The 108,779-nt window shown below is 69.8% G+C and carries 125 protein-coding genes, 1 tRNA gene and 1 pseudogene (2 of these 127 only partly in view); 60 read left to right on the forward strand and 67 right to left on the reverse strand.

The window, feature by feature from the left end; all coding sequences use genetic code 11:
* Positions 1-657: the 5' portion of a C40 family peptidase gene (locus tag V1227_RS21830; RefSeq protein WP_329787439.1), read on the reverse strand. It extends 636 nt beyond the left edge of the window; 657 of the gene's 1,293 nt are visible here — the first part of the coding sequence; it begins with the start codon at positions 655-657; its stop codon lies beyond the left edge, outside the window.
* A 155-nt stretch (positions 658-812) separates the two neighbouring features.
* Between V1227_RS21830 and V1227_RS21835 the strand changes: the two genes are divergently transcribed.
* Both V1227_RS21835 and V1227_RS21840 read left to right on the forward strand, forming a co-directional pair.
* Entirely contained in the window at positions 813-2,060 is a 1,248-nt protein-coding gene (locus V1227_RS21835; protein WP_329787440.1) for a MurT ligase domain-containing protein, read from the forward strand.
* The gene (locus V1227_RS21840; RefSeq protein ID WP_090098665.1) at positions 2,053-2,760 is read left to right on the forward strand and encodes a type 1 glutamine amidotransferase; all 708 of its coding nucleotides are present in this window, start codon (positions 2,053-2,055) and stop codon (positions 2,758-2,760) included. Before V1227_RS21835 ends, V1227_RS21840 begins: the two co-directional genes overlap by 8 nt.
* Here V1227_RS21840 and V1227_RS21845 read toward each other — a convergent pair.
* A complete protein-coding gene (locus tag V1227_RS21845) occupies positions 2,720-3,328 on the reverse strand; it encodes a TetR/AcrR family transcriptional regulator (RefSeq protein ID WP_329794077.1) in 609 nt (202 codons plus the stop codon). The two genes, V1227_RS21840 and V1227_RS21845, sit on opposite strands and share 41 nt — an antisense overlap.
* A gap of 96 nt (positions 3,329-3,424) precedes the next feature.
* Between V1227_RS21845 and V1227_RS21850 the strand changes: the two genes are divergently transcribed.
* Positions 3,425-4,912, forward strand: a complete 1,488-nt coding sequence (locus V1227_RS21850; RefSeq protein WP_329787441.1) for a flavin-containing monooxygenase — start codon at positions 3,425-3,427, stop codon at positions 4,910-4,912.
* Here V1227_RS21850 and V1227_RS21855 read toward each other — a convergent pair.
* Positions 4,896-5,930, reverse strand: coding sequence for a zinc-dependent alcohol dehydrogenase family protein (locus tag V1227_RS21855; RefSeq protein ID WP_329787442.1), 1,035 nt, complete (start codon positions 5,928-5,930; stop codon positions 4,896-4,898). The genes V1227_RS21850 and V1227_RS21855 overlap by 17 nt on opposite strands.
* A gap of 112 nt (positions 5,931-6,042) precedes the next feature.
* Here V1227_RS21855 and V1227_RS21860 point away from each other — a divergent pair, with 112 nt between their 5' ends.
* The 4 genes from V1227_RS21860 (at position 6,043) to V1227_RS21875 (ending at position 8,840) form a co-directional block, all read left to right on the forward strand.
* The gene (locus V1227_RS21860) at positions 6,043-7,185 is read left to right on the forward strand and encodes a carboxylesterase family protein (RefSeq protein ID WP_329787443.1); all 1,143 of its coding nucleotides are present in this window, start codon (positions 6,043-6,045) and stop codon (positions 7,183-7,185) included.
* Positions 7,182-7,349: a hypothetical protein gene (locus tag V1227_RS21865; protein ID WP_329787444.1), complete on the forward strand. Its 168-nt coding sequence runs from the start codon at positions 7,182-7,184 to the stop codon at positions 7,347-7,349. Before V1227_RS21860 ends, V1227_RS21865 begins: the two co-directional genes overlap by 4 nt.
* A 3-nt stretch (positions 7,350-7,352) precedes the next feature.
* Complete coding sequence (locus V1227_RS21870) at positions 7,353-7,943, forward strand: class I SAM-dependent methyltransferase (protein ID WP_329787445.1); 591 nt, start codon at positions 7,353-7,355, stop codon at positions 7,941-7,943.
* A gap of 285 nt (positions 7,944-8,228) precedes the next feature.
* The gene (locus tag V1227_RS21875) at positions 8,229-8,840 is read left to right on the forward strand and encodes a TetR/AcrR family transcriptional regulator (protein ID WP_236221715.1); all 612 of its coding nucleotides are present in this window, start codon (positions 8,229-8,231) and stop codon (positions 8,838-8,840) included.
* On the opposite strand, the gene V1227_RS21880 is transcribed toward V1227_RS21875, so the two are convergent.
* On the reverse strand, positions 8,837-9,058 hold the full coding sequence (locus V1227_RS21880) for a DUF3618 domain-containing protein (protein ID WP_090098321.1): 222 nt from the start codon (positions 9,056-9,058) through the stop codon (positions 8,837-8,839). The genes V1227_RS21875 and V1227_RS21880 overlap by 4 nt on opposite strands.
* A gap of 109 nt (positions 9,059-9,167) precedes the next feature.
* Here V1227_RS21880 and V1227_RS21885 point away from each other — a divergent pair.
* Both V1227_RS21885 and V1227_RS21890 read left to right on the forward strand, forming a co-directional pair.
* Positions 9,168-9,240 (forward strand) — tRNA-Leu (locus V1227_RS21885).
* Positions 9,241-9,784: 544 nt separating this feature from the next.
* On the forward strand, positions 9,785-10,399 hold the full coding sequence (locus tag V1227_RS21890) for a DedA family protein (protein WP_329787446.1): 615 nt from the start codon (positions 9,785-9,787) through the stop codon (positions 10,397-10,399).
* 626 nt (positions 10,400-11,025) lie between these two features.
* On the opposite strand, the gene V1227_RS21895 is transcribed toward V1227_RS21890, so the two are convergent.
* Positions 11,026-12,072 (reverse strand): FAD-dependent oxidoreductase, encoded by a 1,047-nt coding sequence (locus tag V1227_RS21895; protein WP_329787447.1) that lies wholly within the window; start codon positions 12,070-12,072, stop codon positions 11,026-11,028.
* 86 nt (positions 12,073-12,158) lie between these two features.
* Here V1227_RS21895 and V1227_RS21900 point away from each other — a divergent pair, with 86 nt between their 5' ends.
* From V1227_RS21900 to V1227_RS21920, 5 genes are all read left to right on the forward strand, one after another.
* Entirely contained in the window at positions 12,159-12,893 is a 735-nt protein-coding gene (locus tag V1227_RS21900) for a hypothetical protein (protein ID WP_329787448.1), read from the forward strand.
* A gap of 7 nt (positions 12,894-12,900) precedes the next feature.
* On the forward strand, positions 12,901-13,929 hold the full coding sequence (locus V1227_RS21905; protein ID WP_236221710.1) for an LLM class flavin-dependent oxidoreductase: 1,029 nt from the start codon (positions 12,901-12,903) through the stop codon (positions 13,927-13,929).
* 336 nt (positions 13,930-14,265) lie between these two features.
* Positions 14,266-14,793, forward strand: coding sequence for a hypothetical protein (locus V1227_RS21910; protein ID WP_329787449.1), 528 nt, complete (start codon positions 14,266-14,268; stop codon positions 14,791-14,793).
* A 22-nt stretch (positions 14,794-14,815) separates the two neighbouring features.
* Entirely contained in the window at positions 14,816-15,283 is a 468-nt protein-coding gene (gene bcp, locus V1227_RS21915; RefSeq protein ID WP_329787450.1) for a thioredoxin-dependent thiol peroxidase, read from the forward strand.
* Positions 15,284-15,567: 284 nt separating this feature from the next.
* A complete protein-coding gene (locus tag V1227_RS21920; protein ID WP_329787451.1) occupies positions 15,568-15,906 on the forward strand; it encodes a DMT family transporter in 339 nt (112 codons plus the stop codon).
* A gap of 52 nt (positions 15,907-15,958) precedes the next feature.
* Here V1227_RS21920 and rdgB read toward each other — a convergent pair whose 3' ends face one another.
* Together rdgB and rph are read right to left on the reverse strand one after the other, a co-directional pair.
* Positions 15,959-16,558 carry an RdgB/HAM1 family non-canonical purine NTP pyrophosphatase gene (gene rdgB, locus V1227_RS21925; protein ID WP_329787452.1) on the reverse strand — a complete coding sequence of 200 codons (600 nt, stop codon included), beginning with the start codon at positions 16,556-16,558 and terminating at the stop codon, positions 15,959-15,961.
* Positions 16,555-17,322, reverse strand: a complete 768-nt coding sequence (gene rph / locus V1227_RS21930) for a ribonuclease PH (protein ID WP_329787453.1) — start codon at positions 17,320-17,322, stop codon at positions 16,555-16,557. Before rph ends, rdgB begins: the two co-directional genes overlap by 4 nt.
* A 49-nt stretch (positions 17,323-17,371) precedes the next feature.
* On the opposite strand from rph, the gene V1227_RS21935 reads away from it, so the two are divergent.
* Entirely contained in the window at positions 17,372-17,866 is a 495-nt protein-coding gene (locus tag V1227_RS21935) for a DUF2231 domain-containing protein (RefSeq protein ID WP_329787454.1), read from the forward strand.
* Here the strand turns inward: V1227_RS21935 and V1227_RS21940 are convergent.
* From V1227_RS21940 to V1227_RS21955, 4 genes are read right to left on the reverse strand one after another with little or no spacing between them, the layout of a single operon-like run.
* A complete protein-coding gene (locus tag V1227_RS21940) occupies positions 17,824-18,240 on the reverse strand; it encodes an OsmC family protein (protein ID WP_329787455.1) in 417 nt (138 codons plus the stop codon). The two genes, V1227_RS21935 and V1227_RS21940, sit on opposite strands and share 43 nt — an antisense overlap.
* Positions 18,237-19,004 (reverse strand): MBL fold metallo-hydrolase, encoded by a 768-nt coding sequence (locus V1227_RS21945; RefSeq protein ID WP_329787456.1) that lies wholly within the window; start codon positions 19,002-19,004, stop codon positions 18,237-18,239. The genes V1227_RS21940 and V1227_RS21945 overlap by 4 nt, the downstream gene beginning before the upstream one ends.
* 1 nt (position 19,005) lies before the next feature.
* The gene (gene murI / locus V1227_RS21950) at positions 19,006-19,755 is read right to left on the reverse strand and encodes a glutamate racemase (RefSeq protein WP_329794078.1); all 750 of its coding nucleotides are present in this window, start codon (positions 19,753-19,755) and stop codon (positions 19,006-19,008) included.
* Positions 19,756-19,766: 11 nt separating this feature from the next.
* On the reverse strand, positions 19,767-20,378 hold the full coding sequence (locus V1227_RS21955) for a rhomboid family intramembrane serine protease (protein ID WP_236221702.1): 612 nt from the start codon (positions 20,376-20,378) through the stop codon (positions 19,767-19,769).
* Between the two features lie 33 nt (positions 20,379-20,411).
* On the opposite strand from V1227_RS21955, the gene V1227_RS21960 reads away from it, so the two are divergent.
* Positions 20,412-21,272: an SMP-30/gluconolactonase/LRE family protein gene (locus V1227_RS21960; RefSeq protein ID WP_329787457.1), complete on the forward strand. Its 861-nt coding sequence runs from the start codon at positions 20,412-20,414 to the stop codon at positions 21,270-21,272.
* Positions 21,273-21,563: 291 nt separating this feature from the next.
* Here V1227_RS21960 and V1227_RS21965 read toward each other — a convergent pair whose 3' ends face one another.
* From V1227_RS21965 to V1227_RS21980, 4 genes are all read right to left on the reverse strand, one after another.
* Entirely contained in the window at positions 21,564-22,142 is a 579-nt protein-coding gene (locus V1227_RS21965) for a DinB family protein (protein WP_329787458.1), read from the reverse strand.
* Positions 22,143-22,262: 120 nt separating this feature from the next.
* Entirely contained in the window at positions 22,263-23,213 is a 951-nt protein-coding gene (locus V1227_RS21970; protein WP_329787459.1) for a PLP-dependent cysteine synthase family protein, read from the reverse strand.
* Between the two features lie 8 nt (positions 23,214-23,221).
* A complete protein-coding gene (locus V1227_RS21975; protein ID WP_236221699.1) occupies positions 23,222-23,494 on the reverse strand; it encodes a MoaD/ThiS family protein in 273 nt (90 codons plus the stop codon).
* A 31-nt stretch (positions 23,495-23,525) separates the two neighbouring features.
* Entirely contained in the window at positions 23,526-23,936 is a 411-nt protein-coding gene (locus V1227_RS21980) for a Mov34/MPN/PAD-1 family protein (RefSeq protein WP_090098356.1), read from the reverse strand.
* A 110-nt stretch (positions 23,937-24,046) separates the two neighbouring features.
* Here V1227_RS21980 and V1227_RS21985 point away from each other — a divergent pair, with 110 nt between their 5' ends.
* The 3 genes from V1227_RS21985 to V1227_RS21995 are packed head-to-tail and all read left to right on the forward strand — an operon-like array spanning position 24,047 to position 25,321.
* A complete protein-coding gene (locus V1227_RS21985) occupies positions 24,047-24,391 on the forward strand; it encodes an ArsR/SmtB family transcription factor (RefSeq protein ID WP_329787460.1) in 345 nt (114 codons plus the stop codon).
* A complete protein-coding gene (locus V1227_RS21990; RefSeq protein WP_329787461.1) occupies positions 24,384-24,905 on the forward strand; it encodes an SRPBCC family protein in 522 nt (173 codons plus the stop codon). Before V1227_RS21985 ends, V1227_RS21990 begins: the two co-directional genes overlap by 8 nt.
* Positions 24,902-25,321 (forward strand): SRPBCC family protein, encoded by a 420-nt coding sequence (locus V1227_RS21995; RefSeq protein ID WP_329787462.1) that lies wholly within the window; start codon positions 24,902-24,904, stop codon positions 25,319-25,321. The genes V1227_RS21990 and V1227_RS21995 overlap by 4 nt, the downstream gene beginning before the upstream one ends.
* Here the strand turns inward: V1227_RS21995 and V1227_RS22000 are convergent.
* Genes V1227_RS22000 through clpS form a run of 4 tightly spaced genes read right to left on the reverse strand, consistent with a single transcriptional unit; the run spans position 25,305 to position 27,380 of the window.
* On the reverse strand, positions 25,305-25,601 hold the full coding sequence (locus V1227_RS22000; protein WP_090098363.1) for a hypothetical protein: 297 nt from the start codon (positions 25,599-25,601) through the stop codon (positions 25,305-25,307). The two genes, V1227_RS21995 and V1227_RS22000, sit on opposite strands and share 17 nt — an antisense overlap.
* A 17-nt stretch (positions 25,602-25,618) precedes the next feature.
* A complete protein-coding gene (locus V1227_RS22005) occupies positions 25,619-26,530 on the reverse strand; it encodes a P1 family peptidase (RefSeq protein WP_329787463.1) in 912 nt (303 codons plus the stop codon).
* Positions 26,527-27,084, reverse strand: coding sequence for a DUF2017 domain-containing protein (locus tag V1227_RS22010; RefSeq protein WP_329787464.1), 558 nt, complete (start codon positions 27,082-27,084; stop codon positions 26,527-26,529). The genes V1227_RS22005 and V1227_RS22010 overlap by 4 nt, the downstream gene beginning before the upstream one ends.
* Positions 27,081-27,380: an ATP-dependent Clp protease adapter ClpS gene (gene clpS / locus V1227_RS22015; RefSeq protein ID WP_045310228.1), complete on the reverse strand. Its 300-nt coding sequence runs from the start codon at positions 27,378-27,380 to the stop codon at positions 27,081-27,083. Before clpS ends, V1227_RS22010 begins: the two co-directional genes overlap by 4 nt.
* A gap of 79 nt (positions 27,381-27,459) precedes the next feature.
* Here clpS and V1227_RS22020 point away from each other — a divergent pair, with 79 nt between their 5' ends.
* Both V1227_RS22020 and V1227_RS22025 read left to right on the forward strand, forming a co-directional pair.
* Positions 27,460-28,743, forward strand: a complete 1,284-nt coding sequence (locus tag V1227_RS22020; protein ID WP_329787465.1) for a nicotinate phosphoribosyltransferase — start codon at positions 27,460-27,462, stop codon at positions 28,741-28,743.
* A gap of 1 nt (position 28,744) precedes the next feature.
* Positions 28,745-29,284 (forward strand): isochorismatase family protein, encoded by a 540-nt coding sequence (locus V1227_RS22025; RefSeq protein ID WP_329787466.1) that lies wholly within the window; start codon positions 28,745-28,747, stop codon positions 29,282-29,284.
* Here the strand turns inward: V1227_RS22025 and V1227_RS22030 are convergent.
* The 4 genes from V1227_RS22030 to V1227_RS22045 form a co-directional block, all read right to left on the reverse strand.
* Entirely contained in the window at positions 29,281-29,937 is a 657-nt protein-coding gene (locus V1227_RS22030) for a hypothetical protein (RefSeq protein WP_329787467.1), read from the reverse strand. The two genes, V1227_RS22025 and V1227_RS22030, sit on opposite strands and share 4 nt — an antisense overlap.
* 119 nt (positions 29,938-30,056) lie before the next feature.
* Entirely contained in the window at positions 30,057-31,229 is a 1,173-nt protein-coding gene (gene wecB, locus V1227_RS22035) for a non-hydrolyzing UDP-N-acetylglucosamine 2-epimerase (RefSeq protein ID WP_329787468.1), read from the reverse strand.
* A gap of 65 nt (positions 31,230-31,294) precedes the next feature.
* Positions 31,295-31,489, reverse strand: a complete 195-nt coding sequence (locus V1227_RS22040; RefSeq protein WP_329787469.1) for an LPXTG cell wall anchor domain-containing protein — start codon at positions 31,487-31,489, stop codon at positions 31,295-31,297.
* A gap of 14 nt (positions 31,490-31,503) precedes the next feature.
* Entirely contained in the window at positions 31,504-32,268 is a 765-nt protein-coding gene (locus V1227_RS22045) for a choice-of-anchor P family protein (protein ID WP_329787470.1), read from the reverse strand.
* A 297-nt stretch (positions 32,269-32,565) separates the two neighbouring features.
* Between V1227_RS22045 and xrtP the strand changes: the two genes are divergently transcribed.
* From xrtP to V1227_RS22075, 6 genes are all read left to right on the forward strand, one after another.
* The gene (gene xrtP, locus V1227_RS22050; protein ID WP_329787471.1) at positions 32,566-33,084 is read left to right on the forward strand and encodes an exosortase P; all 519 of its coding nucleotides are present in this window, start codon (positions 32,566-32,568) and stop codon (positions 33,082-33,084) included.
* Between the two features lie 44 nt (positions 33,085-33,128).
* Positions 33,129-34,451 carry a glycosyltransferase gene (locus V1227_RS22055; protein ID WP_329794079.1) on the forward strand — a complete coding sequence of 441 codons (1,323 nt, stop codon included), beginning with the start codon at positions 33,129-33,131 and terminating at the stop codon, positions 34,449-34,451.
* A gap of 100 nt (positions 34,452-34,551) precedes the next feature.
* Entirely contained in the window at positions 34,552-35,124 is a 573-nt protein-coding gene (locus V1227_RS22060; protein ID WP_329787472.1) for a biotin transporter BioY, read from the forward strand.
* Positions 35,125-35,134: 10 nt separating this feature from the next.
* On the forward strand, positions 35,135-35,776 hold the full coding sequence (locus V1227_RS22065) for a nucleotidyltransferase domain-containing protein (protein ID WP_329787473.1): 642 nt from the start codon (positions 35,135-35,137) through the stop codon (positions 35,774-35,776).
* 22 nt (positions 35,777-35,798) lie between these two features.
* On the forward strand, positions 35,799-36,584 hold the full coding sequence (locus tag V1227_RS22070) for a TIGR04222 domain-containing membrane protein (protein ID WP_329787474.1): 786 nt from the start codon (positions 35,799-35,801) through the stop codon (positions 36,582-36,584).
* A 218-nt stretch (positions 36,585-36,802) separates the two neighbouring features.
* Entirely contained in the window at positions 36,803-38,722 is a 1,920-nt protein-coding gene (locus tag V1227_RS22075) for an ATP-dependent DNA helicase (RefSeq protein WP_329794080.1), read from the forward strand.
* Here V1227_RS22075 and V1227_RS22080 read toward each other — a convergent pair.
* The 8 genes from V1227_RS22080 to ctaD all read right to left on the reverse strand — a co-directional run bounded on the left by V1227_RS22080 (position 38,691) and on the right by ctaD (position 45,722).
* Positions 38,691-39,287 carry a hypothetical protein gene (locus tag V1227_RS22080; protein WP_329787475.1) on the reverse strand — a complete coding sequence of 199 codons (597 nt, stop codon included), beginning with the start codon at positions 39,285-39,287 and terminating at the stop codon, positions 38,691-38,693. The genes V1227_RS22075 and V1227_RS22080 overlap by 32 nt on opposite strands.
* 48 nt (positions 39,288-39,335) lie before the next feature.
* The gene (locus V1227_RS22085) at positions 39,336-39,635 is read right to left on the reverse strand and encodes a hypothetical protein (RefSeq protein ID WP_329787476.1); all 300 of its coding nucleotides are present in this window, start codon (positions 39,633-39,635) and stop codon (positions 39,336-39,338) included.
* Positions 39,632-39,937 carry a PadR family transcriptional regulator gene (locus V1227_RS22090; RefSeq protein ID WP_329787477.1) on the reverse strand — a complete coding sequence of 102 codons (306 nt, stop codon included), beginning with the start codon at positions 39,935-39,937 and terminating at the stop codon, positions 39,632-39,634. Before V1227_RS22090 ends, V1227_RS22085 begins: the two co-directional genes overlap by 4 nt.
* Positions 39,938-39,941: 4 nt before the next feature.
* Positions 39,942-40,517, reverse strand: coding sequence for a bleomycin resistance protein (locus V1227_RS22095; protein WP_329787478.1), 576 nt, complete (start codon positions 40,515-40,517; stop codon positions 39,942-39,944).
* Between the two features lie 22 nt (positions 40,518-40,539).
* Positions 40,540-41,928, reverse strand: a complete 1,389-nt coding sequence (locus V1227_RS22100; RefSeq protein WP_329787479.1) for a phospholipase D-like domain-containing protein — start codon at positions 41,926-41,928, stop codon at positions 40,540-40,542.
* 30 nt (positions 41,929-41,958) lie between these two features.
* Positions 41,959-42,579 carry a peptidyl-tRNA hydrolase gene (locus tag V1227_RS22105; protein WP_329794081.1) on the reverse strand — a complete coding sequence of 207 codons (621 nt, stop codon included), beginning with the start codon at positions 42,577-42,579 and terminating at the stop codon, positions 41,959-41,961.
* Positions 42,580-42,635: 56 nt separating this feature from the next.
* A complete protein-coding gene (gene serB / locus V1227_RS22110; protein ID WP_329787480.1) occupies positions 42,636-43,850 on the reverse strand; it encodes a phosphoserine phosphatase SerB in 1,215 nt (404 codons plus the stop codon).
* Positions 43,851-43,931: 81 nt separating this feature from the next.
* On the reverse strand, positions 43,932-45,722 hold the full coding sequence (gene ctaD, locus V1227_RS22115; protein WP_329787481.1) for an aa3-type cytochrome oxidase subunit I: 1,791 nt from the start codon (positions 45,720-45,722) through the stop codon (positions 43,932-43,934).
* A gap of 143 nt (positions 45,723-45,865) precedes the next feature.
* Between ctaD and V1227_RS22120 the strand changes: the two genes are divergently transcribed.
* Together V1227_RS22120 and V1227_RS22125 are read left to right on the forward strand one after the other, a co-directional pair.
* Positions 45,866-46,372, forward strand: coding sequence for a DUF305 domain-containing protein (locus V1227_RS22120; protein WP_329794082.1), 507 nt, complete (start codon positions 45,866-45,868; stop codon positions 46,370-46,372).
* A 16-nt stretch (positions 46,373-46,388) separates the two neighbouring features.
* Entirely contained in the window at positions 46,389-47,165 is a 777-nt protein-coding gene (locus tag V1227_RS22125) for an aminoglycoside phosphotransferase family protein (protein ID WP_329787482.1), read from the forward strand.
* On the opposite strand, the gene V1227_RS22130 is transcribed toward V1227_RS22125, so the two are convergent.
* The 3 genes from V1227_RS22130 to V1227_RS22140 form a co-directional block, all read right to left on the reverse strand.
* On the reverse strand, positions 47,162-47,890 hold the full coding sequence (locus tag V1227_RS22130; RefSeq protein ID WP_329787483.1) for an LPXTG cell wall anchor domain-containing protein: 729 nt from the start codon (positions 47,888-47,890) through the stop codon (positions 47,162-47,164). The genes V1227_RS22125 and V1227_RS22130 overlap by 4 nt on opposite strands.
* Before the next feature lie 195 nt (positions 47,891-48,085).
* A complete protein-coding gene (locus V1227_RS22135; protein ID WP_329787484.1) occupies positions 48,086-48,805 on the reverse strand; it encodes an LPXTG cell wall anchor domain-containing protein in 720 nt (239 codons plus the stop codon).
* Between the two features lie 381 nt (positions 48,806-49,186).
* On the reverse strand, positions 49,187-50,440 hold the full coding sequence (locus V1227_RS22140) for an aKG-HExxH-type peptide beta-hydroxylase (protein ID WP_329787485.1): 1,254 nt from the start codon (positions 50,438-50,440) through the stop codon (positions 49,187-49,189).
* Between the two features lie 516 nt (positions 50,441-50,956).
* Between V1227_RS22140 and V1227_RS22145 the strand changes: the two genes are divergently transcribed.
* The 7 genes from V1227_RS22145 to V1227_RS22175 all read left to right on the forward strand — a co-directional run bounded on the left by V1227_RS22145 (position 50,957) and on the right by V1227_RS22175 (position 58,688).
* Complete coding sequence (locus V1227_RS22145) at positions 50,957-51,754, forward strand: FadR/GntR family transcriptional regulator (RefSeq protein WP_329787486.1); 798 nt, start codon at positions 50,957-50,959, stop codon at positions 51,752-51,754.
* A gap of 90 nt (positions 51,755-51,844) precedes the next feature.
* Positions 51,845-52,975 carry a hypothetical protein gene (locus V1227_RS22150; RefSeq protein ID WP_329787487.1) on the forward strand — a complete coding sequence of 377 codons (1,131 nt, stop codon included), beginning with the start codon at positions 51,845-51,847 and terminating at the stop codon, positions 52,973-52,975.
* A gap of 102 nt (positions 52,976-53,077) precedes the next feature.
* A complete protein-coding gene (locus tag V1227_RS22155) occupies positions 53,078-54,061 on the forward strand; it encodes a LacI family DNA-binding transcriptional regulator (RefSeq protein ID WP_329787488.1) in 984 nt (327 codons plus the stop codon).
* A 108-nt stretch (positions 54,062-54,169) separates the two neighbouring features.
* The gene (locus V1227_RS22160) at positions 54,170-55,507 is read left to right on the forward strand and encodes an ABC transporter substrate-binding protein (RefSeq protein ID WP_329787489.1); all 1,338 of its coding nucleotides are present in this window, start codon (positions 54,170-54,172) and stop codon (positions 55,505-55,507) included.
* The gene (locus V1227_RS22165) at positions 55,508-56,365 is read left to right on the forward strand and encodes a carbohydrate ABC transporter permease (RefSeq protein WP_329787490.1); all 858 of its coding nucleotides are present in this window, start codon (positions 55,508-55,510) and stop codon (positions 56,363-56,365) included.
* Positions 56,362-57,195 carry a carbohydrate ABC transporter permease gene (locus tag V1227_RS22170; protein WP_329787491.1) on the forward strand — a complete coding sequence of 278 codons (834 nt, stop codon included), beginning with the start codon at positions 56,362-56,364 and terminating at the stop codon, positions 57,193-57,195. The genes V1227_RS22165 and V1227_RS22170 overlap by 4 nt, the downstream gene beginning before the upstream one ends.
* 11 nt (positions 57,196-57,206) lie before the next feature.
* Positions 57,207-58,688: a glycoside hydrolase family 13 protein gene (locus tag V1227_RS22175; RefSeq protein ID WP_329787492.1), complete on the forward strand. Its 1,482-nt coding sequence runs from the start codon at positions 57,207-57,209 to the stop codon at positions 58,686-58,688.
* Between the two features lie 37 nt (positions 58,689-58,725).
* Here V1227_RS22175 and V1227_RS22180 read toward each other — a convergent pair whose 3' ends face one another.
* The 4 genes from V1227_RS22180 to V1227_RS22195 are packed head-to-tail and all read right to left on the reverse strand — an operon-like array spanning position 58,726 to position 60,892.
* The gene (locus V1227_RS22180; RefSeq protein WP_329787493.1) at positions 58,726-59,601 is read right to left on the reverse strand and encodes a WXG100 family type VII secretion target; all 876 of its coding nucleotides are present in this window, start codon (positions 59,599-59,601) and stop codon (positions 58,726-58,728) included.
* Entirely contained in the window at positions 59,598-59,936 is a 339-nt protein-coding gene (locus V1227_RS22185; RefSeq protein WP_329787494.1) for a type VII secretion target, read from the reverse strand. Before V1227_RS22185 ends, V1227_RS22180 begins: the two co-directional genes overlap by 4 nt.
* 5 nt (positions 59,937-59,941) lie before the next feature.
* Positions 59,942-60,406, reverse strand: coding sequence for a YbaB/EbfC family nucleoid-associated protein (locus tag V1227_RS22190; RefSeq protein WP_329787495.1), 465 nt, complete (start codon positions 60,404-60,406; stop codon positions 59,942-59,944).
* On the reverse strand, positions 60,407-60,892 hold the full coding sequence (locus V1227_RS22195; RefSeq protein WP_329787496.1) for a DUF6346 domain-containing protein: 486 nt from the start codon (positions 60,890-60,892) through the stop codon (positions 60,407-60,409).
* A gap of 276 nt (positions 60,893-61,168) precedes the next feature.
* Between V1227_RS22195 and V1227_RS22200 the strand changes: the two genes are divergently transcribed.
* The 9 genes and pseudogenes from V1227_RS22200 to V1227_RS22240 all read left to right on the forward strand — a co-directional run bounded on the left by V1227_RS22200 (position 61,169) and on the right by V1227_RS22240 (position 69,537).
* Positions 61,169-61,930: a DeoR/GlpR family DNA-binding transcription regulator gene (locus V1227_RS22200; RefSeq protein WP_329787497.1), complete on the forward strand. Its 762-nt coding sequence runs from the start codon at positions 61,169-61,171 to the stop codon at positions 61,928-61,930.
* 72 nt (positions 61,931-62,002) lie between these two features.
* A complete protein-coding gene (locus V1227_RS22205; RefSeq protein WP_329787498.1) occupies positions 62,003-63,337 on the forward strand; it encodes an ABC transporter substrate-binding protein in 1,335 nt (444 codons plus the stop codon).
* Between the two features lie 122 nt (positions 63,338-63,459).
* The gene (locus V1227_RS22210; RefSeq protein ID WP_329787499.1) at positions 63,460-64,269 is read left to right on the forward strand and encodes a carbohydrate ABC transporter permease; all 810 of its coding nucleotides are present in this window, start codon (positions 63,460-63,462) and stop codon (positions 64,267-64,269) included.
* Complete coding sequence (locus tag V1227_RS22215; protein WP_329787500.1) at positions 64,266-65,081, forward strand: carbohydrate ABC transporter permease; 816 nt, start codon at positions 64,266-64,268, stop codon at positions 65,079-65,081. The genes V1227_RS22210 and V1227_RS22215 overlap by 4 nt, the downstream gene beginning before the upstream one ends.
* Positions 65,078-66,067 (forward strand): zinc-dependent alcohol dehydrogenase family protein, encoded by a 990-nt coding sequence (locus V1227_RS22220; protein WP_329787501.1) that lies wholly within the window; start codon positions 65,078-65,080, stop codon positions 66,065-66,067. Before V1227_RS22215 ends, V1227_RS22220 begins: the two co-directional genes overlap by 4 nt.
* Before the next feature lie 119 nt (positions 66,068-66,186).
* The gene (locus V1227_RS22225) at positions 66,187-66,411 is read left to right on the forward strand and encodes a hypothetical protein (RefSeq protein ID WP_329787502.1); all 225 of its coding nucleotides are present in this window, start codon (positions 66,187-66,189) and stop codon (positions 66,409-66,411) included.
* Complete coding sequence (locus V1227_RS22230; protein ID WP_329787503.1) at positions 66,390-68,264, forward strand: sensor histidine kinase; 1,875 nt, start codon at positions 66,390-66,392, stop codon at positions 68,262-68,264. The genes V1227_RS22225 and V1227_RS22230 overlap by 22 nt, the downstream gene beginning before the upstream one ends.
* A pseudogene (locus V1227_RS22235) lies at positions 68,264-68,919 on the forward strand (response regulator). The gene V1227_RS22230 and the pseudogene V1227_RS22235 overlap by 1 nt, the downstream one beginning before the upstream one ends.
* A gap of 72 nt (positions 68,920-68,991) precedes the next feature.
* A complete protein-coding gene (locus V1227_RS22240; protein WP_329787504.1) occupies positions 68,992-69,537 on the forward strand; it encodes a radical SAM protein in 546 nt (181 codons plus the stop codon).
* Here V1227_RS22240 and V1227_RS22245 read toward each other — a convergent pair.
* The 3 genes from V1227_RS22245 to V1227_RS22255 all read right to left on the reverse strand — a co-directional run bounded on the left by V1227_RS22245 (position 69,524) and on the right by V1227_RS22255 (position 71,514).
* Positions 69,524-69,697, reverse strand: a complete 174-nt coding sequence (locus V1227_RS22245; protein WP_329787505.1) for a DUF397 domain-containing protein — start codon at positions 69,695-69,697, stop codon at positions 69,524-69,526. The genes V1227_RS22240 and V1227_RS22245 overlap by 14 nt on opposite strands.
* Entirely contained in the window at positions 69,672-70,517 is an 846-nt protein-coding gene (locus tag V1227_RS22250) for a helix-turn-helix domain-containing protein (protein WP_329787506.1), read from the reverse strand. The genes V1227_RS22245 and V1227_RS22250 overlap by 26 nt, the downstream gene beginning before the upstream one ends.
* A 61-nt stretch (positions 70,518-70,578) precedes the next feature.
* Positions 70,579-71,514, reverse strand: a complete 936-nt coding sequence (locus V1227_RS22255; protein ID WP_329787507.1) for an asparaginase — start codon at positions 71,512-71,514, stop codon at positions 70,579-70,581.
* A gap of 24 nt (positions 71,515-71,538) precedes the next feature.
* Here V1227_RS22255 and V1227_RS22260 point away from each other — a divergent pair, with 24 nt between their 5' ends.
* A complete protein-coding gene (locus V1227_RS22260; protein ID WP_329787508.1) occupies positions 71,539-72,027 on the forward strand; it encodes a GNAT family N-acetyltransferase in 489 nt (162 codons plus the stop codon).
* Here the strand turns inward: V1227_RS22260 and V1227_RS22265 are convergent.
* From V1227_RS22265 to V1227_RS22290, 6 genes are all read right to left on the reverse strand, one after another.
* A complete protein-coding gene (locus V1227_RS22265; RefSeq protein WP_329787509.1) occupies positions 72,012-72,497 on the reverse strand; it encodes a polysaccharide lyase family 7 protein in 486 nt (161 codons plus the stop codon). The genes V1227_RS22260 and V1227_RS22265 overlap by 16 nt on opposite strands.
* A 301-nt stretch (positions 72,498-72,798) precedes the next feature.
* The gene (locus tag V1227_RS22270) at positions 72,799-73,362 is read right to left on the reverse strand and encodes a 1,2-dihydroxy-3-keto-5-methylthiopentene dioxygenase (protein WP_329787510.1); all 564 of its coding nucleotides are present in this window, start codon (positions 73,360-73,362) and stop codon (positions 72,799-72,801) included.
* Positions 73,359-73,955, reverse strand: a complete 597-nt coding sequence (gene mtnB / locus V1227_RS22275; protein ID WP_329787511.1) for a methylthioribulose 1-phosphate dehydratase — start codon at positions 73,953-73,955, stop codon at positions 73,359-73,361. The genes V1227_RS22270 and mtnB overlap by 4 nt, the downstream gene beginning before the upstream one ends.
* Entirely contained in the window at positions 73,952-74,608 is a 657-nt protein-coding gene (gene mtnC / locus V1227_RS22280) for an acireductone synthase (RefSeq protein WP_329787512.1), read from the reverse strand. Before mtnC ends, mtnB begins: the two co-directional genes overlap by 4 nt.
* Entirely contained in the window at positions 74,605-75,606 is a 1,002-nt protein-coding gene (locus tag V1227_RS22285; RefSeq protein ID WP_329787513.1) for a s-methyl-5-thioribose-1-phosphate isomerase, read from the reverse strand. Before V1227_RS22285 ends, mtnC begins: the two co-directional genes overlap by 4 nt.
* Complete coding sequence (locus V1227_RS22290) at positions 75,606-76,706, reverse strand: acyl-CoA dehydrogenase family protein (protein WP_329787514.1); 1,101 nt, start codon at positions 76,704-76,706, stop codon at positions 75,606-75,608. Before V1227_RS22290 ends, V1227_RS22285 begins: the two co-directional genes overlap by 1 nt.
* Before the next feature lie 141 nt (positions 76,707-76,847).
* On the opposite strand from V1227_RS22290, the gene V1227_RS22295 reads away from it, so the two are divergent.
* The 3 genes from V1227_RS22295 to V1227_RS22305 all read left to right on the forward strand — a co-directional run bounded on the left by V1227_RS22295 (position 76,848) and on the right by V1227_RS22305 (position 80,083).
* Positions 76,848-77,051 (forward strand): cold-shock protein, encoded by a 204-nt coding sequence (locus V1227_RS22295; protein ID WP_090098440.1) that lies wholly within the window; start codon positions 76,848-76,850, stop codon positions 77,049-77,051.
* Between the two features lie 728 nt (positions 77,052-77,779).
* Positions 77,780-78,976, forward strand: a complete 1,197-nt coding sequence (locus V1227_RS22300) for a PI-PLC domain-containing protein (protein ID WP_329787515.1) — start codon at positions 77,780-77,782, stop codon at positions 78,974-78,976.
* Between the two features lie 30 nt (positions 78,977-79,006).
* Positions 79,007-80,083 carry an aminotransferase-like domain-containing protein gene (locus V1227_RS22305; protein WP_329787516.1) on the forward strand — a complete coding sequence of 359 codons (1,077 nt, stop codon included), beginning with the start codon at positions 79,007-79,009 and terminating at the stop codon, positions 80,081-80,083.
* On the opposite strand, the gene V1227_RS22310 is transcribed toward V1227_RS22305, so the two are convergent.
* Positions 80,049-80,873, reverse strand: a complete 825-nt coding sequence (locus tag V1227_RS22310; RefSeq protein ID WP_329787517.1) for a glycosyltransferase family 2 protein — start codon at positions 80,871-80,873, stop codon at positions 80,049-80,051. The genes V1227_RS22305 and V1227_RS22310 overlap by 35 nt on opposite strands.
* Between V1227_RS22310 and V1227_RS22315 the strand changes: the two genes are divergently transcribed.
* From V1227_RS22315 to V1227_RS22330, 4 genes are all read left to right on the forward strand, one after another.
* The gene (locus tag V1227_RS22315; protein WP_329787518.1) at positions 80,872-81,042 is read left to right on the forward strand and encodes a hypothetical protein; all 171 of its coding nucleotides are present in this window, start codon (positions 80,872-80,874) and stop codon (positions 81,040-81,042) included. The two genes, V1227_RS22310 and V1227_RS22315, sit on opposite strands and share 2 nt — an antisense overlap.
* Positions 81,043-81,112: 70 nt before the next feature.
* Positions 81,113-81,562 carry a MarR family winged helix-turn-helix transcriptional regulator gene (locus tag V1227_RS22320; RefSeq protein WP_329787519.1) on the forward strand — a complete coding sequence of 150 codons (450 nt, stop codon included), beginning with the start codon at positions 81,113-81,115 and terminating at the stop codon, positions 81,560-81,562.
* Positions 81,559-81,954: a DUF5313 family protein gene (locus tag V1227_RS22325; RefSeq protein WP_329787520.1), complete on the forward strand. Its 396-nt coding sequence runs from the start codon at positions 81,559-81,561 to the stop codon at positions 81,952-81,954. Before V1227_RS22320 ends, V1227_RS22325 begins: the two co-directional genes overlap by 4 nt.
* Before the next feature lie 15 nt (positions 81,955-81,969).
* Entirely contained in the window at positions 81,970-82,290 is a 321-nt protein-coding gene (locus tag V1227_RS22330) for a hypothetical protein (RefSeq protein WP_329787521.1), read from the forward strand.
* Here the strand turns inward: V1227_RS22330 and surE are convergent.
* The 4 genes from surE to V1227_RS22350 form a co-directional block, all read right to left on the reverse strand.
* Positions 82,253-83,008 (reverse strand): 5'/3'-nucleotidase SurE, encoded by a 756-nt coding sequence (gene surE / locus V1227_RS22335; RefSeq protein ID WP_329787522.1) that lies wholly within the window; start codon positions 83,006-83,008, stop codon positions 82,253-82,255. The genes V1227_RS22330 and surE overlap by 38 nt on opposite strands.
* Positions 83,009-83,012: 4 nt before the next feature.
* The gene (locus tag V1227_RS22340; RefSeq protein ID WP_329787523.1) at positions 83,013-83,867 is read right to left on the reverse strand and encodes a 1-phosphofructokinase family hexose kinase; all 855 of its coding nucleotides are present in this window, start codon (positions 83,865-83,867) and stop codon (positions 83,013-83,015) included.
* Positions 83,868-83,975: 108 nt separating this feature from the next.
* Complete coding sequence (locus V1227_RS22345) at positions 83,976-84,161, reverse strand: hypothetical protein (protein ID WP_329787524.1); 186 nt, start codon at positions 84,159-84,161, stop codon at positions 83,976-83,978.
* 23 nt (positions 84,162-84,184) lie between these two features.
* A complete protein-coding gene (locus V1227_RS22350) occupies positions 84,185-85,912 on the reverse strand; it encodes a family 20 glycosylhydrolase (protein ID WP_442916346.1) in 1,728 nt (575 codons plus the stop codon).
* A 148-nt stretch (positions 85,913-86,060) separates the two neighbouring features.
* Here V1227_RS22350 and V1227_RS22355 point away from each other — a divergent pair, with 148 nt between their 5' ends.
* Both V1227_RS22355 and V1227_RS22360 read left to right on the forward strand, forming a co-directional pair.
* Complete coding sequence (locus V1227_RS22355) at positions 86,061-87,170, forward strand: hypothetical protein (RefSeq protein ID WP_329787525.1); 1,110 nt, start codon at positions 86,061-86,063, stop codon at positions 87,168-87,170.
* A 14-nt stretch (positions 87,171-87,184) separates the two neighbouring features.
* On the forward strand, positions 87,185-87,607 hold the full coding sequence (locus V1227_RS22360) for a DUF6461 domain-containing protein (RefSeq protein WP_329787526.1): 423 nt from the start codon (positions 87,185-87,187) through the stop codon (positions 87,605-87,607).
* Here V1227_RS22360 and V1227_RS22365 read toward each other — a convergent pair.
* The 10 genes from V1227_RS22365 to V1227_RS22405 form a co-directional block, all read right to left on the reverse strand.
* Positions 87,601-88,689, reverse strand: a complete 1,089-nt coding sequence (locus tag V1227_RS22365) for an FAD-dependent monooxygenase (RefSeq protein ID WP_329787527.1) — start codon at positions 88,687-88,689, stop codon at positions 87,601-87,603. The genes V1227_RS22360 and V1227_RS22365 overlap by 7 nt on opposite strands.
* 82 nt (positions 88,690-88,771) lie before the next feature.
* Positions 88,772-90,916, reverse strand: a complete 2,145-nt coding sequence (locus V1227_RS22370; RefSeq protein WP_329787528.1) for a terpene synthase family protein — start codon at positions 90,914-90,916, stop codon at positions 88,772-88,774.
* 145 nt (positions 90,917-91,061) lie between these two features.
* The gene (locus tag V1227_RS22375; RefSeq protein WP_329787529.1) at positions 91,062-91,676 is read right to left on the reverse strand and encodes a Uma2 family endonuclease; all 615 of its coding nucleotides are present in this window, start codon (positions 91,674-91,676) and stop codon (positions 91,062-91,064) included.
* A gap of 489 nt (positions 91,677-92,165) precedes the next feature.
* Positions 92,166-95,081: an AfsR/SARP family transcriptional regulator gene (locus V1227_RS22380; RefSeq protein ID WP_329787530.1), complete on the reverse strand. Its 2,916-nt coding sequence runs from the start codon at positions 95,079-95,081 to the stop codon at positions 92,166-92,168.
* Entirely contained in the window at positions 95,072-95,659 is a 588-nt protein-coding gene (locus V1227_RS22385; RefSeq protein WP_329787531.1) for a nitroreductase family protein, read from the reverse strand. The genes V1227_RS22380 and V1227_RS22385 overlap by 10 nt, the downstream gene beginning before the upstream one ends.
* 58 nt (positions 95,660-95,717) lie before the next feature.
* Positions 95,718-96,254, reverse strand: coding sequence for a DUF742 domain-containing protein (locus V1227_RS22390; protein WP_329787532.1), 537 nt, complete (start codon positions 96,252-96,254; stop codon positions 95,718-95,720).
* Positions 96,251-96,649 (reverse strand): roadblock/LC7 domain-containing protein, encoded by a 399-nt coding sequence (locus V1227_RS22395; RefSeq protein WP_090098471.1) that lies wholly within the window; start codon positions 96,647-96,649, stop codon positions 96,251-96,253. Before V1227_RS22395 ends, V1227_RS22390 begins: the two co-directional genes overlap by 4 nt.
* Positions 96,646-98,733: a sensor histidine kinase gene (locus V1227_RS22400; RefSeq protein WP_329787533.1), complete on the reverse strand. Its 2,088-nt coding sequence runs from the start codon at positions 98,731-98,733 to the stop codon at positions 96,646-96,648. The genes V1227_RS22395 and V1227_RS22400 overlap by 4 nt, the downstream gene beginning before the upstream one ends.
* Positions 98,733-98,825, reverse strand: a complete 93-nt coding sequence (locus V1227_RS40690) for an MFS transporter small subunit (protein ID WP_442916347.1) — start codon at positions 98,823-98,825, stop codon at positions 98,733-98,735. The genes V1227_RS22400 and V1227_RS40690 overlap by 1 nt, the downstream gene beginning before the upstream one ends.
* Before the next feature lie 28 nt (positions 98,826-98,853).
* Positions 98,854-100,293, reverse strand: a complete 1,440-nt coding sequence (locus V1227_RS22405; protein WP_329787534.1) for an OFA family MFS transporter — start codon at positions 100,291-100,293, stop codon at positions 98,854-98,856.
* Positions 100,294-100,578: 285 nt separating this feature from the next.
* Between V1227_RS22405 and V1227_RS22410 the strand changes: the two genes are divergently transcribed.
* Both V1227_RS22410 and V1227_RS22415 read left to right on the forward strand, forming a co-directional pair.
* On the forward strand, positions 100,579-100,995 hold the full coding sequence (locus V1227_RS22410; protein WP_236221619.1) for a DUF485 domain-containing protein: 417 nt from the start codon (positions 100,579-100,581) through the stop codon (positions 100,993-100,995).
* 3 nt (positions 100,996-100,998) lie between these two features.
* Positions 100,999-102,579, forward strand: a complete 1,581-nt coding sequence (locus V1227_RS22415; protein WP_329787535.1) for a solute symporter family protein — start codon at positions 100,999-101,001, stop codon at positions 102,577-102,579.
* A gap of 6 nt (positions 102,580-102,585) precedes the next feature.
* Here V1227_RS22415 and V1227_RS22420 read toward each other — a convergent pair whose 3' ends face one another.
* Genes V1227_RS22420 through V1227_RS22435 form a run of 4 tightly spaced genes read right to left on the reverse strand, consistent with a single transcriptional unit; the run spans position 102,586 to position 105,735 of the window.
* On the reverse strand, positions 102,586-103,236 hold the full coding sequence (locus V1227_RS22420; protein ID WP_329787536.1) for a response regulator transcription factor: 651 nt from the start codon (positions 103,234-103,236) through the stop codon (positions 102,586-102,588).
* Complete coding sequence (locus V1227_RS22425) at positions 103,233-104,612, reverse strand: sensor histidine kinase (protein ID WP_329787537.1); 1,380 nt, start codon at positions 104,610-104,612, stop codon at positions 103,233-103,235. The genes V1227_RS22420 and V1227_RS22425 overlap by 4 nt, the downstream gene beginning before the upstream one ends.
* Positions 104,613-104,620: 8 nt before the next feature.
* Positions 104,621-105,115 carry a phosphatase PAP2 family protein gene (locus tag V1227_RS22430; protein ID WP_329787538.1) on the reverse strand — a complete coding sequence of 165 codons (495 nt, stop codon included), beginning with the start codon at positions 105,113-105,115 and terminating at the stop codon, positions 104,621-104,623.
* Between the two features lie 59 nt (positions 105,116-105,174).
* Complete coding sequence (locus tag V1227_RS22435) at positions 105,175-105,735, reverse strand: DinB family protein (protein ID WP_329787539.1); 561 nt, start codon at positions 105,733-105,735, stop codon at positions 105,175-105,177.
* Between the two features lie 134 nt (positions 105,736-105,869).
* Between V1227_RS22435 and V1227_RS22440 the strand changes: the two genes are divergently transcribed.
* Both V1227_RS22440 and V1227_RS22445 read left to right on the forward strand, forming a co-directional pair.
* On the forward strand, positions 105,870-106,058 hold the full coding sequence (locus tag V1227_RS22440) for a hypothetical protein (RefSeq protein WP_236221613.1): 189 nt from the start codon (positions 105,870-105,872) through the stop codon (positions 106,056-106,058).
* A gap of 164 nt (positions 106,059-106,222) precedes the next feature.
* The gene (locus V1227_RS22445; protein WP_329787540.1) at positions 106,223-106,735 is read left to right on the forward strand and encodes a DinB family protein; all 513 of its coding nucleotides are present in this window, start codon (positions 106,223-106,225) and stop codon (positions 106,733-106,735) included.
* Here V1227_RS22445 and V1227_RS22450 read toward each other — a convergent pair whose 3' ends face one another.
* On the reverse strand, positions 106,736-108,310 hold the full coding sequence (locus V1227_RS22450) for a sulfatase-like hydrolase/transferase (protein WP_329794084.1): 1,575 nt from the start codon (positions 108,308-108,310) through the stop codon (positions 106,736-106,738).
* 83 nt (positions 108,311-108,393) lie between these two features.
* On the opposite strand from V1227_RS22450, the gene V1227_RS22455 reads away from it, so the two are divergent.
* Positions 108,394-108,779, forward strand: partial view of a RibD family protein gene (locus V1227_RS22455; protein WP_329787541.1) — the 5' portion only. It continues 280 nt past the right edge of the window; only the first 386 of its 666 coding nucleotides appear in the window; the start codon lies at positions 108,394-108,396; its stop codon lies off the right edge, out of view.

The following is a 108,779-nucleotide window of genomic DNA, read 5'->3' on the forward strand; positions in this document are numbered from 1 at the left end:
GTTGCCGCTGCCGTCGCCGAAGTAGTAGCGCAACTTGTCCTGGTACACGGCGAAGAGGTCGCCCTTGCCGTCACCGGTGATGTCGGCGTTGCCGCGGCCACTACCGCCGACGATGTTGTTGTAGCGGTAGGGCGGGTACTCGGCGGCCGTCGCGGACCAGGTGTACTCGTTGTACGTCGCGATGGGCGGGGTCTGCTCGTAGACCCAGTAACGGGTGCGGGCCGAGTCGAGCCAGCCGCCGAACAACCGGACGTGCCCGGCCGCGCCCTCCGTGCCGGGGCCGCCCTTGATGAGGATGTCGCCGGGCAGCAGCTCGTCCTTGGTGATGCGGTGGGTCACGTTGGACCCGACGAGCGTGACCGTGCTCAGGCCCGGCTTGGAGAGGTTCCAGGCCATCGAGACGAAGCCGGAGCAGTCGGTCCGCCAGCCGTCCCTCGCGGCGCTCATGCTGTACGGCACTCTCGCGTCCACCCACGTCTTGGCGCGGGCCATCACCTCGGCCCTGGTGATCGTCGCCATCGTCGAGAAGTCGGCCTCGGAGTAGACGACCGCGGCGTCCGGCTTGGCCGGCGCGGCGCCCGCCGAGGGGAGCAGGACGGAGGTGAAGGTGGCCGCGAGGAGAACGGCGCTGACGAAAGCCTTGTTCGTGGTGCGCATTTCGATGACCCCCAGGTCGGTGTCTTCGCTGTCTTGCTGACAGGAACGACATTGCTGGGGCGATCTCCAGAAAACCTGCAACGCGTCTCCAGAAGTCCTGCAAGCGGAGCGAGCCGGGCAGGAGCCGCTCCGCGAGCGCCGGTAGAGTCGCCGGGGTGAACGATTCCCCCGCCCGCCTTCCCCTGCGCACCGCAGCCGCCGTGAAGCTGGGCAACCTGAGCTCCACGCTGTCGCAGAAGATGGGCCTCGGCGCCGGCGGCATGATCGGCGGCCGGGTCGCGCTGAAGCTCGACCCCCAGGCGCTGGGCCGCCTCACGCAGGGCCGCAGGGTCGCCGTCGTGACGGGCACCAACGGCAAGACGACCAGCACGATGATGCTGGCGAGGGCCGTGGGCGCGCTGGGCGAGGTCGCCACGAACCACAGCGGCGCGAACATGCCCGACGGCCACGTCACGGCGCTGTCGAAGCAGCCGGACGCCCCGTACGCGGTCCTGGAGTGCGACGAGGCCTACTTCCCGGCCGTCGCGGGTGCCAGCAACCCGGCCGTCGCGGTGGTCCTGAACCTGAGCCGCGACCAGCTGGACCGCGTCGGCGAGGTCCGCACCATCGAGCGGTCGCTGCGCGACGCCATCTCCAAGCTGCGGAACTGCACGATCGTCGCCAACTGCGACGACGTGATGGTGACGAGCGCGGCCTGGAACGCCGGGAAGGTCGTCTGGGTCGCCACCGGCACCGGCTGGCACCACGACTCGGCGAGCTGCCCGCGCTGCGGCAGCCCGATCAGCTGGCAGGGCGAGCACTGGCACTGCACGGGCTGCGACCTCGCCCGCCCGCACCCGAACTGGATCACCACCGACGAGGCGATGATCACGCCGGAGCACCAGAAGCTCGAGCTGCGCCTCACGCTGCCGGGCAAGTTCAACCAGGCCAACGCCGTCATGGCGTCCGCCGCCGCGCACGCGATGGGCGTCCCCGCCGAGGAAGCCGTGCGCCGTCTGCGCGGCGTCTCGAACGTGAGCGGCCGTTACCGCACGATCCAGCGCAACGGCCGCAGCGCGCGCCTGTTGCTCAGCAAGAACCCGGCGGGCTGGAGCGAGACGCTCACGGTCGTCAAGGAAGCCCACCACCCGGCCGTCCTGGTGATCAACGCCCAAGAGGCCGACGGCCGCGACCTGTCGTGGCTGTGGGACGTCCCGTTCGAACGCCTGCAGGGCCGCACGGTCATCGCTTCCGGTGAACGCGCCACGGACCTCGCGGTGCGTCTCACGTACGCCGAGGTCCAGCACACGATCGTGCCCGACCCCCTGAAGGCCATCGACCAGATGCCGCAGGGCGCGGTCGAGGTCATCGCCAACTACACCGCGTTCCGCGACTTGAATGCCAGGGCTGCCGCTGATGAGTGAGTCGACTGTCCAGATCGCGCTCGTGCTGCCGGATCTCCTCGGCACGTACGGGGACTTCGGCAACGCCGTGGTCCTCGAGAAGCGCATGACGTGGCGCGGGATCAAAGCCGAGATCGTGCCGATCAACTACGGCCAGCCGGTGCCGGACTCGTGCGACATCTACGTCGTCGGCGGCGGTGAGGACACCGCGCAGACGCTGGCGGTCAAGCACCTGCGCGAGCACCCCGGCCTGCAGCGCGCCGTCACGAAGAACGCCGTGGTGCTGGGCGTCTGCGCCGGCATCCAGATCTTCGGCGAGAGCTTCACCCGTGCCGACAACGTCACCCACCCCGGCATGGGCCTGATCGACTCGACCTCCCACGCCGGCGGCAGCCGCGCGATCGGCGAGGTCGTCGCCGAGCCCGCCGACGGCCTGTTCGCGGGCCCGCTGACCGGGTTCGAGAACCACCAGGGCCGCACGGTGCTGGGCCCGGCCGCGCGTCCCCTGGCGCACGTCAAGGTCGGCACGGGCAACGACGGCAGCGTCGAAGGCGCTGTTCAGGGCCGGATCGTGTGCACGTACCTGCACGGGCCGGTGCTGCCGCGCAACCCGGCGCTCGCGGACATGCTGATCGAGTGGGCGACCGGGACCAAGGTCGCGCCGATCGACCTGCCGGCCGTCACCGCCATGCGGGCTGAACGGGTCCGGGCAGCTTCCTGAGGCGGTCGGCCACCCCCGGCCAGACCACCGCCATCACGTAGTCGGTCGCGAGCGCGGGTCCCACCGAGGGCCTGCGCTCGCACCACACCGCGAGCCGTTCACACGCGCCGACGACGATCTCCGCGAAGGCCTCCGCCTCCAGCGGATCGATCTGCGGCGCGAACGACACCAGCACGGACCCGATCATGTCCGTCTGCTGCTGCCGGATCCCCTCGACCTCCTCCTGCGCCGACGGCACCGCGATCGCCGCCTCCTGCCGCAGCAGGGCCCAGGACCGCTGGTGGTCGACGATGAACTCGAAGAACGCCCGCAGCCCGAGCCGCAGGAACTCCTCCGGGTCCGCCGCGCCCGCGATGGCCGCCGCCGTCTTCTCGCGCAACTCCGTGCGCGCACGGTGGATGCAGCCGATGAGCAGGCCTTCCTTCGAGCCGAAGTACTCGTAGAGCATGGGCTTCGAGACGCCGACGCGTTCGGCGATCTCGTCCATCGACGTGGCCAGATACCCCTGCTCGGCGAAGATCTCCTCGGCGACGGTGAGCATCTGCGCCATGCGCTGGGCCTTGGGCATGCGGCGGCGCGGAGCAGTCACGAACGGAGTCTACCGCTCGTAACTTACTTCGAGTAACCTACTGCGAAGTAGCCACCGCGAGCGGAGGGAACCCCCATGCACCGGGAGACGAAGGTCCTCGTCATCGGCACCGGCTTCTCCGGCCTGGGCATGGCCGTCGAGCTGAAGCGCCGCGGCGAGCACGACTTCGTGGTTCTCGAGAAGGCCGCCGACCTCGGCGGTACGTGGAGGGACAACTCCTATCCCGGCTGCGCGTGCGACGTGCCGTCGCACATGTACTCGTTCTCGTTCGAGATGAACCCGAAGTGGTCGCGGATGTTCGCGCAGCAGGGCGAGATCTTCGACTACCTGCGGCGGGTGGCCGAGAAGTACCGGCTGCGGCCGCACATCCGCTTCAACAGCAAGGTCTCCGGCGCGCGGTGGGACGACGAGGCCAAGCACTGGAACGTCACGACCGAGCAGGGCGACACGTACACGGCGAAGGCGCTGGTCGCCGGCGTCGGCGCGTTGCACATCCCGAACATCCCCGAACTGCCGGGCATCGAGAACTTCGCCGGCAAGGCGTTCCACAGCGCGCAGTGGGACCACGACCACGACCTCACCGGCAAGCGCGTGGCCGTCATCGGCACCGGCGCGTCCGCGATCCAGTTCGTCCCGAAGATCGCGGGGCAGGTCGGGTCGATGAAGATCTTCCAGCGCACGCCGCCGTGGATCATGCCCAAGGCCGACCGCGAGATCAGCGGCTGGGAGCAGAAGCTGTTCCGCGCCCTGCCCGTCACGCAACGGCTCTACCGCAACTTCGTCTACTGGATGCGCGAGTCGTCCGCGCTGGGCTTCGCGGTGAACCCGAAGATCATGCAGTTCGCACAGGGCATCGCGTTGCGGCACATGAAGAAGCAGGTGCCCGACCCCGCGCTGCGCGAGAAGCTGAAGCCCGACTACACGATGGGCTGCAAGCGCGTGCTCATCTCCAACGACTTCTACCCGGCGCTCGGCTACCCGAACGTCGACCTGGTGACCGACAAGGTCTCCGAGGTCCGCGAGAACTCCATCGTGGACAGTGCGGGCGTCGAGCACGAGGTCGACGTCATCATCTACGGCACCGGTTTCCACGTCGTCGACTCGTTCGACTACCTGGACATCCAGGGCAAGAACGGCGTCGACCTCGCGAAGAAGTGGCGCCAGGAGGGGATCGAGACCTACTACGGCATCACGGTCTCGGGTTTCCCCAACCTGTTCTTCCTGCTGGGCCCCAACACGGGACTCGGGCACAACTCGGTCGTGTTCATGATCGAGTCGCAGATCCGGTACGTCTCGCAGTGCCTCCGGCTCCTCGACCGGCACCGCGCAGCGGAGCTGGACGTGCGGTTGGAGGCCCAGCAGGAGTTCAACTCGGAGATCCAGCGCAAGCTCGGCAAGGGCGTCTGGACCCAGGGCGGTTGCAAGAGCTGGTACCTCGACGCGCAGGGCGTGAACCGCACCGTGTGGCCGGGCTTCACCTGGCGGTACTGGATGCGGACCAAGCGCGTGCGCGCCGAGGACTACGTGCTGACCGCCGCCAGGAGGGCTACGGCCGCACGATGACCTTGAGGGCGGTCCGCTCGTCCATCGCCCGGTAGCCCTCGGCGACGTCGTCGAGCGAGACCGTCCTGTCGAAGACGGGACCGGGGTCGATCCGGCCGGCCAGCACGTCGGCCAGCAGCTCCGGCAGGTACGCCCGCGCGGGCGCGATGCCGCCGCCGATGGCGATGTTGCGCCCGAAGAGCTTGCCCAGCGGCAGCCCCGGCATCTCGTGCGGCACGCCGACGTAGCCGATCCTGCCGCCGTCGCGCACGACGCCCATCGCGGTCTCCCACGACTGCTCGGTGCCGACGCACTCCAGCACCGCCGACGCGCCGAGGCCGCCCGTCATCTCCTTGATCCGCTCGACCGCGGCCTCGCCGCGTTCGGCGACCTGGTCCGTGGCACCGAAGAGCTTGGCGATCTTGGCGCGGTCCTCGTGGCGGCCCAGCGCGATGATCCGCTCGGCGCCGAGCCGCTTGGCCGCGAGGACGCCGCACAGCCCGACCGCGCCGTCCCCGACGACCGCGACGGTGCTGCCGGGACCCACACCCGCGCCCAGGGCGGCGTGGTGACCGGTGCCCATGACGTCGCTCAGGCTGAGGAACGCGGGCAGCAGCTCCTGCGGCGCGTCCGCGGGCACCCGGACCAGCGTGCCGTCCGCCTGCGGCACCCTCACGGCCTCGCCCTGCCCACCGTCGCTGCCCTTGCCGCCCCAGAACCCGCCGTTGCGGCACGACGTCTGCAGCCCGGCCTGGCAGTACGCGCACGTGCCGTCGCTCCACACGAACGGCGCGATGACGCGGTCGCCCACGTTGACGGACCGGACCGCGCCGCCGACCTCCTCGACGATGCCGAGGAACTCGTGGCCGATGCGCTGCCCCTCCTCGCGCTTGGCCACACCCCGGTACGCCCACAGGTCACTGCCGCAGATGCACGCGAGCTCGACCCGGACGACGACGTCGGTGGACTCCTGGACCGCCGCGTCCGGCACCTCCTCGACGCGGATGTCTCGGGTGCCGTAGATCGTCGTAGCCCGCACCGGGCACCTCCTCTGTTCCGCCGTACAAACCCCCTGCATCGTGCTCCTGCCGCGGGCTTCACGCCGAATCGAGACGCTGTGGAATTGGTTACGCGTGCCTACCATCGGAACCGTGCTGATCAACGCCGAAGGTCTCGTACGAGCGCGCGGTGTCCGTTATGCGACGGCTTCCCGGTTCGAAGAACCCGAGCCGTACGAGTGGGACGGCGTGGTCGACGCCGGCGAGCGCGGTCCCGCGTGCCCGCAGCCACCCTCGGCGCTCGCGGCGCTGGTCGGCAACTCGGTCGAGGGTCTGGCGTTCGACGAGCACTGCCACGTGCTGAGCGTGACGGCTCCCGCCGGCGCCTCCGGGTTGCCGGTGATGGTCTGGTTCCACGGCGGCGCGTACGTGACGGGCAGCGGTGAGTCGGTCAAGTACGACTGCGACCTGCTGGCGTCGGAGGGCGTCGTGGTCGTCCGCGTCAGCTACCGGCTCGGCGTCTTCGGGTACCTGCGGGACAACCTGGGGCTGCTCGACCAGCTCACCGCGCTGCGGTGGGTGCGGGACAACATCGCCGCGTTCGGCGGCGACCCGGCGAACGTGACGGCGTTCGGCCAGTCCGCGGGCGCCGACTCCGTGTACGCGCTGATGCTCACCGACACGGAGGGCCTGTTCCACCGGGCGATCCTGCAGAGCGCGCCGCTGGGCACCCGCGGCCCCGAGCGCGCCGAGATGACGGCCGCGCTGCGGTCGTCGGTCTCCGTGGACGCCTCCACGCCCGCGGACGACGTGCTGGTGGCGCAGATCGCCGTCGTCGCCGAGCTGGGGCCCCGGTTCGGGCCTTCCGGTGCCATGCCGTTCGCCCCGGAGCTCGGCGAGGTCGACCTGGCCGCGGCGGCGTCCCGCGTCGAGCTGCTCGTCGGGCACACCGCGGACGACGGCAGCCCGTACGTGCCGAGCCGCGAGCACTGGGAGGCGGTGACGGAGCTGGTCTTCGCGGGGCCCGCCCGGCAGCTCGCCCGGGACTGGGAGGCGGCGGGCGGCCAGGTCGCCACCTACAGGTTCAAGTGGGCGCCTCCGGGCGCTCCGCTGGGCGCGTGCCACTGCATGGAGCTGCCGTTGCTGTTCGACCCGGCCGGCTGGTCGGGCGCGGGCATGCTGGCCGGGCACGAGCCGGACGTCGGGCTGGCGAAGACCGTCCGGGGGCTGTGGGCCGGGTTCGCGCGGAACGGGATGGACGCGCTGCCGTCGCGGTCGCTGGAATTCGACGCGTGACCGACCGCGAGAGGCTGCGCACCGCGTTCGGCGCGGACGCGGCCCGCTACCACCGGGCCCGTCCGACCTACCCCGCCGAGCTGTTCGGCCGTCTGCGGGGCCCGCGGATCCTGGAGATCGGTCCCGGCACCGGTCAGGCCACGCTGCCGCTGACGGCGCTGTGACACGTGACGGCGGTCGAGCTGAGCCCCGCGCTGGCGACGCTTGCCCGTGCGCACGCCCCCGCCGCCGACGTGGTCGTCGCGGACTTCGACTCGTGGCCGTTGCCGGGCGAACCGTTCGACCTCGTGGTGTCCGCGACGGCGTTCCACTGGCTCGACCCGGCCACCCGGATGGCCCGCTGCGCCGCGGCGTTGCGGCCCGGCGGTGCGCTGGCGGTGATCTCGACGCACCACGTGGCGGGCGGCACCGAGCAGTTCTTCGTGGACGTGCAGGAGTGCTACGAGCGCTGGGACCCCTCGACCCCGCCCGGGCTCCGGCTCCCCCGCGCCGAGGACGTCCCGCGCGAGTTCGACGACAGCCCCGAGTTCGAGGAGCCGGAGTTCCACCGGTACGAGTGGGAACGGGCCTACGACACCGAGGCGTACGTGGACCTGCTTCTCACGTACTCGAACCACATCTCGCTGCCGACGCGGGACGAACTGGTCGCGGACATCCGGTCGCTGATCGACACGCGCTTCGGCGGCCGGGTCGTGAAGCGGTACCTGACCCAGCTCGCCGTGGCCCGTGTCAGGCCCGCCGGGACCGACCGGCCGTGACCAACACGGTGATCGCCACGGGTCGAGCCGTACAGGTCGTGGACGTTCGCGCCGTCGCCGCTGAAGTCCGCCTTCGACAGGGACCGGAACTTTTCCCGGTACTCGACCGGTTGAGCGGCCGGAAACGCAGGAGCTGTCCCGCGCGCCGCTCGAGAAGCCGCGGACCGCAACACGAAGCGGCGAACCGGGTGCTGCTCACCCTGCGGGGTGGGCAGGACGCCTAGGATGTCCCGCCAAAGGGGCGGGGAGACACGCATGAGCCGTGCCCTTGTACGAGGAGGTGGCATGGCCGTGTCGACAACGGCGTACAACGAGGGCAGGGTCCCCCAGCGGGGCCGTCCTCGCGACGCCAGCAGGGACGACGCATTACGTCAGGCAGCGCTCGAGGTGATGGCCGAGGTCGGGTACCGCGCCCTCACCATGGACGCCGTCGCGGCCCGCGCGCGAGCGGGCAAGGCGACGATCTACCGGCGGTGGGAGTCGAAGCTCGATCTCGTGATCGACACGTGCACCCAGCTCGCGACGCAGAACCTCGCGGCACCGGACACCGGCTCGCTGGCCGGGGACCTGCGCGAGTTCCTCTCGTCGTTCGCCGCGTTCCTCTCCGGACCGATCGGCAAGGCCGCGCAGGCGCTCGTGGGCGAGCTGCCGCACGAGCCCGAGCTGGCGGCGGCGTTCCGGGAGACGTTCCTGATCTCGCAGCGCGACGTGCTGCGCGGGATCCTCGACCGCGCGGCCGACCGGGGCGAGCTCAAGGCGGACGCCCCGCGCGGCATGGCGGTCGAGATCGCGGGCGCCGCGCTGATCTACCGGCTGATGCTCACCGGTGACCCGCTCGACGAGCCGTTCGTGGAGAAGGTCGTCGAGCAGGTGCTCCTACCGTTGGTGCACGCTTAGCGGAACAGCTTGCGGACCAGCGCGAAGCCGACCACCGCGCCGACCGCGATCAGCGTGTACTTCACCTGGGGCCTGCTCAGCACCTCGAGCACGGACGACTTGCCCTGCTCGACGAGCTTCTGCGGGTTGGCGCGCTCGCTGAGCTCGTCCAGGGTGGCGGCCAGCGCGGTGCGAGCCTGCTCGATCTCGCGCTGGATGGTGTCGGGATCGCGAGCCACATGTCCTCCTAGCAGCGGTTCTGCCCGCAACCGTAGTGGACGGCGGGGAGGGCGGCTTCGCGCGACCCGCGAGAGCGGGTCCACGGACGCGCTATAGGCTTCCGCACGAGGGGTCGTAGCCCAATTGGCAGAGGCACTGGGTTTAGGTCCCAGCCAGTGGGGGTTCGAGTCCCCCGACCTCATTGAGCAGCGGTTTTCAGTGGTGCGCCGCGGGGATCGCTCCGCGGCGCACCACGTCCGCGGACCGCTCTCCGCCGCAGAGGCGGTCGTAGCTCCACCCGATCGCCGCGCGCAGGCTCCGGTGCCGTTCGGCCGGCGGTGCGGGTGCCGCGGGCCCGGCTCGCCCTAGCCCTGTCGGTGGACAGCCGCACCGCGCACGCGATCGACCACGGCGGCACCGCGAACAGCACCTCACCCGGCACCCTGACCGGCTCCCAGCGCGTTCGAGCAGCACCGCGCACGCCCGCGCCGGGAGGTGGTGGCCAGAGCGCCGCAGATCACACACGTCCCACCAGGTCGGCCATCAGCGGAGCACCGCAGCCAACGATCACACGTCCGACGGCGCTTTCGTTGCGATGCAGACGAACGGCCCGTCTCAGGTCCTTTCTGGACTTTCTCAGCTGTCCCCTAGTGGTTTCCCCCAACTCCCAGGGTGGGGTTTCCCCCACCCCAATCCTGCGGATCACCCCAATGTCCCCCGCGACCAACCTCCGTACCGTGGAAACCATGAACTTGGTCGACTGGGTCACCGACCTGATGCACACGGCCGGCGCACCCGGAGCGGCTTTGGCGATCGCGCTGGAGAACCTGTTCCCGCCGCTGCCCAGCGAGGTCTTCCTGCCCCTGGCGGGCTTCACCGCCGCCCAGGGCAAGATGTCGCTGCTCGACGCCGTCCTGTGGACCACGTTCGGCTCCGTCGCGGGCGCCCTGCTGCTGTACTGGGTCGGCGCGCGGCTGGGCCGCGAGAGGGTCCGCCGCATCGCCGCCCGCATGCCCCTGGTCCGGGTGTCCGATGTGGACAAAACAGAGGCCTGGTTCCTGCGCAACGGCTACCGCGCCGTCTTCTTCGGCCGCATGATCCCGGTCTTCCGCAGCCTGATCTCGATCCCGGCGGGCGTGGAACGCATGCGATTAGCACCGTTCGTCGCGTACACGGCGGCCGGCAGCCTGCTGTGGAACACGGCGCTGATCCTCGCGGGCTACCTGCTGGGCGACAACTGGCACCTGGTCGAGCAGTACGTGGGCCTGGGCTCCAAGGTGGTCCTGGGGCTGGCCGTGGTCGCCGTGGCGGTGTTCGTGGCGACACGCCTTTCGAAGCACCGCGCCAACGCGGACAGCTGACCTCTCCGCCGCTCACGACCGCGTCAGCTGACGCCGCAGCAGGGTTTCGCTGCACCTGCCGCCACGCTGCCCCGCACCGAGGCGAAGTTCCGGCGCTCGCGATCCTGGCACATCAACACCGCCGCGCTCGCTTCACCACACCCGACACCACGCCAACCCCATACCGGCGCAGGGGCTCGCCGCTCACGACCGCGTCAAAGCGGTCAGCAGCACGAACTCCCCACCCGCACCTCGGACCCCAGCCGCGCCGACCTCCGCCGTCCACCCCCGGCCGCGCCACCCTTGGGTACGCGTTGCCCACCCGAGCGCCCCAGCCGCTCATTCGGCCACGCCCGCCTGAGCCGTCCCGCAGCCATCCGCGAACGCCCGGCCGTTCCCCGTTCGACAACCGCCACCCCGCAGCCACCACAGCCGCACGGCCCTCAACCGCCCTCTCAGCCAGCCACCCTCAGCCAACTGCGCTCAACCGGCCACGCCCACCTGAGCCGTCCCGCAGCCACCCGCGAACGCCCGACCGTTCCCGCTCGACGACCGCCGCCCCGCAGCCACCACCACAGCCACACGGCCCTCAACCGGCGTTCAGCCAGCTGCGCTCAACCGGCCGCGTTCTGCCAGCCCTGCCCAGCTCAACCGGCCACCCTCAGCCCGTCCAAGTACCCCACCAACTCCCGAACGGCACTGCGACCAGCCCGGTTGGCCCCGATGGTGCTGGCCGAAGGCCCGTACCCGACCAGGTGGATCCGGGGGTCGGACACCACCCGCGTCCCGTCCACCTGGATCCCGCCCCCGGCCCCGCGCAGGTGCAGCGGCGCGAGGTGGTCCAGGTCGTGCCGGAACCCCGTCGCCCACAGGATCACGTCGGCGTCGAACCGCTCCCCCGAAGCCCACTCCACCCCACCAGGCGTGATCCGCGAGAACATCGGCTTGCGGTCCAGCACCCCGGAGGCCAGCGCGGCCCGGGTCGCGTCGTTCAGCGCGAGCCCGGTCACGCTGACGACGCTGCGCGGGATCAGGCCGGCGCGGACGCGTTCCTCCACCATCCCGACGACCCAGCGGCCGTAGTCCTCGGTGAACGGTCCTTCGCGCCACACCGGTTCGTGTCGCGTGACCCACCGGGTCTCCGCTGCGAGAGGAGCGAGCTCCATCAGCAACTGCGTGGCCGACGCGCCGCCGCCCACGACGACCACGCGCTTGCCGGCGAACTCGTCGGGGCCCCGGTAGTCGGCGGTGTGCAGCTGGCGGCCCCGGAACGTCTCCTGGCCCGGGTAGTGCGGCCAGAACGGGCGGCGCCACGTGCCGGTCGCGTTGATCAGGCCGCGCGTGGTCCAGGTTCCGCCGGAGGTCTCGACCTCCAGCAACGAGCCGTGGCCCAGGACCTGCGTGACGTTCACCGGGCGGATCACCGGCAGGTCGAAGAGCTGTTCGTAGCGGGCGAAGTACGACGGGATCGCCTCGTTGGCGGGCTCGTCGGGCGACGGCTGTTCGAACGGCATGCCGGGCAGCTCGTGGATGCCGTGCACGGTCCGCATGCGCAGGCTCGGCCAGCGGTGCAGCCAGGCGCCGCCCGGACCGGGGTTCGCGTCGAGCACCACGTGGTCGACACCGCGCCGCTGCAAGAAGTACGAGGCGGACAGGCCCGCCTGTCCCGCGCCGATCACCACCACATCCGTCACACCTCGGTCAACGGAACGGCGACACAGGTCCGTCCCACCTGTGAGCTACGAGACAACCGGCACGAGGAGCGCTAACTTCCGGGAGGGTGCACCTACTTCTGACGATGGCGTTGCTCGCGACCCCCGTCCCCACAACGACGGCCTCCTACGCCGTCTACGACCGGATCACGCAGACGCTGACGGGCCGGGACGTGCACAAGCCGTTCAGGTCCGCCTCGCTCGTGAAGATCCTGATCGCGATCGAGCAGCTGGAGACGCGCGGCGACGACCCGCGCATCGAACCCATGCTTCGCGTGAGCGACGACAGCGCGGCGAGCGAGCTGTGGGTCGAGAACGGCTGGGACCAGCTGGTCGTGCGCACGGCCGAGCGGCTGCGGCTCAGGGACACGCGGCCGCCGGAGAAGCGCGGCATGTGGGGCTACACGGCCGTGAGTGCACATGACGTCGTGAAGATCTACCGGTACCTGCTGGAGGACGCGCACCCGAAGGTCCGGCACACGATCATGGGACACCTGCACCGGGCCGAGAAGTGCGCCGCGGACGGGTTCGACCAGTCGTTCGGGCTGCCGTCGGCGACGTGGCGGCCCGCGTTCAAGCAGGGGTGGTCGGGGTTCGGCGACCCGGCGAAGCCGTGCGTGGACCGGCCGCGGCCCCGCGCGCAGTGGGAGCTGGACCTGAAGTCGCCCGCCCTGCACACGTCCGGGACGTGCCTGTTCAGCATCGTCGCGGTGCTGACGCTGCACCCCGAGGGCACGAGCTACGCGAAGGCGTCGAAACGAGTTACGCGGCTCACGGAAGAAGTGACGAAGCATCGGTGTTGATCGATGTATGAGCCGTCTGAGCGACATCCCGCTGTCCGTACTCGACCTCGCCCCGATCACGTCGGGGTCGGACGCGACGACCGCGCTGCGGAACTCGCGGGAGCTCGCCCAGCAGGCCGAACGCCTCGGGTACCACCGCTACTGGTTCGCCGAGCACCACAACATGCCCGGCATCGCGTCCTCCGCGCCCGCCGTGCTGATCGGGCACGTCGCGGACGCCACGTCGACCATCCGCGTCGGCTCCGGCGGCGTCATGCTGCCCAACCACGCGCCGCTGGTGGTCGCGGAGCAGTTCGGCATGCTCGAGGCGCTGCACCCCGGCCGCATCGACCTCGGCATCGGCCGCGCACCCGGCACCGACCAGAAGACCGCGCGGGCGCTGCGGCGCACCGAGGCCGGTCTCTCCGCGGAGAACTTCCCGCAGGAGCTGACCGAGCTGATCAAGTACTTCGAGGGCACCGCCGAGCTCAACGCCGTGCCCGCGGCGGGCAACAAGCCGCCGATCTGGCTGCTCGGCTCGTCCGGCTACAGCGCGCAGGCCGCGGGACTGCTGGGCCTGCCGTTCGCGTTCGCCCACCACTTCAGCGCGCAGAACACGCTGCCGGCGCTGGAGCTCTACCGGCGGCACTTCCGGCCGTCCGAGGTCCTCCAGGAGCCGTACGCGATGGTGTGCGCGTCGGTGATCGTCGCCGACACCGACGAGCAGGCCCGCTACCTCGCGGGCCCGGGAGCGCTCTCATTCGTGCGGCTGCGGCAGGGCCGCCCGGCCCCGCTGGCCACGCCGCAGGAGGCCGCGGACTACCCGTACACCGAGATCGACGAGCTGGTGATCGAGGACCGCATGGCCAACCAGATCATCGGGTCCCCCTCAACGGCCCGCGCCGGGATCGACGAGTTGCTGGAGTCGACGGCGGCCGACGAGCTCATGGTGACGACCATCGTCCACGGCCATGATGACCGTCTGCGTTCGTTCGAACTCCTCAGCGAGATCGCCGAACGGACGCCGTCGCTGGGCCGTTCGGCCGCACATACGTGAGACGGTTACGCGTGAGCTTCACGTTTCGTACTACTGGCACTGCTCTGAACGGGTGATAAACGGCTCCGCTTGTAGCGCGTGGCACACAGTGAGCGATGATCGGTATGAGCGCGCACGCCCCCCGACGCGCTCCCTAGCTTCACCAAGCGGCTTCGGCCGCAGGACGGCGTGGGGCCGGCGCTCTCTGTGGCGCCGCCCACGCCGCCCATCACGAGTCGGCCACGGCCCGGCACCAGGTCCGCTTCAGAGGCCGCTTTCGTTCGCACTGCCCCTTCGGCACCGTCACAGTTGACGTGAGTCGTCCACACCCACCGCCGGGGTGGGAAAGGGGAGTTCGTGAAGTTCGCCAAATCGGCCGCGGGCCTGTGCCTGCTCCTGGCCGTGGCGGGATGTGCGGGCCCCGGTGTCGCCGTCACCCCGGACGAGAACCTGACCGTCGAACAGCGAGCCGAGACGCCCCACGCGTCCGGTGCCGCCGCGTTCGGCACCCAGCGCGTGTGGGCCTCGGGCCTCTCCGTCGTCGTGTCCGCTCCCCGTTCGCTGGCGCCGTCCGAGACGGCGATCCCCCCGGCCAAGCGCACCGCGGTCTTCACGATCACCGTCTACAACGGCTCCAAGGCCTCCTACCGCCTCTCCCAGCTCTCCGTCAGGGCGACGGCCGACGGCCAGCCGGCGGCGGAGCTCGTCGACTCCGTGCAGGGCCTCAACGGCCTCGCCGCGGCGGTGGCGGAGCTCCCGCCGGGCCGCGACACGCAGCTGCAGCTCGCGTTCGCGGTCCCGGAGTCGCCGACGAGGATGCAGCTGACCATCAAGCCGGGTGGACAGGGCCAGGACGCCCCGACCGTCTTCGAGGGCCAGGCGTAGCCGCGGGCATAGTCTCTGCGGCATGACCAGTCGTCTCGAACCCGGTGACACCGCACCCGCGTTCACGCTGCCCGACAGCGAGGGCAAGCCGGTGTCGCTGTCCGACTACCTCGGCAAGTCCGTGGTCGTGTACTTCTACCCGGCCGCGAGCACCCCGGGCTGCACGAAGCAGGCCTGCGACTTCCGCGACAACCTCGGCGCGCTCGCGGCCTCCGGCTACGAGGTCGTCGGCATCTCCCCCGACAAGCAGGAGAAGCTCGCGAAGTTCCGCGACGCGGAAGGCCTCACCTTCCCGCTGCTCGGCGACCCGGACAAGAAGGCCCTGACCGAGTGGGGCGCGTTCGGCGAGAAGCAGAACTACGGCCGCACCGTCCAGGGCGTCATCCGCTCCACGTTCCTCGTCGGCCCCGACGGCAAGATCGTCAAGGCCATGTACAACGTCCGCGCCACCGGCCACGTGGCCAAGCTGCTGCGCGAACTCCCCGCCTGATCTCCACCCGCAGGTGAGGCCGCCGTCGCTTTCGTCGCGACGGCGGCCCTTTTTTCGGGTATGGTCGAACGGAGGGCGTGCACCAAAGCCGCCCCTGTTCCGGTGAGGGTGATACACCGTGTGTCGCGTGACGGCACCTAGCGGCCCCGACATCCCGTCTGATTTCGTCTTGCGAGTCCACTTCCCCACGCGCGGCGGCTGACCAGGGCGTTTCGCCCCGACGTCATCCGTTCTCTTCAACACGCACGCCTTGTGCTGCGTGCATTTCGTGCTGGGAAAATTCAATGCTCAAGTGGATGTTGCTCGCCCTCGCGGTGGGCGCGGAGGTTTTCGCGACCCTCTGCCTCAAATACTCGGACGGCTTCACGAAACCGTGGCCGGTCGCAGGTCTGGCCGCCGGTTTCCTGACGGCCCTCTACCTGGAATCACTCGTGATCCGCATGGGCCTGCCGGTGGCCATCACCTACGCGATCTGGGCGGGCGCCGGCATCGCCCTGGTGGCCGTCACGAGCCGGGTGCTGTTCGCGGACCCGCTGAACCTGGCCATGCTCGGCGGCATGGCCCTGATCGCCGCCGGCGTCTGCGTCGTGTCGGTGGCCTCACACGCCCAGGCAGCCGCCTGACGCGACGACGCCGGGGCCGGCGAACCGGGCCCCGGCGTCGTCGCGGGTACGACTAAGCGAGCTTGCGCAGGTGCGGGACCAGGAGCTTGAGGGCGCGGCCGCGGTGTGACTCCGCGTCCTTCTGCTCCGCCGTCATCTCCGCCGACGTGATCTCGTACCCCTCGGGAACGAAGATCGGGTCGTAGCCGAACCCGTTGCTGCCACGACGAGCCCGCAGCAACGTGCCGCGCCACTCGCCACGCACGACGACCTCCTCGCCGCCGGGCACGACGAGAGCCACCACCGACACGAAGGCAGCGCCGCGACGCTCGTCCGGCACGTCGCCGAGCTGTCCCAGCAACAGGTCCAGGTTGGCGTCGTCGTCACCGTGCCGGCCGGACCACCGGGCGGACAGCACGCCGGGCATGCCGTTCAGCTCGTCGACGGCGAGCCCGGAGTCGTCGGCGACCGAGACCAGCCCCGTGGCAGCGGCGGCGTCACGGGCCTTGGCGAGCGCGTTGCCCTCGAAGTCGGGCGCGGTCTCCGGGGCCTCGGGGAACTCGGGCACGTCGGCGAGCGACAGCACCTCGATGCCTTCGAGCGACTCGGCCACCACGATGCGCTGCAGCTCGCGGAGCTTCTTCGCGTTGCGCGAAGCCAGGAGCAGCTTCACCGCCTGCCCCCGGACTTGGGCTCCGGCAGCACGCCGGGGTACGGCTGCGCCAGCGCCTCGGCCTGGATCCGGTTCAGCTCGGCGCACCCGCGCAGGGCGACGTCCAGCATGCGGTCCAAAGTGGACCGGGCGAACGTGGCGCCCTCACCCGTGCCCTGGACCTCGATCAGGGTGCCGGCGTCGGTGGCGACGACGTTCATGTCGACCTCGGCGCGGGAGTCCTCCTCGTAGGGGAGGTCGAGGCGCACCCGTCCGTCCACGACGCCCACCGACACGGCGGACACCGCGCAGGACAGCGGCGACGGGTCGGCGAGGCGACCGGCGGCGCCCAGGTACGTGACGGCGTCGGCCAGGGCCACGTAGGCGCCGGTGATCGCGGCCGTGCGCGTGCCGCCGTCGGCCTGGATGACGTCGCAGTCGATGACGATGGTGTTCTCGCCCAGCGCCGCCAGGTCGATGCAGGCCCTCAGCGACCGGCCGATCAGGCGCGAGATCTCGTGGGTGCGGCCGCCGATCCGGCCTTTCACGGACTCGCGGTCGCTGCGGCTGTGCGTGGCCGACGGGAGCATCGCGTACTCGGCGGTCACCCAGCCGAGACCGGAGCCCTGACGCCAGCGGGGGACGCCTTCGGTGACACTCGCGGCGCAGAGCACGCGGGTGTTCCCGAACTCGATCAGGACCGAGCCCGCGGGCCAGGTCTGATATCCACGCGTGATCCGGATGTCACGCAACACGTCGTCGTTTCGGCCATCGCTTCGCACCACGGCACCTACCCTAATGAACCCTGCGGAGCACCATGGCGTAGGGAGAGACATGCTGACGATCGACGGTATTCCGCTCCACCCCCTGCTGGTGCACGCGGTGGTCGTGCTGCTGCCTCTCGCGGCTCTGTGCTCGGTCGCGATCGCCCTGGTGCCGGCCTGGCGGCGCAGGTACTCCTGGGTCGTTCTCGGGGTCACGCTGGCCGGGGTCGCCTCCGTTCCGGCGGCGAAGCAGACCGGGGAGGACCTCCAGGCAGGTCTCGCGCGCAACGGCGTGCAGAGCCCCGTCATCCAGACGCACGCGGAGCTCGGCGACATGCTGCTGCCCCTCGCGCTCGGCTTCGGCGTCGCGGTGATCGCGCTGCTGGTCGCGGGCCGGCTCGCCGACCGCGAACGCCAGGCGGAGGCACCCGCCACGAAGACGTGGCGGGTGATCTCAGTCGCGGTGTCCGTGCTGGTCGTGGTGCTCGCGGTCGGCGCGACGGTGCAGACCGTGCGGGCCGGTCACAGCGGGTCGGAGGCCGTCTGGAGCGGTGTCGGCAGCTGAAGCGGGGCCGTCGCCGACTGCTTCAGGGTGCGCGTGACCGTGCAGAACTGCTCCACGGCGCGGCGCACGAGGACGTCGAGCGCCTCCGGGTCGTCGACGGCGGACAGGTCGTACGAGAGCGTCACGGGGACGGAGATCACCTCGTTGCCGCTCTCGGACTGCACCGCGTCCGCCTGTGCTGTCAGCTGGTCGCCGCCCGTTCTGCGCAGGACCAGCGTTTCCGACGTCACCACCGCGCAGCCCGCGACCGCGGCGGCCAGGAGCTCGACGGGGCTGAACGACCCCTCCTGGCCCTTGCGCCCGATCCGCACGGACGCGCCGCGCCCGTTCGTGGCGACGAACTCGTGGTCACCGACGCGCTCGATCTCGATCATGTGTGCTCCCCCACCTCGTACCGGCCGCCCTGCACGACCAGCTCGCTCGGCCCGTCGAACGCCGACTTGGCCTCCTGCAGCACGGCCTCCCGCGACGTCCACGGCGGCACGTGCGTGATCAGCAACCGCCCGGCCCCCGCCCGTGCGGCCAGCTCACCCGCCTCGCGTCCCGACAGGTGCAGGTCGGGCTGGCGGTCGGGAGCGTGGGTCCAGCTCGCCTCGCTCAGCAGCACGTCGACGCCGCAGGCCAGCTCGTCGAGCGCCGCGCACGGGCCGCTGTCGCCGGTGTAGGCGAGCGTGACGCCACCGCACGAGATCCGGAACCCGTAAGCCTCGCAAGGATGTGCCACAACAGCGGAGTCCACGGTGAACGGTCCGATCCGGACCGTGGACCCGAGCGGGTGGAACGAGAAGATGTCGCTGAAGTCGAGCGCCGAGCGCTCCGCCTCGTTCGGCGCGTAGGCGGCGACGAACCGCGCATGGGCCTCGGCCGGCGCGTGGACGGGCAACCGCGACGACGGCGGATCGGGGTGGTACTTCCTTGCCACGTAGAGGGAAGACACGTCCACGCAGTGGTCGGGGTGCAGGTGCGAGAGGACCAGCGCGTCCATCGAGAACAGCGGCCGCTCCTCCTGGAACCGCGACAGCACCCCGTTGCCGAACTCCAGCGCCAGCGTGAACCCGTCGGCCTCCAGCAGGTAGCCCGAGGCGGCCGCGCCGGGTCCGGGGATGCTGCCGGAGCAGCCGAGCACGGTCAGCAGCACATCAGCCCCACTGTTCGAAGGTCGGCAGGAACCGGGAGGCGAGCTTCGCGAACCGCTCCGGCGGCCCGGTGCACGTCACGCGGTGCACGGGCGGTTCGGACGCGAAGTCGTCGCGCTCGGTCAGCAGCCGCACGACGTCCTTGACCGTCTCCTCGGCGCTCGACACCAGCGTCACGCGCTCGCCCATGACGATCTGGATCACGCCGGTCAGCAGCGGGTAGTGCGTGCAGCCCAGCACGACGGTGTCGACCTCGGCGCGCTGCAACGGCTCCAGGTAGGCCTGCGCGAGCCCGAGCACCTGCCGGCCCGAGGTGATGCCGCGCTCCACGAAGTCGACGAACCGCGGGCACGCCGCCGCCGTCACCGTCACGTCCCGCGCCGCCTGGAACGAGTCCTGGTAGGCGTGCGAGTTGATCGTGCCGACCGTCGCGATCACGCCGACGCGACCGGACCTCGTCGTCATCACGGCACGCCGCACCGCCGGGAGGATCACCTCGACCACCGGCACGTCGTAGCGCTCGCGGGCGTCGCGGAAGCAGGCGGCGGACGCGGTGTTGCACGCGATCACGAGCATCTTCGCGCCCTCGTCGACCAGCCGGTCGCAGATCTCCAGCGCGTGCTTGCGCGCCTGCGCGATCGGCAGCGGCCCGTAGGGACCGTGCGCCGTGTCGCCGATGTAGTGGATCGACTCGCCCGGCAACTGGTCCATGATCGCGCGGGCGACCGTCAGGCCGCCGACGCCCGAGTCCATGATCCCGATCGTCACGCCGTGAATGTAGCGGGTGTCGTACTGCGGCGGTTGTCGCGAGAAACACCCCACGCCGCCAGAACTCCACCGAGTGCGCCGAACAGGTGGCCCTCCCACGAGACACCCGGCTGCCCCGGCAGCACGCCCCACAGCGCGGCCCCGTAGAGGGCGAACACGCCGACCGCGATCAGCAGCTGCAGCCACGAGCGCGCGAAGATCCCGCGCACGAGCAGGAACGCGAGGAACCCGAACACCAGCCCGGAGGCGCCGATGTGGCTGCCGGGACTGCCGAGCACCCACACGCCCAGCGCCGACGACAGCCAGATGACCGCGGTGACCTGGAAGAACTGCTTCAGCCCGCCCGAGGTCGTGAGGAAACCGAGCAGCAGCAACGGAACGGCGTTGCCGGTGAGGTGGCTCCAGTCGCCGTGGATCAACGGCATCCAGAGCAGGTTGTCCCACTCGCCGAAGTCGCGCGGCCGCACGCCGTCGTCCTCGAGCGAGCCGCCGGTCGCCACGTCGAAGGCCTCGACGACGTAGAGGAAACCGACGAACCCCGCCACGACGAGCAACGACAGCACGGGGTGCGGGGGGATGACGCGTTTCGCCGGCGCGGTGCGGTCCACCGGTCCAGCGTACGTGGCGATTAGGGTGGCCGGGTGTCGATCGAAGTAGCGGTACGCGCATCCGCCCAGCTGGGCGAGGGGCCGACGTGGGACCACGGCAGCTCCACGTTGCTGTGGGTGGACATCCTCGCCTCCGAGGTGCACCGGTACGCCCCGGGCCGCGACGACGACGCGGTGCTGACCGTGCCGCAGCACGTGGGCGCCGCCAAGCCGCGCGCGCAGGGCGGCGTCGTCTGCAACCTGCGCGACGGCATCGCGCTGATCGACCGCGACGGCACCAAGAACTGGCTCGTCTACTGGGCCCGCGAGGGCGTGCGCGGCAACGACGCGGGCGTCGACCCGTCGGGCCGCCTCTGGGCCGGCACCATGCGCTACGACCAGGCCGCGGACGAGGGCTGGCTCGCCAGGGTCACCGGCGACGGCTCCGCGAAGGTCGTGCTGGACCAGGTGAACACGAGCAACGGCGTCGGCTGGAGCCCGGACGCGAAGCTCATGTACTTCATCGACACCCCGACCCGCCGCATCGACGTCCTCGACTTCGACAACGCCTCCGGCACCGTCGCGAACCGCCGCCCGCTCACCCACGTCGGCCACACCGACGGCTGGCCGGACGGGCTGACCGTCGACGCCGACGGGTGCGTCTGGGTCGCGCTGTGGGGTGGTCGCGCCGTGCGCCGCTACACGCCCGCCGGTGAGCTCGACCGCGAGATCGAGGTGCCGGTCGACAACCCGACGGCGTGCTGCTTCGGCGGGGCGGACTTCACCGACCTCTACGTCACCTCCGCGCGCGTCGGGCTGCCCGACGAGGCGTTGGCGGACCGGCAGCTCAACGGGTCGGTGCTGGTGCTGCCGGGTGTGGGGCAGGGCGTGCCGGGGACGGCGTTCAACGGCTGAGGCTCGGTGGGAGGCGGCGCGGGCTGGTCGGCGCGGGGCCGGGCACGCGGGCCGACGTGGGCGTCTCACCGGGCTGTGCCGCTGTCCGGAAGTCGAAGCAGGCCGCGGACCCACCAGTGAGGGCCAGGCCCTTCGACGCGACGACTCCGCCCGCCCGCAACAGCCCTCGAACCCTGCCGGAACAGCCGCTCGAACCCGCTCGAAACGGGCTGGGAACAGGCTGACGCAGGCGTCCCCCCGAGCTGGGAACCCCTGCGTCACAACGTACTCAGAGGGTCTGACAGTTCGGGCTCAGACCGGCGGGCCCTGCCAGCGCCAGCCGGTCTGCGGCTCACGGCCGGGCAGGCTGGTGCGGTTGGTGGCCCAGAGCAGGCCGGTCCAGGGATCCACGTCGAGATCGTCGTGGGGGAACATCCTCGCGAGTACGCGAGCACAAACGTCGCGTGGCGGATCGAGCCTCAGGCCGAGGCCGCGGGCGATGTCCTCGCCGTGCACCAGTGCTTCGACGCAGCCCATGCCGGCGAAGTGCGCCGGGTCGGCCATGCCGGTGGGGTGGTACGCGCGAGCGGACGGCGCCGTGGTCCGCACGACAGAGGCGAGGATCCTGCCACCGGTCACCGCGAACTCCAGCACTTCAGCCGGGCTCGCCTCCTCGTCCGCAACAGCGAGGAAGCGCACGTAGCGGGCATCAGGACGGGCAACGAGCTGCGCCGCGTAGGACAGCAGGCAGTCGCCGACGTGTTCGGCGGTGTGCCAGCAGTTCCACTCTCCTGTACCGGGCGGGATCACCCAGTCCTGGCCGGTCGCGGGACCGAGTGCGTCGGCCAGGCAGGAGACAGCCGCGTCAAGATCGTCAGCGGTTACCGTCACCACCGAAGGATAGTGGCCAGGGCGGACGTGTCGGACACATCCGCCCTGGTCGCGAGTGGGTCACCGGACCGGGAACCCCTGCGTCACAACCTGTCCAGCACCACCGACAAGATCGTCGGGCTAGGCCCAGAGGTGGCCGTCGAGCCGCGCCGCCGCCTCGTCCAGGGTGCCGGAGTAGGCACCGGTGGACAGGTACTTCCACCCGCCGTCGCAGACGATGAACACGATGTCCGCGGACTTCCCCGCCACCACGGCCTTCTGCGCCACGGCCAGTGCGGCGTGCAGGATCGCGCCCGTCGAGATGCCGGCGAAGATGCCCTCGGTCTCGAGCAGCTGCCGGGTGCGGCGCAACGCGTCGTACGACCCGACCGAGTACCGCCCGGTCAGCACCGACTCGTCGTACAGCTCCGGCACGAAGCCCTCGTCGAGGTTGCGCAGGCCGTAGACCAGCTCGCCGTACCGGGGTTCTGCGGCGATGACCTGCACTTCCGGCTTGGTCTCGCGCAGGTACCGGCCGACGCCCACCAGCGTGCCCGTCGTGCCCAGGCCGGCCACGAAGTGCGTGATCTCCGGCAGGTCGGCGAGGATCTCCGGGCCCGTGCCGCGGAAGTGCGCCTCGGCGTTCGCCGGGTTGCCGTACTGGTAGAGCATGACCCAGTCCGGGTTCTGCTTCGCCAGCTCCTTGGCGGTGGCGACGGCCTGGTTCGACCCGCCCGCGGCAGGCGAGAACACGATCCGCGCGCCGTACGCCTGCAGCAGCTGCCGACGTTCGGTCGAGGTGTTCTCCGGCATCACGCACACGAGGCCGTAGCCCTTGAGCTTCGCGGCCATGGCGAGCGAGATGCCGGTGTTGCCGGACGTCGGCTCCAGGATCGTCGCGCCGGGACGCAGCACGCCGTCCCGCTCCGCCGCCTCGATCATGGCCAGCGCGGGCCGGTCCTTGATCGAGCCGGTCGGGTTGCGGTCCTCGAGCTTCGCCCAGATGCGCACGTCCTCAGACGGCGACAGGCGGGGCAGGCCCACCAGCGGTGTGCCGCCGAGCGCGTCCAGGAGCGAGTCGTAGCGGGCCATGGGGAGGATCAGCCGCCCGCGACGGCCGGGAGGATGGTGACGTTGTCGCCGTCCTTCACCGCGGCGTCGAGGCCACCGGAGAAGCGCACGTCCTCGTCGTTGACGTAGACGTTGACGAACCGGTGCAGCGAGCCCTCCTTGACCAGGCGGGCCTTGAGGCCGCCGTGGTTGTTCTCCAGGTCGTCGATGACCTCGGCGAGCGTCGTACCGGTGGCGGACACCGACTTCTCGCCCCCGGTGTGGGTGCGCAGGATCGTCGGGATCGACACGGTGACTGCCATGGTGGTTCTACCTCCGGGAAACGGGTGCAACTCAGGATTCGATGATCTTGACCGGTTCCTCGGTCACGACACCTTCGACGATGCGGTACGACCGCAGCTCGTGCTCGATCGGGTCACGCGTGGAGACCAGCACGTAGTGCGCCTCCGGCTCGCCCGCGAACGAGACGTCGGTGCGGGACGGGTACGCCTCGGTCGCCGTGTGCGAGTGGTAGATGACCACGGGCACCTCGTCGTTCGCGTCCATCTCGCGCCAGACCTTGAGCTGCTCGGCCGCGTCGAACCTGTAGAACGTGGGCGACCGCTCCGCGTTCTCCATCTCGATGAAGCGCTCGGGGCGGTCGGACCCGAACGGCCCGGCGATCACCCCGCACGCCTCGTCGGGATGGTCGCGGCGCGCGTGGGCCACCATCGCGTCCACCAGGTCACGGCGAATCACCAGCACGTGCTCAATCCTACGGGCCGGCGGGAGTTGTCTCGGTATGCGAGATACCCACGTCACGCTCCTTTATTTAGCGCTGGCTTATATTAGCTGCTGCTACTACAGTGTCCTTCGTGCACGCGTTCGACGTACTCGCGGACCCGGTCCGCCGGCGGATCCTGGAGCTGCTCGCCACCGGTGAGCGGGCGGCGGGCGACGTCGGCGAGGTGGTCCAGGCGGAGTTCGGGATCACCCAGTCCGCCGTGTCGCAACACCTCAAGGTGCTGCGCTCGAACGGGTTCGTCGAGGTGAGACCCGCCGGCACGCGACGGCTGTACGCGGTCGCACCCGACCCGTTGCGGGAGGTCGACGCGTGGCTCGGCCACTTCCGGCGGTTCTGGGAACCGCACCTCGACGCGCTCGCCACGGAACTGGCCCGGGGCAGGCGGGAACGCAGACTGGAGGCAGAAGGTGACTGACCGCTCCTACGAGGACGGCAAGCTCGTCGTCCGCAGGCACTACAAGGCGGACCGCGAGGACGTCTGGGACGCCATCACCACACCGGAACGCCTGGTCAGGTGGTTCCTGCCGATCAGCGGCGACCTGCGCGAGGGCGGCCGCTACCAGCTGGAGGGCAACGCGGGCGGCGAGGTCGTCCGCTGCGACCGGCCCCGCGAGATCGGCCTGACCTGGGAGATGGGCGGCGGCGTCACCGAGGTCGTCGTGCGGCTCGAGGAGGACGGCGACTCGACGGTCCTCACGCTGTCGCACTCCCCCGTGCCCGGTGAGCTCATCCCGAACGCCTCGCCGGCGGTGTGGGGTCTCGGCGCCGGCTGGGAGATGGGCCTGGGCGCGCTGGAGAAGTTCCTGACCGGTGACCTGCCCGAAGGCGCCGCGAAGGACTGGGTCGCCACGGCCTCGCCCGAGGACCTGGCGGCCGCGGGCGTGCAGGCCCAGCAGATCAGCGACGCGTGGACGGAGGTGCTGCGGTGAGGTTCACCAAGGAGGTCGTGCTCGACCAGCCGATCGAGCGGGTGCGGGTGCTCACGTCCGACCCGGCCCACCTGCACGAGTGGCAGCCGGACCTGGTCGGCATCACGCACCACACCGCCACCCCCGGCGCGGCGGGCTCGACGGCGACGTTGAGGTACCGCAAGTTCACGCTGGAGGAGACGGTGTTGTCCGCGACCGCCGACGAACGGGTCTCGCGCTACCGCACGCCCGGCATGATCCACACGATCACCAACCGCTATTCGGCGGTCGACGACCGGCACACGCTCCTCGTGTGCGACAACGAGTTCGAGCTGTCCGGGATCATGAAGCTCGGCCGCGGGGTGCTCGAGAAGTCGCTGCGCGAGCAGGTCGAGCGCAACGTCGACAACTTCAAGGCGTTCATCGACGCCTGCTGAGCACCACCACGAGGTAGAGGGCCAGCAACGCCACGCCGCGGCGGCGTTGCCCCTGGTCGAGACCGCGCCACGCGGCCAGCTCCGCCCACGCGGCGAGCGGTGTGGCGGCGACGCCGAGCTTCATCAGCACCTTCCCCACCGCCGGGGGCACGAGGAACGCCGCGGCGAAGAGCCCCGCGGGCGCGACCACCGCCAGTTCCCGGCCGGGGATCTCGCGCGCCGCGCCGGGCGGTGCGAGCTCCGTGACGACACCTGCTGCCTGATCGATGACATCCGCCATGCGCGGGGGTTACCCACTCAGAGGTCGCGGAACGCCGTCACGCCGTTCAAAGAAGTTGCCTCGCGCACACCGGACACCACGGCCTCGGCGAACATGTCCGCGGCGGCCGTGCACAGGGCGTCCAACGCGAACGCACGCGGTCCTGCCAGCGGCACGGCACCCGTGGCCAGCGCGAACACCGTGTCGCCGTCGAACATGGTGTGCGCCGGCCGCACGGCGCGGGCGAGGCCGTCCTGCGCGGCCATCGCGAGCCGCCGGCACTCCGCTTTGGACAGATCGGCGTCCACCGCGACGACACCGATCGTCGTGTTGAGGCCTTCGGGCTTGCGTTCGGGCAGCACGACGGCCTCGGTGCCCAGCGACGGCAGCCACGGCAGGCCGGAGGCGCGGTCGACGGCCTCGCCGGCGGCGTTCACCACGGCCAGCGCGCCGACCTGGTGCGCGCCGGCCGTCGTCGTGGCGACGCCGACGCCGCCCTTCAACGACCCGACCCGCGCGCCGGCACCCGCGCCGACGCAGCCCAGTTCGAACTGCTCCGACGCGGCCTCGCAGGCCGCGTGGCCGAACGACGGGTCCGGCCGGTTGCCCCACTCCGACATCGGCAGGTCGAAGATCACCGCACCCGGCACGATCGGCACGACGTGGTGCGGCTGCGCGCCCACCCGGAAGCCGATCGAGCGTTCCGAGAGCCACCGCATGACGCCGTCCGCGGCCGCGAGCCCGTACGCGGACCCGCCGGACAGGCAGACCGCGTGCACCTGCTGGACCAGGTTCGCCGGGTCCAGCAGGTCGGTCTCGCGCGTTCCGGGCGCACCGCCCCGCCCGTCGACGGCACCGACCGCGCCCCCTGGCACGAGCACCACGGTCGTACCCGTGGCCCAGCCCGGTTCGACCCGGTGGTGGTGGCCGACGAGGACGCCGGGGATCACGGCATCATCGCCTCGACCAGGGTGTCCTGCACCCAGGTCAGCCAGTGGTAGACGCCGAGGTGCGGTGATCTCGGGTCCTCCGGCGGCAGCTCGTCCGGCATGTCCTCGGTCACGTCGAGCGCCGTCCCGAGGGCCAGACGCACGTCGTTCAGCGACGCCATCCAGGCCTCGGCCTCGGGGATGGTGAGCCTGATCTCCCCGCCGTCGGGAGAGCAGGTCTTCAGCACCACCTCGGCGGCACCCGTCTTGTGGTCGAGGAGCTCCGGTTCGTGCAACGAGCGCAGCGCCGCGGCCGAGTTGACCTCGTCCGGGTCGGGCGCGTCGTCGTCGAGCCGGTGGAAGTCCGGCAGCAGCCTGCCCAGGATCGGGTCGTCGGGAGCCTCCGACGGACCCGTCCTGATGCCGGTGAGCTCCGCGAGCTCGTCCTGGGGCGTCTCCTCGGCGCGGGCCAGCAGCATGTCCTGGATCTGGCTGACCAGACCGCGCACGACCGCGGCCTCCTGCCGGTCCAGCCTGCCGACGACGACGTCGCCGTCGCGGATCCACCGCTTCACGAGGCCCGCTGCATGGTCGCCCAGAGGCCCGCCGCGTGGAGCTTCGCCACGTCGGCCTCGACCTTGTCCTTGGTACCCGAAGTCACGATCGCCTTGCCCTTGTGGTGCACGTCGAGCATCAGCTTGGTCGCCTTGTCCCTGCTGAAACCGAACAGCTTTTGGAACACGTAAGTCACGTACGACATGAGGTTCACCGGGTCGTTCCAGACCACCGTCTGCCACGGTCGGTCCTCGGCGGCGATCTCCTCGCCGACGGCCTCCGGTTGCGTCCGTTCCTGTTCGACGGGCGTGGTCATACCGCCAATGGTGTCATGTTCGCCGCAGTGACGGAGACCGCGTGCGGGTAAACCGGATGCGACCTTAGGGTTGGTGACCATGAACTCGACGGCCTTGCTCACCGACCACTACGAGCTCACGATGCTCGCGGCCGCGCTGCGTGACGGAACCGGTGACCGTCCGTGCGTGTTCGAGGTCTTCGCGCGCAGGCTCCCCGACGGGCGCCGCTACGGCGTGGTCGCCGGCGTGAACAGGCTGCTCGACGCGATCGCGGACTTCCGCTTCGGCGAGGAGGAGGTCGAGCAGCTCCGCCGCAACTCCGTCGTGGACGACGCGACCCTGGAATGGCTCGCGAACTACCGTTTTTCCGGCGAGATCGACGGCTACCCCGAGGGTGAGCTCTACTTCCCCGGATCCCCGGTGCTGACGGTGAGGGCGTCGTTCGCGGAAGGGGTCGTCCTGGAGACGCTCGCTCTCTCGATCCTCAACCACGACAGCGCCATCGCGTCCGCCGCCGCCCGCATGGTGTCCGCCGCCAACGGCCGTCACATGATCGAGATGGGCTCCCGCCGCACGCACGAGGAAGCCGCCGTGGCGTGCGCACGGGCCGCATACCTCGCGGGCTTCCACGCCACGTCCAACCTGGAGGCGGGCCGCCGGCACGGCATCCCGACGGCCGGCACGTGCGCGCACGCGTTCACGTTGCTGCACGACACCGAAGAAGAGGCGTTCCGCAGCCAGGTCGAGGCGCTGGGGGTCGGCACGACGCTGCTGGTCGACACCTACGACATCTCCGAGGGCATCAAGAAGGCCGTCGCCGTCGCCGGTCCGGAGCTCGGTGCCATCCGGATCGACTCGGGCGACCTCGGCGTGATGGCCCGGCAGGCGCGCGACCAGCTCGACTCGCTCGGCGCGAAGAACACCCGGATCGTCGTGTCGAGCGACCTCGACGAGTACGCGATCGCCGCTCTGCGCGCGGAGCCCGTGGACGCGTACGGCGTCGGCACGTCGGTCGTGACCGGGTCCGGCTCGCCGACCGCGGGCATGGTCTACAAGCTGGTCGAGGTCGACGGCAGGCACGTCGAGAAGCGCAGCTCGTCGAAGCAGTCGCGCGGCGGGTGGAAGCAGGCGTTGCGCCGCCACAAGGACACGGGCACGGCCATCGAGGAGGTCGTGTTCCAGGCGCCGTCGGAACCCGAGCTCGGCCCGCACGACAGGCTGGTGCAGATCCCGCTGATGCGCGGCGGAGAGCTCACCGACGACGTTCCCACGCTCGAGCAGAGCCGCGAGCGCCTGCGCGCTGCCCTGGTGAGCGTGCCGTGGGAGGGCCTCAAGCTCTCGCGCGGCGAGCCCGCGATCCCGACGATCTACCTGGAAGGCTGACATGACGAAGGCATTGATCGTCGTCGACGTGCAGAACGACTTCTGCGAAGGCGGTTCCCTGGCCGTGGCCGGTGGTGCGGCCGTGGCCGCGGCCATCTCCCAGCACATCGCCGCCTCGTCGTACGACCACGTCGTCGCGACCCGGGACTACCACGTCGACCCCGGACCGCACTTCTCCCTCACGCCGGACTTCATCGACTCCTGGCCGGTGCACTGCGTGGCCGGGTCGCCGGGTGCGTCGTTCCACCCGGAGCTCGACGTGTCCGGCATCGAGCAGGTGTTCTCGAAGGGCCGCTTCGCCGCCGCCTACTCGGGTTTCGAGGCGGAGAACGACCTCGCGGGCTGGCTGACGGAGAAGGGCGTGACGGAGGTGGACGTCGTCGGCATCGCGACGGACCACTGCGTGCGCGCCACGGCACTGGACGCGCAACGCAACGGCTTCCGCACGACGGTGCTCGTCGACCTGACGGCGGCCGTCACCCAGACGACCCGCGACGCCGCCGTTGAGGAGCTGCTCGCCGCGGGCGTCCGGGTCGCCTAAGGAGTCGGCGAGCACGCCACCGTGCCGACGGTGACGCTTCCCGTGTAGCCGGACGACGGCTCGAACGTGATCTTCAGCAGCGTCATGCTGACGCTGCCGTCGTTCGGCACCGGGAACACCGCGTCGGTGAACTTGGCCTTGGCGAGCACCGTGCCGTTGCTCGCCTTGACCTCGTGCACGTACCCCGGCGGGATCTGCGCCGGCAGCCCCGTCCAGCCGGACATGCCCTTGAGCTCCCAGCCGGCGCTGGTGCCCTTGTCGGTCGCGTCGCAGGTGATCGCCCACCCGCCGATCTTGAGGCGCGGACCCCGGACGCCGGTGAGCGCGGACAGCTCGAAGGCCGACCCCCTGGCCACCGACCTCGTCTTCGTCAGGAACTCGTCCGGGTTCACGACCTCGGTCGTGCAGGACGAGCTGGTCTCGCCGAACTTGAGGCCGGTCGTGCTCACGGCGGGGCTCGCGCCGGTGACGGTGCCGGCGGCGTCCGGGTTCACGTCGCACACCGCGAGCGGCGCGACCTGGTAGGTCTGGCCCTCCTTCGCGAAGTCCGCTGAGCCCGCCGACGCCCTGCCGGGAGGATTGGCCGCGAGCGCGGGGGCCGCGGTCGCGAACGTCAGCGCGACCACAGCGCCCGCGATGATGCTTTTGCGCATTGGTGCCCTCATGGCTCGATTTCCCACCACCCGATAATGGTTGTGCGAAATGGCGTCGCTGACGGCTGGGCGGTCATATCACCCGTTGGGGAAATCGCGATTACCCGACCGAGTGACATTCAGCGGACACCGACCAGGGTGGCGTACGGCTCCCGGCGCGGCAGGGCCGTCGGCAGGCCCGCCAGCCTCTCCAGCGCGGAGCACACCCGGACCGCGGCACGCCCGTCGCCGAACGGGTTGCGCCCCAGCGGAAGCCTCAGCCGGGAGCCGAGCACCCAGCCCGCCTCGGCGAGGATGCGGGTGGTGTCGGTGCCGACGAGCCAGGCGCACCCGGCGTCGACGGCGAGCATGCGTTCGGTCGTCTCGCGCAGCACCAGCACCGGCACGCCGAACGAGGGCGCCTCCTCCTGGAGGCCGCCGGAGTCGGTCAGCACGAGGGCGGCGCGGCGCAGGACGCGCACCATGTCCGGGTAGTCGAGCGGGCCGGTGATGACGACGCGTTCGTGGCCGCCCAGCAGCGACACGACCTGCTCGCGCACACCGGGGTTCGGGTGCGCGGGGACGAGGACGTGCAGGTCGGGGTGGCGGTCGGCGATGGCGCGCACGGCGTCGAGCACGCGCGCGAGCGGGCGGCCCCACGACTCGCGGCGGTGCACGGTGACGAGCATCAGGCGGCCGCCGGTGGCGTCCAGGCCGCGCTCCAGGGCGATGACGTCCGGGCTGGACGCGGGCGCGTCGGCGGACGCGACGCGCTGCACGGCGTCCACGACGGTGTTGCCGGTGACGACGACGTGGCTGTCGGGCAGGCGCTCGTCGTTCAGGGCGGTGGCCGCGTCGTCGGTCGGCGCGAGGTGCAGCGACGTGATGCGGGAGATCATCTGCCGGTTCCCCTCCTCGGGGAACGGGCCGTACAGGTCACCGGTGCGCAGACCGGCTTCCAGGTGCGCCACGGGGATCCCGCGCCAGAACGAGGCCAGCGCCGCGGCGAGGGCCGTCGTCGTGTCGCCCTGCACGAGCGTGACCGCGGGATCGCGCTCCTGCAGCAGGGCGTCGAACTCGGGCAGCAGCCGGGACACGAGCTCCACCTGCGTGCCGGTGGAGCGCGGGACGTCCAGCCGCACGTCCGGCACCAGGTCGAACGCGCCGAGCGCCTGCTCGACCATGCCGGAGTGCTGTCCGCTGTGGACGATCGTGGGACGGAGGCCGGGGTGCCCCCTCAGCGCGATGGCGACCGGGGCGATCTTCACTGCTTCTGGCCGCGTGCCGGCCACCAACAGAACCTCTTTGCTCACCTTTGTCCTCTCTCGGGAGACCGGGAGGTCCGCCTGGGAGCGGGGGCGACCCCAGGCGGACCACGTCAGCCGGCTCGATTCGGTCTGCTCTGGACCGGGACCGCCACGCGGCGCTTCTTGCGCGTGCTGTGCAGGACAAGCGCACCAGCGAGCAAGAGCACGATTGCCGCGGCGATCCACCACGTCACGTCCGCGCCGGTGACCGCGAGGGCACCTACGCCCGTGCCGACACCGACGCCCGTACCGGGGACCTTGTACATCCGCCGCTCCTGGATCAGGCCGCGTTCAGCGACGCGCGGCGGCGCAGCGCCACGAAGGCGACCGGAGCGGCGACGACGCCGAGCAGGCCGAGGCCGATCCACAGCCCGGCACCCGACGCCATCGGGATGGGCAGGCCGGCGGGGCCGCACGTGGCCGACGAGATGATCACGTCGCCGGTGCCGATGGAGCCGAGCACGCCCTGCAGCAGCCTGATGTGGATCGCGTTGACCGTCAGGCTGCCGTCGGCGTTCTTCACCTGCTCGTTGAAGACCACTTCGGCGATCTTTACGCCGGCGAGCTGCACGTCGAGCTTGGTGCCGGCCGCCGGCTCGGCGTCGACCCGGCCGAGCTCGCCCAGGTCCACACCGGCGAGCTCGGCCTTGCCGGCCAGGCCCTTCTGGGTGGCCGTGCACTCCGCCTCCGCCAGTTCGGCGGAGATCTTGCCGGTGACCCCGGAGAGCAGGTCGACCCGGACGTCGGCGGTGCTCGCCCTCGAGTGCACGCCGCCGGAGTTCTCGTCGCGTGACGCCGAGGCGTTGATGACACCGGTCTCGAGCACCCCGGTGAGGTCGACGCCGGCGAACGTGTTCTGCGTCGGACCGCTCGCGGTGGCCGCGGCGAACGGCTCCGCGTTGACCGCGGGGCTGCCGAGCAGCGTCACGTCGAGCTTCGCACCGTAGGCCGAGGCGTCCCCCGGAGCGGCCGAAGCAGGTGCGGCACCGACCAGGAGTGCGGCAATCGCGATGACCCCGGCCAGTCCCGTCATTCGGACACGCATGAAACTCCTTCCCTTGATTCCTCCGGCCCTCGGGGCGCGTTGATACCACTGTGGTTTCACGCTTTCCGGGGGCAATTACCGGCATCGGCTTTCTTTCGGGGGAACTGAGGGTTACTCCCCGTATCGGGCGACGGGACCACTCGACTCGCCCAATCGGCGCCACTCATCGTGGGTTTTTTGATCAATTTCCGGTTACGCCCTCACCCGATCCGGGGGTGAGGGATGACGTTGCGTCTACCGATGGAATGTCAGGTAGCCCGTATGGGCGCTCCCTCAATCGGTGGAAAGGATCCTCGGGTGACGCTTGCCGTGCGCCGCACCGCATTCCCGAGCCGGGTGACGGTGGTCGTCCTGCTCGCCGTTGCTGCGGGACTCGTCTTCGCACACCGCCTGTACCGCACGGCGGAGATCTCGCTGTCGGGCGCGGTCCTCGGCGTCATCAGCTCCCACGGCGTGGACGTGGTCCCCGAGCGGCAGACCGTCTACTTCGGACTCGGCTCGGACACTCCCCTGGGCCTGCGGATGACGCCGGAGTGCACGTCCGCGTTCCTGGTGCTGCCGCTGATCGTCGTCGGCGCGGTGATGATCGCGCTGCGCCCGCGCATCCAGTCCCGCGTGCTGGTCGCGCTGGGCGTCGCCGGTCTCGCGGTGGTCGTCGTCAACCAGTTCCGCGTGCTCACGCTGGTGGGCCTGGTGAACTGGCTCGGCGTCGACACCGGCTACTACTGGGGTCACACGCTGCTCGGCTCGATGGTCAGCGTGTTCGGCGGCGCGGCCGCGCTGGTCGCGTTCGTCTGGCTGGCCACGCGCGGGTGAGCCTCGACCTCGTCCTCGGGTTCACGCAGGCGCTCGCCCTGACGATGAGCGTCGCCTTCGTGACGTACGTGTTCGTGATCGTGGTGCCGTACCTGCGGCGCAAACCGGCTCCCGTCGGCGAGCCGGGCTCGTTCGAGTGGCACTTCTTCGTGCCGTGCCGCGACGAGGAAGCCGTCATCGGCGGCACGATCCGGTACCTGCGCGAGACGTTCCCCATCGCGCACGTGTGGGTCATCGACGACGACTCCGACGACCGCACCGCGGGCGTCGTGCGGATGTTGAAGCGCAACGGCGGTGTGCGCGACCCCCAGATACACCTCGTGCAACGCCAACGGCCGCATGCCCGCACCGGCAAGGGCAACGCGTTGAACGACGCCTACCGCACGTTGAAGATGTGGATGGGCCGGCGGGCGGACGCCGACCGCGCGATCGTCGTCGTGGTGGACGCGGACGGACGTCCCGCCCCGAACTGCCTGGAGGTCTGCGCGGCGACGCACCTCTTCGGCAACCCGCGCATCGGCGCGGTGCAGGTGGACGTGCGGATGATCAACGCGGGGCAGCGCCAGCCCGGGGTGTCGCGGTGGCGGCGCGCGTTCGGCGCCGGGCTGGTGCGGATGCAGGACCTCGAGTTCCGCACGGCCATCGCGGCCATCCAGATGTCGCGCGGCGCCACCGGCACGATCTCCATGGGCGGCAACGGCCAGTTCACCCGACTGTCCGCTTTGGACTCGATCGCCGGGCCGACCGGGAGTCCCTGGCGCGGCTCGCTGCTGGAGGACTTCGAGCTCGGCGTGCACCTGCTGACGGCGGGCTGGCACACCGGGTTCTCGTTGGACACGCACGTGAACCAGGAAGCCCTGTACTCGTTGCGGCGCTTCCTGGCGCAACGCACCCGGTGGGGTCAGGGGACGATGCAGTGCATGCGCTACCTGCGGCGCATCTGGGACTCCGACCACCTGACGACCCTCGGCGCCGCCGAGATGATGTACTACCTCGCGCAACCGTGGATGCAGTTGCTCGGCACGCTGATCTACCCGATCCCCGTGGCGATGATGGCGTACCGGTTCGCGGTGTCGCCGTCCGAAGTCGTGACGTGGTTCTTCGAGGGCGCGTGGATCCTGTTCACCGTCTACGGCGCGTTCGGTTTGCTCCCGTTCGTCCTGTGGGGACCGGTGTACCGGGCGCGCTGCGAGCCCGTGGGGTTCTGGAGGTCGATCGGGTACGGGTTCGGTTACGCGTTGTACATCTACACCTTCTACATCACGTCGTGGCGTGCGCTGATCCGTTTGGTGCGCGGCCACAACGGCTGGACCAAGACGCGGCGCAACGAGGAGCGCGTGACGGGCAAGGTTGCTCTCGACGTGTGAGATACATGTGTGTAACCGGTCACTTTGTAGACATCGGACAAAGACGTTCTCGAGTCTCCCTGGTTAACCTCGGTTCACTCGATTCCGCCTGGGAGGGAACGTGGCTCTCGCACTCGCGCCCCGTCGCACCGTGCTCGCCGACTTCGTGCCGGGGGCACTGGTCCGCGACCTGACCCTGGTCGTCGCCGGTGCCGCTCTCACCGGTCTCGCCGCTCAGGTGGCGCTGCCGATCCCCGGCAGCCCTGTTCCGCTGACCGGCCAGACGTTCGCCGCACTGCTCGTGGGTGCCGCTCTCGGCTGGCAGCGCGGCGCGACCTCGATGCTGCTGTACCTGATCGCCGGTGTCGCGGGCGTCCCGTGGTTCCAGGGCGGCTCGTCCGGCGTCCCGGTGTCGCTCGGCTACGTGGTCGGCTTCGTCTTCGCCGGTGCCCTGGTCGGCTACCTGGCCGGACGCGGCGGCGACCGCACGCCGTTGCGCACCCTCGGCACGATGGCGCTGGGCAACCTGGCGATCTACTCGGTCGGTGTGCCGTGGCTGATGGCGATGACCGGGATGTCGTTCGGCAAGGCGCTGGCCGTCGGCGTGCTGCCGTTCCTGATCGGTGACGCCCTGAAGATCGCGCTCGCCGCCGGTGTGCTGCCGGGAGCCTGGGCGCTGGTGCGCCGCCGGTAGCTTGGACCGGGTGATCACACCCGGGGAGTACCTGTCGTTCCTGGATGCGCGTCTGCCCGGTCTCGTGGTGGGCGCGCATCTCTACGGCTCGCGAGTGCTGGGCGACGTGGTCGCGGACTCGGACCTCGACATCGTGGTCGAGCTGTCGTCCCCCGCCGAGGTGCCCGGTGTCGAGGGCGCCGACGTCGCTGTCGTGCCGGTGGGCTCGCTGGAGGAGCCGGTCTCCGCCGTGACGCCGTTGGCCGGTGAAATCACTCCCGTGCTGTGGCAACAACTGCGGACCGTCGGTCAAACCGTGCGCGGCACACGTCCCACATGCCCCGTCACCGCGGCCGAGGTCGAGGACTACTGCCGCGGGAACCTCGTCAGCTACTGGACGCCTCTGTTCGCGCAGGTCCGCGCTGTGGAATCGCTGCCGCGCGACGGCGTCCTCTGGGTGGGACTCGGCCCCGCCCGGCTGTGGCACACGATCAGGACCGGCGAGATCGTCAGCAAGTCCCGCGCCGGCGAACTGGCCGCGGCCCGCTGGCCGGACCTGCCGCTCGCCGACGTCGTCGCCGCCCGCCGGGACCCCTCGGTGGAGCTGGGCGCATCACACACGCAGGCAGCCATCGACCTGTTCGACCGGATCCTGACCGACGTAACGACGTAGGTTCCGCGGCCGAGAAATCCGCGTGACCACGCATACCCCCGAAGAGCTGGGCTGCCTGGCAGGCGGCCCGGCCCGCGCGGCCGAGGTGGCCCTGGCCCGCCTGGTGCAGGCAGGCCTGGTGCGCCTCTCCCGCGAAGGCGTGGTGAGCGCCGTCCACATTCCCGGCCGAGGCCCTTCCACACCTCTCGAGACATACATCCTGCAGAACACGCGCTACGGCCGCTCGCTGCACGACGTCCTGCACGGCGCGGCGTCCTCGGCCGGAGCGGCGAGCCTGCGCGGCCACCTGGCGGACCGCCGCCTGCTGCGCCGCCGCCGTTCGCTGCGCCCCCGCCTGCACCCGTGGCTGTTCATCCTCGCGTTCGGTCTGGTCGCGGTCGGGTTCCTCGACTGGTTGTGGCCGGAGGTCGTCCGTCCCGTGACGTCGTTCGTCGACGGCTTCGCGCCCGGCCTGTCCGACTGGTCCTGCTACGCGGCCGGTGTCCTGCTGTTCGTGTGGGGCACCGTGCTGGCGACCCGTGATCCCGGCCGCCTGCGGACCCGGTCCGGTCACGTGGTCCTGGGGCGGGCCGAGCGGCGCGTGTCGCCGCAGGACCCGCTGGGCGCGGTGGCGGTGTGCGGGTTGCGCGGCCGGGTCGGTGGGCTGGCGGTGGCGGGGATGTTCGGGCTCTCGGCCGCTGTGGCCGCGATGCTGCCCCACCGGGACCCGTCTTCGAGCGGCAGCTGCGGAAGCGGGTGTTCGTCCGGCTCCTGCGGCGGGGACGGGGGCGGCGGTTGTGGTGGTGGGTGCGGCGGTGGTGGCGACTGAGCCCGTGCGGTGTGGCCCGCTCTGTTGGCTCTCTCGCGCCGTCGCACGCCCCGTACACGCACGCCACCCTCGAAGCCCACCCACTCCGCCACTCCTGACCGGGGCTGTCGGACCCGCCGGGTACGGTCTGTCCCGTGCCTGAAGTTCCCCCCACCCTGAGCCTGCTCGAAACCGCCGTCCACGCCGTCGGCGGTGCGGAGCGCCCCGGTCAGGTGGAGATGGCCGAGGCCGTCGACCACTCGATCCGCACCGGCGAGCACCTCGCGGTCCAGGCGGGCACGGGCACGGGCAAGTCGTTGGCGTACCTGGTGCCGTCGATCCGGCACGCGGTGGCCGAGGAGGAGACGGTGGTGGTCTCGACGGCCACGATCGCCCTGCAGCGGCAGCTGGTGGACCGGGACCTGCCGCGGCTCGCCAAGGCGCTCAAGAAGGAGTTGGGGCGGGAGCCCACGTTCGCCATCCTCAAGGGCCGCAGGAACTACCTGTGCATGCACCGCGTGCACAACGGGGCGCCCGACGAGCCGGAGGACGACGCGCTGTTCGACCCGTTCGCGGTGTCGAAGCTCGGGCGTGAGGTGAAGCGGCTGCACGAGTGGTCGTCGGACACCGAGACCGGTGACCGCGACGAGCTGGTGCCCGGCGTCAGCGAGCAGGCGTGGCGGCAGGTCAGCGTCACGGCCAGGGAGTGCCTCGGCGTCAGCAAGTGCCCGATCGGGTCCGACTGCTTCGCGGAACGGGCGCGGGCCGAGGCGGGCAAGGCCGATGTCGTGGTCACGAACCACGCGATGCTCGCCATCGACGCGTTGGAGGGCTACCAGGTCCTGCCGGACCACGACGTGGTGGTCATCGACGAGGCGCACGACCTGGTCGACCGCGTCACGTCCGTGGCCACCGAGGAGCTGAGCGGCGCGTCCGTGTCCATGGCGGCGCGCCGGTGCGGCAGGCTCATCGACCAGGACATCGCGGACAGGCTCGCCGAGGCGGGCGACGGGCTCGCGATGATCCTCGAGGACATGCCGTCCGGCCGGCTCGACGCGCTGCCGCGGGCGCTCGCGGGGGCGTTGGCGGCGACGCGCGACGCGGCGCACAACTGCGTGTCCGCGATGGGGCCGGAGAGGAAGGAAGACCCGGACGGGGCGACGGCGCGCAAGCTCGCGCTGGCGTTGCTCGAAGAGGTCCACGACTGCGCGGTGCGCGTGCTGGAGGCGTTCGACGAAGAGCGCGACGTCGTGTGGGTGTCGGGCGACTTCAACCAGAAGGCGCCGTCGCTCAGGGTCGCGCCGCTGGGTGTGGGCGGGCTCCTGAGGGAGCGGCTGTTCGCCAAGCGCACCACTGTCCTGACGTCGGCGACGCTGACGCTCGGTGGCGCCTTCGACGCGATGGCGCGCCAGTGGGGGCTGCCGCCGTCGGAGAAGGTCCGCAAGATCGAGGGCGCGGCGACCGAGAAGGACATCGACGGTCCGAAGTGGACCGGTCTCGACGTCGGCTCGCCGTTCCAGCACGGCACGAGCGGGATCCTCTACGTGGCACGGCATCTGCCGCAGCCGGGCAGGGACGGGCTGCCGCCGGAGTACCTCGACGAGATCGAGGGCCTCGTGAACGCGGCGGGCGGTCGCGCGCTGGGGCTCTTCTCCTCGATGCGGGCGGCGAAGGCGGCCACGGAGGCGTTGCGGGACAAGCTCGACCACCCGATCCTCTGCCAGGGCGACGACGCGACGGGCCTGCTGGTCAAGAAGTTCGCCGAGGACGAGCGCTCGTGCCTGTTCGGCACGCTCTCGCTGTGGCAGGGCGTCGACGTGCCGGGCCCGAGCCTCCAGCTCGTGATCATGGACCGGATCCCGTTCCCGCGCCCGGACGACCCGCTGGCCTCCGCACGGCAGAAGGCGGTGAACTCCCGTGGCGGCAACGGCTTCCTGACCGTCGCCGCCACGCACGCGGCCCTGCTGATGGCCCAGGGTGCGGGCCGCCTGCTGCGGTCGATGTCGGACAAGGGCGTGGTGGCCGTCCTCGACCCGCGCATCGCCACGGCGCGTTACGGCGGTTTCATCCGCGCCTCCCTCCCCCCGTTCTGGACGACCTACGACCCCGAGGTGGTCCGGGCGGCCCTCAAGCGCCTGGACGCGGCTCAGACGAAGTGATCCGCTCGACCAGCTCGTCGCGGTAGGCCTGGGCTTCCGGCAGTTCCGGTTCGGAGCCGCCGGCCTGCTTCAGCGCGCCTTCGAGGATCTTCAACGCCTGCCGCTCGTCCCCGCGCGCGTCCGCCTGCCGGGCCGCGTTCTCCAGAGCCCGGGCCAGCTTCGTGCGCGCCTCGGGTTCCTGAGCCGCCTTGGTGATCCGGATCCAGTTGCCGGCCGGGTCGACGACGGCGAACCCGGTGTACCGGTCGTTGCGCACCCGCGGCCGGGTCATCCGCGGGATGCCGGAGATGAGCACCTTCCCGTGCACCGCGCGCATCCCCGCCGCGAACGCCTCGTACAACGGCCCGGTGTCCTCGACGACGACCACGCACGTGCTGTGCGAGTTCTCCGGAACGTGTCCCTCCAACCCGTAGAAGTGCAGGTTGAGGTCCTCACGCTGTAAGGCGACGTACGGGTTCGGCCGCGTCTGCCGATAGGTGACCGAGAAGCCGAGCATCTCGTAGAAGGCCGCCATCTCGTCGATGTCGGCACAGGGCAGGAGGGGGATTGTCAGTTCGTTCGCCACCGCCCGAAGCTAAGCCCGGCATCGCCGAAACGACACCGAGCTATTTGCTCAAGCGAACAGCAACACGATGCCGCCGAGCAAGAACAACGCCGACACCACGGCGATGGCGAGCACCCGTCCACGCGACGCCCCGGTGTGCTTCACAGCGATTCCCAACGGACCGATTCCAGCCACAACAGCCCCTTTCGGAGGCATGGCAACGGCGGCGCGCACGGTCCCGAACGCCACGCCCAACGGCGACACGCCGAGTTCGTGCGCCCCCAAGACATCTGCTTCCCACTGCTCGCGATAACGGTCATCACCCACAACCGCCGCCGCGAACCGCACCAACAACAACGCCGCTCTCACTGCGCCGTCCTCGGCACCAACCGCGGCGCCGGAGCAGCCCGCGCCACCACCCGACGCGCTTCCGCCGCACCTTCGGGCGTCAGCCGGTACATGCGCCGGCGCGGCCCACGCCGTTCGGCGTCGTCGTCCCAGGCCGAAGTGACCCAGCCGGCCCGCTCCAGGCGGTCCAGCAGCGGGTAGACGCTCCCGGACGGCCTGCCGGTGAGCTTGATGACCTCCAGGCCCCACCGCGGCTCCCCGGCACCGAGCAGCACCTCGAGCACGTCGACCGTGGCCTTGCCGATGCGTTGCAGTGGCTCCACGCCACTAAGACCACCTATGTAGATTAAGACGTTCAAGCAGCTCTTCGCGGAACTGCAGCGCCGACGCCCGCTCCTCCTCGGAGGCGTGCACCTCCCGCGCCAGCGCGCCTTCGAGGATCTTCAACGCCTGCCGCTGGGCACCGTGCGACCCGGCGAGCGTGACCGCGCTGGTCAACGCCCGCGACAGCCCGTTCGACCGCACGGATTCCGGCACGGCCGGCACCACGCGGATCCAGTTGCCGCCGGGATCGACCACCAGGAACCCGTCGCGCCGGGGCCGTGTCATCCGCGGGATGCCGGTGAGCAGCACCTGCCCGTACACCGCGCGCATGCCCGCGGCGAACACCTCGTACAGCTCCCGCGGATCCTCGACCTGGATCAGGCACGAGCTGTACGACCGTTCGGCGCCGTGGCCGGGGACGCCGAAGAAGTGGAGGTTGATCTCCTCGCGCCGCACCGAGAGGTAGGCGTTCGGCCGGTGCTGCCGGTAGGTGACGGTGAACCCGAGCATCACGTAGAACTCGGCCACCTCGTCGATGGACTCGCACGGCAGCAGCGGGATCGTCACCTCGTTGGCCACGCCGCCACGCTAGACCCGCAGGTCAGCCGTCGACCAGCAATCCGCGCAACGGTCCTTGCAATCTTCCGGCGCGGCGGGACACGCCGGGCAGCGACGTCACGCGCGCCGGACGCTCCAGAGCCGGGCGCCACATCCCGTCCACGACCTCGTGCACGGGACCGGAGACGTCGCCCTCGAGGCCGTGCAGGTGCTCCGCCCACAGCTTGAGCCGCGTCGCCCGCACGACGTCCGCGTCGTCGGTCACGACGTTGACCTCGGTGTCGTTGAACAGCGAGTGCTCGTTGAGGTTCGCGGAGCCGACGGACATCCACTTGTCGTCCACGATGCACAGCTTCGCGTGCACGTAGACGGGCGCGTCACCGTGGGAGACGAGGGTCGCGGCGAGGACGTGCTTGCCGGGATCGGCGTCGAGCATCCGGCCGAGCTGCCCGCGCGTGGTGTCGGCGCCGTTGCTCGGCTTCTGCGGCAACACCAGCACCAGCCGGAAGTCCGGTGAGGGCGGGTTGCTCAGCTTCTCCAGCAGCACCTCGGTGATCTCGGGCGACCACAGGAACTGGTTCTCCACGTACACGAACGACTCCGCCGCCCGCAGCGCCCGCAGGTACGAGTCGAGCAGGCTGAAGTCGCCGTGCGGGGAGAAGTCGTAGGTCTTCTCCGGGACCGTGCGGACCAGCTGCACCGACGAGGACCCGGCCTCGGGCGGCACCTCCGGCGCGGGCAGGGTCTCTCCCGCGATCTCCAGCCAGCGCGCGGCGAAGTGCGCGGCCACCTCGGCGACGACGGGTCCTTCGAGGCGCGCGATGTGGTCGTGCCAGCCGAGGTCGCGCGGCGGGTGGTCCGGCGAGTCGTGGCGGTCGCCCTCCACCGCGGTCATGTCGAGGCCTCCGACGAACGCCACGTCGTCGACGATCACGATCTTCTCGTGGTGGCAGTGCAGGGTGCGTTCGCGCGCGTCGAGCTCGCAGCGGACCGCACCGCACTCCAGGAACGCCTTCTGCGCCGCCAGAGCGCGCTTCCGCGTCGGTTCGAAGAACGGCACGGGCGGGCCCGCCCACAGCAGCACGCGCACCGGCACCCGTTCCGCGGCGGCCGACAGCAGTTCGCGCAGCTGCGGCGCCCCCGGTTCGCGGGTCAGCCGGAAGTCGGGCGACGCGTGCCAGTTCGCGATGTGGACGTACTTCTGAGCGCCCTCGATCGCCTTCGCGATGACGGGGAACGCGTTGGCCCCGTCCACCAGGACCTCGATGTTGTTGCCGTGCTGCACCGGACGGCGCGGGGTGAACCACCCCGCGCCGTCGCCTTCGAGCACGTCGCCCCACCCCAGCCGCCGCAGTCTTCGCGTGTGGTGGGAGCAGAGCAGATTCTCCAGCCCGTCGCCGAGCCGGGCGTCGAGAACATCGAGTAGGCCCACGAGACGCGGGTTTACCCGATTCACGCGCTTCTAAACGGCGAGCACCGTGGTCGTACCGGGTTCGACCTCCGTGAACCCCGCGTCCCGCACCGCCACGACGTCGTCACGGCCGATCAGCGCGTCCCACTCGGCCGGGGACGGCGTGCGCACGGCGCAGCGGTAGTCCAGGTCCGCCCACGCCTTGAGCTCGGTCTCGGACAGCCGTGGCGCCAGCAGCATCGACGCGTGCCCGACCTGGGCCGCGAGCTTGCCCGCGGACATCTCGACGCGCGGGTTCACGTACAGCAGCCGGGCGCCCTCCGGCACCTCCCCCGGCTCGTCCACGGGCAGGTCGGAACCGGAGATCTGCAGCTTGGCGACCTCGCGGGGCGTCTCGGACACCAGCACGGGCAACAGCGACCGCACCGACGCCCCGTCCACGGTGATCGTCACACCCGGCAGGTCCTGCACGGCCTCCCACTGCACGCCGCGGGCCCGCCGCGACACCTTGCGGATGCGCCCGGCCACCCAGGCGCGAACGGCCTCGTGCCACTCCCCGCCCACGTCGGCACGGGGGTCGAGGCACACCGCGACCGCCGAAGCGGCCGCGGCCTCCAGCAGCGCCGTCCTGGACGGCGGGTCGACGCGTTCGATGCGCAGCACCATCGGCATCGCGCGGACTTCGGACTCCTCGGCGTAGTTCCGGGAGGCGATCAGGTCGAGGATCGTCACAGCCGGGTCAGCTCCAGGCCGTCCGCGGCGTCCGCGGCCTCCACCTCGGCCCGCGTGACGCCGAGGATGAACAGCACCGCGTCGAGGAACGGGTGCGACAGCGCGGTGTCCGCCACCTCGCGCAACGCCGGCTTGGCGTTGAACGCGATGCCGAGGCCCGCCGCGTTGAGCATGTCGATGTCGTTCGCGCCGTCGCCGACCGCGACGCACTGGGCGAGCGACACGCCCACCTCCTCGGCGAACCGGCGCAGCGCGACCGCCTTGCCCGGCCTGTCGACGATCTCGCCGACGACCTTGCCGGTCAGCTTGCCGTCCACGACCTCGAGCGTGTTCGCGGCGCAGAAGTCGAGCTGCAGCTCGTCGGCGAGGCCCGTGATCACCTTCGTGAACCCGCCGGACACGACCCCGCAGAAGAACCCGAGGCGCTTCAGCGTGCGGATCGTCGTGCGCGCGCCGGCCGTGAGCTCCAGCGACGCCCCGACCTCGTCCAGCACCTTCTCGTCGAGGCCCTCCAGCAGCGCGACCCGCCGGCGCAGCGACTCGGCGAAGTCGAGCTCACCGCGCATCGCGGCCTCGGTGATCTCGCGCACCTGCTCCTCGCACCCGACGTGCGCGGCCAGCATCTCGATCACCTCGCCCTGGATGAGCGTGGAGTCGACGTCGAAGACGACCAGGCGCTTGGCGCGGCGGGTCAGCCCGGCGCGTTCGACGGCGATGTCGAGGCCCACCCGCACCGACACGTCGGCGAGCGCGGACCGCAGCTCGGCGTCGTTCTCCAGCGTGTCGTCGGCGACCGAGACGCGCAGCTCGAGGCCCGTGACGGGGTAGTCGGCGACGCCGCGGATGGCGTCGATGTTCACGCCGAGCGACGCCAGCCGGCGCGCGACCTCGGTGAACGCCTTCGCCGTGACCGGGCGGCCCAGCACGATCAGCACGTGCGAGGACTCCAGGCGCGCGCTGCGCTTCGAGTCGGCGCCGATCTCGATCTCCACGTGCATCGAGACGGTGGCCATGGCCTGCTCGACCGACTCCTGCAGGCCCTCCGGGTCGTGGTCGGTCGAGACCAGCGCGCCGAGCACCAGCCGGCCCCTGATGACGACCTGCTCCACGTCCAGCACCTCGACGCCGTGCCTCGTCAGCACGGCGAAGAGCACGGAGGAGACACCGGGCTTGTCGGGTCCGGTCACGGTGATGAGCACGGGCGTTTTCACGTCGTCGTCTCCTCGTAAGACGCGGCGAGCCCCGGCCGCGCGAAGCAGCCGGGGCTCGTCGTTGAACCTGTGAAGAGCAGGTTACTTGTCGTGCTCGGAATCGTCCTTCTCGGAGGCGGTGCCCGACTTGATCGCCGATGCAGCCATCTCCGACAGCGCCGGCGGCGCCTGCTCGTGCGGGATCGTCTTGCCGGTGAAGGTCACGTGGCCCTCGTTGCGGATCCGCTCGATCATGTGCGGGTAGTGCAGCTCGAACGCCGGGCGCTCCGAACGGATCCGGGGCAGCTCGGTGAAGTTGTGCCGCGGCGGCGGGGACGACGTCGCCCACTCGAGCGAGTTGCCGTAGCCCCACGGGTCGTCCACCGTCGTGACCTCGCCGAAGCGGTAGCTGCGGAAGATGTTCCAGATGAACGGCAGCGTCGAGGCACCCAGCAGGTAGGCGCCGATCGTCGAGATCATGTTCAGCGTCGTGAAGCCGTCGGACGCGAGGTAGTCGGCGTACCGGCGCGGCATGCCCTCGTTGCCCAGCCAGTGCTGGACGAGGAAGGTCGCGTGGAAGCCGATGAACGTCGTCCAGAAGTGCAGCTTGCCGAGCGGCTCGTCGAGGAACCGGCCGGTGATCTTCGGGAACCAGAAGTAGATGCCGGCGAAGGTCGCGAACACGATCGTGCCGTAGAGCACGTAGTGGAAGTGCGCGACGACGAAGTACGTGTCGGACACGTGGAAGTCGATCGCGGGCGCGGCCAGCAGGATGCCGGACAGACCACCGAAGAGGAACGTGACGATGAAGCCGATGCTGAACAGCATGGGCGTCTCGAACGTCAGCTGGCCCTTCCACATCGTGCCGATCCAGTTGAAGAACTTCACACCGGTCGGGACCGCGATGAGGAACGTCATGAAGGCGAAGAACGGCAGCAGCACGGCGCCGGTCGCGTACATGTGGTGCGCCCACACGGCGACGGACAGGGCGGCGATGCCGAGGGTCGCGTAGACCAGGCCGTTGTAGCCGAAGATCGGCTTGCGGCTGAACACCGGGAAGATCTCCGACACGATGCCGAAGAACGGCAGGGCGACGATGTAGACCTCGGGGTGGCCGAAGAACCAGAACAGGTGCTGCCACAGGATCACGCCGCCGTTGGCGGGGTCGAACACGTGGGCACCGAGGTGGCGGTCGGCCAGCAGGCCGAGCAGCGCGGCGGTGAGGATCGGGAACGCGAGCAGCACCAGCACCGACGTCACCAGGATGTTCCAGGTGAAGATCGGCATCCGGAACATCGTCATGCCGGGCGCGCGCAGGCAGACCACGGTGGTGATCATGTTCACCGCGCCGAGGATGGTGCCGAGACCACCGACCACCAGGCCGGAGATCCACAGGTCGGCGCCGACACCCGGCGAGTGGATGGCGTTGCTGAGCGGCGTGTACGCGAACCAGCCGAAGTCAGCCGCACCACCGGGGGTGATGAAGCCCGCCATCACGATCAGGCCGCCGAACAGGTACAGCCAGTACGAGAAGGCGTTGAGCCGCGGGAACGCCACGTCGGGTGAGCCGATCTGCAGCGGCAGGATGAAGTTCGCGAAGCCGAAGACGATCGGCGTCGCGTACAGCAGCAACATCACGGTGCCGTGCATCGTGAAGAGCTGGTTGTACTGCTCCTGGCTCAGGAACTGCATGCCAGGCCGGGCAAGCTCGGTTCGGATCAGCATGGCCATCGCGCCGCCCACCATGAAGAAGGCGAACGAGGTGACCAGGTACATGATGCCGATTTGCTTGTGGTCCGTGGTGCGGAACATCCGCAGCAGGAAGGACCCCTTGACCGCAGTGCGCGTCGGATAAGGACGCGTTGCGATCGGCTGCGGGGCTACGGCCGTCACGGTGCCTCCAGGCCTTGGTGGGACCAGTCGTTCGGGAAACTCCCCGGGATATTAGACGCAACCGATCAGCTCCATTCGGGTGGGCCGGGGCCGGTGGCCAGCGGCGTAGCGCAGGTCACACGTATCCTGCCGCCGTGCTCCGAATGCTCGCTGTCGCTTCCGTCCTGTCGCTGGCCGCCTGTGGCACTCCCGCCACGCACAACTCCGCGGACGTCGCGTTCGCGCAGGGCATGGTCCCGCACCACGAGCAGGCGCTGGAGATGAGCGGCCTCGTCGGCGACCGCACCGACAACCCCCGCCTCGCCGACCTGGCGAAGCGCATCTCCGCCGCCCAGAAGCCCGAGATCGACCGGATGAACGGCTGGTTGCGGACCTGGGAAGCGCCGGTCCAGGCGTCGTCGCACACGTCGCACGGCCACTCGGAGTCGCACGGCGTGGTCGACCTGGGCAACCTCGCCGAGCTCGAGGGCACCGAGTTCGACCGCCAGTGGCTCTCGCTGATGATCCAGCACCACCGCGGCGCCGTGGAGATGGCCCGCAGGCACCTGACGGCCGGCACCGACCCGGAGACGCGCAAGCTCGCCCAGGACGTCGTCAGCCACCAGGAGAAGGAGATCGCGGAAATGGAGTCGCTCCTCCCCCAGGGCTGATGCCAGCCTTCCGCCCGTGGACGCTCTGTCAGCCGCGGTCTCGTTGGCAACCTCACACGGCGTGGTCTCCTCCGACCCCGTCGTGCTGAAGCGGGGCAGCAACGTCCTCGTGCACCTGCGCCCGGCCCCGGTCGTGGCCCGCGTAGCCGCGCGCACGGCCCTGATCAGGCCTTCCGTCGCCGACCACTTCGCGCGTGACCTGTCGATCTCGGCGTTCCTGGCGGCTCGCGGCGTGCCGGTCGTGACACCGTCCAGCGAGCTGCCCGCAGGACCCCACACGGTCGAGGGCTTCGTGATGTCGTTCAGCACGTATGTCCCGCACGAGCCCGGCGCCCGGCTACCGCGCGAGGACGTCCTCAAACTCCTACCGGACCTGCACGCCGAACTGAGGCACTACGAAGGCCCGCTGCCCGTTCGCGGCCCCTTGGACGACGTGGACAACGTCCTGGCCTACCTGACCCGTTGTGGCGTGCCGGACCTCGACGGGTTCCACGCGTGGCGCGACTCGCTGGCGGCCCGCTGGACCGAGCACCACCGCGACGTCCAGCCCCTCCACGGCGACGCCCACCCCGGAAACCTGCTGCTCACCCCGTCCGGCCCCGTATGGAACGACTTCGAGGACGCCTGGCTCGGACCGGTCGCCTGGGACCTGGCCTGCTCCACAACCGAAGAAGCCGCCTCACGCGCCGTAGAGCTGTACGGCGGCGGAGCGGCTCCTTCGGACGTGGAGTTCCACGCGGAAACACGGACCATGTTCGGCACGCTCTGGGGCGTGCTCGTGGAGTGGTCTTAGGCGCGACGCCTGCGCATCACGAACAGCACGGCGGCACCGGCGGCCACGAGCGCGGCACCGAGGCCGAGCAGCCACGCGGATCCGAAGCCGGTAGCGGCGAGGTCCCGCACCTCGGCGACCGGCACGGGCGCAACGGTGGTCGTCGTCGTGGGCGCGGCCTCAGCGGAAGAAGACGACGTGGCCGGCTCGGAGCTCGAAGCAGAAGTCGGCGTCGACGTGTGGGTCACGGTCGACTCGGACGTGGTGGTGGTGGTCGTCGTCGTGGTGGTCGTGGTGCTGGTGGGCGGCTGTTCGACAGCGACACCGCACCCGAACCACTGGCCGATCTCCGGAAGGGTTCCGCCGTCGACGACCGGAGCGCGCAGCTCGTTCCACGGCAGCGCGTCTCCGAGTTCGTCGGCCAGGTAGACGTTGAAGACGTCCCCCGCCTTCACGAGCATGCCCGTGACCTCCACGTCCTCGGGCAACCCGGTGATGTTCAGGTGCTTCCGGTTGTCGCCGCCGGTGTAGGCGAACTCACCCGGCAGGACCACGTTCCCGCTCAGCCCGCCCACGGCGCAGGCATCGGGGTGGTTGACGTCGACGAACTGGGAGAACGGCTGCGCACGCGGGTCGTCCGTGGTCACCTCGTCGGCGAACGCGCTGGTCGCGAGCACCGGCGAGGCCACAGCGGCCAGGGCGGCCGAGGCGAGCAGGCCGGAACGTCTCAGAGGCGTCACACGCATCGGTCACTCCGTGGGGGTCGGCGGATGCCGCGATCTAAGACGATCGACGTCCCCCGAACGGGTTAGGTGACGATCAACAGCGCACCTCGTGGCCGAGTCGTTATTGCTCCGTGAGGTGTAACCCCAAACGAAAAAGCCGCCCCACGCGCCGTAGTGATCTACGGGCGCGTGGGGCGGCTTCTTCATGGCGTGGGCTTAGGCGCGACGCCTGCGCATCACGAACAGCACGGCGGCACCGGCGGCCACGAGCGCGGCACCGAGCCCGAGCAGCCACGCGGACCCGAATCCGGTCGAGGCCAGGTCGTCCTCGTCGGCGACCGGGACGGGCGCGACCGTCGTGGTCGTCGTGGGCGCGACCGCGCCGGAAGTCGTGGTGGTCGTCGTCGAGCTCGTGCTGGAGCTGGGCGACGAGGAGAGCGTGACCGTCGAGACCGTGGTGGTGGCCGTCGTCGTGGTCGTGGTGGTGGTCGTCGTCGTGTCCTTGACACCGCAGCCGTACCAGTGGCTGATGTCCGGAACCTTGTCGTTCTTCAGCGGCGACCGCAGGTCGTTCCACGGCAGCGACCCGAGCTTGCCGGCGAGGTAGACGTTGTAGGCGTCGGCGCCCTTCACCACGATGCCGGTGACCGTCACACCCTCGGGGCCGGCGGTGATGTCGAGGTCCTGCTTGCCCACGCCACCCGTGAAGGTGAACTTGCCGGGCGCGATCGGGGTGCCGCTCAGTCCACCGACGGTGCAGGCGTCGTCGTGGTTGATGTCGACGTTGCCCGCGTACGCGACCGCGCGGTCGTCACCAGAGCCGGGAGCCGGCTGGTCAGGCCGGGCGGACGCGGTGGCGACCAGCGTGAGGGTGGCCACGGCAGCCACCGCGGCGGCACCGGCCAGGCCGGATCTTCTGAGGGGCGTCAGGCGCATCGTCATTACTCCGTGGGGGTTGGCGGATTCGGCGATCTAAGACGATCGACGTCGCCCGATCGGCCTAGATGACGGTCAACTACACCCTTGTGGCCGAGTTGTTATGCGTCCGTGAAGTTGAATCCTGAACGACCGAACGCCGAAGGGGCCGCCGTGGCGGCCCCTTCAGGTCGGAACAGCAATGCGGCGCTCAATCGTTCTGCTCGACCTCGGCAGGACGCAGGAACACGGTGCCACCGCCGGTCGGCATGCGCCGGAACCAGTCCACGGAGCTCACAGGCTGGCCGATCACCGGGCCGGCCCCGGTCGGAAGATGAGGGAGCGAGGCGCCTGCGCTGTGCGGAGCCTGCGGCCGGCGAAGTGGTTCGTTCGGGGTGGTCATCATTCCTTCTCGGATGTATGTGCTGGCTCGATGAGGGACCACGACGCCAGCGAACCGATCGTGGTTCTCAAGCGTCGCAATGCGAGATCCGAGATGGTCTGCCATTCCTCGCACGCCTGTGGCAAGAGGAGCTCAACCGATCTTGGGGTCTTGTCGTTGAGTTGGCCTACAACCCAGCTCGCGTCGGAATCGAGCCAAAAGATGCCGGGTGGCTGGGTGGCACGGCCGACAACCGCGCGTCCGGTGGACGCACGCCGGATGCGTACGTCCGGATGGAGGCGGAAGTGGCCGTCATCAAGGGTCTCGTCGCAAAGGGTGGCACAGTCCACTTCGGATCGCCGAATCACGTCACCAGCGGGTGAACCGAAGAGTCCGTGAAGCAGTTGACGCGCGTCGGAGAGCAGGACTTCTTCGTGCTCCAGCAACCAATCACCGATCTCGGTCGCCCGCGCGCGGGCGACCGGGAGCAGTGAGAAGGGGCCGGGCGGTTCGGTGCCGGCAGACGTGCTGAACTGCGCGAGGCAGGTGTAGGCGTGCCATGCCGCGAAGGTCTGTTCCAGTGGCCATCGAGCGTGCGACCACGAGTTCTCGAAACAATCGGCGTCTTCCGCCCTGGCGTCGACAAATTCTTTCACGATCGCCAGGTCGAAGAACTTTTCGTGCGCACCCTCGTGGACCAGCGCCTCCGCGACTTCGAGCGGAGTGGACGGTTCGTCGATGAGCACGATCCCCGGGACGTAGCGCGACGACGCCGAGACGACACCGCCTGACGTCTCCCGCTTGAGCACGGCAAGCATCGACACGTGCGCAAGCAGGTCGTCCGCCATTTCCGGAGCGATCTCGCGGAACAGCCGGACTCCCTCGGCGACGATCCCCAGAGCGCCGTCGAACCTCGCTCCGTCCGCCTCGGTGAGCGGCTCCGGACTGACGCCGGGTGGTGCCACGATGCGCAACGGCGCTTCGATCACCCGGGCCGCGGCGGGGTCGGACACCACGGCGACGCCGACGTCGCGCACGCGCACAGCCGCGGCTTCAGCCAGCCGCTCCAGATCGAGGTGGCCCTGCCCGGCGAGCACGCGGCCGATCTCGTAGCGGACGATCGGGTGGTCGACGAGGTTGTCCGACAACTCGGCACCGGGCGCGAACAGGTCGACCGCGAGCCGGTAGAGCGCGCGTCGCTCATCGACCAGCGCGGCCGCGGGTGCGATCGCGGCATGCAGCGCATGCGTGCTCGCGACAGGCGAACCAACCACCGAGACTCCGTAGTGACAGACCCGTGCCGACGTCCCCCGACGAAAAAGAAGTCAGGGACACCCCTGCACGTGCGGCGCGTCCCTGATCGCGCGAAGCGTACGGCACATCGTGACGCGCGCAACACACCGGGAGGCCGCACAAAGGCCGGTGCCCCGGCTCGCGTCTGGCGACGCGGACCGGGGCACCGACTTCCAGCTGGTCTTCCTCATCCGAACATGATGCTGGTGACGTTCACGAAGCCGACGACGGCGAGCGCGATGACCGAGACGGCGATCATCGTGAGCACGGTGCGCCAACCGATAGCGGTGACGGCGACCGCCACGGCGGCTGCTATTCCGAGTGCACTCCCTGCAGACATCTCGTTACCTCCCGACTAAGCGAGCGTGGGCCCCCAGGAGTGGGCGGTCCTGGGCGTCTCGCCTGTGTTCAGGGTCCCGTCTTGTAGGTTGTCTGTCAACCGTCGACTGGTTGCCAGACAAGTTGCAACCAGCCTGCGACAGGCCTAAGCTGGACCGATGTCCGCCGACGACACGCATCTCGGTGAGAGCTGGGCGCTCTCGCCGGATTCGCGACGGCCCCTGCCGGAACTGATCGAGCAGAAGCTCCGCGAGCAGATCATCGGCGGCACCCTCAACGCGGGAGACCGCCTCCCCACCGAACCGGAACTGGCCCGCAAGCTCGACGTCGCGCGGTCGTCGCTGCGCACGGCTCTGCAGCGGCTCCAGCTCCAGGGCATCGTCGAGGTGCGACGCGGCCTGGGCTGGTTCGTGCGCCGCACCGACCTGGCCGCCGTGGAGGAACACCTGGAAGGCCGGCTCGCGGCCCGCCAGTTCTCCCAGTCGGACCTGCTGGAAGTGCGGATCGCGCTCGAGACCACGGCCACCAGCCTGGCCGCGGTCCGGGCGGGGGACGGTGAACTGGACGAACTGGCCAAGCTGAACCGCCGCTACCAGCGCGCGCCCGTCGACGACGTCCAGGAGGTCCTGGAGTCGGACGAGGAGTTCCACTCGGCGCTGATCCGGGCCAGCCACAACGAGCTCCTCGAGCAGATGTACCTGGCACTCGTGCCCGGCCTGCAGGACTGCAAGCGGCACGCGCACCCTTCTCGTGAGGTGCACATCCGTTCCGCCAACGAACACGACCAGATCGTCTGGTTCCTGCGCCGGCACGACGAAGTGGGCGCGAAGAGCGCGATGACCACGCATCTGCTGGGTCTGTACGACGACGTGGCAGCGGACGACACGACACCCAGGGCGACTCTCAGCACGTACGTAGGGGTGTCGGACAACCCGATCTGGGGCAAGTCGCGCTGATACGGCGTGCACCGAAAGGCTCTGGCGCTCGTCCCCCATCACTCCCACCATGTATGGACGAACGCGGAGTGAGGGGGCGGGCGGCGAGTGGTGGCGGCGCGCAGGCACAAACAAGCGCTGGCTGTCGCGATCGCGTTGCTCGTCCTGGCAGCCGCGGACCTGGCGGTCGCGTTCCTCTGGCAACCGGAGACCCGCAGCCTCCTGCACGACGTTCTCGTCGTGTTCTGGCCGTTGCCCGCGCTGGCCGGCTTCCTGCTCCTCGCCTACGAGCTGTTCCTGCACCGCCGCCTGGTCAGCGAGCTGAGCCAGATCTCAGGTCCGAGCATCGTCGAACACCTGCTGCCGAACGACGTGCTGCGCACGTTCCTCTCCTCGATCTACGGCTCGCACGAGGCGAACCAGGACGTCGTCTCCGGCGTGCTGGGGGGTGACGGCCTGCGCCCGCACAAGGACCTCACGATCAGCACGAACACGACGGTGAAGCTGGAGCTCCAGGGCATCAACGCCAAGACCTACCACCTGATCACGACGCAGAGCTACCAGTTCCGGCACAGCGTTCCGGTCGACCGGTTCGTCATCTTCGCCACCAGCGACGTGCTGCTGCGGGACACGATCAGCGCCGCCTGCCGCTACCCGCTCTTCGAGCTGTACTACATCACCGACCCGTCGCTGTTCCTCGACTCGGTCGACGACGTCCTGCACTCGACGAAGATCGCCATCGACTACATCGACCACGACGGCGTGAGCCGTTCCGCCGCACCGAGCCAGATCCCGCTGCTCGAGGTGAAGTTCGACCAGTGGCCGAACTACCTGACCTTCTTCCGCGAGTCCACGAGCACCCAGCCGAAGCGGAGCCCGCACAGCCACCTGGGGGACCTGCGCATCTTCGAGTGCGACCTCAGCGGAATCGCCGAAGACCACCTGGTGAGCGCGATCCGCGGACTGACGATCACGTCACGGATGTTGCAGCGGACCAACGAGGGCTTCTGCTACTGGCAGGCGCCCTACCCGTCCTATGTGGAACAGATCCGCTTCGAGGCAAGGGGGCTCACGGTCGACCACTCCCCCAGGCACGAGTTCTCCATCATGCCGTTCCTGTTCCGCTCCAACACGGTGACCGGGCAGTGGCTGAAGGCGGACGACCTGGACGACCTCACCGTTCGGTCGTGGCTGCTCCCCGGCCACGGGGTGGCTCTGATGTGGCGGGAGGCGCGGCATTGACGGTGCCGCCGTTCGGCATGCGCCGGAACCAGTCGACCTGGTGCACGGGCTCCCCGGCCCGCCTCACGCAAACGGACGCAAGAAATTGCGTACACTTGCGTCATGACGCAACGGAGGCTGGCCGAAGTCGCGGCCAAGGTCGGGGTCAGCGAGGCCACCGTCAGCCGGGTGCTGAACGGCAAGCCGGGTGTCTCGGACGCCACGCGCAGCGCCGTTCTCACCGCACTCGACGTGCTGGGATACGAGCGGCCGACGCAGCTCAGGGGTGAACGGGCGAGGCTCGTGGGGCTCGTGCTGCCCGAGTTGCAGAACCCGATCTTCCCCGCGTTCGCGGACGTGGTCGGGAACGCGTTGGCGCAAAGGGGCTTCACGCCCGTGTTGTGCACCAGGACGGCCGGCGGGGTGACGGAGGCCGAGTACCTGGAGCTGCTGCTCGAGCAGCACGTCAGCGGAATCGTGTTCGCCGGCGGGTTGTACGCGCAGAAGGACGCCAGTCACGGGCACTACCAGCAGATGATGTCCCGGAAACTGCCTGCGGTGCTGGTCAACGCCGCCATAGACGACCTGGCGTTCCCGCGGGTCTCGTGCGATGACGCGGTGGCGGTCGAGCAGGCGTACGGGCATCTCACGTCGCTGGGGCACAAGAGGATCGGGGCCGTGCTGGGGCCGCCGGACCACGTGCCGAGCCAGCGGAAGCTCGAGGCCATCACCAAGAGCGGCGGGGCGGATGTCGAGCACGCCATGTTCAGCCTGGAGGGCGGGCAGGCCGCGGCCACGAAGCTGGTGCAGCGCGGGGTCACGGCGATCATCTGCGCCAGCGACCCGTTGGCGCTGGGTGCGATAAGGGCCGTCAGACGGGCCGGGCTGGACGTGCCCAAGGACGTGTCGATCATCGGGTACGACGACTCCGCCTTCATGACCTGCACTGATCCACCGCTGACCACCGTCCGCCAGCCCATCGAGTCGATGGGGCGGGCGGCTGTGGAGCTGCTGGCCAACCAGATCTCCGGCAACGCCGTGGCGCCGGACGAGTTGCTCTTCGAGCCCGAGTTGGTGGTGAGGGCGTCGACCGCTCCAGCCAGGTAGCAAGTCAGTCGTCTTCTTGCGAGTTTTCGTCTGGATATTGCGTTCAGATGTAACGGCGTCTTATGGTCGCCGTCACATCGACGCGCTCGCGAGAAGGGCGGCTCCACCATGAAGAAGTCCGCTGCCGTGCTGATTGGCGGTGTCCTGGTCCTGAGCTCAGTCGGCTGTGGGAGCGGTTCCACGACCGAGCCCGGCGGCAAGGTCCAGATCAACGTCAACGGTCAGCCGCCGCAGACGCAGGCGTTCGACCGCAAGGTCTTCGACGAGGACGTCGCGGAGTTCGAGAACGCGAACCCGGACATCGACCTCGTGCCGCACGAGGGGTTCATGGACCCGAAGACCTTCTCCGCCAAGCTCGCCGGCGGGCAGCTGGAGGACGTCTTCTACGTCTACTTCACCGATCCCGCGGCGCTCATCGCGCGCAAGCAGGCCGCCGACCTGACGGCCTACGTCAAGGACGTGCCGCACTACGGCGACCTCAAGCAGGAGCTCAAGGACGTCTTCACGGTCGACGGCAAGGTCTACGGGTTGCCCACCGCCAACTACACGATGGGCCTGCTCTACAGCCGCACCAACTTCACCAAGGCCGGGCTCGACCCGAACTCGCCGCCGAAGACGTGGGACGAGGTCCGGCAGGCGGCCAGGAGGCTCAAGGACGCGGGGGTCACCGGGTTCGCGGAGTACAGCAAGAGCAACCAGGGCGGCTGGCACTTCACGACCTGGATGAAGTCCGTCGGCGGTGACGTCGCCCGCAGGGACGGCGACAGGTACGTGGCCGACTTCGACAACGACAAGGGCAGGGAAGTCCTGCGCAGGCTCAAGGAGATGCGCTGGGACGACGGCTCCATGGGTGAGAAGCAGCTCCTGGAGATCGGCGACGTGCAGAACATGATGGGCGCGGGCCAGCTCGGCATGTACCTGGCCGCGCCGGACAACGTCGCCGCGATCGTCAACCAGTTCAAGGGCAGGTACGACGACTACGGTCTGGCCGCGATCCCGGGGCAGAAGGGCACCCTGCTCGGCGGCGAGGGGTACATGATCAACCCGAAGGCGTCGCCGGAGAAGATCAAGGCCGGCCTGCGGTGGATCCAGTGGAAGTACCTGAACCCGGACCGCCTCGAGGGCAACCTGCAGAAGTACAAGGACCGCGGTCAGCCCGTCGGCCTGCCGATCCCGCCGATCGCCGACATCTGGACCGGTGAGCCGCGCAAGAAGCAGGAAGAGCTGAAGGCCAGGTACGCCACCATGCCGGTGCAGAACTTCCAGGCCTACGTGGACGGTTCGGAGAAGACCAGGGGCTCGCTCGAACCGCCGCAGGCGCAGCAGGTCTACGCGATCCTCGACAGCGTCGTGCAGGCGACGCTCACGAACAAGGACGCGGACCACGCGGCACTGCTGAAGGATGCGGAGACCAAGGTCAACGCCGTCCTGGCGCAGGTGAAGTGAGTGCGGCGCCACGTCACCGCGTACGGCTTCCTGAGTGCCGCGCTGGTCGTCTTCGCGGTCTTCTCCTGGTACCCGGTCGTGCGCGGGGTGGTCCTGAGCTTCCAGCAGGTCGACTTCGTCACGAGCCCCGACTGGGTGGGCTGGGAGAACTTCGAGCGGCTCTTCGCGGACCCGCTGTTCGGGGTGGCGTGGCGCAACACCCTCTACTTCACGGTCCTGGCCCTGCTCATCGGGTTCGGGGTCCCGTTCCTGACGGCCGTGGTGCTCAACGAGCTGCGGCACGCCAAGGGCTACTTCCGGTTGCTGGTCTACCTGCCGGTGATGCTGCCGCCGGTCGTCACGGCACTGCTGTGGAAGTGGTTCTACGACCCGGGGCCGGGGCTGTTCAACTCCGTCCTCAGAGGACTCGGCCTGCCCGCGCTCCAGTGGCTGGACTCCGCCGGCACCAGCATGATCAGCCTCGTCCTGGTGATCACCTGGGCGAACATGGGCTCGGCGACGCTCATCTACCTGGCGGCACTGCAGACCATCCCCGGTGAGCTGTACGAGGCGGCGGACCTGGACGGCGCGAGCCTGGTCAGGAAGGTCTGGCACATCACGGTCCCGCAGACCAAGTTCGTGATCCTGATGCTCCTGCTGCTGCAGGTCGTGGCGACCATGCAGATCTTCACCGAGCCGTTCATCATGACCGGCGGCGGCCCGGAGGAGTCGACGGTCACGGTGCTGCTCCTGCTGTACCGCTATGCCTTCTACTACAACGACTTCGGCACCGCGAGCGCGCTGAGCCTCATCCTCTTCGCGGTGCTGGGCGTCTTCTCGTTCCTCTACCTCCGGATCACGAAGAAGGCCGACGGATGAGGACGCTCACGAAGAACAACGGCCCGCTCTACTGGGTCGTCCTCGCCGGCACGCTGGTCCTGTTCACCGCCGCGTTCCTGCTGCCGCTGGTCTGGGTGCTGCTCGGCGCCTTCAAGCCGCCGGCGGAGCTGGCGCGGCAGCCACCGACGATCCTGCCGGAGACGTGGGAGCCGGGCGCGTACGCCGACGCCTGGAACTACATGGACCTCGGCCGGTTCTTCCTCAACACCTTCGTCGTCGCGATCGGCGCGTGGGCGGTGCAGATGGCCGTGATCGTCCCCGCGGCCTACGCGCTCAGCAAGCTCCGGCCGATGTTCGGCAACGCCGTCATGGGCCTGATGCTGGCGACGCTGATGCTGCCGTCGACGGCCGTGCTGGTGCCGGTGTACCTCACGCTCACCGACCTCGGCCTGCTCAACAACCCGGCGGGCATCTGGCTGCCGGCCGCCGCCAACGCGCTGAACGTCTACCTGCTGAAGCGGTTCTTCGACCAGGTCCCCGAGGAACTGCTGGAGGCGGCCAGGATCGACGGCGCGAGCACGTGGACGATCCTGGTCAGGGTCGTCCTGCCGATCTCCCGGCCCATCCTCGCCGTCGTCTCGATCTTCGCCGTCGTGGCGGCGTGGAAGGACTTCATCTGGCCGTTGCTCGTGTTCCCCGACCCGGCGAGGCAGACGCTCAGTGTCGCGCTCCAACGCTTCGCGCCGGACACCCCGATCAACCTCCTGCTCGCGGGCCTCGTGCTGGCGAGCCTGCCGATGGTGGCGCTGTTCCTGGCGTTCCAGCGGCACATCCTCGCGGGGCTCACCGCGGGCGGCGTAAAAGGCTGAAAGGACACCAGATGAGTTGGTGGCGCAACGCATCCATCTACCAGGTCTACCTGCGCAGCTTCGCGGACGGCAACGGTGACGGCATCGGCGACATCGCGGGCCTGCGCGCCAGGCTCCAGCACATCGCGGGCCTCGGCTTCGACGCGATCTGGCTCAACCCCTGGTACCCGAGCCCGCTGGCCGACGGCGGCTACGACGTGGCCGACTACCGCGACATCGAGCCGGTGTTCGGGTCGCTCGCCGACGCCGAGAAGCTCATCGCGGACGCGCACGGGCTCGGCATCCGGGTCATCGTCGACCTCGTCCCGAACCACTGCAGCGACCAGCACCCGTGGTTCAAGGACGGCCTGTGGGACCGCTTCCACATCCGCGACGGCGAGGAGATCCCGAACGACTGGCAGTCGCGCTTCGGCGGCCCGGCGTGGAGCAGGCTCGACGACGGCCGCTGGTACCTGCACCTCTACGCCGCCGAGCAGCCGGACCTCAACTGGGAGAACCCGGTCGTCCACGACGAGTTCGAGGACATCCTGCGGTTCTGGCTCGACCGCGGCGTCGACGGCTTCCGCATCGACGTGGCCGACGGGCTGGTGAAGGACTTCGGCAAGCCCGACGCGGAGCTCCCCTACTCCGACCAGGACGGCGTGCACGAGATCTACCGGCGGTGGCGCCGGATCGTCGACTCCTACGACGGCGACCGCATCCTGGTCGGCGAGATGTGGCTGCCGGACCCGGAGCGGTTCGCCCGCTACCTCCGCCAGGACGAGATGCACAGCGCCTTCAACTTCGACTTCCTCTGCTGCCCCTGGAACGCCCGGGAGCTCAGGAAGGTCGTCGACAGCACGCTGGCGGCGCACGAACCCGTTGGCGCACCGCCGACCTGGGTGCTCTCCAACCACGACGTCACGCGGCACGTGACCCGCTACGGCCGCGAGAAGACGGGTTTCTCGTTCGCGGACAGGCAGCACGGCGCCCCCACCGACTTCGAACTGGGCACGCGGCGGGCACGGGCGGCGATCATGCTCACGGCGGCGCTGCCCGGCGGCGTCTACGTCTACCAGGGTGAGGAACTCGGCCTCTGGGAGGTCGAGGACCTGCCGGACGAGCTGCGCGAGGACCCGGTGTGGCACCGTTCCGGCTTCACCGACCGGGGACGCGACGGCTGCCGCGTGCCTCTCCCCTGGTCCTCGGAAGACGGTCCGAGCTGGTTGCCGCAGCCCGAGAACTGGCAGCGGTTCTCGGTCGAGGCCCAGACGGACGACCCCGGCTCGATGCTCGCCCTGTACCGCGAGGTGTTCGCGCGGCGCCGCGGCATCAGCGGCGACCTCGAGTGGCTCGACCTCGGCGAGGACGTGCTGGCGTTCAAGCGGGGCGACCACACCTGCGTCGTCAACCTGTCGGACCAGCCGGTGGAACTCCCCGCCGTGCCGGCGTTGTCCAGCGTTCCGCTCACCGGCGGCCAGCTGCCGCCCGACGCCGCGGCCTGGCTCGGGTGAGAGGACCGGGGGTGGCCGGGAGGCCACCCCCGGAGCTTCACCTCGTCGCGTAGGGCGAGTCGTCGGCCTTCGAGGCCTCGGTCGGCAGGTTCTTCACGATGCCGATGGCCGTCGTGTCGACGATGGCGTCCGCCGCGGCCTTCGGCATGATCGCCTGCAGGCCGGTCTTGCACTTCTCCAGGATTTCGAAGATCTTGTCGACGACCTTCGACAGGTTGCGGATGGTCGTGATCACCTTGTCGAGCCAGTCCGAGACCTTCTTGGCCCACTTCATGACCAGCCGGATGCCGTCGGCGACGATGCCCGGCGTCGCGAGCCCGACCGTGAGCAGCGCGGCCGCCGCCCACCTGATCAGCGCCTGCACCAGCTCGCTCATCGCCATCGAGATCAGGTCGCGCACGATCGTCCGCACCGTGGCGACGGCGACGCCCGCACCGGTCAGCGCGGCACCGACGCCCTCGGCGGCGAGACCGGCCGCCTTCACGCCGGTCGCCTCCGCCTTGGCCACCGCGCTGTAGGCGGTGATCGCGGCACCCTGCCACGCGCTGGTGTCGTTCTCGACCACCCGCGCCATGTCCTCGCCGGCCCTCTTGAGGTGATCGGCGACGTTGCCCCAGGTCGCGGCGTTCTGGTTGATCACGCCGGGGTTGCCCGCCAGCGAGTCCAGCATCGACTTCAACGGCTCGACGTGCTCGATGAACCACGCGAACGCCGACGACAGCAGCGTGCCGAACGGGTCGGCCAGGAAGCCCAGCGCGTCGATGCCCGCGCCGAGGACGTTGATGCCCGCCTCGGCCCAGTCACCGCGCTGAACGGCGGAGACCGCGTCCGCCGCCGGCTCGACGAGGTTGAGGCCGGCGAGCGCGCCCGGAGCCTCCGGGGCAGCGGCCACCAGCGGGTTCGGTGCGGTCATGACGTCAGCTCCCCGAGCTTTTCGACGATTTTCTCGAAGTTGCCGCCGAGCGCTTGGTCGACGGTGTCGTAGGTGTCGGCCATCCCGTTGACACCGTCCACAGTGGCGTTGACGACACCGTGCGCGGTGGCGACGGCACCGGTGCCGGCGGCCTCGATGGTGCCCATGATCGGCTCCAGCAGCGGGCTGCAGAGGATGCCGTACGCGTTGGCGCCGTTGATCTGCGCCTGCCCGATGGCCTGCTGGGCCGTCTCGATCTGCCTCACGATGCCGTCGAGCCGCCTGGCGTGCTCGCGCATCGCCTGCGTCTGGACGTTGAACCCCGGCGCGGTCATGCGCCTCACCACCCCTTGTCGTCGCGGGCGAAGTTGTGCCCGCCGAAGTCGTCGTCGTCAGCGGGACCGGTGGGGCGCGGCGGCGCGACCGGTTCCCCGGGCGGCGGCTCGGGGAAGCGCTCGTGGTACCCGCCCATCAGCGCGCCCATGGTCGCGGAGTCGTCGCCGATGATCGGCGCCATGGCCTCCTGCATCCGGGACGCGATCTGCGCCTGGGCGGTGCGCATCACGCCGAGGATCTCGGCGGACAACTGCGCGGGCTGCTTGCGCAGCGCCGCGTCGGTCAGGTCCAGCGCCGAGACGACACCGTTCTGGTCGACCGTGACGGACACCGAGCCGTCGGAGGAACGCTGCGTCACCCTGACCGCGTTCGCGACCTGCTTCATCTCGTCGGCCTGCCGGAGCTTGGCCTGGATCTGCGCGTTCCACTGACGCATCATCGCGTCGGGATCGGCTGCTGCCGGGTTCATCTAGTAGTCCCTCTCCTGTGCCTTCTTGCGACGGGAGGCGGCCGCTCCCACCACGGCCAGCGCCCCGATCCCACCTACCGCCAGACCCCCGAGCACCGATCCGATGCCGAGCACGACGCTCGGTTCGTAATCGGCGCGGTACACCGGCGCATTACCGGAGCCGCCCCGGACCTTCCTCTCACCCCGCTGCACGACGGGCACCTCGGTGCCCTCGTCGGACGGCCTGAGCTGGCCCGGCTCCGCTGTCACCCGCGCCGTGGTCCCGTCCTCCCACTCGACGTCGGCCCGGCAGATCCACCAGGTGCCGAAGCCGTGCCTGCTGACCGGTCCCCTGCCCGTGCAGTCGGTCACGCGGGCGACACCCCGGTCCGCGACCGGTCTGGTGTTCGTCCCCGCGACCGGGTCGAACCGCGTGAAGCCGGTGAGGCCCAGCCACACCCCGAGCCACAGAACCACCAGGGCGACCGGCCCAGCGACCCACCTCATGCGCCTCGTCCCCTCGTCCGTCCTGGTTGGACTTCGTCCCGGTCCGTCCGGTTCCACCGAGTTCGGCGGCCATCTGGCGACCATCCGGGCACGCGTGCGGGGCAGTTCGGGCGTGCCCAGTCTGGCCGACCTGTGTGAACGTGGTCTCACCTGGGACGAATCGGGCGAAAATCGGGCAGGATTGCACCCAGTTGTGGTAGCGACCACAGAGTTACCAGGGTGTTTCATCTATGCACAGCCCGAACGGGCATACCGATAGCCGAGTGGGCAGGTGAAATGCGAGCCGAGGAACGCAAACGTCGCATTCTGGCCAGGGCCCGCGCCGACGGCCGCGTCGACGTGGTGGAGATGGCGCAGGAACTGCGCGTCGCGCCCGAGACGGTTCGACGCGACCTGCGCGTGCTCGACGAGCACGGCCTGGTCCGCCGCACGCACGGCGGCGGCGTCCCGGTCGAGAGCGCCGGTTTCGAGACCGGCCTGAGGTTCCGGGCCGGATCGCACGTCCCGGAGAAGCGCCGCGTCGCGAAGGCGGCCGCCGAACGGCTCGACGACGCCGAGACCGTCTTCATCGACGAGGGCTACACGCCGCAGCTCGTCGCGGAGGCGCTGCCGACCACCAACCCGCTCACGATCATCACCGCGTCGCTGCCGACCGCGGCGGCGATGTCCGAGCACCCGTCGTGCACCGTCCTGCTGCTGGGCGGGCGCGTCAGGGGCCACACACTGGCCACTGTGGACCACTGGACCACCAGGATGCTCGGCGAGATGGTCATCGACCTCGCCTACATCGGCGCCAACGGCATCTCCCGCGAGCACGGCCTGACCACACCCGACCCGGCGGTCGGCGCGGTCAAGGCCAAGGCGCTCAGCTCGTCCCGGCGCAAGATCTTCGTCGGGACGCACACGAAGTTCGGCGTCTCCAGCTTCCACCGGTTCGCCGAGGTCTCCGACCTGGAGGCGATCGTCACCGACAGCGGCCTCAGCGCCCACGAGGCCCACCGCTACACCCTGCTAGGCCCCAAGGTCATCAGAGCCTGACCTGCCCTCACCCCTTCGGGCGCTCCATCCCCCTTCTTCAGCGCGCTCGAAAACCCTGGAAAGGAACCGACGATGTCGTCGATTCGCACACTCGGAGCCGCCACCGCGGTGTTGCTGCTGGCTTCCGCCTGCTCCGGAGCAGGCGGCGGGGGTGGCGGTGAGAACTCGGTGAACGTGCTGATGGTGAACAACCCGCAGATGCAGGACCTGCAGAAGCTCACCGCGGACAACTTCACCAAGGACACCGGCATCAAGGTGAACTTCACCGTGCTGCCCGAGAACGACGTCCGCGACAAGATCAGCCAGGACTTCTCCAGCCAGGCCGGCCAGTACGACGTGGCGACGATCTCCAACTACGAGACGCCGATGTTCGCCAAGAACGGCTGGCTGGCGCCGATGGACGACTTCGTCGCGAAGGACAGCGCGTTCGACCAGGCCGACATCCTGGAGCCGATCCGCCAGTCGCTGACCGCCGCCGACGGCAAGGTCTACGCGCAGCCGTTCTACGGCGAGTCGTCGTTCCTCATGTACCGCAAGGACATCTTCGAGGCCAAGGGTGTCTCCCTGCCCGACAAGCCGACCTGGCAGCAGGTCGCCGAGGCCGCCGCGAAGGTCGCCACCCCCGAGGTCCGCGGCATCTGCCTGCGCGGCCAGCCGGGCTGGGGCCAGGTCATGGCGCCGCTCACGACGGTCGTGAACACCTTCGGCGGCACGTGGTTCACCAAGGACTGGCAGGCGCAGGTCAACGCGCCGGAGTTCAAGGAGGCCACCAAGTTCTACGTCGACCTCGTCCGCAACCACGGCGAGAACGGCGCCCCGCAGGCCGGCTTCGCCGAGTGCCTCAACAACATGACGCAGGGCAAGGTCGCGATGTGGTACGACGCCACGGTCGCCGCCGGTCTGCTCGAGGCGAACGACTCGCCGGTCAAGGGCAAGCTCGGCTTCACCCAGGCGCCGGTCGTGAAGACCGACAGCTCCGGCTGGCTCTACACCTGGGCGTTCGGCATCCAGAAGGCGTCGAAGAAGCAGGAGAACGCCTGGAAGTTCATCTCCTGGGCGTCGGGCAAGGGCTACGAGGAGCTCGTCGGCAAGAACCTCGGCTGGTCGAAGCTCCCCGACGGCAAGCGTGCGTCGACCTACCAGCGCCCCGAGTACAAGCAGTCCTCCGGCAGCTTCTCCGCGATGGCCGAGGCCGCGATCAAGAACGCGAAGCCGCTGAACCCCGGTGTGCAGGAGCGCCCGGCGCCCGGCATCCAGTTCGTCGGCATCCCCGAGTTCACCGACCTCGGCACCCAGGTGTCGCAGCAGATCAGCTCGGCGATCGCGGGTGCGACGTCCGTGGACGACGCGCTGAACAACGGCCAGGGTCTCGCCGAGAAGGTCGCGGCGAAGTACAAGGGACAGTGACATGGCCGTCCTGACGCGCGAGGAGCGGTCGGTCGTCGACCGGCCGCCCCCGTCCCCGCAAGGGGTACTCGAAGTGGGCCCGGCGGGCGCCCCTGCTGCCCGCCCTCATCTTCCTGATCATCGTGACGCAGCTGCCGTTCGTGGCAACGCTCGTCATCTCGTTCATGAAGTGGAACTCGCTCGACCCCACCAACCGCGGGTTCGCCGGGTTCGACAACTACGTCAACGTGTTCACCGACCCCGACCTGCGTTCGTCGGTGGTCAACACGATCGTGCTCACGGCGTCGGTCGTGATCATCAGCCTGGTCCTCGGGCTGGGCCTGGCGCTGCTGCTGGACAAGAAGTTCGCCGGTCGCGGGTTCGTGCGCACCATGCTCATCGCGCCGTTCCTCGTGGTGCCGGTCGCGGCGGCGCTGCTCTGGAAGCACGTGCTCTACAACCCGGAGTACGGCCTGTTCAACGGAATCCTGAACTGGCTGGGCTTCGACGCCCAGCCGGACTGGATCTCGACCATGCCGATGAGCGCCGTGGTGCTGTCGCTGGTGTGGCAGTGGACGCCGTTCATGATGCTGATCCTGCTGGCGGGCCTGCAGTCCAAGCCGGTCGAACCCGTCGAGGCGGCCACGATCGACGGCGCGTCGTCGTTCCAGGTCTTCCGGTACCTGACGTTCCCGCACCTGCGGCAGTACCTGGAGCTCGGCGGGCTGCTCGGGTCGATCTACATCGTGCAGAACTTCGACGCGGTCTTCACGATCACGTCCGGTGGTCTGGGCACGGCGAACCTGCCGTACATGATCTACCAGACCTTCTACCAGGCCCACGAGTACGGCGAGGCCTCCGCGGCCGGCGTCATCGTGGTCGCGGGCTCGATGGTCATCGCGACGTTCGCGCTGCGCGTGGTGTCCTCGCTGTTCAAGGAGGAGAAGCGATGACCGCCAAGTGGGTCGGACGCGGCTGGGGTGTCCTCGCCTGGTTCGCCGGCATCGTGTTCTTCGCGCCCGTGGCCTGGATGTTCCTGACCTCGCTGCACAGCGAGACGGACGCGGCCACGAACCCGCCGTCGATCGCGGCGCCGCTGACGCTCGACGGCTACGCGCAGTTCTTCGACTCCGGCGCGTGGCCGCCGCTGATCAACTCGTTCAGCGCCTCGATCGGGTCGACGATCATCGTGCTGCTGCTGGCGATCCCGGCCGCGTACGCGTTGTCGATCAAACCGGTGGAGAAGTGGACGGACGTCCTGTTCTTCTTCCTCTCCACCAAGATGATGCCCGTCGTCGCGGCGCTGCTGCCGATCTACCTGATCGCGCAGTTCTCCGGGATGCTCGACAACATCTCGTTCCTCACGCTGCTGTACTGCTCGATGAACCTGCCGATCGCGGTGTGGCTCATGCGGTCGTTCCTGTCCGAGGTCCCGAAGGAGATCCTCGAGGCGGCCTCGATCGACGGCGCGGGTCTGCTCACGATCCTGCGCCGGGTGGTGGCACCGATCGCGATGCCCGGCATCGCGGCGACGGCGTTGATCTGCTTCATCTTCAGCTGGAACGAGCTGCTCTTCGCACGGGTGCTCACCGGTGTCGTCGCCGGCACCGCGCCCGTGTACCTGACCGGGTTCGTCACGTCGCAGGGCCTCTTCCTGGCGAAGGTCTGCGCCGCGGCGGTCGTGGTCTCTCTGCCGGTGCTCATCGCCGGGTTCGCCGCCCAGGACAAGCTCGTCCAGGGCCTTTCGTTGGGAGCGGTCAAGTGAAAGCAGCAGTGATCACCGGCGTCGGATCCGTCGAAGTGACCACTGTGGACGATCCCACGTGCGGTCCTCGCGAGGTCGTCGTCCAGGTGGCGGCCTGCGGCCTGTGCGGCACGGACCTGCACATCCTGCAGGGCGAGTTCGCGCCGACCCTGCCGGTCGTGCCGGGTCACGAGTTCGCCGGCACGGTCGTCGAGATCGGCTCGCAGGTGAACGAGGTCGCCGTGGGTGACCGGGTGGCCGTCGACCCGTCGCTGTACTGCTACGAGTGCCGGATGTGCCGTTCCGGCAGGAGCAACCTCTGCGAGCGCTGGGCGGCCATCGGCGTCACGACCTCCGGTGGCGCGGCGGAGTTCGCGAAGGCCCCGGTGGCGAACTGCGTCAAGCTGCCGGACCACGTGCGGACCGAGGACGCGGCGCTCATCGAGCCGCTGTCGTGCGCGGTGCGCGGCTACGACGTGCTGCGTTCGCAGATGGCGTCGCGGGTGCTGATCTACGGCTCGGGCACGATGGGCCTGATGATGCTGCAGCTCGGCAAGCTGACCGGCGCGTCGTCGATCGAGGTCGTCGACCTCAACCCGGAGCGGCTGGAGACGGCGAAGCAGCTCGGCGTGACGGCCGTGGCGGCGACGCCGGACGAGCTCGACCGGCCGCAGGGCTGGGACGTCGTCATCGACGCGACCGGCAACGAGAAGGCCATCCAGGACGGTCTCGGGCGCGTCGCCAAGGGCGGCACGTTCCTCCAGTTCGGCGTCTCGGACTACTCCGCGCGCGTGACCATCGAGCCGTACAAGATCTACAACCAGGAGATCACCATCACCGGCTCGATGGCGGTGCTGCACTCGTTCGAACGGGCGGCGGACCTCTTCGCGACCGGAGTGCTCGACCCCGAGGTGTTCATCAGCGACAGGGTGCCGCTGGACGACTACGCCGGGGCGTTGGACCAGTTCAAGTCCGGTAAGGGCCGCAAGATCCAGGTCCTGCCCTGAGTCCGTCGTAGGAAGTTCGCCGAAGTTCGTGGGCACTCGTGTATCCAGACGAGTGCCCACGACTCCTTCCAGACATGTCGAAGTCCGGGCAGAAAGTAGTACCGCCGTACTTTTCGCACATGTCCGACGAAGAGCTCCTCGCGTGGTACGCGGAGCTTCAGGCGCGGGCGATGAACCCGCCGCCTGGGGACGTCGATTTCGACCACGTCCACAAGGCCGCCGAACCGGTGTCCGTCGAGCAGCTGCGCCACCGGATCATGACGTTCCAGGGCTGGCCTGGAGGTCTTTCCACGCTGGACGCCGGATCTCCGTTCCACAACCTGTGGCACTGGCTCAGCGACTGACGCGGCGCGAGGTCACCCTCGCTCGCGTCATCGGCGCCCTAGTGGCCGCCGGCGTGCTCTACGCCGTCGTGCTCGCCGCGGTCACCGGCGCCGTCTCACATCCGCGGAACTGGCTGGTCGCGGTCGCCTGCACCCTGCTCGGGGTGCGGGTGATCGGTCACGTCCGCAGGTCACCGGTCGGGTGGCTGTTGCTGGTCATGGGCGTGTTCGGCGCCATCGCCGTCGCGGCCGCCGGTCAGCCGGAGAACCACCCCGCCCGCTGGCTCGAAGCGTGGATCTGGTGGCCCACGTACGCGTTGCTGCCCGCGGTGGCGCTGGTGTTCCCGAACGGCAAGCCGCTGAACAACCGCTGGTGGATCGCCATCGGCGCGTCGCTGTTCAGCACTCTCGTCGGAACCATCACGATCGCGTGGGCGTCGTGGGGCAACCCCGCCGAGTTCTGGCAGCTGAGCGGGGACGGGCTCGCGAAGACGATCACGAAGATCGCGGTGCTCGCGGCCGGCCTGTCGGTGGTCGCGGCCGTGGCGTCGCTGTTCCTCCGCTGGCGGCGGGCCGAGGGGGACGAACGACGCCTGCTCGTGTGGGCGTTCGCGCTGCTGGCGTTGGCTGTCGTGGCGACCGTTGTGGAGACGACGGACGGGCACGTCGCCTGGATCATCGGTGTGCTGGCGTTTCCTGCCGCTGCGGTGATCGCCATCGTGCGGTACGGCCTGTACGACATCAGCCTGCTCATCCACCGGTCGTTGCTCTACGGCTCTTTGACGGTCGTCCTGCTTCTCGTCTACCTCGGCGTGATGGTCGCGGCGGGCGCGCTGCTCACCGACGACGCCGAGGTCGTCGGGGTCGTGGCGGCGGGTCTGGTGTTCGCGCCGATCCGGAGCTGGGTGCAGCGCAAGCTCGACCGGTGGTTGTTCGGTGAGCGCTCCGACCCCTACGGCGCTTTGTCGACTTTGAGCGAGAAGCTCGAACGGTCGCAGGACGTGCTGCCGACGGTCGCGCAGACCGTCGCCGAGTCGCTGAAGCTGCCGTACGTGGCGATCCGCGGTTCGTCGGTGCTGGCCGAGCACGGGCGCAGCCGCGGGTGGCCGCAGCTCCGCTTCCCCATGACCTACCGGGGTGCGCACGTCTGCGACCTCGTCGTCGAGCCGCGCGCACCCGACGAGCGCCTCAGCGACCGGGAGCTGACCCTGCTCGGCGACCTCGCCCGCTCCACCGCGCCCGCCGCGCAGTCGATCAGGCTGACCGCCGACCTGCAGCTCGCGCGCGAACGGCTGGTGCGGGCGCGTGAAGAGGAACGGCTGCGCTTGCGACGCGACCTGCACGACGGCGTCGGACCGGCGCTGGTCGGCATCCGGTTGCAGCTCAAGGCGTTGCGCCGGTCGCTGGGCGACGTGCTCGACCCCGTGCTGGCGGACGTCGACACGACCGCCGTCGAGGTGCGCCGGCTCGTGGACGGCCTGCGACCGCCGATCCTCGACCAGGGCCTGGCGCTGGCCGTGCGGGACGAGGCCGCGCGCTTCCGCGGCGACCTGCTGGTCGAGGTCGACGTCGAGCAGATCGACGGGCTGTCGGCCGCCGTCGAGGTTGCCGCCTACCGGATCGTCGCGGAGGCGCTGACCAACACCGCACGCCACTCCGGGGCCTCGACCTGCACGATCAGCGTGCGGACCGACGGCGACCTGGTCGTGGAGGTCGTGGACGACGGACGCGGGGTCGCGGCGGACTCCAAGCCGGGTGTCGGTCTCGACTCGATGCGAGAACGCTGCGCGGAACTGGGTGGATCGTGCACAGTGGGACCCGCTCACCCCCGAGGGACGCGGGTGGTGGCGCGGATCCCGTTGGAGGCCCAGTAGTGGCAGGCACAGCGACTCGCGTTGTCATCGCCGACGACCACCCGGTGTTCCGGCGCGGCCTGAAGGCGTTGCTGGACGGCGAGGACGGCATCTCCGTCGTCGGCGACGCCGCGGACGGGCAGGAGGCCGTGCGCGTCGTCCTCGACCTGGAGCCGGACGTCGTCGTGATGGACCTGCACATGCCCGTCCTCGGCGGCGTCGAGGCGGCCAAGCGGATCCAGGCGGCCCTGCCCGGCGTCGGTGTCCTCGTCCTGACGATGCACGAGGACGACGAGCTCGTGTTCGCGGCGATGAAGGCCGGTGCGCGCGGTTACCTCGTGAAGACCACGGACGACGACGAGATCGTGCGCGCGGTGCAGGCCATAGGAGCCGGAGAAGCGATTTTCAGCGCCACCATCGCGCAACGCATGATGGGCTACTTCACCGCGATCTCCTCCTCGGAGGTCGTGGCGTTCCCCAGCTCACCGACCGCGAGCGGGAAGTCCTGAAGCTGATGGCGTCCGGCCTCGACAACCCGTCCATCGCGCACAAGCTGCACCTCTCGGGCAAGACCGTCCGCAACCGGGTGTCGGCGATCTTCACGAAGCTCCAGGTGGCCGACCGGGCGCAGGCCATCGTGCGCGCCCGCGAGGCGGGACTCGGAAGTCCCCGGTAAATCGGGACAACGGTCACCTGACGGCGGGACAAGGCCCCCGGTGGGATCGGCGTATCCGCCGAAGGGGGCCCGATGGACATCACCTGGGACGTCGCACACGCGCGGCTCAGCCACGACCGCATGCTGCACGTCGCCCAAGCGCTCATCTCGATGCGCCCGGAGACCGTCACGCTGGGCGGCGGCGAGCCGCTCGGCGTGCCCGGCCTGTTCGAGATCGTCGCACTGTTCCGCGAAGCCGGGATCGACCTCGTCCTGCGCACGTCCGGCAAGTCGCTGCACCCGTCGATGGTGCGGACGCTGCTGGAGTCGTGCGCGCGCATCGAGGTGTGCGCGATGGCGTTCGCCCACGCCATGCACGCCCTGCACCTGCTCGACGTCGGCGCCGCCAAGCTCGACCGGCACGCCGCGTTCGGCCTCGACGCCACCGGCATCCGGCGCGGCTTCGACCGGCTCGAGGACTTCTGCGCCACGACCGCGTTCGAGCTGCCGCACCTCGCGTTCATCGCGTTCAGCGACACGATCGGGTCGGACCACGCGCAGTACCTGCAGTCGCTCGCGCCTCAGACCGTGCGGGTGACGGTCGAGACCGCGAACACGTCCGTGGTCAGAGCGAGTTGAGCAGGGCGCGCCAGGCAGAGGTGGAGAACGCGAGAACGTCACCGCTCGCGTTCTTCGTGTCGCGGACGAGGACGTCCTGGACCAGTGAGACCTCCACGCAGCTCTCTGCGGTACCGCCGTTGCTGTAGCTGCTCTTACGCCAGGTCCGTTCCGCCGCCATGAGGGTCCTCTCGAAGTCCGCTGACGTACTCCGCCAGCAATCGCTTCGATTGTTCCGCATCCAGTGCGACGGCATCCAGCCGCTGAAAGAGCCGCCTGGCCCGCCCGACGGCCACGGTGTCCTGCGCCCACACCTGGGCGGTCTCGGACTCGCTGTACACGACTGGAGACGCCTTGCCGAACTCGTACAGCGTGACGGGAGAGCGGAAGGCACAGACGTTCGCGGGTACGACCCTGAGGATGTGGGTGTTGAAAAGCAGGCGCAGGTACTGTTCTTCTCGAACGCGCGCATTACCCAACTGCATCCGCAAAGCCAACTCGTGCACGAAGAACGCGCACTCCGGCCTGGTCGGTCGACGCATGATCGTCTGCCTGTCCATCCGGGCTTGGACGAGCCGCGCGATGTCCTCTGGTGCCTCGATGTGCGAGTCGACGAACAACTGGTGTGCGTACTCCTCGGTCTGCATCAGTCCGTGCATGATCAGGACGTCGTAGGAGAAGATCTTCGTGGCCATCGCCTCGGCCATCGCAAGAGTCCGAACGTTGTCGGACACCTGAGCGAAGAACAGGTCGAAGGCGTTGTAGTAGCGGCTGCGGAACTCGTTGACGAAGTCGATGTCCTTGCCGCACGTCGCCAGGTACTGGACGAGGTCGATCTCGCTCGCGCGCACCTTCCCGAGCTCGATGTCGGACACCTTGCTCGGGTCCCAGCCGAGCTGGACGGCCATCGCACGGCCGGTGAACGAGGTGCACGACTCGCGGACCCGGCGCAGTTCGTCGCCCAGGCACCGGCTGTACGGGGTGGAAATGGTGGCGGTCATGCCCTTCGACGGTAGGGCTTGGATTCATTCCACACCACTGGCTCATTCGGGTGAAAACAAGCTAGAAAACACCGCCGCGAACAGCGAAAACGTCCTCGATAGGCGCCATAGCGCCGAGGGCGAGACGCAGCAGCACGCGTGCCTTGCGGGGACATAGCCAGCCGGCCATCACGGCGCCGCGCTGGATCAGGTCCGACTCGGACCCGACGAAGCCGTAGGTGTCGCGGAACGTCGTGCCCGCGCCCGTCCGCGTCGCCACCACCACCGGGAACCGGGCCCGTGAGATGGCCTCCGCCATGCCGGCCGACACGTGGCCGACGCCGGTGGCGGCGACGACGGTTCCCCCGACGTCGAGCCAGTCGAGGATCGAGCCGTCGTCGTCCACAGTGGCCTCGATGAGCGGAACCGCCGGTGCGTCGAGAGGCCGTGGCAGCGCGGTCAGCCGGTGCGCGGGGTGGAAGTACCGCGGCGAGCCCTCGACGACGAGTCCGAGGGGACCCGGGAACGACTCGAAGGCGTTGGGGAGGCTGCTGTGCGTCTTGCGGACCCAGCGGGCGGCGTGGACCTCGTCGTTGAGGACGAGCAGGGCGCCGCGGCCGCGTGAGTTGGGTGCCGCCGCGACCGCGACGGCGGCGGTGAGGTTGGCGGGGCCGTCGGCGCCGGGGAGGCCGGGGTGCCGCATGGCGCCGGTGACGACGACCGGTTCGTCGTGCGGCCACAGGCAGTCGAAGAAGTACGCGGTCTCTTCGAGGGTGTCGGTGCCCTGGACGACGACCACACCGGCGGCGCCTCCGGAGACCTGCTCGTCGGCCCAGTCGAAGGCCTCCAGCAGGGTGGTGAAGGTGAGCGAGGCGCCCGGGACCGTCGCCAGGGTCGCGATCTCCCCCACCTCCAAGCCCCGCACGAGGTCCCCGGCGCCCAGGGTCGGCGACACCGCGCCGGAGCCCGTCATCGTGATCGTGCCGCCGAGCGACGCCACCGCCACCTGTGAGCTCATGCGAGCCACTCTAGGGTGGGTGCCATGTCCGGACCCGCCGCCTGGCCACCCGCGCCGATCCGAACCGAACGGCTCGTGCTGCGCGAGTCCGAGGCGCGCGACCGGGACGCGTTCCTCGACCTGTTCTCGTCGCCGGAGGTGGGCACCTACATCGGTGGCTCGAAGCCGCGCGACGAGGTCGACCGCACGGCGCCCCCGATCCCGGGCCGGCGGCACGGTCTCTTCGTCGTCGCGCTGGACGGCGCGATGATCGGCATGGTCTCGTTCGACGTGGTGGACGAGGAACGGTTGCTGGGCTACCTGTTCCTGCCGTCCGCGTGGGGCAGGGGTTTCGCATACGAGGCGTGTGCGGCGGCGCTCGACTGGTACGCCGCCGCACACCCCGGTGAGCCGCTCGCGAGCATCACCCGAACGGCGAACGTCGCTTCGATGCGCCTCCTGGCGAAGCTGGGCTTCACCGAAGGCGAGCGCTACGAGGCCTACGGCGCCGAGCAGTGTCACTGGCGCCAATAGGTGATGTTGCGGAAACGGGCCTCCGCGCGACCGCTGCCGTGGTGGTAGACGCCGTTCTTGAAGTAGCGCGTCGCCGGGCCTTCGTCCTGGTGCGTGAGTTTCAGCGAACCGTTGTAATAAGTCCGCACGGTGCCCCGGCCGCCCGCGACCGCGGTGTGTTCCACGCGGATCTTGAACCATTTGTCGTAAATGCCGGTGGCGATGACCTGGTTGCTGTCCTTGCGCAACGTGCCGCCGTTGACGTTGGCGACGTTGAGCATGACGTCGGTGGCGCGGGTGCCGTCCGGACGGCTGCCGCGCAGGATCTGCACGACCGTCGGCCCGCTGACGCCGGACGGGACGTAGATCTCGCCCTCCCAGGCGCGTGAGCCGCTGGAGTACTCCTGGTCGAAGCGGAGCTCGGTGCGCGGATCGGTCGGGCTGCCCTGGGTGTGCGGCTGGTCGTAGTCGTAGACCCACATGGTGTGCACGCCGCCTTCGAACTTGTAGCGCGCTCACCGCCAGGTTGTACGGCTTCTGCACGGTGTAGGTGTACGGCGCCGAAATCCATTGCGCGGACGGCGGCTGAGCGAGGGCCTGAGCCGCCGGGGCCACGAGCAGGGGTGCGGTCAGCGCGACGGCCAGAACGGAGCGTCGTGTGTGGAGTGCAGGGGTTTCCACGGTGAATCCCTCCGACCTTCGACAAGTGGTCTGCACCACTGTGAGGGCAGGAAGGCGGAGGGATCAACACTTGCCGGAAATTCCGGAACAATGTTCAGGTGGAGGAACTTTTCACATTCTTGAACGGAGCTCGTCGAAAGTCGGGAACTTCGTGGCGATGTCGCTACCGGTGAAGTTGCCGATCCACCCGTCGTCGTCGTGGAAGAACCGGATCGACACGTAGTCGGGCTCGGTGCCCATGTCGAACCAGTGCGTCGTGTTCGCCGGGACGCTCAGCAGGTCGCCCGCCTCGCAGAGCACGGCGTACACCTTGTCGCCGATGTGCAGGTAGAAAACACCCGCGCCGCGGGCGAAGTAGCGGTCCTCGTCGTCGTCGTGCGTGTGCTCGGCGAGGAACTTGTCGCGGAACTCGACGGCCTTGGCGCGGTACTCGTCGGTGTCGGCCGGGGTCATCTCCATCGCGTCGACGTAGCCGTAGCCCTCGGTCTCGCTGACGCGGGCGATCTCCTCCTCGAAGACCTGGAGGGCGTTCCCGGCGGTCACACCGTCCACAACGGACCAGCGGCTGAAGCGCACGCCGTGTTCCTTGAGGGTGGTGGTGATCTCCTCGGCGTCGGTGGTGCGCAGGACGGTCTCCTCGGGGCCGGTTTCCGGCCACACCGTCAGCAGCGTCATGAGTGCCTCCCCGTAAAGATGTCCCGTGTCTCCACCTTGAAGCGCAGCAGCCACTCCAGGCATTCCAGGCGGTGCCGTGCCTGCACCAGGTCGTCGCCCCACACGTAGACGCCGTGGCGTGCGACGAGCAGCGCCGGAACCTTCGGGGCGAAGCCCTTCTCGAAGGCGTCGCCCAGTTCGACCATGTCCTGCGAGTTCTTCACGACCGGGATCACGACCTCCTCGTGGTCGTACCGGCCGAACCCCTTGAGCATCTCCAGGTCCTGGAGCACCACGCCGTTCGGCCAGTGCTCCGCCGCGACGACGGGGGCGAGGGCGTGGACGTGCACGACGGCGCCCGCCCCGGCCACCCGGGCGATCCGCGCGTGCAGACCGGCCTCGGCGGACGGGACCTTGTCGCTGTCCACGGCGTTGCCGTCGGCGTCGATGACGACGCTGTCCTCAGCGGTGATCTCGCCCTTGTCGACGCCGCTGACCGTGACGGCGAGGCGGAGCGGATCCCGTTGCAGCACAACGGAGAGGTTGCCGCTCGTGCCGCGCATCCAGCCCATCTGCGCGTAGCGGACGCACTCGCGCGCGAGCTCCGCGGTCACGAGAGCTCCCACACCGTCGGGTGGGGCGTGAAGTCGGCGTTGGCGTACGGCTCACCGGCACGCGCGACGCCGACCGTCTTCCAGCCCGCCTCCGACGCGGCGTGCAGCTCGGCCGGGACGTCGCTGTAGAAGGTGATGTCGTCGCTCTGCAGCGTTTCCGCGATCTTGCGGTACGACGCGGCTTCGCGCTTCGGGCCGGCGTTGACCGTGTCGAAGTGGTGCTCCAGCAACGGCGTCAGGTCGCCGTCGGTGGTGTGCCGGAAGAACGCGATCTGGCCCGCGACCGAGCCGCTGGAGAAGATCGCGAGCTTCACGCCGTCGTCGTGCCACTTGCGGATGGCCGGGACGACGTCCGGGAAGAACTCCGCGACCAGGTCGCCCTGCGCGTAGCCCTGCTGCCAGATGAGGCCCTGCAACGTCTTGAGGGGCGTGACCTTCTGGTCGGCGTCCATCCAGTCGTGCAGCGCCTTGACGACGTCGTCGTGGCCGGACAGCTCCTTGACCTGCCGCACGGCGTCGGCGACCACCGGGTCGTCACCGTGCTGCTCGATCCACGGCCCGAGCCGCGGGCGCGCGTAGTCGTAGAGGACGACCAGCACCTGGTCCGTCGCGCTCAGCGTGCCCTCGATGTCGAGCACGACCCACTTGCTCACCGCTGTTCTCCCTCGTAGTACTTGTGCAGCTCTCCGGCGCGGTAGACGCCCCTGTCCGTCACCACGTCCGTGACGAAGCGCGGCGGCGTCACGTCGAACGCCGGGTACAGCCCCTTCACCCTCGGCGTGGCGCTGGGCCTGCCGAGGACCTGCAGCACTTCCGCGCCGTCGCGGTACTCGATCTCCACGTGCTCGGTCGTCGGCGCCAGGTGGTCCGGCGCCTGCACCTGGGCGTGGAACGGCACCCCGAACGCGTGGGCGGCGACGGCGAGACCCAGTGTGCCGACCTTGTTGACGACGTGCCCGTCCATGGTGACGCGATCGGCCGCCGTGACCAACGCGTCGACCTCGCCGCTTTGCAGGACCGCGGCGCCCATGCCGTCCGTGATGAGCGTCGTGTCGACGCCCATCTCGACCAACGTCTCCGCGGTGAGCCTCGCCCCCTGCAGGTACGGCCTGGTCTCGGTGCAGAAGAACCGCAGCGTCTTGCCCTGCTCCCGGGCCGCCCGGACGGTCTCCGTCAGGTACAGGTCGGCCCAGCAGTGGGTCATGACCGTGTCGTCGTCCTTCAGCAGGTTCGCGGTGTGCTCGCCCAGAGCCCGGCTCTTCGCGCGGTACCGGCGGTCGCCCTCTTGCGCGCCTTGCAGGGCGTGCGCGACGTCCCGGGCGGCGTCCACGTGCTCCAGGACGATCGCGGTGGCCTTGCGCAGGGCGTTGTTGGTGCGCCTGGTGTTCTCGAGCATCAGCGCGGTCCTGCCGAGCTCGGCGCGCGCTTCCTCGAACGGCTTCCCCTCGAGGGTGCGCGCCTTGAGCACCATCGCCTGCAGCACGGCGAAGTACGGGCCCGAGGACTGGGTGACCATGTCCTCGACGGCCCGCGCGACGTCCTCGGCCGTCCGGCACAGCACCCAGTTCCGCTCGAACGGGAACTGCCGGCGGTCGAGGATCAGGACGCCGTCGTCGGTGAGCCTGACGGAGTCCGCGAGGACCGGCTGCATCAGCTGTACCCGGTGTAGGCGGGGCGCGCGCCGGTCAGGAAGTACTCGCCGACCTCGCGTGCCTTGTAGACGACAGGGTCGTGCAGCGTGAGCGTGCGCGCGTTGCGCCAGAAGCGGTCCACGCCGTGCTTGGCGGCCGTTCCGCGCGCGCCGACCTGCTCGAAGATGCGGCTGGTGACCTCGTTGACGAGCTTGGTGCTGACGACCTTCGCCTCGGAGATCGTCACGGCGACCTCGGCCCGCTTCGCCGGGGTGAGGTGGCGGCCGAACTCGCTGGCCTCGTGCAGCCGGCGGGCGGCCTCGTCGGCGAGCAGCCCCGCGGCCCTGGTGTGCGCCACCATCTCGCCGTACGCGGCGACGATGTACGGGTCCTCGGTGGCGGCGTCGACACCGCTGACGAACCACGGGCGGGTCTTGGTGCGGGTGTAGTCGGCGGCCTCCGCGAGCGCGCCCTCCGCGATGGCCACGTAGAGCTGGGCGAGCACGAGCTGGAAGCCGAGGGCGGCGAGGCTGAGGCGCGGGTCCTCCCCCGCGGGCTGCACGCCGAGGACCTCCGTGACCGCCACGTCCTCGAAGGCCACGCCACCGGACGCCGTGAGGCGCTGGCCGATGTTGTCCCAGTCGTCCAGGTAGGTGATTCCGCCGGCCTTGCCGTCGAGCAGGAACGTGAGCTTCTCGCCGTTGTCCGCGCGGGTCGCGCTGACCACGAGCCGGTCGGCCACGGCCGCGCCGGTGGCGAACGTCTTGCGCCCGTTGAGCGTGTAGCCGTTCCCGGCGGGCGTGAGCTCGAGGGCCGCGTCGAGGGGGTTGCTGACGCCCGCCCAGAACTGGTCGCGCTCCCTGCCGAACGGGACGTCGAACAGGCCGCTGCGCCAGATCTGCAGGTAGTGGTACCCGAGGAGGTGCCCGGCGTTGGCGTCGGCGGCACCGACGACCCTGGTCACCCGCTGCTGGGTCGCCCAGTCGTCGACGTTGAGCAGACCGCTCTGCCGGAGCAGTTCCACCTCTTTGGCGGGTGGCTGGTTGGCCCGGTCCCTGTCCGCGGCGTCGGACCTGAGCGTCGCCGCAACCTCGTGCGCGACGTCCAGCCAGTTCGTCATCCCTGCTCCTCTCAGCGGTACCCGGTCCAACTTACTTCTTCACACCACCGGGCTAACCACGATGTGGGAGGACCCGTCCACTGGCAGACTTCCCGCGCACCCCGTTCGGCGGGGGCACCCACCATCTAGGGAGCAATCGGTATGGCGCAGGGCACTGTCAAGTGGTTCAACGGCGAGAAGGGCTTCGGATTCATCGCGCAGGACGGCGGTGGTCCGGACGTCTTCGTGCACTACTCGCAGATCCAGGGCAACGGCTTCAAGTCGCTGGAGGAGCAGCAGCGCGTGGAGTTCGAGATCGGCCAGGGTCAGAAGGGACCGCAGGCGCAGGCCGTCCGCGCGCTCTGATTCCGCTCTCCGGGGCCCGCCCGGCTGTGCGCCGGGCGGGCCCTTCGGCGCCTCTTACCGCCTCTGACCTGCGGTTGCCGAAATTGTCAGACCTGCCTGCCATGGTGATCACAGCACTTCGTCCGGGGTGCCACGACTTCTCGGAAGGCTGGTCCTGTCATGCGCGTGGTCGCGTCTCTTCGTGGTGCGGGTGTCGTCCGCTCGTCGGTCCTGGCGCGGCCGCTCGGTGTCGAGCACCGGGGTCTGCCGCCGGGTCGTCGGGTGACCGGGCCCGGGCACGTGGCGCCCTCTCGCCGGGAGCGGTGACGGGCTGCGGGCTGCATCGGCGGTGGAGGCCGGGCGCGGTATCCCGGGGTAGCCAACCACGAGCTGAACGACGTGGTGGGGCGAAGCGGGCCTTGAGCGGGGTTGGTGACCGCCGAGGTGAGGCGAGCCGCGAGGTGGCCCGGGAACGAAGCGGGCGCCGCAGCCCGTCGGCCGCGACGCCTCCACTTCCCGCCGCGGGATCGACGGCTGGGGAACAAGTGGCAACCGAGGGAGTCGAACCCTGCGCGGCTTGTGAAGGCGGCGCCCGAGTACCGGCCCTAACCCTTCGGTTGGGCGACGGCTGCCGTGGAGTTGTTCTACCTCGTCAGAGGGCGCTACGTCGCGTGAGATACCCACAGTGTTAAACGTCCAAACGCCTGAAGGCTTTTCATGTTTCACCGGCGTAGGTGACTCTGGTCACCATGCGATACCTCCCTGCTGTCGCGGCCCTGCTGCTGCTTCCCCTGGTGCCCGCCACCGCGCAAGCGGCTCCGTCGGGCACGTTCTACGTCACCGGTGTCAAGACCGGTCTCAACGTCGCCCAGAGCGGCACCGGGCTCGCGCTGCACCGCCCGAAGGGCAACGAGGACCACCAGCAATGGCGGCTGGGCGACGGGAGGTTCGAGAACACCGACTCGCCGGGTCAGTGCATCACCCGTCAGCTCACCATGGGTTCGTGCTCCCAGGCGGACGCGGTTCACGAGCTCCGGCAGTTCGGTGACCAGTGGGAGTTCTTCGGCCTCGGTGGCGAGACGCGCTGGTACCTGACTCCGGTGCAGAACCAGACGTCTCCGATGCCGCAGGACCCCCGGCTCGACCAGATGACGTTCCTGACCGCCCACAACGCCTACGCGAACGGGGTGGACGGCGGGTTCGCGCCTCCGTTCGCCAACCTCGCCAAGAACCAGACGCGTGGCATCGTGCAGCAGCTCGGCGACGGCGTCCGGGGTTTCATGCTCGACATCCACCAGACGCCCGACGGCGCGATCCTGTGCCACAACAGCTGCACGCTGGTGAGCAAGCCGGTGGCGCTGAACGTGGACGTCCAGCGGATCGTGGACTTCCTGAAGAACAACCGCGGCGAGATCGTCACGGTCTTCCTGGAGGACTACGTCGACGCGAACACGCTCAGGGCCGAGCTGCGCAAGGTGCAGGGGCTCGGTGACGTCCTGTACCGGGCGGAGGGTGTGCAGCACAACGGCTGGCCCACGCGCAGCCAGATGGTGAACAGCGGCAAGCGGCTGATCATCTTCACCGACCACGCGAAGGACGGGCGCGAGGACAGCGGCGTGCTGTACCAGAAGGACTGGACCGTCGAGAACTACTGGTCGATGGGCTCCGGGCTCGGCAGTTCCGACTGGTCCTGCTACAGCCGATGGGATGAAAAGCCGCTCACGGCGACCGGGAGCTTCCAGCCGTTGTTCGTCATGAACCACTTCCGCGACGTTCCGTTCAGCAGCACAGCCACGACGGACAACGGCAAACTCGTGAACCGCGCCCAGCAGTTCTGCCAGCCCGCGGCGAGGAAGAAGCCGAACTTCCTCGCGGTCGACCTCTACCACCTCGGCAACGCCCAGGGGGCCGTCAGCACGCTCAACTCATACGTATACAGGCCGTAGCCCAAATCGTGGGAGTTGTACGCTCCGCGCATGGCCTCGATCCTGTTCACGCGCGGAGCGCCCTCCCTCGACATCATCGACCAGGAAGGTCTGCGCGAAGCAGCGCAGAAAGCCTTCACGGACGACCCCGGCGGCACCTTCGCGTACGGCACGAGCGTCGGTTACGTGCCGCTGCGCGCGTGGCTGGCCGAGCAGCACGGTGTCGAGCCGGAGCAGGTGCTCGTCACCAACGGTTCGATGCAGGCCGACGCGTTCCTGTTCGAGCTGCTCGTCGGCGAGGGCGACGACGTGGTGGTCGAGGCGCCGACCTACGACCGCACGCTGCTGAACCTGCGCCAGCGCGGCGCGAACATCCACGCGATCGAGCTGGAGACCGACGGCATCAACGTCGACGCGCTCGAGAAGCTGCTGGAGAGCGGGGTGCGCCCGAAGCTCGCGCACATCATCCCGAACTTCCACAACCCGGCCGGCTACACGCTGTCCGAGGCGAAGCGCACGCGCCTGCTGGAGCTCTCGGCCCAGTACGACTTCGTGCTGTTCGAGGACGACCCGTACGTGAAGGTGCGGTTCGAGGGCGAGCCGCTGCCGACGATGCTGTCGCAGGACGAGAACGAGAAGGTCGTCTACGCGTCCTCGTTCTCGAAGACCATGGCGCCCGGCATCCGCTGCGGTTACCTGGTGGGACCGAAGGCCGTCATCAAGAGCATCCAGGACATCGCCACCACCACGTACATCTCGCCGAACATGGTGGCGCAGTCGATCGTGAACTCGTACTGCCGCTCCGGCCGTCTCGAGGAGTCGGTCGCGAACGTCCGCACCGCGCTGCGCGCCCGCAAGGACGCCCTGGTCGCCGCGTTGCGGCGCGAGCTGCCGGAGGCCGTCTTCACCGCTCCTCAGGGCGGCTACTTCATGTGGGTCGAGCTGCCGGGCGTGTCGATCGACAAGCTCGTGCCGGTCGCCAAGGAGCACGGCGTCGAGTTCGTGAAGGGCTCCGACTTCCTGCTGGAGGGCGGCGACAACGCCATCCGCCTCGCGTTCTCGGGTGTGACCCCGGAGCAGATCGACGAGGGCATCACGCGCCTCGCCGCGGCCGTTCGCTCGCTCTGATCTGCGCTTCCAGGTGCTCCGGCAGCCCGCGGCGCTGCCGGAGCGCCTGGCGCAGGCGCGGTAGCGCCGCCCGGAACGCCCGCGGGTCCTTCAGCGACACCGCCAGGGCCGTGGTCACGGGTCTGCGCATCCACGACGTCAGCACCGCGTTGCGCCGCTGCACGACGTCCCCGTCGGGCTCCCGTCCGGCGGCAGGGTGGTGGTGCGCCACCACGTCCTCGACGTAGCAGAGCGCCCACCCCGCCGCCGCGAGGTCCCACGACAGCAACGTCTCCTCGCCGCGGAAGAACAACACCGGGCTGAACCCGCCCACCTCCAGGAACGCCTGCCGCCGCACGATCGCCGAGCAGGCCAGGAACCCGAGCACCGCCGGCCCCGCGACGCCTTCGCCGAGCGGGCTGTCCCGCAGCAGCGGGGTGATCGGGTCGGGGGTCTCCGCCGGACCGACCAGCGTGTGCGCGGCTATCACCGCCAGGTCCGGGTGTTCGTCGAAGATCGGTTCGGCCCGTTCGAGCGCGTTGGGCGCCCACCAGGAGTCGTCGTCCGCGAAGGCCACGAACGGTGTCCGCGCCGCCTGCACGCCGAGGTTGCGCGCGACCGCACCCCGGTTGACCGCCGACTCCAGCACCAGGACGTGCGGGAACTCCTTGCGCACACGGGAAACCGTGTCGTCCGAGGACGCGTTGTCGACCAGGATCACGGGCACCGCGAGCTCGCTGAGGTGCGACAGCGTGCGGAGCAGGCTGTCCGCGCGGTTCCGCGAGGCGATCACGACGGTGGTCCGGGCCATGAAGTCGTCTACCCCGTGGCCCGTCCCTGACACGTTCACATCAACCGACACCGGCACGCGCGACGTCGTCTTCGGTGAGTCGCGCAACGAGGTCGACCACGGCGGCACCGTGATGACGACGGCCGGAGCCGCGGTCACCGCGGAGGTGCTGGCCGAAGCGCTGAAGTGATCGCCTGGGAAACGTCTGCCGCGCCACATCCCTTGGAGTTCGGCGCGCCCGCCAGTTAGTGTGTGCACCAATGATTAGTGCACCAAGTATTCCGGAGAACCCGCTCGAGCTCGAGCGGCAGGTTTGCTTCGCCCTCGCCGTGGCATCGCGCACGGTGATCGCGGTCTACCGGCCGATCCTGGAGCCGCTGAACCTCACACACCCCCAGTACCTGGTGATGCTGGCGCTGTGGGAGCGGTCACCGCGCACGGTCAAGGACCTGAGCACCGTCCTGCAGCTCGACCCCGGCACCCTCAGCCCGCTGCTCAAGCGGCTGGAGGCGATCGGGTACGTCGAGCGCCAGCGGGACAAGGCCGACGAACGCGCACTCGCGCTGACGCTCACCCCGGCGGGCAGGCAGCTCCGCGAGGAAGCGCTGAAGATCCCCTTCAAGGTCGTGGAGCAGCTGGACATGACGTTCGAAGAGCTCGCGCAGCTGAACGAGGTGCTGCACAAGGTGATCGGCAAGGCGACCCGGTGAACCCCGCGCTGAAGGTCTGGTACTACGCGGGCGGACGGCTCCCGCTCAAGTACAAGCAGTTCGTCTACGACGACGTGACCGGTCCGAAGTGGTTGCTGCGGTTCACGGTGCGCAGCCTCGTCCAGGTCACGCCGCTGACGACGGTCATCGCGCTGGCCCTGGTGTTCGGGCTGGGATCGTCGTGGCCGCTCGCGATCGCGTGCGGTGGACTGGGTTTCGTTGTGGGGCTGTACTTCGCGCTGTCCTACGCACCTGAAAGTGTGGACCATAGGCTCACGAAATACGGGTACCCAAGGGGCTCAGCGACGCACGGGCGCCGTGAGCGCACCGCAGCACAGGACCGCGAGAAGCAGGCGAACTACGACGCGGTTTGGCGGCGATCCGAAGGGTAGAGTCCTATGGCCTTGGTGAGCGACCAGTTCGAGTTCACGAGGCCGCAGGCGCTCACCCTCGTGGCCGGCGTGCTCCAGCTGACCTTCGGGTGGCTGGACCTGTTCGGCCTCGACCCGAACTACCGCGTGGTCCAGCTCGGCATCGGGGTGATGGGCATCGTGATGGCCTGGCGGCGGACCCACGCGCGGATGTACGGCCTCCTGCTGCTCCTGGGTTTCGGGATGCTGGCCTTCTCGCTCGACGACCTCACGGCGGAGAGCTTCCTGGAGGTCAGAACCGCTCTCATCGGGCTCGTGATCACGCTGGCCAGGCCGGCAAAGCGCGCTCCGGGCTGACGTCGCGGCCCACGGAGTGCAGCGCGGTCACGGTCGCGAAGCCCTCGGCCAGCAGAGCGGTGTCCGTGCCGGGCACCAGCGAGTCCTCCGCGTACACGTGGACCAGCTCCACCTCACCTTCGCCGACCTCGTCCACCCGGCTCTGCACGGTGCCGAAGCGGGCGAGCTCGGCCCAGCGAAGTCCCCGCACCTCACCGACGTTCGGCACGTTCAGCGAGAGCACCGAGGCAGCGGGCATCTCCAGCAGCACCGGCAGCACCGCGCGCACGACCTCACCCGCCGTGTCCCACAGCGGTTCGGGCTCGTCCAAGCCGACGTCGAGCGACACGGCCATCGCCGTCACGTCGTTCACGTGCGCGGTCAGCGCCGCGCCGACGGTGCCGGAGTGCAGGATCGCGCGACCCACGTTCGCACCGAGGTTGATGCCGGAGAGCACGACGTCGGGCTTGCCGCCGAAGCCGCCGTTGCAGGCGATCAGGGAGATCAGGCCCGGATGCGCGGCGACCGCGTGCGCCTCCACGTCCAGGCCGGGCAGCGTGCGGCGCTCGCTGACCACCCTGCCGGACTCCCCGACGGCCGCGACCGACGCGCTCGTGCCGCTCGCCTGGGTGGAAGGTGCCGCCACCACCACTTCGAGACCGCACGCGAGCGCGGCGGAGGCCAGCGTCGCGAGGCCGGGAGAGTCGATTCCGTCGTCGTTCGTGATCAGCGCGCGCATCCGCTCATTCCTCGATCGGCTCCAGTTCCACGCGTTTGCTCAGCTCGCGCACGGCTTCCCCGCTTCCGCTGCCGAGGCCGTGCCTCGTCACGTTCACCGCTCCGGCGGCCGCGCCGAGCTTCACCGCGTCCGTCAACGGCATACCCAGAGCGAGGCCCGCTGAAATCCCCGCGGTCATCGAGTCGCCCGCGCCGCGCGTGTCGACGGGTTCGAGCTTCGGCATCTTCACGAGGTAGAGCTGGTCCTCCAGCAACGCCAGCGCCGGGTCGTCGGCTCGCGACACGATCACGCCGTGCACGCACGACTCCGCGATCTCGCGAGCCTTCTCGATGAGCTTGGACAGGTCTTCCTCGCCCAGCTCCTCGTGGGAGACCTTCACGACGTGGGGGCCACCGCGCACGGCCTCGGCGAGGCGGTCCCCAGCCAGGTCGACGATCACTCGGCAACCGTTGCCGGTCAGGTCCGAGGTGAGGCGGTAGTAGGTGTCGTGGGGCAGCACGCGGTCGTCGGACGGCCCGCTCAGCACGGCCGTGCCCGCGCGAATGCCTTCCACGAGCGCGAGTTCGTACACGTCGTCGAGCTCGTGCCGGGACAACGCGTCCGGGAGCATCTCGACCATCTCGGACCTGCTGCCGTCGCGGCGGTCGTGCACGTAGGAACCGTTGCGTGCGGCCACTTCACGTGCGCGCAGGTCGACGTTCTCGCCTTCTAACAACGTGCGTAAGACGCGGCCGGTCTCACCGCCGAACGTCGCGCAGACGACGGCTTCGACACCGAGAGCGGCGATCATCCTGGACTGCCAGAAACCCTGGCCACCGGCGTGCAGGTGCACGTCCGGTTCTCCATCGAGGTCTTCCACGGTGACGGTCAGTTGGGGGACGGGGCGAATACGGCAACTCGGGCATCCACGACAGCCTGGTACCCGGTGCGGGCGAAGGATATTCGCCCGCACCGGATGAACCAGACATCACGCCCCGGAGCCGCCGGTCGGGTCGTCCCCGTCCTGCGGTGCGGGCGCGCCACCCGGTTCCATCTTCTCGTCGGCGCGCCACTCACCGGGCTGCGTCATGTCGCGGTACTGGTCGACCTCCTGAGGCGTGGGGTCGACACCGGCTTCTTCCGCGAACTCCTCGGCCACTTCCGGATCAGTCATGTCGAGCGAGTACCCCGGAAACGTCAGCAAACGCCTCCGTCGCGCCAGACGCCCCACTGACCGGTGGTGCCGGGCTCCTCGCCCCGCGTCCACCACTGCGCGGTCCACTTCTTGCCGTTGTGCGACACGACGTTGCCGCCGGTGTAGACCTTGTCGCGCTCCCACGCGGGCTGCGCGCAGGGGCCGGGACCAGGGCCTCCGGTCTCCCACGGGACCTGCGTGGACCTGTAGAAGTTGATGCCCATCGTCGTCCAGCGCGGACCGTGGGAGCCCAGACGCGTCTTGAACTGGTCCCAGTTGTGCGTCGACCACGGCGACCAGGCCAGCTCGGCGATGGCCGCGAGCCGCGGGAACGCCATGAACTCGATGTCCTGCGCGGTCACCAGCGTCTCGCTCCACAGTGGAGCTTCGACGCCGTGGACGGCGGACTCCGGGACACCGCTCAGGTGCGTGCCGGGGTTCCACTCGTAGGCGGTCTGGACCTCGATCAGACCGGCCCACGACAGGCCGAGCGGCGTGCTGGAGTTGTACTTCATGTCCAGGTACGCCTTGTTCGCGGGCGACATGATGACCTTGTGGCCGCGTGCCGCCGCCGCCTGCACCACGGCGTTGGACGTCGAGGTGCCCCAGTACTGCGGCATCGTGGCGGTGTCGGTCGTGGTCTTCGCGAACTCGTGCCAGCCGAGGGCGGTCTTGCCGTACTTCTTCACGATCGGCAGCGCGCGGTCCATGAACGCCTGGTAGTCCGCGTCGGACGTCGAGTGCGCCTCGTCGCCGCCGATGTGGAAGTACGGGCCGGGCGTGAGCGCCGCGATCTCGCGGATCACGTCGTCCACGAACTGGTAGGTGATCTCCTTGTTCACGCACAGCGAGGAGTAGCCGACCTCGATGTCCGTGCGCAGCGGCGGGGCCTGGCCGTCGCAGTTGAGCTCCGCGTACGAGGCCAGCGCCGCGTTGGTGTGGCCGGGCAGGTCGACCTCGGGGATCACCGTGATCTTGCGCGAGGCCGCGTACTGCACGATCTCGCTGTACTGCGCCTTGGTGTAGTAGCCGCCGGGGCCACCGCCGACCTGCGTGCTGCCGCCGTACGTGGCGAGCCGCGGCCAGCTGTCGACCACGATCCGCCAGCCCTGGTCGTCGGTCAGGTGCAGGTGGAAGTAGTTGATCTTGTAGAGGGCGAGCTGGTCGATGTAGCGCTTGACCGTCGAGACCGGGTGGAAGTGGCGGGCCACGTCGAGCATCGCGCCGCGGTGGGAGAACCGCGGGTGGTCGACGATCAGCGCGCCCGGCACGGTCCACGGGCCCGCCTGCACGGTCGTGCTCTCGACCTTGGCGGGCAGGAGCTGCCGCAGCGTCTGCACGCCCGCGAACAGGCCTTCGGGCGTGGTGGCGCGCAGCACGATGGCGTTCGCCGCGACGTCGAGCTGGTAGCCCTGCTGCCCCACCGCGGCCGGTGCGCCCGTGAGCAGCAGCGAGATGCCGTCGGACGGGGTGGTGGTCGTGTCGGACACGGGCAGCGCGTACCCGGTCGAGGGCCGCAGCACTCCGGCCAGGAAGGTGCCGACGTCCCGCGCGGCCGGGGCCGTGTAGATCTTCGAGGCGGCCGTCAGCGTGTGCGTGACCCCGCTCTTCGACTGCACCGACACCGGAACGGGCACCAGGCTCTGCAACGGTTCCGCGGCTTGCGACTGAGCGCTCACGGACAACGCCGCCGTGACGGCGACGACCGCGGCGAGAACACGAGTTCTCACGACTCCTCCTCACGAGTCGGGGGCGGCGACCCGGCCTCCAGACTGCTCAAACATCCCTTTTGTCGTCAATGGTCTGAGCCAATTCTTTTTTCGTGACCTGGACGGGCGGTGGTCGGGGCCCTGGCCGTCGACCGGCACAATCACGGGCATGGGGGACTTCGAAGAGCTGATCACCGCTGCCGCGACACGGATCGCACCGCTGATCCCGGCCGCGCCGGCGGCGGAGCTGGGCAGGCGGACCGCGCCGGGGCGGCGGGACGAGCGCCCGGGCGGATCGGTCGTGCAGCAGGCGTTGCGGGACATCCCGCAGCTGACCGCGGAGCGGTTGCTCGGTGCGCTGGAACTGGCGGTGGCACGGCTCGACGTCGTCGCCCCGCAGGAGCTCGTCGCCGGACTGCGGCCGGTTCCGGCCGGGCACACGTTCTCGTACCTGACCTCTGGCGGCGAGAGCGCGATGCACGTCCCGATGATCCTCGTGGAGGGGATGCACCCCGGTGCGAGCGATCTCGTCGTCGACCAGGTGCGCGCGCTGCTACCCGACCTGAGCGGGCTCGACGGCGACGAGGCCGCCATCGCCACCCGGCGCGGCGCGGTGCACCTCTCGACCGCCGTGGCGGTGTCCAGGGCGGTCTTCACCGCGCTCGGCTCCACGACGGCGGCCGACCCGGCGGCGGTCGTCGGGATCGCGCTCGGCGCGGCTTCGGAGGTCCTGGCGGAGAGCCCCCTGCCGCACGCCTACGAGCAGGCGTTGCTGGACAAGCGGCGCGCGGAGTACCGGGGCTCGTCCTGGAGCACGGTCGCCCAGGTCTTCGACCACGAGTTCCTGCTGGTCGAGGAACTGGGCCTGAGCACGCCCGACTTCACCGCGACCGGTCTCGCCGCCCCGGTGGACACCGGGTTCGCGGTCCGCACCGGCATCGCGCAGGGCGAGGTGCCCGTGTCCGTGGCCGTCCTGCTGGAGGAGCCCCCCGAGCCGCTGCCGGAGGGCTGGGACGAGATCGCCGAGATCAGCTACACCGCGGCGCGGGGCGGGGCGAGGTTCGGGCACGGCTCCACCGCTCCCTGGGGAGGACCGTTCCGGGTGCGGGTCAGCGCGACCGGCCGCGACGAGGGAGACGAGCGCTACGAGCTGCTGATCTGGCCCGCGCCGATCGCGGACCCGGTGCTGCGCCTGAAGACCGACCGCGTCGGCCACCTCGTGCGAGGGGAGCCCGCTCCCCGCCGATCGTCCGGCCGGAGGCCCCGCACCGCTGGCTGAAGAAGTTGCTGGAGGTGGCCGCGACCGTCACCGTCGCCCGGGGCGTCACCGACGTGGCGGGCGAGTTCGAGGAGGACGCCGTCGTCGTGGAGATCGACGGCGGCGTGGTCGTGATCGAGGACAACAACTACCGCGGCACACGGCCGGAGGTGCTGGAACGCCTGTCCCGCAACGGGAAGGCCGCCAGCCACTTCTGGAACGTCAACAACGACCGGCAGTTGTCGTTCGCCCGCGGCGGTCAGGTCCTGTGGAGCGGTGACGTGCTGGACGAGGACGACTTCGGCGACGACCCCGAGGTGTTGCGAGCCGTGGAGGGACTGGACTTCACCGACTGGCGCCACCTCGACGCCAAGGGGATCACGGCGGTGGCGCGGTTCACCGGTGCCGCGGTTCCCGAGGACGCCGTCCGCGCCGCCGTCGAGGAGCGGTATCAGTAGTCGGGGAGGTCGAGGCCGGTGACGACGGCGGCGAACTCCTCCGTGGGCGCGCCGCCGTTCGCCTGGTTCTTCAGCGCCATGTCCTGGTTCGCCACGACGTACGGCCGCAGGATCTCCTCGTAGCGCCGGAAAGCGTTCGAAGGGTCCTCGGCGAGCTCACCGGCGAGCACGTAAGCGCCGACGAGCGCCGTGCTGGTTCCCTGACCGGACAACGGTGATCCGCAGTAGCCGGCGTCACCCAGCAGCACGACGTTCCCGCTCGACCACGAGTCCATCCGGATCTGGCTCATCGAGTCGAAGTGGAAGTCCGGCGCCTCCCACATGTGCTCCAGCGCGGCCGGCCAGATCCAGCCGGCGCCGGCGAACTTCTCGGCGACCAACCGGCGCTGGGCGTCGACGTCGTGGTGGTCGAACGACACCTCGCCGTAGAAGCCCATGTAGACACGGCATTCCGCGTTGGACCGGGCGCTCATGACGCCACCTCCGACGACGTCGCCCTGCTGGAAGACCTGCCAGTGGTCGAGCCCCAGGAAGTTCGGCGCGGTGAAGACGGCGAGGTTCGTGCCGAGGTGCGTGGCGAACTCCGGCTCGGGCCCGAAGACCAGCCCGCGGACGTTCGAGTGCAGGCCGTCGGCACCGACGACGACGTCGAAGTCGCGCGGCGGCGCCTTCTCGAACGTCACGCGGGTGCCGTCGATCGACGTGATCGTGTCGCCGAACAGGTACTCCACGCCGTCCACGGCGTCGAAGAGAAGACGAGCCAGGTCGTCGCGCAACAGCTCCACGTCGGGGCTCGCGAGGTCGCCCCCGCTGAGGGTGTGCGTGGTGGAGCGGAACAGCTCGGTGCCCTCGGCGTCGACGGCGCTCATGCCGCGCATGTTCGTGCCGAACGACCGCAGCCGCTCGCCGAGGCCCATGCGCTCGACCACGTCCAGCGCGGGTCCGCGCACGTCGACGGCCTGGCCGCCGGGACGCGGGCCGCGCGCCGGCTCCACCACGGTGACGTCGAAGCCGTGGTGGCGCAGCCAGTACGCGAGCGCCGGTCCGCCGATCCCGGCGCCGGAGATCAGGACGTTCGTCATGGTGGTGCCCCCTGTGGGTCGGTGTGCCCACAAGGTGCCGAGCGGGGCTGACGGTCGGCTGACCACCGGCGGCCCGGGGCTGTCAGCGCCTCCGGCCGGGTGCGGAGGTGAGCCGGTAGGACGAAGTCCCGATGCCGGACGGTCCCCGCCGGAACACCGGGAGCGCGTCCGCCTCGTCGTAGCGGCTGGTTTCCCGGTGCCAGTGGACGATCCCCACGATCCAGTCCTTCAGCTCGTCGGCGTACCGGGTCAGCCCGGCCCGTGCGCCGGCGTCCAGCGACAGGTCGTCGAAGAACTTCGGCAGGTCGGTGTCGACGGACCGGACGAACTGGCCCAGACGCGCGTCCATCAACGCGTAGGTGATCTCGAAGGCGCGGGCCTGCGGCACCTGGAGGAAGTTCTCGACCACGCGGACCATGTTGTGCACCTCGCCCTCGTGCTGGATCTCCTTCGAGTACGAGAAGACGTCGTTGAGCATCGTGCAGTAGTCCATGGCGGACCGTTCCATGGTCTGCACGACCCGCGTTCCCCACAGGTGCGCGGGAACGGTCGCGGAGTGCGAGAACCGCGACAACGACGTCGTCAGCTCGGAACCGAACGTGCTGCGCCGCATTTCCACGTAGTCGACCGGATCGGGAATGCGGTTGAAGTGCATGTTGACCACCTCCCACACCCACGCGTCGAGCATCGCGTCGACGGTCTCGCGGAAGGTGGCGCGGAAGGCCGGGGTCATCGGTGCCGCGGTCCGCTGCCACAGGTTCGCCAGCGAGAGCTCCATGGCGTTGGCCGGGACGGCGGTCTGGACGAGGTCCAGCGGCATGCACGCCTTGAGCCGGGTCGTCTGCGTCTTCAGCCCCGGGAGGTTGCGGGTCTGGCCGAACCACAGCGGGTAGACGTCGTCGGCGTAGGTGCCCCAGGTGAGCCAGCAGCCGGAGAGGAACAGCTCCTGCGGGGTGGCGTCCGGGTCGATGCCCGCCGAGCACAGCGGGAAGTCGAACCCGCGCACCTCGCGCTCGTCCCAGACGCCCTCGCCCGTCATGCCGTGCTCGACGGCCCAGGCGACGACCTGCTCCCTCGTCCGGTCGAGGTGGGGGCTCAGGGTGAGCGTGAACGGGACGTCGAACTCCGGCAGCACGTACGGCTCGACGGTCTTGGGCGTGCTGGAGAACTGCCGGATCCGCTGCGGCAGGGTCCTGGCGAACGAGCCGAGGACGTTCGTGCCGGTCCGCGCGCCCTTGTTCATGTACCGCGACGACCGCAGGTGCCACTCGTGGCCGCCCGCCTGCCAGTCCTGCAGGCCCTTCACGTACCCGAGGACGGCCGCGCGGCCGATGGGGTCGACGGCCTGCTCGTCGAGCAGGACCGGCACCTCCGTGAGCGCCGTGTGCTCGAACTGGTGCAGGCGGGAGGTCAGCAGGTCGTTGACGGCCTCCGCGGCCTGCTGGGTGGGCAGGTCGAGGAACTTCTCGAACACCAGCACGCCGTTGGACAGCTCGCCCTCGTCGAGCACCTCGCGTTCGTACGAGAACAGGTCGTTGCGCAGGTGCACGGCGTCGCTGAAGGTGTCCCGGAGCACCTCGACCGGGCGGGACAGGGCGATCCGCGCGGGCACTTCGAGGCCGACGGCGTGCTCGACGAGGTTCGCGCTCCACGGCGCACCGCCGACCTTGCGCCGCATCTCGATGTACTCGACGGGGTTGCTCAGGCGGCGGGAGCTGATGTTGTGCAGTTCCCACATCGACTCGTCGAGCAGGTGCTTCGTGTTCGCGGCGAACCGCTCGCGCCAGTCCTGCGAGTGGGACGGGACGGTGCGGCGCCAGAGGTCCGCGAGGCCCTTCTCGACGGGGTTGCGCGGTTGCTCGGTGATGACGCCGCCGACCGGCATGAACAACGGCAGCCGGTCGAGGTAGGCCTGCGCGCCCTCGAGGTCCGGGTTGCGCTTGTAGAGCTCGACGAAGTGGTCGTCGAAGTAGAAGACCCAGACGTACCAGTCGGTGATGAGGTCGAGCGCGTCACCGCCGCAGTCGGGGTGGGTGTAGGCGCAGAGCAGCGCGTAGTCGTGCGCTTCGAGGTCGTCACCGGTCCAGATGACGGTGCCGTGCTGCGGCACGTCGACCATGTCCATCTCGCGCGCCCAGGCCCGCGCGTGGACGCGGGCGCGCTCGAGGTTCGGGTTCAGCCGGGCCGGGTGGGGCGTGTAGAACTCCGGCAGCTGGAACGGCTGCATGTGCTGTGGACCTCCGCGCGGTGGACTCGTACGCGGTGCACGCAACCAGCCCACCGGCGGGAGGCGCCAGATGGTGGGACCTTGATCCACACGTTCGTAGAGCGGTGTCGCCCGTTCAGCTCAACTCGGGCCGCGCGGTGAGCACTCAGCGCACGAGCGACTGGGCGCTGAGCTTCACCGGGAACGGGAACCGCAGCTCGATGATCTCCTCACCGTCGGACCGGGCCTGCTCGGCGTAGACGCCGTTCTCGAGGTGCAGGCACCGCAGCCACGGGCCGTCGTAATCGATCATCCAGTAGTTCTCGCAGCCGACTTCCTCGAACTTCGCCCGTTTCAGCTCCAGGTCCACGTGCCGCGTCCGCGGGGAAAGAACTTCGACCGCCAGCACGGGCGGTCCGAGGAGCGCCTGCTTCGTGAACTGCTCGCGCCGCCCCACCACCAGGTCGGGGATGAAGACCGTGTCGTCGGCGAGCACCACGTCGACCGGAGCCGGGAGGACCTCGAGCTCCGGTGGGCAGACGGCCGTCAGCGCCACCAGCAGGCGAGCGACGACGCGCTGGTGCACGGGGCGGGGTGAGGGGCTCATCACCAGCACCCCGTCGACGAGTTCGAAACGGTGCCCGTCATCAGGCATCGCCTCCAGGTCCGCCCACGTCAGCGGTCTGCCGTGGGGAAACGTCGGGACACCACCCATGGTGCGTTCCACCCCCTGGTCGAGGCCACCGCCCGCCGGGCGGACCCCGGCGGTGCCATTAGACAAGACTGGTCCGATTCCCACGACTCGCAAGCCCCTTTTGGCCGACCTCGCACCACTGCGCGCACTCGTCTCCGTGAACACCGCCCCGCAGGGTGAGCGGCGGCTGGTCCTGCCGTGGACGGCACCACCCGGTCGGAGCAGCATTGTGGTCGCAATCGAACAAGTGGCTAATTTTCGATCAATTTCGGGCGATTTTCGATAACGTGACGCGCCCCGCCACTTGCTCGCGAATGCGACCCTAACGGAATCTCACGAGGTCGCCAAGCGCTCGGTTGGAGCAATACCTCACGAGTACCCCGCACTCCGATTACCAAAACGTTTCCCGCTGTTTTCCGCGCATTCCCGGACAAGGGGTGTGATCGGGGTGGGGACGGCGTGGGGACGGGGTCCCCCACCCTCGGTGGCAACACCACCGAGGGGAGCAGGGGATGCGCAGGACCGGTGACAGGGTGCAGCAGTGGGTGGCGTTCGCCGTGCTGGCGGCGGCCGTGATCACGCTGGTGGCGCTGGGGCTTTCGCTCTAGCGAGGGTCTGGCGCGCGAAGGCGAGGGTACGGGGCTGGTGGCCGCGCTCCGCGGCCTCCACCGCCTGCCGCGCGTACCGGAGGGCGCTCTCCCGGTCGCCGAGCTCCAGGTAGGCGGCGGCGAACTGCTGGAAGACGCGTTCGTCGCTCCACCAGCGGCGCACCTTCCCGAGACGCTGGAACCGCCGCAGGTAGCCGATCGACTCGGCGGGCCGGCCACCCGTCAGGGCGTCGAGCGAGAGTGCGACGTACAACGTCATCTGGCCGACGTGGTCGCGGACCTCTCTCATGGCCGCGAGCACGGCCTCGTCGTCGGGCAGGTTCATGTACTCCCTGCAGAGCCTCGCGACGTCCCGTGCCAACGCGCCCGCGGCGGCGAGGTGGCCCATCTCGTAGCGCCAGCGGGCGAAGTCCGCCAGGGCGAGCGCCTCGCCCCGCTTGTCGCCGCACTCCCGGTAGGCGGCGAGCGACCGTTCCATGCAGGCCAGGCACTCGTCATCCGTGAAGGAGTCGAAGAGGACGTGGGCGATGTTGTTCAGCGTCACCGCGAGCTCGCGGACGTCACCCCGCTCCTCCACGATCGCGGCTGCCTCCCGCATGTGCGCGAGGGCCTGCTCGTTCTGCCCCAGTTCCGCGTGGTTGATGCCGATGTTGTGCAACGCGTTGGCGATCCCCCAGGGCGCGTCGGCCTCGCGCATGAGCACGAGACCGCGTTGGAAGTGGTCCATCGACTTGTCGTAGTCGCGGCGTTCGCGCGCGATCATGCCGAGGAACCCCAGCGCTGACCCCTCACCACGCAGATCACCGATCTGCCGCATGAGGGCACGTGCTTCGAGCAGGTGTTCCTCGGCCTTCGGGTTGCCGTCGTCCATGTAAGCCGCGCCCAAGCCGCGCAACGCTTCCGCTCGCGCCTTCAGGTCACCGAGCGCGTGCGCGGCCGCGAGCGCGACGCTCTGCACCTCGACGCGTTCCCTCCCCGACCCGTGCAACCACAGGTAGTGCGCGAAGTTGCTCGGCAACTGCCAGGCGTGCTGGTAGTGCCCCTCGTACGCGGCCAGGTACACGGCGGCCTTGAGGTTGCGGCGTTCCACTTCCTGCCACGCGAGGGCCTCGACCGGGGTGGCGAACACGGGCGGGTCGACCGGTTCGCGGGTGACGGCGGAGTGGAACCTCGGCCGACCGGGGGCGATCTTGCGGGCGGAGTCCTCCGCGCCGCGCAGGTAGAAGTCGAGGATCCGGGTGATCGCCTCGCTCCGCTCCCCCGGCTCGACCGCCGCCTTCGCGTGGTCGGCCAGCAGGTCGTGCAGGCGGTAGCGGCCGTTGTCCCTCTGCTGCACCAGGTGCACGTCCAGCAGCTCGTCCAGCAGGCGTTCGGCCTCCACCCGCGTCGAGCCGACGACCGCCGCCGCGAGGTGGGCGTCGAAGTCCTCTCCCGTGTGCAGGCCGAGCCGCCGGAACAACCGCTGCTGCCCGGTCGTGAGCTGCCGGTAGGACAGGGTGAACGCGCCCGCGACACTGCGTTCCCCCGCCGTCAGCTCCGTCAGGCGTTGCTCGGTGAGGCGGCGGACGACGTCCCGCGCGGACCACGCCGGTCTCGTGCGCCAGCGGGCACCGACGATCCGCACGGCCAGCGGGAGGTACCCGCAGAGCCGCACGACCTCACGGCAGTCCTCGCCGTCCCTGCGGGCGATGCTCGCGAGCAGGGCCAGCGCGTCCTCTTCGGACAGCACGTCGAGCGAGACGGTGTGGGCGGCGTCGAGGTCCACGAGCCGGCGCCTGCTGGTGACGAGCACCAGGCCCGTTCCGGGCAGCAGCGGGCGCACCTGGGCGGCGCTGCCCGCGTTGTCGAGCACCACGAGTGCCTTGCGGTGCGCCATTTCCGCGCGCCACCGGGCGGCGCGGGCGTCGAGGTCGTCCGGGATGTCCCTGGCGGGCACGCCGAGCGCGGTGAGCAACGTCAGCAGGGCGTCCGACGGTGTGCGGGGTTCGACGCCGTCGGTGTAGGAGTGCAGGTCGACGAACAGCTGCGCGTCCGGGAACCTCCCGGCGAGGCGGTGGGCCGCGCGGACGGCGAGCGTGGTCTTGCCGATGCCCGCCATGCCGTCGATGGCGGTGATCGCGACGCACCCGGACGGCACGGCGGCGAGGATCTCGTCCAGGTCCTCGGCACGGCCCGCGAAGTCGGCGATGTCGCCGGGCAGGTCGTTGCGGCTCTTCGGCCTGTTGTCGGCCGTGAGCACCTGCCGGTGGGCCTCCTGCAGGTCCCTGCCGGGGTCGAGGCCGAGCTCCTCGGCGAGCCGGCGGCGGATGTCGTCGTACGCCCGCAACGCCTCGGTCTGCCGGTCGCAGCGGTGCAGCGCGACGACCAGCTGCGCCCACAGGCGTTCCCTGGCCGGGTGCTGCCGGGTGAGCGAACGCAGTTCGGGGACGAGCCGGTCGTGCTCCCCGGCCGCGAGGTCGGCTTCGATCCGCGCTTCCAGCGCCGTCAGGTACTTCTCGGTCAGCGCGGGCACGTGGTCGCGTTCGAGCGCGTCGCTGCCGATGTCCGCGAACGGGCGGCCGCGCCACAGCTCCAGCGCCGCCCGCGGTTCGAGCCGGTCGAACAGGTGGACGTCGACCTCGTCGGGCCGCACGTCCAGCAGGTAGCCGCCCGGTCTGGTGCGGACGAGCCCGGGCAGCGCCTCCCGCAACCGCCCGACCGTGGTCTGCAGGGCGTGGCGCGACCCGCCGGCCAGCTCGACCAGTTCGTCGACGCCGACCACCTGCCCCGGCCGCAGCAGCAGCGCGGCGAGCACGACCCGCCGCTTGCCCGGCGGGACGTGGACGCGGCACCCGTCGAGCACCACGTCCAACGGCCCGAGCAGGCCGAACGACCTCACTTCCACCGGCCCCAGTGCACGACCTCGTCGAGCGGCTTGCGCTTGCGCGTGCGGGGCGAGGCGCCCTCGGAGATGCCCTCCTCCGCCGGGTGCCCGATCGCGATCATGCCGATCGGCACGTACATGTCCGGCACGCCGAAGGCGGCGCGCAGCGCGGGCCACGTGTCCCTGTCGGTGCCGAAGAAGACGGCGCCGAGCCCCTCGTCGACGGCGGTCTGCAGGATCAGCAGCGCCGCCATGCCGGTGTCGATGTCCCAGTAGGGCACCGGCCAGTGGTCCTCGCTGCGGTCGGTCCACCCCTTGTCGGCCTGCGCGTACCGGTCGAGGTAGACCTCCTTGGCCGAGAAGGGGATGACGACGACCGGCGCCGTCTTGGCGTCCTCCCCGCCCCACCACTCGAACATCCCGGCCAGCCGCTCGAGCTGCTCCCCCTGCAGCACGAGGAACCCCTGCCCCTGCGAGAAGCCGGCGGACGGGCCGCGCACGGCGTTGCGCATGATCCGCTGGATGCTCTCGTCGCTGACCGGCTCCCCGGTGAACTTCCGCACCATTCGGCGGCGGCGGACGACGTCCTGGAACTCCACGCTCTACCTCCCCAGATGTGATCTCGACCGTAGCAGCGTCCGGGGAGGTGGACGGGCCCTACAGCCGGCGCAACCCCGCCAGCACCCGCTCCAGCAGCGCCCCGTCCGGCCTGTCCCCGCCGTACGACGACGCGGTCCGGTGCACGTCGACCAGCCCGTGCCCCGCCATGTCCCCGAGCAGCACCTTCGTGACGCCCAGCGGCAGGCCGCGCAGGGCGGCGATCTCCGCCACCGAGCGCGGTTGCACGCACAGCGCCAGCACGTCCTGGTGCTCGGGGCGCACGGCGGTGGCCGAGAACTCGTTCACCGAGACCAGGGTCTCGATCTCCAGGTGCACGTCGGAGGTGGTGCGGCCGCCGGTCCACGCGTAGGCCCGCACGATCGACGACGACGTCTCGACGCCCGTCTCGACCGACGGCAGCGGTGGGACCGGTTCGAACGCCGTGGTGGCGTACGGGTCCGGTTCGCGCAGGGGTTCCGGGGCTCGCTGCTCCGCCTTGTTCTTCTTGCCGCGCTTGCGGATCCGTTCGCTGTCGAAGCTGAACCCGCTGATCAGGTCGCCGAAGCTGACCTGGTCGCCGGAGTCCCCGCTCATGCCAGCTCGGCCCGCAGCTCGGGCGTGAGCAGCTGGCCCACCTGCCGCACGACGACCGTCATCTCGTACGCCACCTGCGCGACGTCCGCCGACGACGAGGCCAGCACGGCGAGGACCGAGCCGTCGCTGATCGAGGACAGCAGCATCACGCCCCGGTCCATCTGGACGACGGTGCGCACGACCGCCTCGCCGGCGAAGCACTGCGAGGCCGACTCGGCGAGGGACACCACCCCGGCGACGATCGCCGCGAACTGCGGCGCGACCTGGGCCGGCAGCTTCGACGTCGAGACCAGCACCAGCCCGTCCGCCGAGATGACGACGGCGTGCTCGATGCCCGGTGTGCGTTCGGCGAAGTTGGTGACCAGCCAGCCGAACTGGTCAACCTGCGTGCTCATCGACTCTCCTGGTGGTCGGGGAGGCCGCGCTGCACTCCTCGCTGGAACGCGTCGAGGAAGCCGCGGGCCGACTCCGGCGTCTGGCGTGCGCGTGCGGGGGGCGGGGGCGGTGCGGCGGCGGACGTCTGCTGGAACCACGACGCCTGCTTCCGATCGATCGCCTCCCCCCGGAAAGACTCCCAGGACTCCTCGCGTCGTGGTGCCAGTTCGGCGGGAACCAACACGATCGCGCGAGTGCCCTTGCCTTGTTTCGCATCCAGGCGTACCACGATCTGGTGGCGCGCGGCGAGCCTGCCGACGACGAAGAGACCCATCTCGCGGGAAACCTGGACGTCCACGCCCTCGCCCGCGGCCTCCAGGCGGTGGTTCACCGCCCCCAGGGCCTCGGGGTCGATGCCGATGCCCTGGTCGACGACGTCGATCTCCACGATGCCGCCGGCCTCGATCGACGCGCTGATCGCGACCTGGGTGTGCGGCGGTGAGAAAGCCGTTGCGTTGTCGAGGAGTTCGGCCAGCAGCCGGACGAGGTCGCTCGCCACGTAGCCGACCACTTCGGCGTTGGGCGCCGTGTGCACCATCACCCGCTGGTACTGCTCGATCTCCGCGGCCGCCGCGCGCAGCACGTCCGTGAGCGGGATCGGCTTGTGGAACCGGCGCGCCACGTCGCCGCCGGAGAGCACCATCAGGTTCTCGTTGTTGCGGCGCATGCGGGTGGCGAGGTGGTCGAGCTTGAACAGGTTCGCGAGCTGGTCCGGGTCCTCCTCGTACTTCTCCAGCTCCTCCATCAGCTTGAGCTGCCGTTCGACGAGGCTCTGGCTGCGGCGCGAGAGGTTCACGAAGATGTTGCGCATGTTGGCGCGCATGCCCGCCTGCTCGATGACCGACTTCACGGCCTGCTGGTGCACCGCGTCGAACGCGCGCGCCACCTCGCCGAACTCCTCGGTCGTGTGCACCGGCACCGGCTCGATGTCGGTGCTGCCCCGCCCGGTCGCGACCATCTCGGGGAGCTTGTCCCAGGCCACGTCGAGGGCGGAGCGGCGCAGCTCGTTCAGCGAGCGCAGCAGGTAGCGGCCGACGACGAACCCGACGGTGGCGGCCAGGACCAGGCTGGCGAACAGGATCGCGGACGCCGTGCCGGCCGCGTCGCTCGACTCGTCGCGCAGGCGGTCCGCGGTGGTGCGCAGGTCGTCCTGCAGACCGGTGACGACACCGCCCATCGCCGCCGCCACGGCACCCGAGGCCCTGCTCCAGTCCGCTGCCGCGATCGGCAGCGGCTGCCTGGGCCTGGTGGTGCCCGTGCCGGTGTTCGCCGCGTCCGACGTCGGGTGCAGCACCGCGGTGGCGAGCATCGTGCGCTGCGCCTCGACGTCCGGGCCGCTGAAGTTCTTGCCGTAGGTCTTCATCTGGTCCGGCGTGGCGAGCGCGGCGAACTCGTCCGCGATGTAGCCGAGCTTCACGTTCGACTCGACCAGGGACCGCACCTCGGCGGTGGTCAGCTGACCGCGGGCGAGCCCGGACAGCACGACGGCCTGCTGGTACAGGACCTGGTCCCGCACGTGCACGACGTGGTGCAGGCCCATGGCCGTGCGCAGCAGCGCGGCGTCGCCGAACTCGCTCGCCAGGACCTCGTCCACGTCGAGCAACGAGTCGGCGAGCTCGCTGTAGCTGCCGATCACGGCCGGCACGTCGCCACCCGCCCGCTCGCGCAGCGCCGGCAGGTCGCCGACGCGGGCCTGCACGTCGTTGATGCGGGCGGTGACGACCTCGCTGAGCGAGGTCTTCGCGATCTGGGCGCGCAACGCCGCGCGGGCGTCGTCGGTGCGCTTGACCTGCTCGGCGAGGACCCGCGGGCCCGCGCCCTCGGCGACGATGCGCCGTTCCTCCTGCACGCCGTCGATCACGGGGATGAGGGCCGCGCGGACCTTCACGAGCCGTTGCAGGGCCGAGTAGGAGTCGGCGCGGTCGATCTGCGTGCCGATGTGCAGCACGCCGGCACCCACCGCGATGGCGACCGGAACGATCAACACCGCGGCGAGCTTCACCGGCAGGCGCCAGTTGCGCCAGTTCACGAGCGAGTTGAACATCAGACGAAGAGCTTGGCGGCGTTCAGGAAGAGCCGGTACAGGCCGTAGGCGAGCGGGAGGCCCACCCACAGCCACGCACCGACCAGCAACAACGTGCCCGACCGGTTCTCCCGGGTGAGCTCACTTCTTCACCACGCCTTCCGCGTCCTGCTCCTCGGCGGCGTCGGCCGCCTCTGCCTCGTTCCACTTGGCGACGGTGCCGTCGTCACCGCCGCGCGCCGGCTCCTGCGCCCGCACGGCGGCCTCGGGCTCGTGGAACCTCGGGTCGACCGGGCGGATCAGCTCGTTGGCGATGAAGCCGACGACCAGCAGCGCGATCATGATGTAGAACGACGTGGCGTACAGGTCGGGTCCGGTGTGCCCGGCCTTCTTGCCCGCGTCCGCGATGGCGTTGACGATCAGCGGCCCGAGCACGCCGGCCACGGACCACGCCGTGAGCAGTCGGCCGTGGATCGCGCCGACCTGGTAGGTGCCGAACAGGTCGCGCAGGTACGCCGGAACGGTCGCGAAGCCCGCGCCGTAGAACGACAGGATCACCATCGCCGCGATGACGAACAGCGGGGTGCTGGTCGAGCCGACCGTCAGCAGCACCAGGTAGAGCAGCGCGCCGACGCCGAGGTAGAGGCGGTAGATGTTCTTGCGGCCCACGACGTCCGAAGTGGACGACCAGACGAACCGGCCGGCCATGTTCGCGGCCGAGAGCAGCGCGACGAAACCGGTGGCGGCCGTCGCGGCGACCGGCGTCGAGGACTCCTTGAAGAAGTCGACCAGCATCGGCGCGGCCTTCTCCAGGATGCCGATGCCCGCGGTGACGTTGAAGCACAGCACGACCCACAGCAGCCAGAACTGCGGCGTCCTGATCGCGTTGTTCGCGGAGACGTTGTGGGCGACGCCCGCCTTGGGCCTGTCCTTGAGCAGCGCCTCCTTCTCCGCGGTGAACTCCGGGGAGGGCAGGCGGATCAGCAGCACGCCGAGGCTCATGAAGACCGCGTAGGCGATGCCGTGCACGAGGAAGGCCTGGCCGATGCCCGACGTCGTGGAGCCGAACGCCGTCAGCATCGAGGTGGACCACGGCGACGCGATCAGCGCACCGCCGCCGAAACCCATGATCGCGATGCCGGTCGCCATGCCCGGCCGGTCGGGGAACCACTTGATCAGGGTCGAGACCGGCGAGATGTAGCCGATGCCGAGACCGATGCCGCCGACGAGGCCGTAGCCCACGACGACGACCCAGTACATGCCCGCCCACACGCCGACCGCGGAGATCAGCAGGCCGGAGCAGAACGCGAGCAGCGACATGAGCATCGCCCAGCGCGGGCCCCTGCGCTCGACCGTCGTCCCGAGCACCGCGGCGGAGAGCCCGAGCATCACGATGCCGAGCTGGAACGGCAGGGCGGACTGCGTTCCCGTGATGCCGAGCGATTTCTCCAGAGGCGTCTTGAAGACGCTCCAGGCGTAGGCCTGACCAATGGAGAGATGAATCGCCAGCGCCGCGGGCGGAACGAGCCAGCGGTTCCATCCGGGAGGCGCGACTTGGCGTTCGCGCGCTAAGAACCCCACTTTATCCCCAACCGTCACCAATAACGCGGACCGATCGATCCTAGGGCAGGTGCACACCTGCGACAACGTTCAGGCCCGGCGCTTCGGTGTTGCGTGCGGCGCAACACTCCAGCTCGCGTTGGCACAAGACACGAGACGTACCATTTGAGACGAATGGAGTGCCCGGCATTCAGTCCGGTTGCTGTCCGGCATCGGTCCGGTTTGGACCGTTTCCGGGGCCTCCGTCACGTTGACTGCACACGTGGGAGCGCTACAGTGGGCGCCGCACACGAGGGGCAGGGGTACATGACCAAGGCGATCAGGTCGCCTGGCGAAGCGCAGCAGGGGTACCGGGAAATCCGGGGTTTCGCGTCGTTCGACGACCCCGAGACTTTGTCGTACGTGGATTCCGACGGCAACCCGAAGTTCGAGCTGATTCGGCAGACCGACGAATTCCGCACTCTCCGTCGTCGGCTCACGACGTTCATCTTCCCGATGACCGCGCTTTTCCTCGCGTCCTACCTCACCTTCGTCCTGCTGTCCGCGTACGCGAAAGAACTGGTCAGCACCAAGGTGATCGGCGTGATCAACCTGGGAATCCTGCTGGGCCTCGGGCAGTTCGTGACTTCGATCATCATCACGCTCGGTTATGCCCGTTACGCGAAGCGACGGCTGGACCCGCAGCGCACATTGCTCGCCGAGAAGATTGGCGTCGAGGAGTAAGGCATGCCCACCACCGGCAACCCGGTGCTGAACCTCAGCGTCTTCGCGGTGTTCGTCCTGATCACCCTCTACGTCGTCTACCGCGTCTCCAGCCGGAACGTGACGGCGTCGGACTACTACGCCGCCGGCAGCTCGTTCACCGGCGCCCAGAACGGCGTGGCGCTGTCCGGTGACTTCCTGTCCGCCGCGTCGTTCCTCGGCATCTCCGGCGGCATCGCGGCGCACGGCTACGACGGGTTCCTCTACTCCGTCGGCTGGGTCGTCGCGTGGCTCGTCGGCCTGCTGCTCATCGCGGAGGGCCTGCGCAACACCGGCCGCTTCACCGTCGGCGACGTGCTGGCGTTCCGGATGAAGCAGCGCCCGGTCCGCGCCGCCGCGGCGAACGCGACCCTGGTGATCTCGTTCTTCTACATGATCGCGCAGATGGCGGGCGCCGGCGGCCTGATCGCGCTGCTGCTCAACGTGACCTCGAAGTGGGGCCAGGCGGTGCTGATCGCCCTGGTCGGCATGGTCATGGTGCTCTACGTGCTGGTCGGGGGCATGAAGGGCACGACCTGGGTGCAGATCATCAAGGCCGTCCTGCTGCTGCTCTGCGTGACGATGATGAGCATCTTCCTGCTCGGCAAGTTCGGCTTCAGCCTGTCGGCGATCATGCAGCAGGCCACCGAGATGAACACGCTCGGCGAGGCCGTTCTCGACCCCGGCGCGAAGTACGGCTTCAGCGCGATGTCCAAACTGGACTTCGTCTCGCTCGCACTCTCCCTGGTGCTGGGCATCGCGTCACTGCCGCACGTGCTGATGCGCTTCTACACGGTGCCGAACGCGGCCGAGGCTCGCCGTTCGGTCGTGTGGGCCACGTGGACGATGGTCATCTTCTACCTGTGCACGCTGGTGATCGGCTTCGGCGCGATGGCGCTGGTCGGCTCCGACAAGATCGCCGCGGCACCGGGTGGCGAGAACTCCGCCGCACCGCTGCTGGCGTTCGAGATCGGTGGCGCGGTGCTGCTCGGCGTCGTCTCCGCGGTGGCGTTCGCCACGATCCTCGCCGTCGTCGCGGGCCTGACCCTGGCGGCCTCCGCCTCGTTCGCCCACGACGTCTACGCGAACGTCATCAAGCGCGGCAACGTCGAACCCCGCAGGGAGATCCGGGTCGCTCGGCTGACCGCCGTCGTCGTCGGCATCCTGTCGATCATCGGCGGCATCGCGGCGAACGGCCAGAACGTCGCGTTCCTCGTGTCGCTGGCACTGGCGCTGGCCGCGTCCGCGAACCTGTCGACGATCCTCTACACGATCTTCTGGCGGCGCTTCAACACCACCGGCACGCTGTGGAGCATCTACGGCGGTCTGGGCTCGTGCCTGGTGCTGATCATCTTCTCGCCGGTGATGTCCGGCGCGAAGACGTCGATCTTCCCGGACGTCGACTTCGCGTGGTTCCCGCTGGGCAACCCGGGTCTCGTCTCGATCCCGTTCTCGTTCCTGTGCGGGTTCCTGGCGACGGTCTTCTCGAAGCGGGAGCCGGAGCTCGACGCCAAGGCCGCCGAGATGGAGGTCCGGGCGATCTCGGGCATCGGCGTCCGCACCTGACCGGGGTCAGCTCGCCGGGATGATCCCCGACTCGTGGGCGATGATCGCCGCCTGCACCCGGTTCTTCACCCCCAGCTGGCGGAAGATCGTGCTCACGTAGACCTTCACCGTGCCCTCGACGACGTGCAGGCGTGCCGCGATCTCCGCGTTCGACAGCCCGGCGCCGAGGAGCCCGAGCACCTCGCGCTCCCGCGCGGTCAGGACCTCGATGCGCCGGGCAGCGAGCGGCCGGGGGTGGGCCCGGGACAGCTGGTCGACGACCCGCTTGGCGACCAGCGGGGACAGGAACGCGCCACCGTTCGCGACGGCGCGGACGCCCGAGATGATCTCCTGCGGGTCGCCGGTCTTCAGCACGAACCCCGCCGCGCCCTCCCCCAGCGCCCGGCTGATGTAGGAGTCGTCGGCGAACGTCGTCAGCACCAGCGTCTTCGTGCCCGGATGGCACTCGCGGATGACCTTCGCCGCGTCCAGCCCGTCCAGCACGGGCATGCGGATGTCGAGCACGGCGACGTCGGGCCGGTGCCGGGCCACCTTGTCGATGACCTCGCTGCCGTTCTCCGCCTCCGCGACCACCTCGACGTCCCCCGCCGTCGCGAGGACGGCCTTGACGCCGAACCTGACCACCGGTTCGTCGTCGGCGAGCACGACCCTGATCACCCGCTCCTCCTCGCGAGCCACTGCTTCGACACGAGCTGATCATCCCGGAAGCACAGCTGGTGCAGGTCGTGGCGGTCGCCGTCGAACGGGTTGGGGTGCGTGCTGTAGTAGCGGCACTCGGTGCCGGGGGGCGCGGTGACGCCGAGCGGGTTGTCGACGCGGGTGCGCAGCGGCAGGTCGAGGTCGTCCTCGCGTTGCCCGAGTTCTGCCCGTTCGAACTGGTGCGGCGTGAGCACGGACGTCACGGCGTCGAACACCATGTAGCCCGGCACGCCGATCGCGATCCCGGCGCACACGACCGACGTGATCAGCACGGTCCTGCGAGCGCTCTTGCGGATCTCCTCCTCCGTGCGTTCGCGACGCACGTGGGTGGGCGTCGTCCTCGCCCGCGGCCGTTCCGGGAGCTTGGCCCTGACCTCGAAGCCGCCGTCGTCGGACGGTGCCGCCTCGAACCAGCCGCCGACGAGCGCGACGCGTTCGGCGAGGCCGACCAGTCCCTTGCCGCTGCCGACCGCCTGGGTCCTCGGCGCCGGGCCGTTGGTGATCCGCAGTTCGAGGTTCGCGGTGAGGGTCACGGCGACCTTCGCGCCGGGGGCGTGCTTGATCACGTTCGTCAGCGCCTCGGCGACCACCCGGTGCACGGTCCTCGCGATGATGCCGTCGATCGCGGTCCGGCGGTTGTTGGTGAGCTCGACGTCGAGTCCGCTCCTGGCGACGACCTCCTCGATCGTCGCCACGGGCTCGTCCTCTTCGGCGCGCAGCACCTGCATGACGTCGGCCAGCCGTTCCGCCGCGGCCGTGACGCTCGCCCGCGCGGTCTTGGCCGCCTCGCGCTGCGGTGCCGTGAGCGTCGGTTCCAGTTCCAGCGCGCCGACGAGGAGCGCGGCCCGGGCGAGCTCGTGACCGACGAGGTCGTGCATCTCGCCGGCAAGGCGTGCGCGTTCGGAGTTGCGCGCGTTGTCGACGTCGCGCTCCAGCAGCGCCGCGTGTTCCCAGCCGACCTCGCGCAGCTCGGCGAACCGGCGCCGGAACCGCCCGAACGCCCACGGCACCACACCGAGCACACCGACGCCGGAGGTGACGGCGAGCGCGGTGTCCGAACCCCCGCGCTCGGTCAGGGCGACGACGACACCGGCGACCTCGGCCACGGTCAGCGCGATCGCCGTGGGCCGCGGATCGGCGGCGTGCCGGCCCGCGAGGAAGCTGAGCAGCGCGAGTGCGGGAGCGAGCGCCACCACCCTGACGTCGAACTCGACGCTGATGAGGTAGCAGACGAGCCAGGCGCCCAGAGCGGTGCCGAGAGCGACCGCGGGCCGGGTGCGCACGAGCGTGAACGCCAGGACGAACAGGAGCAGGTAGAGCAGGACCTCCCACACGGCGCCCATCATCGCAGTCGCTGCAGCACCACGGTCGGCGCCTCCACCTCCTCACGCCGTTGCCGAACCGGCAGCCTCTTCTCCAGCAGCACCGCGATCCCCCACGACACCAACGCTCCGAGCGCCAGCCCGGCCATGACGTCGTGTACATAGTGGACACCCACGACGACGCGGGAGGCAGCCGCCGCGATCGCGCACACCGCGGCGATCCAGCCGCAGGTCCTGTGCAGCGCCCAGATCGCCATCGCCGAGGCACCCGCGATCACCGAGTGGTTGCTGGGGAAGGACCAGTCGCCCGGCGCCGGGCACTCCGCGATCGACGGCGCCGTGCGGCACGGTCGTTCCTCCCGCACGACCAGCTTGACGACCTCGCTGATCGCGTAGGCCACCACGACACCCGCTCCGGCGAGGAACGCCCTGAGCCGGTGCCGCAACCACAGCAGCGCGAACATCACCGCGAACACACCGAGCACCGCGTCGGTGCCCACAGTCAGCCAAGTCACCCAGCCGAAACTACGAAGGTCCCGGCCGGCGCGCCCCTGCCCATCGGAACCGATCGGCACTAACTTTCGACAGGGGTGTCCGTGCTCGGCGCACCGGCCATGCGCAGGACCAGGTCGTAGTAGCCGTCGGGGTTGTCCGCGCCGGACCGCCCGTCGACGAGCTCCCGCACGACGTCGCAGTGCCCGGCGTGCTGCGCGGTCTCCGCCACGACGCGGACCAGCAGGTGCCCGAACGTCGTCTCGCGCTTGTGCTCCGCCCACCACGGCACCGACGCCGGGGCGTCCAGCGGCAGCTCCGCGATCGAGGCGTCCGTGTGCCGCCAGGCCTCGCGGTAGAGGCCGACGAGGTACTCGCGGCTCTCGGTGGGCTTGGCCCACATGTCGCCGTTCTCCCAGACCGACCCGTCCTCGTTCCACGGCAGCACCACGGGTGCGGGACGGCCCACGGAGTCGCCGAGGTAGCCGAACTCGATGCCGGCCAGGTGCTTCACGAGGCCGAGCAGGTTGGTGCCGCTGGGAACGAGCGGGCGGCGCACGTCGTACTCGCTCAGGCCGTCCAAAGAGGACAGCACCGAGTCGCGGGAGGCCTGGAGGTAGCGCTGGAGGTCCTCGGCGATCATGCCTCGACCCTAGCGCCGTCGCACGAGGACGTCCTCCGGTTCCGCCACGGCCTCCCGCGGCGGTCGTGCGGTCCGGAACTCCCCGCGCCGCACTGCCGACGTTTGCGCGCCCGGTTCGCCGGAAACACGAGGGCATGACTGAGCACCAGTTCACGACCCCGCTGGGTGGCGGCGAGCCCGTCGACGACGAGCCGGACGCGGTCGCGGTCGAGGAGGCCGGTGGGCACGTGACCGCGCCGGAGGAGACCGCGATGCACATCGAGGAGACCGAGGACGGCGGCGGCCGCGTGGACCGCCCGGACGACGGTTACCTGGACAGGTGAATCGTCCCGTCCGGCTGACTCACGGAGAGTGACATCAGGTCAACGCCAGATCGCTCGAACGCAGCTCGAATTTCGCCGGATCGGCCGTTCGTCTAGGACACAACCTGGCCTCAAGTGATCCTAGAGTCCTCCGTGTAGGACAAAAGTTGCGGAGGACAGAAGCAATGACCACCACCGAGACCCTCACCGGCGAGCGCGCGGACCTCCTCGAGACCCTGCGGCAGCACCGCTGGTTCCTGAGGTTCACCGCGCAGGGGCTCACCGACGAGCAGGCGGCGTCGAGCCCGACCGCGAGCGCGCTGAGCATCGGCGGCCTGATCAAGCACGTCGCCGCGGTCGAGGAGGGCTGGGTCAGGTTCGTCGAGCACGGCCCGTCCGCGATGGAGTTCGACCCGGAGTCCGTCGAGCACCACCAGCGCAACTTCCGCATGGAGCCGGGCGAGACGCTGGAGAGCATCCTCTCCCGCTACGACGAGATCGCGGCGTACACCGACAAGCTGGTCGAGACGGTCGACCTGGACCTCTCGCACCCGCTGCCGTCCGCGCCGTGGTTCCCGGAGGGCAAGACGCGGTCGGCGCGGCGCGTGTTCGTGCACATCGTCGCGGAGACCTCGCAGCACGCGGGCCACGCGGACATCATCCGCGAGACGATCGACGGCCAGAAGACGATGGGCTGATCAGGGCCGGGGCGGGCTGAAGGCCGAGAGGAACTGGTCCCGGAAGTCGCTCATCCGCGACACCGGGGCCGACGTTCCGGGCCTGATGCCGTCGTCCCACCCCCAGCCCTCGACCCGCTGCAGCACGGCCGGGTCCCGGGCGACGACGGTGATCGGCACGTCCCGCGACGCTCCCTCGCCGGTCACCACCTGCGCGGGCTGGTGGTCCCCCAGGAACACGAAGACGAGGTTCTCGTCGCCGTAGGTCTCCAGGTACGAGATCACCGACTCCAGCGAGTACGAGACGGAGTGCGCGTAGTCGGCGCGCACGGCGGCCGGGTCGCGGCCGAAGATCGACTCCGGCGGGTCGTTCGAGGCGGGCATGGTCGAGTAGATCGAGCCGTCGCCCAGTTCCTCCCAGCCGACGAAGCCCGGCGTCGGCGACCAGGGCGCGTGCGAGGACACCAGGGGGATCGCCGCCATCACCGGACCGTGCTGCTTCGAACGGACGTTCCGCTGGAACGCCTCCAGGGTGAACTGGTCCGGGGTGGTCGCGTAACCGAACCGCGGCCCCTTGTACCCGAGGTCCTGGGCGGCGTAGATCTCGTCGTAGTGGAAGAAGTCGCCTTCCGGCCACGCCTGCGTGATGCCGGGGACGACACCGACGGACCGCCACGACGCCTCGCGGAACGCCCGCGGCAGCGTGAGGCGGTCGGACGCCACCAGGTTGCGGTAGCGCTGCTGGTTGTCGATCCACAGCCCGGACAGCAGCGTCGCCTGCGCCATCCAGCTGCCCCCGCCGGCGGTCGGAGAGGTCAGGTAGGCGGACTTGGCCGTGTACCCCGCCGCCTCCAGACGCGCGTTGCCGTCGGCGAGCTTCGCCGCCACGCCGGGCATGTCGAGAGCGGACCTGCCGTAGCTCTCCACGAACGTGAAGACGACGTCCTTGCCCTGCAACGAGGACAGCAGTCCGGGATGGCCGCGGTACGCGTCGACCGAAGCCTCTGCCGCGAACACCTCCTGGTCGTGCAGACCCGCCTGGACGCGCCGCGCGTGGTCGACCAGCGAGGTCGCGGCGGCGTCGGAGTAGACCGGAATCCCCGGCACGGCAAGGGAAACACACGCCACGGCCACCAGTGCCACCGCGCGGACCGCGGCAGGACGCCGTGCCGAGGCCGCGGAACTGAGGCGCAGCACCGAAAGCGCGGCCAGCCACACGACGCCGACGACCAGGGCCACCGCGAGCCCGACGGCCAGCACGGAGGCCAGGCGGCCGAACGTCACGTCCACGAAGTCGACGGCGGGCACCAGCAACGGCCAGTCCAGCACGAGGTCGAACGGCCGGTACAGCACCATGTCGAAGCCGATGTCCATGATCTTCACGACCGCGAACAGGCCGAGGGCGACCCCGCCCGCGACGGCGACCGGCCTGCGGAGCCGGTCCGGCAGCAGCACCAGCGCCATCACGCCGATGAGGCCTTCGAGCGGCACCCGCAGGAACGCCTCGAAGGAGAACTTCTCGAGGTCGCCCGGTGCGATGAGCACGAACAACACGAACAGCCCCGCCAGGACCGTGACCGTCCGCCGCAGCACCATCTTCACCGGGAAACCCCTTTCAGAACCTATGAGGTAAACGCGGCACGACCCGCGCCCGGTTCAACTGCACTACCATCGGGTTCGTGACTCGCCCGCACGTTCTGCTGAGCGTCGCCGTCAGCATCGACGGCCACATCGACGATCGCGGCGCGGAACGGTTCCCGCTTTCCAACGCCGAGGACTTCGACCACGTCGACAGGCTGCGCGCGGAGTCCGACGCGATTCTGGCCGGCGCCGAGACGTTGCGCCGGGACAACGCGCGGCTGCTCGTCTACAGCGACGAGCGTCGTGCGCGCAGAATCGCGGCCGGAAAGCCGGAGTTCCCGCTGCGGGTCACCGTCACGAGGAGCGGCGATCTGGACCCAGAGCTGCGGTTCTGGCACTGCGGCGGCGAACGGCTGGTCTACACGAGGAGCGCGACGACGACCGTCGACGACCTGGCGGAAACGAAGACCTTCACCGATTTCTC

Origin of the sequence: Lentzea sp. DG1S-22 (assembly GCF_036321065.1) — a bacterium.
Taxonomy (GTDB): Bacteria; Actinomycetota; Actinomycetes; order Mycobacteriales; family Pseudonocardiaceae; genus Lentzea; species Lentzea jiangxiensis.

Excerpts from the sequence above, each read along its gene's own strand:
- V1227_RS22250 (WP_329787506.1), bottom strand. The coding sequence starts at position 70,517 with ATGACCGCCACCATTTCCACCCCGTACAGCCGGTGCCTGGGCGACGAA.
- V1227_RS22365 (WP_329787527.1), bottom strand. The coding sequence starts at position 88,689 with ATGACGAACGTCCTGATCTCCGGCGCCGGGATCGGCGGACCGGCGCTC.
- V1227_RS22195 (WP_329787496.1), bottom strand. The coding sequence starts at position 60,892 with ATGAGGTGGGTCGCTGGGCCGGTCGCCCTGGTGGTTCTGTGGCTCGGG.
- V1227_RS21935 (WP_329787454.1), top strand. The coding sequence starts at position 17,372 with ATGCTGACGATCGACGGTATTCCGCTCCACCCCCTGCTGGTGCACGCG.
- V1227_RS22300 (WP_329787515.1), top strand. The coding sequence starts at position 77,780 with ATGCGATACCTCCCTGCTGTCGCGGCCCTGCTGCTGCTTCCCCTGGTG.
- murI (WP_329794078.1), bottom strand. The coding sequence starts at position 19,755 with ATGGACTCGGGCGTCGGCGGCCTGACGGTCGCCCGCGCGATCATGGAC.
- clpS (WP_045310228.1), bottom strand. The coding sequence starts at position 27,380 with ATGACCACGCCCGTCGAACAGGAACGGACGCAACCGGAGGCCGTCGGC.
- V1227_RS22160 (WP_329787489.1), top strand. The coding sequence starts at position 54,170 with ATGAAGAAGTCCGCTGCCGTGCTGATTGGCGGTGTCCTGGTCCTGAGC.
- V1227_RS22105 (WP_329794081.1), bottom strand. The coding sequence starts at position 42,579 with ATGCCGATGGTGCTGCGCATCGAACGCGTCGACCCGCCGTCCAGGACG.
- V1227_RS22285 (WP_329787513.1), bottom strand. The coding sequence starts at position 75,606 with ATGCAGCCGGTCCTCGCGGACTCCGTCAGGCTCACCGACGACGGCGTC.
- V1227_RS21850 (WP_329787441.1), top strand. The coding sequence starts at position 3,425 with ATGCACCGGGAGACGAAGGTCCTCGTCATCGGCACCGGCTTCTCCGGC.
- V1227_RS22175 (WP_329787492.1), top strand. The coding sequence starts at position 57,207 with ATGAGTTGGTGGCGCAACGCATCCATCTACCAGGTCTACCTGCGCAGC.
- V1227_RS22145 (WP_329787486.1), top strand. The coding sequence starts at position 50,957 with ATGTCCGCCGACGACACGCATCTCGGTGAGAGCTGGGCGCTCTCGCCG.
- V1227_RS22120 (WP_329794082.1), top strand. The coding sequence starts at position 45,866 with ATGCTCGCTGTCGCTTCCGTCCTGTCGCTGGCCGCCTGTGGCACTCCC.
- V1227_RS21940 (WP_329787455.1), bottom strand. The coding sequence starts at position 18,240 with ATGATCGAGATCGAGCGCGTCGGTGACCACGAGTTCGTCGCCACGAAC.
- V1227_RS21970 (WP_329787459.1), bottom strand. The coding sequence starts at position 23,213 with ATGGCCCGCTACGACTCGCTCCTGGACGCGCTCGGCGGCACACCGCTG.
- V1227_RS22240 (WP_329787504.1), top strand. The coding sequence starts at position 68,992 with ATGGACATCACCTGGGACGTCGCACACGCGCGGCTCAGCCACGACCGC.
- V1227_RS22410 (WP_236221619.1), top strand. The coding sequence starts at position 100,579 with ATGACCAAGGCGATCAGGTCGCCTGGCGAAGCGCAGCAGGGGTACCGG.
- V1227_RS21875 (WP_236221715.1), top strand. The coding sequence starts at position 8,229 with ATGGCCGTGTCGACAACGGCGTACAACGAGGGCAGGGTCCCCCAGCGG.
- V1227_RS22320 (WP_329787519.1), top strand. The coding sequence starts at position 81,113 with ATGATTAGTGCACCAAGTATTCCGGAGAACCCGCTCGAGCTCGAGCGG.
- V1227_RS22290 (WP_329787514.1), bottom strand. The coding sequence starts at position 76,706 with ATGACGAACTGGCTGGACGTCGCGCACGAGGTTGCGGCGACGCTCAGG.
- V1227_RS22055 (WP_329794079.1), top strand. The coding sequence starts at position 33,129 with ATGAGCGTCGCCTTCGTGACGTACGTGTTCGTGATCGTGGTGCCGTAC.
- V1227_RS22445 (WP_329787540.1), top strand. The coding sequence starts at position 106,223 with ATGACCACCACCGAGACCCTCACCGGCGAGCGCGCGGACCTCCTCGAG.
- V1227_RS22190 (WP_329787495.1), bottom strand. The coding sequence starts at position 60,406 with ATGAACCCGGCAGCAGCCGATCCCGACGCGATGATGCGTCAGTGGAAC.
- V1227_RS22130 (WP_329787483.1), bottom strand. The coding sequence starts at position 47,890 with ATGCGTGTGACGCCTCTGAGACGTTCCGGCCTGCTCGCCTCGGCCGCC.
- V1227_RS22295 (WP_090098440.1), top strand. The coding sequence starts at position 76,848 with ATGGCGCAGGGCACTGTCAAGTGGTTCAACGGCGAGAAGGGCTTCGGA.
- V1227_RS21845 (WP_329794077.1), bottom strand. The coding sequence starts at position 3,328 with ATGCCCAAGGCCCAGCGCATGGCGCAGATGCTCACCGTCGCCGAGGAG.
- V1227_RS22245 (WP_329787505.1), bottom strand. The coding sequence starts at position 69,697 with ATGGCGGCGGAACGGACCTGGCGTAAGAGCAGCTACAGCAACGGCGGT.
- V1227_RS22155 (WP_329787488.1), top strand. The coding sequence starts at position 53,078 with ATGACGCAACGGAGGCTGGCCGAAGTCGCGGCCAAGGTCGGGGTCAGC.
- V1227_RS22395 (WP_090098471.1), bottom strand. The coding sequence starts at position 96,649 with ATGAGCACGCAGGTTGACCAGTTCGGCTGGCTGGTCACCAACTTCGCC.
- V1227_RS22270 (WP_329787510.1), bottom strand. The coding sequence starts at position 73,362 with ATGACGCTGCTGACGGTGTGGCCGGAAACCGGCCCCGAGGAGACCGTC.
- V1227_RS22255 (WP_329787507.1), bottom strand. The coding sequence starts at position 71,514 with ATGAGCTCACAGGTGGCGGTGGCGTCGCTCGGCGGCACGATCACGATG.
- V1227_RS22390 (WP_329787532.1), bottom strand. The coding sequence starts at position 96,254 with ATGAGCGGGGACTCCGGCGACCAGGTCAGCTTCGGCGACCTGATCAGC.
- V1227_RS22075 (WP_329794080.1), top strand. The coding sequence starts at position 36,803 with ATGGCCGAGGCCGTCGACCACTCGATCCGCACCGGCGAGCACCTCGCG.
- V1227_RS22225 (WP_329787502.1), top strand. The coding sequence starts at position 66,187 with ATGTCCGACGAAGAGCTCCTCGCGTGGTACGCGGAGCTTCAGGCGCGG.
- V1227_RS22200 (WP_329787497.1), top strand. The coding sequence starts at position 61,169 with ATGCGAGCCGAGGAACGCAAACGTCGCATTCTGGCCAGGGCCCGCGCC.
- V1227_RS21840 (WP_090098665.1), top strand. The coding sequence starts at position 2,053 with ATGAGTGAGTCGACTGTCCAGATCGCGCTCGTGCTGCCGGATCTCCTC.
- V1227_RS22000 (WP_090098363.1), bottom strand. The coding sequence starts at position 25,601 with ATGGCGGATGTCATCGATCAGGCAGCAGGTGTCGTCACGGAGCTCGCA.
- V1227_RS22030 (WP_329787467.1), bottom strand. The coding sequence starts at position 29,937 with ATGCGCAAAAGCATCATCGCGGGCGCTGTGGTCGCGCTGACGTTCGCG.
- V1227_RS22315 (WP_329787518.1), top strand. The coding sequence starts at position 80,872 with ATGAAGTCGTCTACCCCGTGGCCCGTCCCTGACACGTTCACATCAACC.
- V1227_RS22305 (WP_329787516.1), top strand. The coding sequence starts at position 79,007 with ATGGCCTCGATCCTGTTCACGCGCGGAGCGCCCTCCCTCGACATCATC.
- V1227_RS22400 (WP_329787533.1), bottom strand. The coding sequence starts at position 98,733 with ATGTTCAACTCGCTCGTGAACTGGCGCAACTGGCGCCTGCCGGTGAAG.
- V1227_RS22180 (WP_329787493.1), bottom strand. The coding sequence starts at position 59,601 with ATGACCGCACCGAACCCGCTGGTGGCCGCTGCCCCGGAGGCTCCGGGC.
- V1227_RS22170 (WP_329787491.1), top strand. The coding sequence starts at position 56,362 with ATGAGGACGCTCACGAAGAACAACGGCCCGCTCTACTGGGTCGTCCTC.
- V1227_RS22345 (WP_329787524.1), bottom strand. The coding sequence starts at position 84,161 with ATGACTGATCCGGAAGTGGCCGAGGAGTTCGCGGAAGAAGCCGGTGTC.
- V1227_RS22045 (WP_329787470.1), bottom strand. The coding sequence starts at position 32,268 with ATGCGTGTCCGAATGACGGGACTGGCCGGGGTCATCGCGATTGCCGCA.
- V1227_RS21920 (WP_329787451.1), top strand. The coding sequence starts at position 15,568 with ATGCTCAAGTGGATGTTGCTCGCCCTCGCGGTGGGCGCGGAGGTTTTC.
- V1227_RS22040 (WP_329787469.1), bottom strand. The coding sequence starts at position 31,489 with ATGTACAAGGTCCCCGGTACGGGCGTCGGTGTCGGCACGGGCGTAGGT.
- V1227_RS21905 (WP_236221710.1), top strand. The coding sequence starts at position 12,901 with ATGAGCCGTCTGAGCGACATCCCGCTGTCCGTACTCGACCTCGCCCCG.
- V1227_RS21890 (WP_329787446.1), top strand. The coding sequence starts at position 9,785 with ATGAACTTGGTCGACTGGGTCACCGACCTGATGCACACGGCCGGCGCA.
- V1227_RS22185 (WP_329787494.1), bottom strand. The coding sequence starts at position 59,936 with ATGACCGCGCCGGGGTTCAACGTCCAGACGCAGGCGATGCGCGAGCAC.
- V1227_RS22415 (WP_329787535.1), top strand. The coding sequence starts at position 100,999 with ATGCCCACCACCGGCAACCCGGTGCTGAACCTCAGCGTCTTCGCGGTG.
- V1227_RS22440 (WP_236221613.1), top strand. The coding sequence starts at position 105,870 with ATGACTGAGCACCAGTTCACGACCCCGCTGGGTGGCGGCGAGCCCGTC.
- V1227_RS22310 (WP_329787517.1), bottom strand. The coding sequence starts at position 80,873 with ATGGCCCGGACCACCGTCGTGATCGCCTCGCGGAACCGCGCGGACAGC.
- V1227_RS22435 (WP_329787539.1), bottom strand. The coding sequence starts at position 105,735 with ATGATCGCCGAGGACCTCCAGCGCTACCTCCAGGCCTCCCGCGACTCG.
- V1227_RS22025 (WP_329787466.1), top strand. The coding sequence starts at position 28,745 with ATGACGAAGGCATTGATCGTCGTCGACGTGCAGAACGACTTCTGCGAA.
- V1227_RS22370 (WP_329787528.1), bottom strand. The coding sequence starts at position 90,916 with ATGCAGCCGTTCCAGCTGCCGGAGTTCTACACGCCCCACCCGGCCCGG.
- surE (WP_329787522.1), bottom strand. The coding sequence starts at position 83,008 with ATGCGCGCGCTGATCACGAACGACGACGGAATCGACTCTCCCGGCCTC.
- V1227_RS22450 (WP_329794084.1), bottom strand. The coding sequence starts at position 108,310 with ATGGTGCTGCGGCGGACGGTCACGGTCCTGGCGGGGCTGTTCGTGTTG.
- V1227_RS22355 (WP_329787525.1), top strand. The coding sequence starts at position 86,061 with ATGGGGGACTTCGAAGAGCTGATCACCGCTGCCGCGACACGGATCGCA.
- V1227_RS21975 (WP_236221699.1), bottom strand. The coding sequence starts at position 23,494 with ATGGCAGTCACCGTGTCGATCCCGACGATCCTGCGCACCCACACCGGG.
- V1227_RS22205 (WP_329787498.1), top strand. The coding sequence starts at position 62,003 with ATGTCGTCGATTCGCACACTCGGAGCCGCCACCGCGGTGTTGCTGCTG.
- V1227_RS22020 (WP_329787465.1), top strand. The coding sequence starts at position 27,460 with ATGAACTCGACGGCCTTGCTCACCGACCACTACGAGCTCACGATGCTC.
- V1227_RS22260 (WP_329787508.1), top strand. The coding sequence starts at position 71,539 with ATGTCCGGACCCGCCGCCTGGCCACCCGCGCCGATCCGAACCGAACGG.
- V1227_RS22135 (WP_329787484.1), bottom strand. The coding sequence starts at position 48,805 with ATGCGCCTGACGCCCCTCAGAAGATCCGGCCTGGCCGGTGCCGCCGCG.
- V1227_RS22215 (WP_329787500.1), top strand. The coding sequence starts at position 64,266 with ATGACCGCCAAGTGGGTCGGACGCGGCTGGGGTGTCCTCGCCTGGTTC.
- bcp (WP_329787450.1), top strand. The coding sequence starts at position 14,816 with ATGACCAGTCGTCTCGAACCCGGTGACACCGCACCCGCGTTCACGCTG.